The sequence below is a fragment of the Bacillus sp. FSL W8-0645 genome (genome assembly GCF_038007905.1).
GTDB lineage: Bacteria > Bacillota > Bacilli > Bacillales > Bacillaceae > Bacillus > Bacillus pumilus.
This window is the reverse complement of record NZ_JBBOYC010000001.1, coordinates 749,544-864,886: the sequence shown is the minus strand read 5'-3', so window position 1 is coordinate 864,886 and position 115,343 is coordinate 749,544. Positions and strand designations below refer to the sequence as shown.

Here is a 115,343-nt window from a genome sequence, read left to right as displayed (position 1 = left end):
ACCAAAACAAATGGTCAATAACGCAATGACAACAAGCAAAAGCCCGATAATTAATCCCAAAATTTTCGTTTGTAAAGTGACTTTCCTTTTGCCCATCCTCACCGCCACAACCCCTAATTCAATTAGATTCATCGAATAAGCTCTAAGAAAATCATATCATTTTTTCTTGCGAAGTTAAGAGAAAATTCATTCAAACAAAAAAGGACGACTCAAATTGAGTCATCCCTGTTTCAATTACGTGATGGATAAGCTTGCACTCGCATAGCCTGCTACAGTGTTAATTAAAGATAAGCCTGTTGCAGTCGCAGAGAAAGCAACCAGTAATCTTGTTTCTGCTGTAACTGGCACATTCAGACCAGTAGCGATGCCGTTTGAAATGGCACCAAGAGTTAGAATCCCAGTTAATGGTGGAGCCAATGTGACACTCGCTATTTGAGTGAAGCTGTTATCTGGTGTCGGTGAAGCAAATATACTTGCTGTCACTGTAATACTCGTGCCGACTAAAGCCAATGCTGCCGTGGTACTAAAGTATCCGGCAAAAGAAGTAATAGTACCATCTCTTGGTACAGAGAATGCCATATTTAAAAGCGTACCTGCTGCACCTGTTAAGTCGATGATACCACCAAGTATGCTAACGCCTGTTGCAGAGCTACCAAAGCCGACCAAGCTAGATGTTCCAACAAGACCGCCTGCAATTGTAGTCAAGACAGCAGGGGTACCTGATGCAACTGGAATAATCGCACTCGCTCCGGTTGGGCCAGTGTCTCCCGTCGCTCCAGTTACGCCTGTGGCTCCCGTGACTCCGGTTGGACCGGTATCTCCTGTGACTCCTGTGGCTCCCGTGGCTCCGGTCGCTCCTGTGACTCCTGCTATTCCTGCGGTTCCCGTGGCGCCGGTTGGACCGGTATCTCCCGTCGCTCCGGTGGCTCCCGTGGCTCCGGTTGGACCGGTATCTCCTGTGGTTCCTGCGGCTCCGGTGGCTCCCGTGGCGCCGGGATCTCCGGTGGCTCCGGTGGCTCCCGCTGCTCCTGTTGCTCCTGTAGCTCCGGGATCTCCTGTGATTCCTGCGGCTCCGGTGGCTCCCGTGGCGCCGGGATCTCCGGTGGCTCCGGTGGCTCCTGTTGCTCCTGTATCTCCGGTCGCTCCGGTCGCTCCTGTTGCTCCGGTGGCTCCTGTCGCTCCTGTTGCTCCTGTAGCTCCGGGATCTCCTGTGGTTCCTGCGGCTCCGGTGGCGCCGGTTGGACCGGTATCTCCTGTGGCTCCGGTTACGCCTGTGGCTCCGGTATCTCCCGTCGCTCCGGTCGCTCCTGTGACTCCTGCTATTCCTGCGGTTCCCGTGGCGCCGGTTGGACCGGTATCTCCCGTCGCTCCCGTGGCTCCTGTGGCTCCGGTGGCGCCGGTTACACCTGTGACTCCTGCTATTCCTGCGGTTCCCGTGGCTCCGGTTGGACCGGTATCTCCCGTCGCTCCCGTGGCTCCTGAATCTCCGGTGGCTCCTGTCGCTCCTGTTGCTCCTGTAGCTCCGGGATCTCCTGTGGTTCCTGCGGCTCCGGTGGCGCCGGTTGGACCGGTATCTCCTGTGGCTCCGGTTACGCCTGTGGCTCCGGTATCTCCCGTCGCTCCGGTCGCTCCTGTGACTCCTGCTATTCCTGCGGTTCCCGTGGCGCCGGTTGGACCGGTATCTCCCGTCGCTCCCGTGGCTCCTGTGGCTCCGGTGGCGCCGGTTACACCTGTGACTCCTGCTATTCCTGCGGTTCCCGTGGCGCCGGTTGGACCGGTATCTCCCGTCGCTCCCGTGGCTCCTGAATCTCCGGTGGCTCCTGTCGCTCCTGTTGCTCCTGTCGCTCCGGTGGCGCCCGCCGCCTCCCGTGGCTCCGGTGGCTCCTGTTGCTCCGGTGGCGCCGGTTACACCTGTGACTCCTGCTATTCCTGCGGTTCCCGTGGCGCCGGTTGGACCGGTATCTCCCGTCGCTCCGGTGGCTCCGGTGGCTCCTGTTGCTCCTGTATCTCCGGTGGCTCCTGTCGCTCCTGTGGCTCCTGTGGCGCCCGTCGCCCCGTGGCTCCGGTGGCTCCGGGATCTCCTGTGGTTCCTGCGGCTCCGGTGGCTCCGGTTGGACCGGTATCTCCTGTGGCTCCGGTTACGCCTGTGGCTCCGGTCGCTCCTGTTGCTCCGGTGGCTCCTGTCGCTCCTGTTGCTCCTGTAGCTCCGGGATCTCCTGTGGTTCCTGCGGCTCCGGTGGCGCCGGTTGGACCGGTATCTCCTGTGGCTCCGGTTACGCCTGTGGCTCCGGTATCTCCCGTCGCTCCGGTCGCTCCTGTGACTCCTGCTATTCCTGCGGTTCCCGTGGCGCCGGTTGGACCGGTATCTCCCGTCGCTCCCGTGGCTCCTGTGGCTCCGGTGGCGCCGGTTACACCTGTGACTCCTGCTATTCCTGCGGTTCCCGTGGCTCCGGTTGGACCGGTATCTCCCGTCGCTCCCGTGGCTCCTGAATCTCCGGTGGCTCCTGTCGCTCCTGTTGCTCCTGTAGCTCCGGGATCTCCTGTGGTTCCTGCGGCTCCGGTGGCGCCGGTTGGACCGGTATCTCCTGTGGCTCCGGTTACGCCTGTGGCTCCGGTATCTCCCGTCGCTCCGGTCGCTCCTGTGACTCCTGCTATTCCTGCGGTTCCCGTGGCGCCGGTTGGACCGGTATCTCCCGTCGCTCCCGTGGCTCCTGTGGCTCCGGTGGCGCCGGTTACACCTGTGACTCCTGCTATTCCTGCGGTTCCCGTGGCTCCGGTTGGACCGGTATCTCCCGTCGCTCCCGTGGCTCCTGAATCTCCCGGTGGCTCCTGTCGCTCCTGTTGCTCCTGTCGCTCCGGTGGCGCGCTCCTGTTGCTCCTGTCGCTCCGGTGGCGCCCGCCCCCGTGGCTCCGGTGGCTCCTGTTGCTCCGGTGGCGCCGGTTACACCTGTGACTCCTGCTATTCCTGCGGTTCCCGTGGCGCCGGTTGGACCGGTATCTCCCGTCGCTCCGGTGGCTCCGGTGGCTCCTGTGGCGCCGGGATCTCCCGTGGCTCCGGTGGCTCCTGTAGCTCCGGGATCTCCTGTGGTTCCTGCGGCTCCGGTGGCTCCGGTTGGACCGGTTGGACCGGTATCTCCTGTGGCTCCGGTTACGCCTGTGGCTCCGGTATCTCCCGTCGCTCCGGTCGCTCCTGTGACTCCTGCTATTCCTGCGGTTCCCGTGGCGCCGGTTGGACCGGTATCTCCCGTCGCTCCGGTGGCTCCGGTGGCTCCGGGATCTCCTGTGACTCCTGTCGCTCCGGTTGCTCCCGTGGCGCCGGAATCTCCTGTCGCTCCTGTAGCTCCGGGATCTCCTGTGGTTCCTGCGGCTCCGGTTGCTCCCGTGGCGCCGGTTGGACCGGTATCTCCCGTCGCTCCGGTGGCTCCGGTGGCTCCCGTGGCTCCTGTTGCTCCTGTGGCTCCGGTTACGCCTGTGGCTCCGGTATCTCCCGTCGCTCCGGTCGCTCCTGTGACTCCTGCTATTCCTGCGGTTCCCGTGGCGCCGGTTGGACCGGTATCTCCCGTCGCTCCCGTGGCTCCGGTGGCTCCTGTATCTCCGGTGGCTCCGGTGGCTCCGGTTGGACCGGTTGGACCGGTATCTCCTGTGGCTCCGGTTACGCCTGTGGCTCCGGTATCTCCCGTCGCTCCGGTCGCTCCTGTGACTCCTGCTATTCCTGCGGCTCCCGTGGCTCCGGTGGCTCCTGTCGCTCCGGTGGCGCCCGTGGCTCCCGCCGCTCCTGTAGCTCCTGTCGCTCCGGTGGCTCCTACTCCTGGTCCCGTTGGACCTGTTGGACCTGCGGGCCTCTCCTTCCTCTCCCGCCTGGCGGACCTTGAATGACACAAACACAAGGATCTTTTCCGCAACAAAGGTTTTTCACTGGTCTTCTGGTTTGTCCTTTCTTACAGCTATCACATTCCCATCCATCATCCTTATACGCATCATACCAGCTTCCTTTTTGGTAATGGCCTTTAGAATGAGAGGGATAAGTTTTTCCGCATTGTCTACATCTTTTCATAGAATCACCCCCTTATCCTATTCAAGTATCTAGAAAATGGTGTTTGTACAATTTAAGTAAGCTACAAAATTTCAAAAACTTATTACATATCACAAAGTGCACTTAATTCCTTTATTTTTCAGAATACCACTCAAGCTTATGCCCACCCTATATTTTCCATGATAGTACATCCCCTTAGTTCTCATCCAAATAACCAAGGGATTTTTCAACATTATTCTAAGGAGTTCACTTTAAGGGGAGTCTAAAAATTTGGAGTCGCTTTTCTTTCAGCTAAATTCACAAGGGGAGACAAAATCAAAACGGTAAAACGTTACTTAAGTGGTTGAGAGAGTTTGTTTGGGATCACACATCATATTGGAGTGCACCAAAGTATACTTCACTATTGAAAAAAAACAGCTAAAATATTTGATTTGCCTTCTTCCTCAACGCTTTGGAATGAGCAACACGTAACGGAAACACAAGGAACAGACGCCCTCAAACCAAAGAAAAAGGGGCGTCCTCTATGAAAAAGAAAATAGGAAAGCAAGCACCAGCTAAAGGATCAATGGAAGCTTACAGGCAGAGGTAGAACATTTGCACATGGTGAATGAGTATTTAAAAAAGTTGAATGCCTTAGTTCAAAACAAGGAACCATCACCAAACGAGACAAAGCGCAAGTCGTCTATCATATAAGGCATAAGTATCCGGTGAAAGCATTACTTCAACTCGCAGGTATTCCGCACAGTACCTACTATTACTGGGTGAAGCATTCGAATCGTCCTGATCGAGATGCGCCAAGCTGAAAAGATGATATAAACCGTTTATAAGGAACATCAAGGCCGTTATGGATATCGCCTGGAACCTTCGATAAAATTGCACCTAACATTTTAGCTAGTCACTTTCAAACTGAAAAGCGAATATGACAGAGTTCAAATTATTCGGGCAGAAGCTCTACCTTTCGCCCATATTAGATCTATTTAATGGTGAGGTCATCACCTATACAATTGATTCAATACCCGTTTATTCCCTTGTCTCGACGATGCTTCATCAGGCATTTGACCGTTTGAAAGATGAGGAGAAGACCGTTATACATTCCGACCAAGGCAGGCATTATCAAATGAAGCATTATAGACATGCCCTAAAAAAACTGGGGATTACACAGAGTATGTCCCGAAAAGGCAACTGTTACGATAACGCAGTGATCGAAAATTTTTTTGGTATCTTTAAAGTCTGAATTTCTGTACCGAACTCATGCCTAGAAAGCTGTCTAATACGAACCCGTGGTTAAATTTCGGGGGTCACTTCTTTATGGGCTATTTATGTATTTTTGAAACTTGTAACTCGAATTAGTCATATTGTAGTAGTTTGTCCTTCTGTGTCTACCACATTTTCCAACTTTGTTATCTATTGAAAACTACACTTCTTTATGAAATCACCATTTATTTAAATCTATACAAAAAACGAAAACGATGCTTGAAACTGTTTAGCACATTCTTTTTCTTAAAAAAGCTTTAGTATTACAAAAAAATCCAGTGCGAGATCAAAATTCATCTCGCACTGTAGAACAAGGTTTAGGTTAAAAGTTTAATTCATTCTGAATATTATTAACCGTGCCTGTGTATATGCAATGGACTGCCCGCTCGCGTTATTTAACGTAATTGCCGTACCTGCAGGAATTTGTCCGGTCACTCCCATAGCAACAACTTCTTGACCAGTTGCTGTCCCGTTGTTGGTACCACCACCAATATTTACACCATTGCTTTGTATATTTATATTTGTTGGACCAACTTGAGCAGCAAGAGGAGAAACTTGTGCAATGACAAAATAATTACCAGCCACCTGAGTCGTAAAAGTGTTTGGAGCTGTTAAAGTCACATTAACTAGATTAGTTGCCCCATCCAATGGTATGTTAGCACCAATTGCAACAGTTTGGGCACTGGAAACTGCACTGGCAGATGCGGTCGCTAGTGCACCGGTTGCACCCGTTGGGCCGGTGTCACCTGTGGCCCCGGTTACTCCTGTCGCTCCCGTTGGACCTGTGTCACCCGTGGCTCCAGTTACTCCTGTCGCTCCCGTTGGGCCGGTGTCACCTGTGGCTCCAGTTACTCCTGTCGCTCCCGTTGGGCCGGTGTCACCCGTGGCTCCGGTTACTCCTGTCGCTCCCGTTGGACCTGTGTCACCCGTGGCTCCAGTTACTCCTGTCGCTCCCGTTGGGCCGGTGTCACCTGTGGCTCCAGTTACTCCTGTCGCTCCCGTTGGGCCGGTGTCACCTGTGGCTCCAGTTACTCCTGTCGCTCCCGTTGGGCCGGTGTCACCTGTCGCTCCCGTGGCTCCTGTGGCTCCGGTTGCACCTGTATCTCCGGTTGCTCCGGTGACTCCTGTTGCACCTGTCGCTCCGGTGGCTCCTATATCTCCGGTCGCTCCGGTGGCACCTGTGGCTCCTGTGGCTCCGGTCGCTCCGGTGGCACCTGTGGCTCCTGTGGCTCCGGTTGCTCCTGTGGCTCCTGTGGCTCCGGTTGCACCTGTATCTCCGGTTGCTCCTGTGGCTCCGGTTGCACCTGTCGCTCCGGTGGCTCCTGCGGCTCCTGTGGCTCCTGCGGCTCCTGTGGCTCCGGTTGCACCTGTATCTCCGGTTGCTCCGGTTGCACCTGTATCTCCGGTTGCTCCGGTGACTCCTGTTGCACCTGTCGCTCCGGTTGCTCCTATATCTCCGGTCGCTCCGGTGGCACCTGTGGCTCCTGTGGCTCCGGTTGCTCCTGTGGCTCCGGTTGCACCTGTATCTCCGGTTGCTCCTGCGGCTCCTGTGGCTCCGGTTGCACCTGTATCTCCGGTCGCTCCTGTGGCTCCGGTTGCTCCTGTGGCTCCGGTTGCACCTGTATCTCCGGTTGCTCCGGTGACTCCTGTTGCACCTGTCGCTCCTGTCGCTCCTGTGGCTCCGGTTGCACCTGTCGCTCCGGTTGCTCCTGTGGCTCCGGTTGCACCTGTATCTCCGGTTGCTCCGGTGACTCCTGTTGCACCTGTCGCTCCGGTGGCTCCTATATCTCCGGTCGCTCCGGTGGCACCTGTGGCTCCTGTGGCTCCGGTTGCTCCTGTGGCTCCGGTTGCACCTGTATCTCCGGTTGCTCCTGCGGCTCCTGCGGCTCCTGTGGCTCCGGTTGCACCTGTATCTCCGGTTGCTCCGGTCGCTCCTGCGGCTCCTGTGGCTCCGGTTGCACCTGTATCTCCGGTTGCTCCGGTGACTCCTGTTGCACCTGTATCTCCGGTTGCTCCGGTGACTCCTGTTGCACCTGTCGCTCCGGTGGCTCCTATATCTCCGGTCGCTCCGGTTGCTCCTGTGGCTCCGGTTGCACCTGTATCTCCGGTCGCTCCTGTGGCTCCGGTTGCTCCTGTGGCTCCCGTTGCACCTGTATCTCCGGTTGCTCCGGTGACTCCTGTTGCACCTGTCGCTCCGGTGGCTCCTGTGGCTCCGGTTGCACCTGTCGCTCCGGTGGCTCCTGTGGCTCCGGTTGCACCTGTATCTCCGGTTGCTCCGGTGACTCCTGTTGCACCTGTCGCTCCGGTGGCTCCTATATCTCCGGTCGCTCCGGTGGCACCTGTGGCTCCTGTGGCTCCGGTTGCACCTGTATCTCCGGTTGCTCCTGTGGCTCCGGTTGCTCCGGTCGCTCCTGTGGCTCCTGTGGCTCCGGTTGCACCTGTATCTCCGGTTGCTCCTGTGGCTCCGGTTGCTCCGGTCGCTCCTGTGGCTCCTGTGGCTCCGGTTGCACCTGTATCTCCGGTTGCTCCTGTGGCTCCGGTTGCTCCGGTCGCTCCTGTGGCTCCTGTGGCTCCGGTTGCACCTGTATCTCCGGTTGCTCCTGTGGCTCCGGTTGCACCTGTCGCTCCGGTGGCTCCTATATCTCCGGTCGCTCCGGTGGCACCTGTGGCTCCTGTGGCTCCGGTTGCACCTGTATCTCCGGTTGCTCCTGTGGCTCCGGTTGCACCTGTATCTCCGGTTGCTCCTGCGGCTCCTGCGGCTCCTGTGGCTCCGGTTGCACCTGTATCTCCGGTTGCTCCGGTCGCTCCTGCGGCTCCTGTGGCTCCGGTTGCACCTGTATCTCCGGTTGCTCCGGTGACTCCTGTTGCACCTGTATCTCCGGTTGCTCCGGTCGCTCCTGCGGCTCCTGTGGCTCCGGTGGCTCCTGTGGCTCCTGGATCTCCTGTGGCTCCGGTCGCTCCTGCGGCTCCTGTGGCTCCTGTGGCTCCGGTTGCACCTGTATCTCCGGTTGCTCCTGTGGCTCCGGTTGCACCTGTATCTCCGGTTGCTCCTGTGGCTCCGGTTGCACCTGTATCTCCGGTTGCTCCTGTGGCTCCGGTTGCTCCTGCTTTGCTCCCGTGGCTCCGGTTGCTCCTGTGGCTCCTGTGGCTCCTGGATCTCCTGTGGCTCCTGTGGCTCCTGTGGCTCCGGTTGCTCCTGTGGCTCCTGTGGCTCCTGGATCTCCTGTGGCTCCTGTGGCTCCTGTGGCTCCGGTTGCTCCGGTTGCTCCGGTTGCTCCGGTTGCTCCCGTGGCTCCTGTGGCTCCTGTGGCTCCGGTTGCACCTGTATCTCCGGTTGCTCCGGTGACTCCTGTTGCACCTGTCGCTCCGGTGGCTCCTGTGGCTCCTGTGGCTCCTGTGGCTCCGGTTGCACCTGTATCTCCGGTTGCTCCTGTGGCTCCGGTCGCTCCTGCAGCTCCTGTGGCTCCGGTTGCACCTGTATCTCCGGTTGCTCCGGTGACTCCTGTTGCACCTGTCGCTCCGGTTGCTCCTGTGGCTCCGGTTGCTCCGGTTGCTCCTGTGGCTCCGGTCGCTCCTGCAGCTCCTGTGGCTCCGGTGGCTCCTGTGGCTCCGGTGGCGCCTGTGGCTCCGGTTGCTCCTGCTGCTCCCGTGGCTCCGGTGGCGCCTGTGGCTCCGGTTGCTCCGGTTGCTCCTACTCCTGGTCCCGTTGGACCTGTTGGACCTGTTGGACCTGCTGGACCTCTCCTTCCTCTCCCGCCTGGCGGACCTTGAATGACACAAACACAAGGATCTTTTCCGCAACAAGGGTTTTTCACTGGTCTTCTTGTTTGCCCTTTCTTACAGCTATCACATTCCCATCCATCATCCTTATACGCATCATACCAGCTTCCTTTTTGGTAATGGCCTTTAGAATGAGAGGGATAGGTTTTTCCACATTGTCTACATCTTTTCATAGAATCACCCCCCTCCATCGTATTCATCCTCACTGGGAAAGGTGTATGTACATTTTTATTTTTATTTGGAAATATCGAAAAGACCTTGCACTCCATGCACAAGGTCTTTGTTTCATTGAAATCTCATCGTCATTTTTAAATCCTTTCCTACCATACTATATTCAATATCCGCTGGACGGATCGCCTCTTTTAGTTTTTTCACACCTTCTCCTTCGAAGAAAGTAGGCGCATGTTTTCCACCTATCAATAAAGGTGCCATATAAATAACAGCTTCATTTATAAGTGACGCTTCTAAAAATGATGCACTCACGCTTCCTCCTGCCTCTACAAGTACCGACATCACAGAACGCTTCTTTAACATGTTTAACACTTCATGAAGATCTGTCCGTTGTTCCCCGTTTGTGACAAATACTTCATACCCTTTTTGCACAAGCTGATCATACTTTTTTTGATCGTATATTCGTGAGGTACAAATTATGGTTTCTGCCATATGATCTGTTAAGCATTTGGAATGAAGCGGAATCCTTAATGTTGAATCTAAAATGACACGAATGGGCTGAGTGATGAATGAATCCTTCACAATTAAACCTGCATCATCTTGAATAATCGTTTCCACTCCTGTCAGTACCGCATCTGCTTCTTGACGTAAACGCTGCACTTCTGTTCTCGCTTCTGTTCCAGTGATCCATTTGCTTTCTTGATCAGCCGTTGCAATTTTCCCATCTATTGAAATAGCTGATTTTAATATGACGTAAGGAAGGTCTGATTGAATGAAATGAAAAAAAGGCACATTTAAGCGATCAGCCTCCTGTTTACATATTCCTTCATCTACTTCGATCCCTGCTTGTTTCAACACGGTAATCCCTTTCCCTGCTACAAGCGGATTCGGATCTTGCGTCGCAATGACTACTCGTTTCACACCACTTTTGATAATCGCTTCTGTGCAAGGACCCGTTTTCCCATGATGCGAACAAGGTTCGAGCGTTACATACAGATGAGCTCCTTCTGCCTTTTCTCCTGCCATGTGCAGTGCATGAATTTCAGCATGAGGTTCGCCCGCCTTCATATGAGCACCCATTCCAACAATTTCACCTTGCTGTACAATGACTGCACCGACAAGCGGGTTTGGGGAGGTTTGCCCTTTCATTGCCTTTGCGTTGGCAATCGCCAGTTTCATATAAAACACATCGTCTTTCATGTGAGTCTCCTTTCTTCTCTTTCAAGGGAAAGAACTCCTTCAGGAAATGAAGGAGTTCTATTCTCATATTTTTTCCATCCGTTTCTTTTCAGAACGATCATAGTAAGGCAAGGAATAAAAAAGTTTATATGATGCTCGTTGTTTACAAAAACAGCATTTGCGACATTCATATTTATTAATGAGGAGCACATGCGGACAATTGAGTACAGTCAGGCCTTTTTTCATATGTTCCTTGCAAACACTTATCATGAGAATCCCCCGCTTACATTCTTTTTCTTAATGAGAGATTACTTCTTTTGGAAATTGTTCAAATAAGCGCAGTACTTCGGTATACGTGCCATCTTCTCGAATATGATAAATCCCACCATCATACGAGCTTGCGTATACATCATTGCCTAATTGTCTGATGGCACTAATTCCATTCTTGGCAATTCTAATTGGGCCGGTATTGACCCCAAGCTCTGGATTCCATACTACGATATAGCCCCAATAATCTCCGCTCACAATATAGCCAGAGTCTGTGACAGAGACCGATTTAATCGAATACTGGTGTTCATTATGTTGGTCTAAAATTCTTCCTGTATGCAAATCAAACAATCTCACATTCTTGTCACGGCTGACAATGGCAATACGGTCTCTTTTGCTATCAATGAACACGTCATTTAACAGCTCTGTCGCCCCGATATATTTCGCTTTTAAAGACAAGCTCTTCTTATCTAAAAGACAGATGGTTCCTTCTACCGCAGCTGTGATGATATGATCTCCTTCTACTTTTAGTGCTTTCACAGCACAATCGTGTGCTTTGGAACGGCCAACTTCCTTTAAATGCTCCGTCGATATGACATGTACATAGCCGCCGTAAGTTCCAATATAGAATTGCCGGTCCTCCTCGTGGAAATACACACTGTTGACCGGCCCTGTATTCAGATCAAACGAAACCATTTGCTGTAATGATTCATGAACAATATGCACCTGACTTGCATGATCTCCCCACGCATAATAGCTTCCATCTCGTGCGACAGCCACTCCATTTGTTAAAACGCCTGTCGATTTAGCGATTTCAATCCCATTCTTTCTGAATTTTCCGTCATCTGATGCTGTGATGATATCTCCCGCATCAGTCAGTGCAATATCATTAATAGATGGTGTCGCCATTTCGATCTCATCTGATACAACTTTCCCCTTTTCAATAGACCATTCACAATACGTTTTTCCAAAGCTGGCTCCTAGGATGGATTTCTCATCCTCCGTCCAGACAAGCGAGCGCTCCCACTGATATTTATGAGGCAGCAGCGTATCGACTAAATCCCCTGTTTCGTAATTCCACAGCTTAATTAAATGGTCATAGCCTGCTGTCAGCAAGTAATTGCCGCTTGGAGAAAAGTTCACACGCTTGACGCCCTGTAAATGAGCTTTGATGATTTTTTTCTCCTGTAACGTCACCGCATCATAAATAATAACGGTGCCATCGTCTCTGCCAAGTGCGAACACTTCTTTTTGATTGCTGCCGCTGATTGTGTCCAGCTCATAATCAAACGGACCGATTTCCCCTACAATTTCTCCTGTATCATACAGCCATACAAGAACGTAGCCATCATCACCTGTTGTATAAGCTTTATCGCCATGAATCCATACAGCTAATACATCCTTGCTATGTCCATGAAATTCTCTTAGGATGGCTCCTGTTTCGATATCCCAGACTAAGCATCTTCTATCTCTGGACACCGATACAAGCAACGTATCCTGCTTCGCAAAAGCAACGGCTTCTACATCATCCGCATGACCAAACAAGGTGCGAATTCTAGTATGTGTGCCTGTATCATACAATTGAATGGTATAGTCTGACGAAGCACTCGCTAAGTACTTTCCGTTTTCAGAAAGAGATAAAGAGTTAATGATATGCTCGTGACTTCCAATAAACGTTCCTTCTCCTGTCGCCCGGTTCCACTGATAAATACAGCGGTCATAGCCGCCAGTGTAAACAATTTGGTCCTGCTGAGTTGATAAAACAGATGTAATTGGTCCTCTATGCATGGTTTTACACTCCCACCTTTATATGTTGTTTTTGACGAGTCATGACACGAAACCCAGTAAATCGAAAAACAGGGTCTGGGTGCTTTCCGTGTCTTCTAGCGACTCTGCATAAATCCCCGCCTCTTGCAAAGGAGCCGCCTTTTAAAATGTAGTAATCACTGCCAAGCGTTTCCGTTAAATCATCTACGACCTCAATGCCGCCTTCGTACACATGATTTTTGGTGTTGACCCATTCCTCGACGTTGCCCCCCATATCATAAAGTCCGAATAAGGATCTGCCCTTTTCGTAATGGCGGACAGGCGTCGTTTTTTCGATATTTGATTCGTACGTATTACAGTAAGAAGGGTCAAACTCATCTCCCCATGGGTATTGATTTCTCGTGTTACCCCGGGCAGCATATTCCCATTCTTCTTCAGTAGGGATCGACACGTCTATCCCGAGTTTCCCGCTCAGCCACTGACAGAATGAGAAGGCTTCCTCGATCTCCATGCCCCACGCCGGATGATCTTTCCCGCCGCCTAGTTCTTGATTTGTTAAGCTCTCCGGGTACGACTGGCCTGTTTCATCACAATAGCTTTGATACCATTCATTGGTGACGACCGTATCTGAAATGAAAAATTCATTGATATACGACTGATAGGATGGAAATTCTTTATACAGCCATTTTTGAAATTTTTTCTCACGGCCGTAAGTTGGATTGAGAAGCTTGTCCTTCCAGAATTCTGATGCCTTTTTCATATCTTCTTCATTACTTCCGATTGTTGCATAGCCGCTTGGGATTTGAATCCAATTGATTTCAGGTTTCACGCTTTTCTCCCGCCTTCTTTAAAGTAAACTCATCTACTGATTAATTAATTTTTTCTCATCGACCATATGTCCTGAGGCTGCTTTTGCTTTTAAATAGGCTTCATTATAGAGAGAGGCTTCGACCGTATGATCAAACCGTAAAACAGGAAGACCATAAGCAGCAATGGAATCGACTTTATCTGGATTGTTCGTTAGGAGATGCATTGGTTTCCCTTTGTTTAAATAGTGCAGAACAGCCGCTGCCTCCTCGTAATGCCGGTCATCATCTCCGCAGCCAATCAGACGGTTGGCTTCAAAAGTATCCAGCTGCATTTCCTGTAATTTATACGTCAATGCTTTCGCCATCAGCCCAATTGACCGCCCTTCTTGATTGGCCATATAGACGAGCATGCCTTTTCCGTAATCAGTGATTTTTTTCAGCGATAACGCAAGCTGTGGACCGCAGTCACATTTCAGTGACCCAAACACATCCCCTGTTTGGCAGACACTATGAATTCGCACAAGCGGCGGCATTTCATTTTCAAAGTCGCCAAATAAGAGACAAGAGGAAAAGGTTTGCTGCGCGGTACTCATTTTGACAATAGATTCGATCGTTGGTTTTGTCTCCCCTTCAACAGGTGCGAAGGCATACCATTTAAATGGCACTTCTTCATGTTGAATGGAAATCGGAAGGTTCACTGGCCCCACGAGCAAATAGTTTTTTTCTTGAAAGGTAAAATGATGAATCATTGATTGTAATTCATCTACAAACTTGTTCATTTGTCTCCCCCCTATTCATCGCTGCACCCAAATCGACTCCGGTAGCGCAGTGATGGTGATGAATATGCGTCCGCACTCATGGCTTAAAAGAACATGGATGTGCGTTTCCTCTCATCGTTCAGACCTTAATTCCACCTATTCTAGCGATATGTCAATCTAGGTCTTTTCCAGTACAAAGGAGCAGAATTCTTGGTTCATAACGCCTTTCCCTTACATGATGCGCACATGCTGTTTCTTAGAATGAACACCTCTGCTACGTTTGAGTGTTCACCTTTGTACTAGATTTTGACGGCAATGACATGATGCTGGCTAATGCCGGCTTTTGCTTTTAATGGTGTAATCGATACAAGCTCCAGACCTGATGAACAAATTCTTTCTCCAAGCTGAGAGTCTGAAAACGAAAAGTGGAAACGCCCATCCTCTCCGATTAATCCTGTTCTCCACTCTTCTCCCCATACAACAAGTGAGAAGACGCCGCCTTCATGAAGCAAAGAGGAAACCTGTTTTAAATAACGCTCATGATCATCAGGGTGCTGGTGATGAAAGCAGCCATGATCTAAAATTAAATCAAACTGCATCCCTCGACCTTGGCCCATCGACCAGGACATAAAATCTTGATGAACAAAATGGACAGCAACCGTTTCTCTTTTCTGTAATCCTTCCCACTCCTCATGCTCATACAGGTCGATGCCGACATATGCGGAAAGTCCGCTTAAATGTTCCAGCGCCCGGCCGTTCCCGCATCCGATATCCAGCACAGAAGCAAGTGTATTCTTTTCCCTTGAACGCCATGCCTTTAATGACATCACAGCTGCATCTGTTAAGGATGGATCAGTAGACCACATATCTGTTCTTTTCTCATAATGTTCTTGAAATGCCATACGCATTTTTTCTAGATACAATCCACTGTCTTCATGGTATAAAGCTTTTTTCATCACAGGACCTCCTTCTATTAAAATCGATTTTTCGGGCAAAGGTCATTTTCAAGCAAAACACCTTATGTTAAAATGAAAGATGGATTTTTTAGGAAATCTATTTTCTGAAAAAGGAGAGAAGCATCCCACATGTTCACTCTTCTTTTTCAGCATGCATCCTCATATGCAGCCATTTGACAGCTACATCGCATCAGCTTGTTATCTCTTTTTTTCATATGAGTTCACCTCCTTCACCGTTCGATCAACTCACTGCCTTTATTGAAAACGCTTTCTATTCTGTACAGGAATACGACGTCTTTTGAATATCTCTTGCAAAGTGATCATAGTAGAAAGATCATCTACTGTTTAAATCGACTATCATTTCTTCTTCATGTAAAAAACCATTTTCTTGTGTTTTAGTAGAAATTTCACGAGTGCTTTTACCTTGGTTTTATGCCACCACCTATCACTAGAGTGTGCCTAGAATAAACCCATCAGAAATTTAACAACTACTTCCATAACAACTGGAATAAGCCAAATATATTGTTTTTAGATTATTTTGTCAACAAATTATTTCCTAAAAATTAAAATGAATTTTCTAATTGAAAATACAGGTATTTTTCGTGGTTTTTTGACCTCAAAACACTTATTTCTACATGAAAACACACCATAAACCAATAGAACTAAGAAATTTATCTACTAAATTACACAAGATTCCCATTACATTTTGAAACAAAATTGAAAGATACAATAATTATTTCCCGAATAGATTTTTGTGATATTTTGACTATTCTTTTCTCATTTCCTATCATTTTCTTTGGTATATCTGCATTTTCAATTAGATGATTTACTGTTTATTCCAATCTGCTGTTTTTTCTTAATATAGTAAAAAAGATGCATCCTCTCCTTCAGAGATGAAAGCATGAAAAAAAGCCCCTTACGAAAGTAAGAGACTTTTTTCAGTTGGCGTTTATGCCCAAGTTTTCACTTTTTCATGGTCTGTCACAAAGAGAAGGACTTTCCCTTCGTCTAAATGTTCTTCAAATGTTTCAGCTTCTTCTTTAGAGAAACCAATTTCATGGATTTTATTTCGGAGCTCATCGCCCTTTTTACTAAAGATGTTTCCAACAGCATGTTTCAGTCCAACTTCTCTTGGACCTATCGTATTGGCATCTGCATTTTCAGCAATACGCTCTGTACGATCATCGTCATGGGACAGAACATAAATGTCCTCTCTTGCAACACCGAGTGATTTTAATTGCTCTACATCTCTTTGAAGTGTTTCATCATTTGAATACTCTCTTACAACAGGTTTCATTTTATATTCCTCCTTTAGCGTCTTACGAATCTTTTACCCGTCACTTTTATCATTAAACCTTCCTTGAGCACATCCATTTTACATTGTGTACTAGCCATGCCTATTGACTTATTTTTGACAAAAATCCTGTAAGAATGACTAAATTTTCTGAAATATTGTGTTCATCCCTGCTGTTTTATTGTACAATTCTTGTACTGGAGGCTAGAAATGAGGTAGAGCTGATGTATTACTTTTCAGCGGAACAGCAGTTTAATGCTTGGGTTGTCAGTGATTTGGTGAAACAGCTTTTTCAAAAGTGGAATCCTGAAGAAGCAAAAGCAAAGCCGCTTACATTGTTTGCTGAACAGCACTTTCGCATCTCCATTGATTATCTCTTTTCCATCATTATCAACATTGGAGATATCGAGTCGATTGAACAAAATCCACAAGACCTGTTGTCCTCATACTTGAATATCCTTTTTCCTTTTGTGACGCGCGATATGATGAAAGCCTCTATGCAAAATGCGAACGAATATTTATTAAAAGAACGTGATGCGGACGTGTATCAGCTGTTTGGCTGTCTGCCGCCGCTCCTCTCTGTTGACTTCCAAAAAAGTAGTCCTCATCTATGAGATGGCGGCTGCTTTTTTGTATGTGTTTCAAATAGACCGTATGTTTTGAATGAAAAGAAGCAACATGTTAATGTAAATCTAGGCTGCAAGTGAAAGGGAGGATTTGACATGAGTCAACAAAAGCAAATTCAATTAGCCAAACGTCCACAAGGATTACCTACAAAAGATGTTTTTCATTTTGAAACAGTCGATATACCTGTGCCGCAAGATGGTGAAGTCTTGATTCAAACGAAATATGTTTCTGTAGATCCTTATATGAGAGGACGAATGCAGGATACAAAATCCTATACACCTCCATTCAAGCTAAATGAAGTGATTCAGGGCGGTGTTGTCGGAGAAGTTGTCGAGTCTAAATCGCCTCAATTTGAAAAAGGTGATTTTGTTCTTGGATTCCTTGGCTGGCAAGAATATTCCACGGCCAAAGCTGAATCTCTCACTAAAATTGATCCATCTATTGCGCCATTGTCCTATTATTTAGGCATTTTGGGCATGCCGGGACAAACCGCATATTTCGGACTTCTTGCGATTGGTCAGCCAAAAGAAGGCGAGACCGTTGTCATTTCTGGGGCCGCAGGTGCTGTTGGTTCCGTTGTTGGACAAATTGCTAAGATCAAAGGCGCTCACGTCGTTGGGATTGCGGGATCTGATGAAAAGCTGGCTTATTTAAAAGAGCTGGGCTTTGATGAAACGATTAATTATAAAACAACAAATGACTTAGATGATGCCATTGCAAAGGCGTGCCCTAACGGCGTCGATGTGTATTTTGACAATGTAGGCGGCGAAATTTCTGATGCTGTGATGAATCATTTAAACCGCTTTGCACGTATTCCAGTGTGCGGCGCGATTTCGTCTTATAACATTAGCGCAAGCGAGGACATCGGACCGCGTGTGCAAACAAAACTCATTAAAACAAGCGCATTGATGCAAGGCTTCATTGTTGCCAACTATTCAGATCGTTTTGAAGAAGCAGCAAGAGATCTCGCACAATGGGTAAAAGAAGACAAACTGACGTATAAAGAAACAATCGTTGAAGGCTTTGACAACATTCCTGATGCATTCATCGGATTATTCAAAGGTGAAAATGTCGGAAAACAACTTGTCAAAATTTCATAAAAAGAAAGGACCCTCCATGTGGAAGGGTCCTTTTTCTATGCTTGCTTTGGCGCAAGATGTAGTTGGCCTTGCTTATAAACAATTTCCTGAAGCGAAAGATTTAGCTTTTTCGCCATTTTTTTAAGCATAGAATGCTCTTGAGGTGTGACTAGGCTGATGACAGCCCCTTCTTTTCCTGCGCGCCCGGTTCTGCCTGAACGGTGGATATAGCCTTCTTCGTTTGGCAGATCAGCATGGATCACGTACGGCAGATCGTCAATATCGATCCCTCTTGCTGCGATATCCGTTGCAAGAAGAAGTGGGAATTCACGCTGTTCAAATTCCTTTAAGATGATAGCTCGTTCTGCTTTTTTCGCTTCACTATGAAGGACACCGAGGTCGACATGGTGATACGCTAATTTCTCTGCATAAATACTTAGATTCGTAATATCACGCACAAAGACGAGCGCATGCATGTCCTCAAGCCGTGATAGCTTTTGCAGTAGTTTCACTTTGTCACGCTGGTCACATAACAGATAATAGTGTCCTACTTTCTGCGCTTCTTCCTCACTTCTGGCAATTTTCAATACTTCTGGTTCAGTTGTCATTTCTTTAATCAGTTGAACCGTTTCGTCTTTCAGTGTCGCAGAAAAACAAAGGATTTGTCTTTCTTTTAATGTGGATTTAATGATCGCTTGGATCGTTTTCATATGCTCTGGCACAAGAAGCTGATCTGCTTCATCTAGCACGATCGTTTTGACTTCGTGCATTTTCAGTTTCTTGATTTTGATTAATTCTTGTACACGGCCAGGTGTTGCGACAACGATGTTCGGGTGTTTCTTTAGTTTTTCCTGCTGCTTTTTGATGTTCGCTCCACCAATCAAGGAGACCGCTTTGATGTCTGATCCTTGTTTGAACGCTTGCACGACATCAAAAATTTGCATCACAAGCTCTCTTGAAGGTGCCAAGATTAAGACTTGTGGGTGCTTGATATTCACATCAATTTTATTTAAAAGCGGCAACACATACGCCAGTGTCTTCCCCGTTCCCGTAGGCGATTCTGCAATCACATCACGCTTCTCCGTAATCCATTCTGCTGTTTTTTCTTGTATAGCTGTTGGTTTTTCGAAGCCAGCCGCTTGGAAGTTCTCTTGAATAAATGGCTTTGCTTCTTTTAAAAATGCCCAATTTTCTATCATGTCGATCTCCTTTATCCTCATTCAATCTATCCTTTAGTATCTCAAAATCAGCTTTGAAACGCAATTTTTCTTTTGATGCTTTTATCGAGCCGGACAGTTCGATATAATCATGAGAGGCACTAGCCGTTTTGAATCTATTTGAGGTGTAAAAAATGATATTATCTGTTAAAGATTTAAGCCATGGCTTTGGCGACAGAGCCATTTTTCACGAAGTCTCCTTCCGTTTATTAAAAGGTGAGCATGTCGGCTTAATTGGCGCCAACGGTGAAGGAAAGTCAACGTTTATGAATATTATTACTGGCAAGCTGGAGCCAGATGCAGGAAAAGTGGAATGGGCGAAAAATGTCCGTGTCGGCTACCTGGATCAGCACACTGTGCTAGAAAAGGGCAGAACGATCCGCGAAGTACTTCAGGATGCATTCCACTATTTATTTTCCATGGAAGCAGCGATGAATGACATTTACGGCAAAATGGGTGAAGCCGATCCTGATGAGCTGGAAAAGCTGTTAGAGGAAGTGGGCGTCATTCAAGATGCGCTCACAAACAATGATTTCTATATCATTGATTCCAAGGTTGAAGAAATAGCGAGAGGTCTTGGGTTAACCGATCTTGGACTGGACCGTGATGTGACAGAGCTGAGCGGCGGGCAGCGTACAAAAGTATTGCTTGCGAAATTGCTGTTAGAGAAGCCAGAAATTCTCCTTCTCGATGAGCCGACCAACTATTTAGATGAGCAGCATATTGAGTGGCTGAAGCGCTATTTACAGGAATATGAAAATGCGTTTATCCTCATTTCACATGATATTCCGTTTTTAAACAGCGTCATTAACTTGATCTATCATGTTGAAAATCAAGAGCTCACGCGCTATGTTGGTGATTATGATCAATTTAAACAAGTGTACGAAGTCAAAAAGCAGCAGCTTGAAGCAGCTTATAAAAGGCAGCAGCAGGAAGTGGCTGAATTAAAGGATTTTGTGGCAAGAAACAAAGCGCGTGTCAGCACAAGAAATATGGCCATGTCCCGTCAGAAGAAACTGGATAAGATGGATATGATTGAACTCGCAGCAGAAAAGCCAAAGCCTGAATTCCACTTTAAGACGGCACGGACTTCTGGGAAATTGATTTTTGAAACAAAAGATTTGGTCATTGGTTATGATGAACCGCTCTCTCGTCCATTGAATCTAAAAATGGAACGCGGGCAAAAAATTGCGTTATACGGTGCTAACGGGATCGGAAAAACGACATTGCTGCGAAGTCTCCTTGGAGAAATCTCCCCGATTTCGGGTGAGGTGGAACGCGGAGAATTCCTTCATATTGGCTACTTTGAGCAAGAAGTAAAAGAGCAAAACAGCAACACCTGTATTGAAGAAGTATGGGGCACCTTCCCTTCTTACACGCAATATGAAGTGAGAGCTGCTCTTGCTAAATGCGGATTAACGACAAAGCATATTGAAAGCCGCGTGTCTGTTCTAAGCGGTGGAGAAAAAGCAAAGGTCCGTCTCTGTAAGCTGATCAATGAAGAAACCAACCTACTTGTTCTCGATGAGCCGACCAATCACTTGGATGTCGATGCCAAAGAAGAACTAAAACGTGCATTAAAAGAATACAAAGGGAGCGTCTTATTGATCTCTCACGAACCTGAATTTTATCAAGATGTAGCAACTGAAACTTGGAATTGCGAGTCTTGGACGACAAAAGTATTATAGGCTTCAAATTGTTGACAAAGGGCCAAAATGATCTTTATTTTAGCCCTTTGTCTTCTTTTCAGCGTGATAGAAAACCTTTGAAGTCCTGACAAAGAATGCGAGGGTTTGTCTACACGCTGAGCCTTATATCTGATGCAGATATAAGGCTTTTTTCTATTTAATGACCTGCTTGAATATTGATGAGATGCTTACGACCAATAAGCAAGATGATCATGCCTAACAGAACGACAGCCGCCCCAACATAGTAAGGGGTGCTTGCTGTATAAGATTCAGCAAGTACGCCGGCAATCCAAGGAGCAATCGCGCCCCCAATAAACCGTACAGCACTGTAAGAGGATGAAGCAATGGAACGCTCAACCGGTGCTGATCCCATCACAGCGGTCGTGAGCACAGTATTGATCATGCCAAGAATACCCCCAGCAATGACAATTCCGCAGATGACGACGACTACATGTGAAGTCCAGATCCCAATACCGAATAAAATCATAGCAAACGAAGCAAACAGAACCACAAGAGAAGTCAATGTCCCAAGCTTTCGATGAATGACAGGCGCTGAAAAGACGGATGTCACGGCCAAAAATAGTCCCCATCCAAAAAAGACATAACCAAGACCATGCTCATCCAGATGAAGCACAAATGGCGAATACGCTAAAAGCACAAAGAAACCAAAATTGTATAAGAAAGCGGCAGATGCCATTGTTAAAAGCCCTTTATATTTTAACGCCCCGACAGCCTCGAATAATTTCACCTTTTTCTGAGGCTTCTGCATCGGTGGAAGCATAAACGTAATAGCTAAAAGAGCAACAAGCATTAACACCGCAACGCCAAAGAATGGTCCGCGCCAAGAGATCGTCCCAAGCTCTCCGCCAAGCAGCGGCCCAACCGAAATCCCAAGACCTAGTGCAGCCTCGTATAAAATAATGGCCTTCGCACTTCCTCCAACAGACACGCCGACAATGACAGAGAGAGCCGTTGAAATGAATAAGGCATTCCCAATGCCCCATCCGCCTCTAAAGCCGATTAATTCGTTAATCGTTGAAGAGGTACCGCCTAAAGCAGAAAAGACAATAATAAAAATAAGTCCGATTAATAACGTCCATTTCGCACCAATCCGGCTAGAGAGAAAGCCGGTAAAAAACATCACAAAGCCGGTTACAAGTAAGTAGCTCGTAAATAAAAGTGAGACCTGACTTGGAGATGCATCTAATTGTGATGCAATGGCCGGCAAAATCGGGTCCACAAGTCCTATCCCCATAAATGAAATCACACATGCAAAGGCAACAGCCCAGACGGCCTTCGGCTGCCTAAGCAGACTTGTACGCTGTTTTAACACTTCTTCTTCCTTCATTCCATCAGAACCTTTCCTTCAAATGTTGACAAAATAAAATAAACACACTGAGGTGTTTATTTTTGTAATTGCTCAATCGCATGAGCCGCTCTTTCTTTCATCGTTTCAAGATCCTTTTTAAAGGATTGAATCGTTTCAAGCTTTTTTGTAATCAATTGATGCTGCACAGTCAGCTGTACCTCAATATCTAACAGCTTCTCTAATCTTTCCTTCGGATCAAGCGACAGCAAGTAGCCTTCTTTATTCAGCTCTAATTGCTTTCCTATTTCCATAAACGATTGAAGCTCTTGTAAAGAAAAGCCGAGTACCTCTTTTGCCTGCATTACTTTTTCTAGTTCTTCCATGTCGTCCTCTGAGTAAAGTCTGACACCGCCCTCTGTCCGCTTTGGTGCTGATAATAAACCAATCTCTTCATAGAAACGAATCGTCCGTTTCGTCAGTCCACTTCTTTTCGCCACTTGATCAATTTTCATCCATTCCATTGCCAGTGCCTCCTGCTCATCAATTCATGATTTATTATACACCTTTATAACCTTAACGTAAACGTAAATTTTTGAGTTCTTGATTTTCTCGTGTTTTGATGTAAAGTAAAAAAACCTGTAGAAAATTCTACAGGTTTTTTTCAATCATTTTATTAGGATTAACCCTCTAATTCCTCAATCATTAGTGACAGTTCTGTCCAGCGGTCCATTGCTTGTTCTAGTTCTTCAGCAACGGCTTTTTGTTCATCCATCAGTTCTTGAATTTTCCCAAAATCACTGCCTGCTTCTGCAATGCTTGCTTCAAGCTGCTGATGTTTTTCCTCTAATGCCTGAATCCGGTCTTCAATTCCGTCCCATTCAAGCTGGTCTTTATAAGAAAATTTTTTTCTCTTTTTAGGCGCCGCTTCTACTTGTTTCTCAGCAGGCTTTGTCTCTGTCCGCTTCGCCTCTTTTTCTTGCTCCATGTAATCGCTGTAAGCACCTTGGTAGTGTGAAATGCGGCCATTTCCTTCAAAGACAAGCAGACGATGAACCACTCGGTCTAAGAAATAACGATCATGCGATACGGTCATGACAACGCCAGGAAACTGTTCTAAATAATCCTCTAAAATGCTGAGGGTCTCCGTATCAAGATCGTTCGTCGGCTCATCTAAAAAGAGAACATTCGGTTCTTCCATTAAGACTTTCAATAAATATAATCTGCGGCGTTCTCCTCCTGACAGCTTGCGAATAAACGTCCGCTGCATGGATCTTGGAAATAGGAACCGTTCCAGCATTTGCTCTGCTGTCACTATGGCGCCATCAGATGTCTTAACGATTTCAGCTGTTTCCTTGATGTACTCAATGATCGTCAGCTCTTCGTCCATTTCTTTGTGATCCTGCGTGTAATAGCCAATACGAACGGTTTGTCCAATCGTCAATTGTCCTGAAGTCGGTTCTATTTTCCCCGCTAGACAGTTGAGTAGCGTCGTTTTTCCGACTCCATTCGGTCCGATAAATCCAATCCGGTCGCCCGGCACGACTAAGTCTGTAAACCGCTCCACAAGGGACTGGCCAGCAAATGAAATCGACAAGTCTTCTGCCTCTATGACTTGTTTTCCTAGGCGATGGGAACCGATGGCGAAATCCAGCTCTCCCTTTGCATCAGGCCCTTTTTGATCCATCAGCTCTTCGGCTCTGCCGATGCGTGCTTTCTGCTTCGTCGTTCTTGCTTTTGCCCCTCTTCTCAGCCATGCAAGCTCTCGTCTGAGTAAGTTTTGACGCTTCGTTTCTTTCACCTGAGCTTCTGCTTCTCGTTCCGCTCTTTTTTCTAAAAAGACTTCATAATTTCCTTTATACGTATAGAGCTGTCCTTGATTCAATTCATAAATCCGATTGGCCACTCGGTTGAGGAAATAACGATCATGCGTCACCAGAATGACAGCACCGCTGTATTGACTCAAATATCCTTCGAGCCATTCAATCGTTGCATTATCGAGATGGTTGGTTGGCTCATCTAAAATCAGCAATCCCGCAGGCTGAATTAAATTTTTAGCAATCGCGACACGCTTTTTCTGTCCGCCTGATAAGGCATGAACAGAACGGCTCACATCTTTGACGCCAAGCTTTGTCAAAATCGTTTTGGCTGACAGGTTCGCATCCCATGCGTCTTCCTGATCCATTCGATTTTGCATGCGCATGAGCGCCTCTTGTTTTGCTTCATTTTGCGGATCATGCTCTAAATCGGCGAGCGCCTGTTCATATGCCTTCATCGTTTGAATCATGGGTGCCGTTCCAGAAAAAATGTAATCAAGAATCGTTTCATCCCCGATCATTTCAGGGTCTTGCTCAAGAAATTCGATATCAAGTGTCCCTGCCTTCGTAATATCACCCTCTTCAAACGATTCAAGTCCTGCAATGACCTTTAGGAGCGTTGACTTTCCTGTTCCGTTTGGTCCAATCAATCCGATGCGTTCCTTTGGTTCTATATGAAAAGAAATATGATCAAACAGCGTTTTCTCGCCATAGGTTTTATATAATCCTTCAACATTCAATAAACTCATTTTTATCAGCCCTTACATAGATTCTTCCTTTATTTTAAATCAGCCAGTAGCAGAAAACTAGTTTTAAAAAACCTGCTGCTGAAAAGAATGTTTCCTTTTGCTGCTCGATACACTATGAAGAGGTGATCTAAAGATGGTAACCATTAGCTTATGTATGATCGTGAAAAATGAAGAGGAGGTGTTAGCGGACTGCCTTTCCTCTGTCCAAGACATTGCAGATGAGATAATCATCGTTGATACAGGATCAACAGATCGTACGAAGGAGATTGCTCACTCCTTTTCAGCCAAGGTACTTGATTTCGAATGGGTTCAGCATTTTGCCAAAGCCCGTAATTTCGCTTTCTCACGTGCAACGAAAGAGTATATTTTATGGCTTGATGCAGACGATGTTCTGCTAGAAGAAGATCGTCAAAAATTTCTTCAGCTCAAAGAGACGCTTGATCCTTCGGTAGATGCCGTCTCAATGTTTTATCATGTGGGATTTGATCAAGACGGTCGGGTGAATTTTAAATATAGAAGAAATCGCCTTGTGAAGCGTGCCTTGAACTTTCAGTGGTACGGGGCCGTTCATGAGTTTCTTCAGGTGTATGGAAATATCTTACCAGTTGATATAGCTGTCACACATCAAAAGAGCAAGAAAACGACCGCTGGTGAACCCGGGCGCAACCTGCGCATCTATGAAGACATGCTGGCAAAAGGCGAAGAAATGACGCCCCGCGATCTCTTTTATTTTGCCAATGAATTAAGAGATAACAGGCAGCATGTCAGAGCGATTCGCTTTTATCATGAATTTTTAGCGACAAAACAATGCTGGATTGAGGATGAAATTCGCACATGCCAAAATTTAGCTGACTGCTATTATGCAGTCGGTTTCGAGGAAGCGGCTTTATCCTCATTATTACGTTCTTTCTTATATGATCAGCCTCGTCCAGAATTTTGCTGCCGAATCGGGGATCATCTAAAAATTCAAAATAAACATCAAGCAGCGATCTTTTGGTATGAGCAGGCGCTGAAGGCTCCTGAAATCGAAACAGCCTTCACACTCACACAGTATAAAACGTGGTATCCTCACCTTCAGCTTTGCTATTGTTATTATCAGCTCGGCGATCTGGAGAAAGCCAAAACCCATCACCATGCATCCGCCGCGCATTACCCCACTCATCCAAGTGTACTGTATAATGAAAAAATATTTACTAAACAGACGTAGACTATATGTCACCACATCCGCCTTCCATCTCTTGGCGGATGTCTCTTTTTGTGCACAAATTCGATTGTGTCGTTTAACACTTTAGTGATTTAAAGCGTTCTCCAACCAATTGACTAAATTGTCATTTAAGCATATACTAACACTCGTCTTACGAAAAGATTTATCCATTAGGAGGTCAACATGAGTTCTTTATTTCGAAAAAAGTCTCTCGACCAGCTCATGCTTGAAAGTCAAACGAAGCGGCTCAGCCGATCGTTAAATACGTTTGATTTAATCTTGCTTGGCATTGGCTGCGTGGTCGGGACTGGTATCTTTGTGATTACGGGGGTTGCTGCGGCAAAAGATGCGGGACCTGCGATTATTATATCTTTTATTTTAGCTGCGATCGCATGCGCCCTTGCTGCTTTTTGCTACGCTGAATTCTCCTCGTCCATTCCTGTGTCAGGCAGCGTCTATACGTATTCCTACGCCACACTGGGGGAATTTCTCGCCTTCTTAATGGGCTGGGATCTCATGCTTGAATATGTCATTGCGCTCTCTGCTGTAGCAAGCGGATGGTCGTCCTATTTTCAATCACTGCTCAGTGGATTCGGTCTGCACATACCGAAGGCATTATCAGCTGCACCTGGAGCCGCTGATGGGGCCGTCTTTAACCTTCCAGGCGCACTCATTATTTTGCTCATCACCTTTATCGTCTCAAGAGGCGTCAAAGAAAGCACGAAACTGAATAACATCATTGTGCTGATTAAAATTGCCATCGTCCTTCTCTTTATCATCTCAGGCTTTGCGTACGTCAAACCTGAAAACTGGACACCTTTTATGCCGATGGGCTTTGAAGGCGTGATCGCAGGAGCGGCAACAGTCTTTTTTGCTTATCTTGGATTTGATGCGATCGCCAATGCATCTGAAGAGGTCAAAAATCCGCAAAAGGCGATGCCGATTGGTATTATTGGAGCACTCGGTGTTTGTACCGTTTTATACATCGGTGTGTCCTTTGTCTTAACCGGCATGGTTCACTATACGAAACTGAATGTCAGTGACCCTGTCGCATTTGCTCTTCAAGTCGTGGGCCTTCATAGTGTGGCAGGTATCATATCAGCCGGTGCCATTATTGGGATCACAACGGTTTTAATTGCCTTGGTCTATGCGCAGGTACGCCTAACCTTTGCGATGAGCCGCGATGGACTCATGCCAAAGATTTTCTCAAAGGTTCATCCAAAATCGCAAACACCCGTTGCCAACACATGGCTGACAGGTGCTGTCGCAGCATGTATCGTAGGTTTTGTGAACTTATCGACGCTCGCGAATTTAGTCAGCATCGGTACACTTGCAGCCTTTACAGTGATTTCAATTGCCGTCATCGTTTTACGGAAAAAACACCCGAATGTCAAAGCAGCGTTTAAAGTGCCTTTCGTGCCTGTTCTTCCGATTATCAGTGCGGTCATTTGTATCACACTCGCAACGACCCTTTCATGGGTGACATGGAGAGCCTTCCTGATCTGGGTGGCTATTGGTGTCATTGTTTATTTCACCTATGCAAGACGAAAAAGTCATCTGAATGAAACACATTAGAAAAGAGACACGGGGTTTCCCGGTCTCTTTTTTTTTGCTTAAATCACGCTGTTTTTGGCTGAATGTGAGTCCACCATATCTGGATCTAACACGCTGGAAATCGGAATGACAAGCGGTGAACAATCTCCATTGTCCTCTCCAAATCCTTGGTTCAATTTCATTGAGAGAAAATAATCGATCTGCTGATAAGGACCTAGCGTCAGTGATGCACCCCGATCCATTGCATTGATTTTAAAAGCACCGACATTGACGACTGAGGGTGAGAATAACATCACACGTCACTTCCTTTGAATGGGTTTAGCTGCTGGTGAAAAAGAGGCAGGTGAGTCTACTTGATCTCGATCATCTACATGGCTTTTTGTCCCGACAAAACCGCTGGCATCTCCAAAATTTTGTCCGTACCCCTGATTTTTTTATCTGAGTTTTGCCACTCTGCCAACAAATTTTGTCCGACATTCACCGCCGATGCATTTTCCAGTCTATCCCCCTCTGTCATCGAGCTGGAAAAAAGACTCATCGCTCTCGAGCAAAAAATGTCCGCACCAGCTTCTCCTGTCTCAGAGGATACACACATTCATATTGAATCCCTGCATGTGGACAAAATTGATTACCATTTAGAGTTTGGGGAGCTTTCCATTGACCAGCTTCAAGGCAGGCTCAATATTGGGGCAACCTATTACACGCCAAAGGACACTCACATCAAAAAATCAACACCACCACCGAAGCCAAAAGAAACAAAAACACCGACAGTCTCGATTCGATCAAAGCCTTCCTCTTCTTAATGCGCTCAGCTTTTAAGCACAATCGGGAGCCAGAAATACACCGCAAGGACAATCACCACAATACTCATGATATTTAACCAAAAGCCTGCCCTGACCATATCAGATATTTTCAGCACGTCCGCACTAAAAACAGCGGCATTTGGCGGCGTGGAAATCGGCAGCATAAACGCACATGAGGAAGCCAAAGCAGCCGCAGCCATTAACCCATAGGGCTCGATGCCAATCGCAAGCCCAAGCCCAACCGTAATCGGAATAATCATATTGGCAACAGCTGTATTTGACATAATTTCAGTCATAAACAAAATCGCTCCCGTTAAAATGATCAATAGCATGATATACGAAAGCCCATTTAAATGCTGTAGATTTTCCCCGATCCATCCTGTTAGATTGGTTTCTGCAAAGCCCGTAGCTAGCGACAGCCCACCTCCAAACAAAAGCAACAGCCCCCACGGTAGCTGTTTCATATCCTGCCATTCTAATATTCTCTCTCCATTTCTTGCTGGAATGAGAAATAACAGCATGGCACCGAAAATGGCGATAGATGTATCAGATACGGTGATCCCTCCAAACAAAAAGAGCTTAAAAATCCACAAAAACGCCGTCATAAGAAAAACAACAAACACCCATTTTTCCTCTTGTTTCATTTTCCCTAAATCCTCTAAATCTTTTCGAATGAACGCGACACTCATGTCCCCTGTATGCTCTACTTTGAACTGTATCTTTGTTAAATACAGAAATAAGAGAATGAGCAGAACGATCGCAACTGGAAACCCAAATAAAAACCATTCGAAAAACATAATCTCCCGATCTAGCAGTTTTTTTGACATGGCAGCAAACACCGCATTTGGCACAGAGCCGACAAGTGTTGCTAGACCACCAATTGACGCTGAATACGCAACCGACAATAAAATGCTTTTACTGAATCGCTCAAGAGATGGACCAGCTAAGATGTCATTGGCCTTGACCTCTTTAATGACTGCAAGTGCCACTGGCAGCATCATCAGTGCTGTCGCTGCATTTGAAATCCACATAGATAAAAAAGCAGTCGCGATCATGACACCTAAGACAATGCGGTCACTTCGTGTGCCAATCACCCTTAAAATGTGTAAGGCCATTCTTCTATGCAGATTCCATTTTTCAATGGCAATTGCGATCATAAATCCTCCCATGTACATAAAAACGATCGGATCTCCATAAGCCCTTGATGTCTGTTCCATAGAAAGCCCTCCAAGTGTCGGCAGTAGGATGATGGGCAATAAAGATGTTGCAGGGATGGGCAGTGCTTCTGTCACCCACCATGTAGCCGTCCAAGCGGTAATGCCCAAGACTACCCTCGCAGCATAGGTCAATTCATTTTCAGGTATGAGAAAAAGAACGAGCAAGAAGAGTGCCGGTCCAAGAACAAGTCCAATCACATTCACCTTTTTATAAACGATAACAATCCCCCCTATTGAAAGCGCTTGTATATTTTTCTATTTTTCCACATTCGATGATCTCTTAAGAAATCCTTTAAATCATAAGAAAAAATGAAGATATCTTTCATAGAAACCATCTATCATTTTCGTCCCATTCCCAAAACCATGACATGATACATTGGTCTATTTTCATAGGAGAAACTATACAAATCATGTGCAATCACTGTAAAATATAGAAGATCTAATCAAAAATTGAGGTGTTTTCATTGTATACAGATCAACGAAAATCATTTTGGAAACAGAAAAAAGTCATGATCCCCATTCTTAGTATCATCGTAGTTGCTGCTGCTTTCTTTTTCTTAAAAGATTCTCTTTTGTCAAAAGAAAAAGAAGCTTTAAAAGCGGCTCAATCCTTTACAAAACAAATGGAGAAGAAAGACTTTACAAAGCTGGCTGATGAGGTAACAAGTGCGTCTTTGAAAGCCAATGACTTCTCAAAAAAACAACTAGCCGAAAAATATGACAATATCTTCAACGGAATTGGTGCTTATGATCTGAACATATCAAAGCTCAACGTCGAAAAACAGGACAAAGGAAATGGGTATCAATTTTCCTATGATGTAACAATGAAAACGTCATTTGGCAAGCTGCACAAGCTTTCTTACAAAGGCGTTCTCTCAGAACAAGATGACAAGTGGAAAGTGGACTGGAAGCCAAACCTCATCTTCCCACAAATGGAGAAGGGAGATACCATCAAGGTCAAATCAGACCCTGCTGTCCGTGGAAACATCGTCGACCGAAAAGGGCGTACGCTGGCAGAAACAACTGGTGGAAGCGCACTTGGCATCATCCCAGGAAAGCTTGGCACAGGGGAAGAAAAAGAACGCAATATCAAAAAAATCAGCAAGGCATTTGATATAGATGAAGAACTAATCGACAATCAGCTGAAACAAGCATGGGTCACAGACGACACGTTTGTCCCGCTCAAATCGATGTTAGAGCAAAAGCCGATTCCAAAGGATGTAAAAGGCGTCACCTATCAATCGAAGGAAATGCGCTACTATCCTTATAACGAAGCCGCCGCCCATCTCACCGGCTATGTCGGAAAAGCAAATGCAGATGATATCAAAAGAAATCCGGCATTAAAGGCAGATCAAATCATTGGCAAAACCGGACTTGAATTCACATTTGACCAAAACTTGCGCGGACAAGATGGCGGAAGCATTTTGATCGTCCATGATGAAACAGGCATTGAAGAAACATTGCAAAAATCAGATCGACAAGATGGAAAAACAGTGAAGCTGACCATTGATGCCTCTTTACAGAAAAAAGCCTATGAACAGCTGAAAGGTGAAAAAGGGGCTGTCACCATCATGAATCCATCATCGGGGGATCTATTAGCGCTTGTCAGCGCCCCTTCCTATGATGTCAATCTTATGACAAACGGGATCACACCTAAGCAATATCAGGCATACAGTGAAAACCCAGATCTCCCATTCCAAGCCCGGTATGCGAGCCGGTATGCACCAGGGTCTACATTCAAAACCATTACAGCAGCCATCGGGCTGGAAACAGGTGTCACAAAGCCTAATAAAGTACGCACCATCCATGGACTAAAATGGCAAAAAGATCAATCTTGGGGTAATTATCGAATTACACGGGTTCACGATAAAGAAAACGTAAATATGGTTGATGCCCTCGTGTACTCAGATAATATTTACTTTGGACAGGAAGCTCTGGAAATTGGCAAAGACACCTATGAGAAAAAAGTAAAAGCATTTGGATTTGGCGAAGATTTGCACATGCCATTTACAATGAAACCAGCGCAAGTATCGAACGACGGCATTCAATCGGACATCTTACTTGCTGACTCGGCATATGGCCAAGGCGAATTACTCATGTCACCGATTGAACAAGTACATGCCTATTCTCCATTTGCAACAGGAGGCAAGCTTGTCTATCCTCGAGTCGTTCAAGACGAGAAAACAGCATCACCAAAACAAATCATCAAAGAAGACTCGGCAAATACAGTGAAAGACGCGCTCACTCAGGTCGTGACGAGTCCAAACGGTACAGCTCACTCCTTACAAATTGAAGGAGCTGATATTGCCGCTAAAACAGGAACGGCAGAGCTAAAGAGCAAACAAGGGGCAACAGACGGTTCTGAAAATGGATTTTTACTTGCATTTAATCCTAAAAAAGAAGATTACGTCCTCGTCGGCATGATTGAAGATGTAAAAAACCGCGGCGGTAGTGGACTCGTCATTCAAAAAATGAAGCCTGTCATCGCAACTTTTTATCAATAACCGTTTAGAGACACAAACGCTTGTGTCTCTTTTTTCTAAATCATGACAATTTGCTATTGTTTTATAGTTCACCTTATGAATAAAATGAGAAGAATGCAAAATTGAAAACAGTTGAATGAAAGGAGGAAGTCTCATTGGCTATTGCTGCTCGTACAAAGGATAAACCTCAAAATTCTGTCACTGGATCAACGATTTATCCCATTTTATTGATTATTGGCATTTGTCATATGCTCAATGACACTTTGCAAGCCGTTATTCCTGCGATGTTCCCTATTTTAGAACGCTCAATGGGGCTGACCTTTACACAATTAGGGCTAATTGCCTTTACATTAAATATGGTCTCCTCCGTGATGCAACCCGCTATTGGGTGGTACACAGATAAAAGGCCGATGCCTTATGCACTCCCAATTGCTTTATTTTCTAGTGCTGTCGGTATATTCGGGCTTGCGTTTGCGCCTTCCTTTGCCACCATTTTGCTTTGCGTTGTCTTTATCGGACTCGGCTCTGCCATTTTTCATCCAGAGGGCTCCCGCGTTGCCAACATGGCAGCTGGTCCAAGACGAGGACTTGCACAGTCCATCTATCAAGTAGGCGGAAATACAGGTCAAGCCTTTGCTCCGCTGATCGCTGCATTCATGCTCGTCCCTCTCGGTCAGCCAGGCGTGGCTTGGTTTACGATTGTTGGAATGATTGCTGTCGGTTTCCTTCTTTATATTTCAAGATGGTACGCAGGAAGACTTCAAACCATTCGAGCTCAAGCGAAAAAAGCTCCAGCAAAAGCTGCAAGATCTGAACTTCACCGTAAGTCAGCACTCACAGCACTTGGCATTATCGTCTTTCTCATCTTTGCCCGCTCTTGGTATGGAAATGCGATATCAAATTTCTATGCGTTTTATGCGATTGAACAATATGGATTGACGATTAAAGAATCACAGACTTATATTTTCTTATTTCTCATTCTAGGTGCAATTGGGACATTTTTAGGCGGGCCGCTTGCAGACCGCTTTGGTAAGAAAACCGTGATTTTAATTTCCTTATTGGCATCCTTTCCACTTGCCTTGCTGCTGCCATTTGCCGGACCTGTTTTTGCCTATGTTTTACTTGGACTGATTGGGGTCATTCTGACGTCAAGCTTCTCTGTCACAGTCGTTTATGCTCAAGAACTATTTCCCGGGAAAATTGGCACAATGTCTGGTTTAACGGTTGGGCTTGCGTTTGGTATGGGTGCCATCGGATCGGTCGCTCTAGGCTCATTCATTGATGCCTTCGGTTTAACGCCTACTATGATCGGAGTCGCCTTTTTACCGATATTAGGTATCCTGGCCTTCTTACTACCTAGCGATCAAACCATCTCCAAATGGAATGAATCATAAAAAGGAGAAAACCGCTCAGTGATTGAGCGGTTTTTTCATATCTCATAAAAATGCGTATCAGGTACATGCTTCTTTGCAATAAACCCTTGCTGGAATTCTGGAAAGACTTTTTGCACCTGTTTGATTTTTTGATGAACCAAATCGGCATATGGAATATATAAATGATCCACAAGCCTTTGTTCTGTCATATAGTAATACCAATTCAGATTAAAGGTATTCTCATCAATGATCGTAAAGGCAGAAAAATGATAGAACAAGAGTGGACATTCGTCGAGATACATTTCCCCTTTCACAACTGAAAGCTTGTAGTTTTCAATATTCCAAATCGCGGCATTGGCTCCTTTAGATGTCACCACATGAACCCCTTCAAAATCATCGACCCATCTTTCAACATACCGCTGATCTCCATACGTCTTATTTTTTGTATCCATTTCGACTGTACAGTGTGCAAGACAGTTTTCCTTCCATTGTGTGACCGCCCGTTTGGCAACGTCTGTGTTGCGGCAGCCGACAAATCCGGTATTAAAGCGGCCAGACAACTCATAAAAGTGATAGAACCGCTCGGAATTCATATGATCCGTCAAAAATAAATGAGCGAGTGGATTCTCTGCAAATATCGCCTCTGGATCATGATAAAAATACAAATCCGTATCCAAATGGGCGAGATAATCCGCTTTTGAAGACTCAAGGATTTTGAGCAAAAAAACGGGCTTTAACGTCCAGCAATACTCATGGAACGTCCGATCATCCTTTGCCTTTCGCAGCGTCTCATCTTCAATATTTTCAAGCTGTTCATATTGAACATGCGGATGAGGAAATTCACTTAACACCTTGTAAGCCAAAGGGTCTGCACATAGAACAGACAGCTTGAATGAATGAGCGGTTTGTTCAAGCGAATGAATCAGCGCCAAAAGCTTAAAAACATGGGTATTCGACACAATGGTTGTAAAATGATAAGACGCCATCTACAACACATCCACTTGGAACAAATCAACGCGTAATAGCTCTTTCGTCAGCCCTTGAATGGCTTCTACAACCACTGTGCAGCCATATTCCTGCCGTGCAAGCTGCGCTGCCTCTGCCAGCTTTTTCAAAGGGACATGTCTAGCTGTTAGCTGATCTTTATTATCGCGTTTGACGCCCACATTCCGCTCTGTGATCAAATGAAGCAGCTCTAAAAAATAAGAGAGCAGACCATCGAATACCGGATTATCACGCAGCTGCCGGACTTCTTTTACAATGTCATTTGTGACGGTGTGAGAAAATGGACCAGAGAAAGCCAAATGGACATCAATGGCATCAATATTGTTGTACTTCTCGCACATATACAAAATGTTATATTTGATGTCATCAAATGACGTTAAATTACTTGGATGCTCCTGATGCACGCTCATGATATCCTCTCGCAATTCAAAGGAGAGACCCAGCTGATGCAGACGAATTCCTAAATCATAATCCTCAAACCCGTACCGAACGATCTGTTCATCAAACATCCCGAGCGTGATGACATGCTTGCGTTTGACAGAGGAGTTATTCGTAATAAAAAATCGCCACGGCAGCTCATAAGAGCCTAAATCATAGTTGTACGTGCGCAAAATGTCTTTGAGGATAGCAATAAACTCAGACTGCAAATCGAAGCTTTTCTCTAGAAATGCACCATTTTCAACTTCCTTCATTGATAAAAGAGGCGTTTTATCTTTCATTTTCCGCTTATACAAGCCTTTCTTTTTCAACCGCTTGATATGATCCTGATCAAATGCTTCGTAAAAATAACGATAAATCCGCTTCCAGCATACACCGCAAATGACAAGGTCCTCATGATCAGCATGTGCCTCCGCATGCTTTTGAATAAATTGCGGCTCTGCCAGCATATCGCTGTCATGGAATATCAGCAGGTCCCCCTCCGCCTCGCGAATGGCATGATTGCGACCCTTGGCAATCCCTTGATTGACAGGAATACGTACCTTTTTAAACGGAAAATTCACCTCAATGTTCTCAAGCATTTCCATCGTGCCGTCCGTTGACCCATTATCGGCGACAATGACCTCAAACGGAATATCCGTATCCTGAAGCGTTAAGGAAAAAAGACTCCCTTCTAAACGCTCTTTGGCATTATAGCTCGGAATAATGACGCTTACCTTTGGTTTCTCATTCATGCGTCATCCTCCTCCAATTTGGCATAGCCGTTAAACAGCGGATCGACCTGCTCAACAGATTCAATCACATGGCGCAGCACGTTTCGATAGGCTTCTTGGAAAAACGGCAGATCATCTCTCCCCTTTTCATGAATTTGCTGCATTTCATCCTTGCTCACGATGCGAAAGCCGCTGAAATGATAGCAAATGAGCGGATGCCCATCCTCCAGCAAAATCCGTCCATTTTCTTCCCGATAGGAATGCTGCCCATAGTTCCAATGACCAATATTCACGCCTTTTGTTTGAATATCCTCCACTTTTTCAAACAGCTTCGGCATATGATCGAGATATCCTTGATCGCCAAACTTGCCTTCGCCCGGTGCATTTTTGCATTCCTTCAAGCATTCTTCTTTCCACCAGCTGAGGCATTTTCGTCCGGCTTTATCTCCTTTAAAATGCAGGAAGCCAGAGTTATAGCGACCTAAAAGCTTCTGAAGCATCTTCACTTCCTCAGGATCAAAGCTCGGAATCACAATATCCCCTCTCGAGAGTAAAACAGAGGCATCCGGCTGATGTTGAAAAATCACTTGCGGGCTCTCATAAAAAAATAAATCCGCATCAAGATAGGTTACTCCCTCTGCCTGCTCCTGTTCAAATAACCACTCAATCCAAATCGGCTTTAATGTCCAGCAATATTCCGAGGCATCCCGTTCCTCTTTTTTCTCCAGCAGCTCTGGCGTTTCGAGCACCCGTACATGAACAAGATCAACATGAGGAAAATTCATTTGATGAAGCAGGTCAAATGCAGCATCATCCATACATAACGTCTTGATGACAGCATCATCTTCTACTTGCTTCAATGACAAGAAAAACGCAATGGCTTGATAAAGTCTTCCACTTGATAGAACCGTACAATATATGCTGTTCATCTACTTACACCTCTATTTTTGAAAGAATTCGCGGTACCATTCAATCGTCTTCTCTAAACCTTCATCAATCGAGTAGTCTGGCTTCCAATCAAGCAGCTTTCTCGCCTTTTCTGCCGACAAATATTGATGCTTTATCTCATGCGTTCCTTGGTTTAAAATACGAGGCTTCAGTTCACTGCCCATCGCCTTTAAAATCTTATCCACGAGCTCAAGAACCGTCAGCTGAATTTCATTACTAAAGTTAAATGCTTCTCCGGCGAGCCCTTTTTCCTCCATTTTCTCAGCTAGCAGCAAATAAGCCTTAACCGCATCTTCAATGTAGAAATAATCACGAATAAAAGTACCATCACTTCTAATTTCAGGCGCTTCTCCTTCTAGCACAAGCTGGATGGTTTGCGGAATGATTCTGTTGAAGTTTAAATCCCCGCCCCCGTATAAATTGCCGCAGCGCGTAATACAAACTGGAAGACCATATGTGTTGTAATACGTGTGAGAAATTAAATCTGCACAGCTCTTTGATACATCATACGGATGTTTCCCATTTAGCGGCATGTCTTCATCGTATGGAAGCTGCTCCTGATCGCCGTATGCTTTGTCACTTGATGCCACGATGACTCGTTTGATTAGAGGCTGTCTTCTGCAAGCCTCGAGTACATTCCATGTCCCTAAAATATTGGCTTCAAATGTAGAAACAGGGTGTCTATTTGCAACCCCAACAATGGCCTGCGCCGCCAAATGGAAGACAGTATCAATTTCGTATTCTCCTAACGCACGTTCAATCGTTTGCATATCCTCCAATGCACCTTGCACCACATTCATCTTTTCAAATTGACTGCCTTGATATAAATTCGACCTTGGCACCTGATCACGCACAAGTCCAGTTACGTTTGCACCTTGATCAATCAATTCCTTGACGAGATAGCTTCCTAATAGTCCTGTACATCCAGTCACAAACACGTTTTTCCCATTCCAAAATCCGCTCATGCCGTCACCAAACCTTCCATGGTTGTTTTCCATTTATCCACATGCCATTGATTTCCTTCAGGTTCTTATACGTATCGATCGCTGTCCAAAATCCGTGGTGCTCATAAACCGCAAGCTCTCCATCATTCGCCAAATTTTGAAGAGGCTCCGCTTCAAATACGCATTGATCATCGTCTGTCAAATAGTCAAATACCTTTGGAGACAACACAAAAAATCCTCCATTGATCATCCCGATACTGTCTGTCTTCTCAGAGAAGGATTGTGCCATCCCGTTATATACCTTCAACGTCCCGTACTGTGACTTCTTTTCAATTCCTGTGACAGTCGCAGCTGCCCCAAGCTCCTGATGACGCTTCAGCAGATGAAACATATTGACATTGGCAAGTCCATCACCATACGTCATCATGAATGTCTCATCCCCAATGTAGTCCTGTGCCTGCTTTAACCGTCCGCCTGTCATCGTATTCTCGCCCGTATCTAAAAAGGTGATTTTCCAGTTCTCTGACTTTCCTAAAAGCTTTATTTCCCCTGTTGCCATATCCAGCTTCATGCTGTGATGCCGCCAGTCGTAGTTCAGGAAATACTCTTTGATCTTCTCTCCTTTATATCCAAGCAATAAGATAAACTCATCTACTCCGTAATACTGATAGATTTTCATAATATGCCATAGAATAGGCCGATCTCCGATCATAGCAAGTGGTTTAGGAAGCGCTTGTGTGACCTCACTCATTCTCGTTCCCTTTCCTCCGCAGAGAATGACTGCTTTCATCTTCTCCCCTCATCTCTCTATGAAAAATTTTTGATTGAAAACCTTATCTTTATGCGGAAAATCAGTACATGTACCCTCATACTTTGTCCGACATCAGGTTTTGAATCTACTCTATTCATATGTCGAAATGAGAGAGGGTGCCACCTAGCATTTAACTATTTTTACAAATAAAAAAAGAGCGAGATTTGTATTCTCGCTCTTTCAAAGTTTAAATTGTATATTATCAGGGTAGATGGTATGATAAACATGTGCATCAACAGCACAAACAGCCTCTTTTTATCAAGAGACTACTAGATGGAATGAATTCAAGTGGCAGCTTGCTTCATTCTCAATATGAATCACGGAGGTGAATTCCCATGGCACAAAACGTACTTTGTGAAGTGAACTCTTGCCGTTTTTGGGCTGATAACAGCTGTACGGCTTCTACCATTAAAATTGGTAAAAACACAATGGCTGATGTGACTCGCAATGCTGAAACTGATTGCGAAACATTTGAAACAAAATAAGTGATTTTTCTGAGGTGAAGGAACTGGCAGGTTCCTTCTTTTCTTTTATCATTCTATCAAGAATGATAATTATTATCAAGTGTTTTTCCATAAACATTTCTCGGGAAATAATGACACGATATTTCTCCATTCGTTGACGATTTTCACTCCTTTTTCTATACTCAACATATCCGAAGAAGAAAAAGTGGTGACCAATCAATGGATTTTACGATACGTTTTCTATCATTCTTTGTCGTGGAAATCGAAGGCAAAGATGAACAAGCAAATAAACGGTTCAAGCATTATCAAACATTAGATCAAGAGGAATTTGAACAAAGTGAGCTGAAGGACTTTTTAGATGGTGAACTAAAAAAAATCGTCAAACGAAAAGTGGACAGACACCCTAAATCTGAACAAGTACCGACCAAAATTGGCCGATTCATTGTCGAACCCGGTCATGAACTCGATTCAAATCCAAACTACAATTTATTTCATCAGACGAGATTTGCCGATACAAAAGAAGTATTTAATGAATGCAGTGAACAGTTTGTGCGCACGTATTTAGATACAAGTGCTGTCAGAGGCGGCGTTTTTTTAGTTGCGTCTGCCGTTCCTAAAAAGTACTTTGATGACTCCTTTGTCTTTATTATGAAATGCGATTTTGAACAGAAAGTCGCTTCTATCGCTGATACATCTACCTTGATCAAAAAAGTAGAAATGGCGATTACAACTAAAAACATGAAATCAATTCAATACCCTTTTATGCCAGAAGAGGGCATGACAGAGGAAGCTGAAGTGAAAATTCACCAATCCTCACATGCTCGTTATTTTGAGGACTTTCTGAAATTCGTCGAATACGGAGAATCTATGCCTGAAATCATGAAATCACAGGTCATGAATATGGTGCAGGAACAAGTATTTGAAACATTACAGGATGAAAGTGAAGAATTAAAGCAATTTGAAGAGGACCTTGAAATATGGGAAGCGAGTGAAAAGCGAGAAATTAGAGAAACACTCGATACAGAACAAGTCACACTAGCAGCTTCTCACATTGTGGAACAAACCCCTGATATCACAATGAAAATGCGTCTAGGTGAAACAGAAATCAAAGGGCTTCTAGCGGACTTTGGCCACTCGATCCATATTGCGAAGGTCAACAATCGATATGTCGTGCTCGTTGAAGCAGACCAAATCGTCTTCGAAAAAGGAAGCACACCTGTTGAATTCCATAAACCAAATGGATTAAAAGAGGTTGTCAGCCACCTCACGCAAAAAGCCTACGATTCAGACTTAGAATAAGAGAATATGACTGCCTCCTGCGCTCAGCTACATGAGGCAGTTTTTTTATATAGCGCTTTATTTTTTACACTGCACTAGAAGAAACATGCTGCCCGCCTCTTACCCACATGCTGACAAGCATTAAGCTTATGACGAGCATCAGCCAAAAGACGCTGTTTGTTCCGAAAAACTGAATCAATGTATACCCGCACAAAGGTCCTAAAGCAGCCCCCATATCTTGAACAAAAGAATAGCTGGCGAGAAAGCGGTTCTTATCTGTTTGAGCAGAGGCTTTTTGAAAGGCAAGTGTATCGGTGAACGTTGTTACAATCGTTGCCAGCAGCTGAATCAAAAGCAGCATCACAAGGAACCAGCCGCTTACCTTCAGCATGACCCCAAGAAAACTGAGCCCTCCAAATGAAAGAAACATCCAGCATAGCATTCGTTCCTTCATCACAAGCCGATCAAACCATTTGCCTGTTCTCGGTGCGAGAAATGGTTCCCATCCCCACCTGAGTGCTTGAATAACACCGCTTAAAGCCGAAGCTCCGATGACAAAGCCAAACAGAGTCAATTCATCCTGATCGATCTTTGCTTCAATGACATGACTCAGCGTGGATGCGAATAAACCTTGGATGATCAGTGCGATCAGCATGCCTGTTATCAGTACTTTTACCACATCTCGTGTAAACCACTTCTGTTTGATGCCATGATACACCTTGCTGCCTTCTCTCTTTTCAATTTCATCCAACGATACATAAAAAATGCCCCCCATCAATGTGAGTAAACCAAAGACAAGCGTCATGGACTGGAAGCCGATCAAGCTGGCAAAGATTCCTCCAAATAACATGCCAAATAAACTCCCAAGCCGGTAAAGTCCATTATAAAGACCCGTCAAATGTCCTTGTGAGCCTTCGTCCATTTCAGCCAAAACCCTCATCCCGCTCATACGGAGTAACGTCCAAGCGAGGCCCCATGCGCAGCGGCAGATCAATAGCAGCCAAAAACCGCTCATCCCATATAATATCGTGGTCACTGACGCGATCAAAATCGCCATCAATACACCTGTCTTCATTGGGATATAGCGATAGAGCCACCATACGACAGGTGCTAGCGGGATACGTATGAATCGGTTGATAGACAGCAGTAACCCGACCTCCCAAATGGATGATAAACCAATCTCTTTCCAATAGATCGGGAGAACAATATAGAGCATTGAATCCCCAATAAGTGCAAATGCTGTGATAAGCGATATTGACACAACTTGCTTTTGACGACGATCCATTTTTCTTCCCCCTTCGCTACCTTTACGATAAGGGATGCCTTATAATAAATCTAATGAATGTTTTTGATTAATTTATCAAAATAATTGATAGGTGGTGCAAAGTTGAATTTACATGCCCTTCGAATTTTTGCAAAGGTCGCAGAGACAAAAAGCGTCACACAAACTGCAGATGCATTATCTTTAACACAGCCAGCTGTGACGGCCCAGCTTAGAAGCATTGAACGAGAGATCGGGATTCGCCTTTTTAAACGAAACGGTCGAGGCATTGCGCTCACAGAAATGGGAAAGATGCTGTATCCTTATGCCCGGCAAGTGTTTGAGGCTGAAAAGGAAGTAGAATATCAGATCACGCTATTACAAAACGGGAAGAAGGGGCGCCTCCGCATCGCTTCTACCTACGTACCACTCAACTTTTTACTGCCAGATTGGCTGGCTGCTTTTAAAACGTCATCACCACAGACAGAAATCGAATTAAAAAGCGGAAACTCCGCTCAAGTGATAGACAGCCTGCTTCAATATGAATCAGATGTCGCCATCGCTGTAATTGAAGATTTGCATCATGAGGAGATCGTTACCTCTCATTTGACGAATTTAAGCTATGATTTTATTGTGCCAGCAGACCATCCGTTGAACGGAAAAACCGTTCCGCTAGAGCGCCTGAGTCTGGAGCCTTTTTTGATGCGTGAAGAAGGCAGCTCTACAAGAGATAAGCTCTTTTCCCTTTTCACCTCGAAAGGAATTAAAAAACCGACTGTTGATTTACAATTCAGCGGTGTTCATGAAGCAATTCAAATGATCAAAGCTGGCTATGGGATCACGCTTGTTCCCCGTGATGCGGTTCAAGGTAGTCTCAAGCGGAAAGAGATTGGTCGTATATATATCGAGGGCATAGAAATCGTCAGACCTGTTGTGATCTGCAAACGGGCGAATGACCTTGAAGAAAATAGAACCGTGGATGCCTTCCTGCAGATGAAAGGGATCGGTCCATTTAAGGAGCCTGCTGCAAATTAAAAAAGTGCCTGCATGAGAAACAGGCACTTTTTCTATTCTGCTGGCTGCACGATGTCATACGGTACAGCCTTTGAGGCTTTCACTAATTGTTCTGGTGTGATGAGGATTTCATTTCCCCATTCACCTGCGCCAACGCCTAATATTTCTTCCTCTAATAGTGAAGCTTCGATAATGGTGCGGAAGCCTTCTGGCTGCCAGCAAAACGGCGGTATTGAGCCAATTCGGTAGCCTGTCACTTCTAGAACCTTCTCTGGTGATGCCATTTTAATATTACGAGAGCCAGCCGCTTTCTTTAGTTTTCCTGACTTAATATGCTGGTCAGCGCCAACCATCACAAGCAACTGCTCCCCTTCCCCTGTTTCAAAAATCAATGTCTTAATCATTTGTCTCTCACAAAAACCAAGGGCTGCTGCTACATTTGCGGCTCCCTTCTCTGTTTCGGAAGAGAATGTTTTGATCTCATATGGGATACTGTGCTGATTCAAGAATTCATGTGCTGGTAGTACTTTCATTGATTTGAACCCCTTTCCTTACGATGTCTTTCATTTAGCTTATCACAATCCTCTCATCCTTAAGATGTATTTTTCACTGAAAAGCCTCTGGGTCCTTCTTCACCATGCTATACTGAACTTGTTTTTGAAAAGGAGCCGGTTGGATATGGGAAACAAGTTTTGGTACTATACAGGCAGTAAAAGCCTTCTCATGCTAAGTGATATTCTATTTGTGATGACGATCACATTTGTGATCTATCAAGATACACAATCTGTTGCGTATGCGGCTTTATTTCCGCTAATAAGAACACTATGCCAGCTATTAGCCGGGCTCATCTCTCCTGTTTTGGCAGATTACTTTCAAGCGGGCCGGCTGTTGAAATGGGCCCCGCTTTTACGTCTCGGGTTGCTCATCGTGTTTACAGCCCAATTTCATTTCTTTCAGCAGCATATAGTTTGGCTGTTTGGTGCGCTTATTCTCATTTCCATCACAGGCGGGTTCATTAGTCCTTTATTACAGGCCATCATGCCGATGCTTGTGCCAGAGAATCAGCTTGTGAAAGCGAACAGTACAGCCTCCATTTTTCAACAAACGGTTCAAATTGCCGGCTATTCGTTTACTGGAATGCTCGTCCTGTTCATTGGTCCCTTTTATTTAATGTGGATCACTTGTTTGATGATTGTGTTGTCTTATTTGTTTTTCATCCCTGTATTTCCTCTTCTTAAGCAAGGAGACACCGTTCGAAAAGCAAATAAGATGAACAGTTTCAAGGATGGCTGGACGATCATTTGGACAAACAAAACAATTCGCACCCTGACCTTTATGGATGTGTGTGAAAATATAGCAGGCGCTGTGTGGATCGGGGCGATTACGCTTGCCTTTGTCACACAAGATTTAAACGAAAGTGAGGATTGGTGGGGGTTTATCAATTCCGCTTATTATACCGGCGCCATTCTAGGCGGGCTCTTGGCTGCGTGGATAAGCCGGTTCATTCAAAAGCAGCTTCTTCTCTTTATGGCAGCTGGTTCATTCATTTATGCAGTGCTGACCATTGTCTACTCACTGAACAGCCTGCCGTGGCTTGCTTTGCTGCTTTGTATTTTGATGGGGCCTGCTTATCAAATTCGTGATGTTTCACAGCAAACTATTCTTCAAACGGAAACGCCCGTCCGAGATTTATCAAAGGTGTACTCGGCTCATTACGTTCTTTCCTCTGTATCTGTCGGTTTATCTATTTTCTTTGTTGGATTGATTGCAGATGCATTCGGAGCGAGGACTGTGTATATGCTGGGCGGTTTGTTTGTGCTCATCTGTTCCGGGATTGCCATCCTCTCATTTATGAGGCAGGAAAAAAAGAGCGGCTGATTCATGCAGCGGCTCTTTTACGTTTCCTTTAACATTGCGAACATATCACGCGCCATCGCTTCTAAAATATACACAACTGGCGTCTGTGTCGTAATATTGGCTCTGTGAACCCGTTCGTCTGTCACGTAATAAGCAATATTTAAATCTGAAATGCGCGAAATCGTGCAGTGCTGATTGTTTGTAATACTAATGATTTTGCTTCCTTCTCTTTTTAACTTCGAAATATGGTCGATTGTAATACTGTTCTCCCCTGATACAGATAGCACAATGGTGACACTATTGTCTAAATACTGCATATTCATCGGGAAAAACGGATCATTGATGTAAAATGAAAATTTCTCAAGACTCGAAAAATACCTTGCCCCATACTGCGCCAAAATACCAGAGCTGCCAGTGCCAATAAACAGCACATTTTTTGCCTCGGCAATGATCCTTGCTGCCTCTTTAATTTTCCCCTCAAAGTCCCCTTTTAGTGTTCGTTCAATAAATTCATATAGAAAGTGCTGGGTGCTTTTTAAAGTAGGTGTCTGCTCTGCTTCTAAATACATTTTAAGCTTCACTTTAAACTCTGAAAAGCCTTCACAATTCACTTTTCGGCAAAAGCGAAGGACAGACGAGGTGGATATATGGGCAGCATCTGCTAAGTCCCGAATTCTCATATACACGACCTTTTCACTGTTTTCCATGATGTATCGGTATAAAGCGCTTTCTAGTTCATTAAAGCTGGAAATAACCTCACTTGAAAACATCTGACTTCCCCTTTCTCCAACAACATGTCACAATGTGTTTCTTTTATGTAACAAATCTCTAAATAGGGCACCCTTGCCTAAAGACGCTGAAGTCATTTACGCACGAGATGCTCTCACGATAAGCTATAGATGTACAAACAAAAAATTGGCTTTTCTCTATTATAACATTGCGCGTTACATTATTCGGAGGTGCAGAACATGGCAAAAGGATTAAAGGTTGTCACAATTGGCGGAGGATCAAGCTATACACCAGAGCTTGTAGAAGGATTTATTAAACGGTACGATGAATTTCCGATTAGCGAACTTTGGCTTGTCGATATTGAAGCGGGAAAAGAAAAGCTTGAAATCGTCGGAGATCTTGCAAAACGAATGGTGAAAAAGTCAGGACTTCCAATCGAGGTTCATTTAACATTAGATCGCCGGAAAGCGCTTGCGGGCGCTGATTTCGTCACAACACAATTCCGTGTCGGACTTCTTGAAGCACGTATGAAGGATGAACGCATTCCTTTAAAATATGATGTCATTGGTCAAGAAACGAATGGTCCAGGAGGTCTATTCAAAGGGCTTCGCACCATTCCAGTGATTCTGGATATTGTGAAAGATATTGAAGAACTATGCCCAGATGCATGGCTTGTGAACTTCACAAATCCAGCTGGTATGGTTACAGAAGCCGTACTTCGCTATTCAAACCATCGCAAAGTCGTTGGCTTATGCAACGTGCCAATCGGCATTCGCATGGGAATTGCCAAAGGGCTTGATGTCGACGCAAGCAGAGTCGAGGTCAGCTTTGCTGGATTAAACCATATGGTCTTTGGACTCAATGTATTCTTAGATGGCAAAAGTATCATGGATCAAGTCATCGAAGACATGGCAGATCCAAACTCCACGATGTCGATGAACAACATTCATGCCATTCCGTGGGATGCTGATTTCTTAAAAGGGCTTGGCGTTATTCCATGTCCATATCACCGCTACTACTACAAAACAAGTGATATGCTGGCTGAAGAAAAGAAAGCAGCAGAGAATGAGGGAACTCGTGCAGAAGTCGTTCGTGCACTAGAAAATGACCTGTTTGAGCTTTACAAAGACCCTGATCTTGATATCAAGCCGCCACAGCTTGAAAAACGAGGCGGTGCCTACTACAGTGATGCCGCTTGTAACTTGATTGCATCGATTTATAACGACAAGCATGATATTCAGCCTGTCAATACCATCAACAATGGTGCCATCAGTGACATTCCAAATGATTCTGCTGTAGAACTGAACTGCGTCATCACAAAAGACGGTCCTAAACCAATCGCTGTTGGCGAAATGCCAGTCGCAGTCAAAGGACTGATTTCTCAAATTAAATCCTTTGAACGTGTTGCCGCTGAAGCAGCCGTGACAGGAGATTACAACACAGCACTTGTCGCAATGACGATCAACCCGCTCGTCCCATCAGATGCCATTGCAAAAAGCATCCTAGATGAAATGCTAGAAGCACACAAAGAATATTTACCACAGTTCTTCAATAAAGTAGAAGCATAAAAAGAAGCCGCACTTGTCAAAAGTGCGGTTTTCTTATTTCTTTGCAAACAGCCTGTCCATCTGAGCACGATCATAGTCTAATAGCCAGTGCTGTAAGCCCTCGTAGACTGGCCGAAGGCGCTCAGCATCTGCCGCAATAAGATCACAGCCTCGATCATCATATAAGTGGAAAATCATCTGTTTAGAGAGATTGATCAAATAGATTTCATAATCAAGCTTCCCCTTCATGATTTGATTCGGTGCATAGAAATCCTCCTGGCACATGGCTTGTAGAAGTGGGTGTAATCGTATATCTTGCAGCTGGCAAGACAAGGTAAATCTCTCCAATGTCAGGGGCTCATCTAGTTCTGGTCTTACATAGGTCAAAAGCTCGTGACGCTAGCGATTGCGTACTTGCCGGCGAACATATTTCTGATAAACTAGGAGCTTTTGCTTCATTAATTCATGTTCATGCTGCGTATAGACATCCGTGACAAACAGAATATCGTCTTCTGGATCAAAAGCATATCTCACAATTTCTAAAGCACGATCCCCCGCTTTTTCTAATACAACCGATTTCTTTCCTAATGACCAATCTGCCACTTCAAAGCGTAGCCCAAAAGGCCACCCATAAAAAAGTGGCGGCGTGAGGACAAGATCAGGAAAATGACTTTTTAAAAAGCTATTGGTTTGATCGCTCATGTCATGTCCTTCCATTGGTTTTATTTCTTATTTTACCGTTGAAATTGATGGAAATACAATTGGAAATAAACTGTCATTTCTTATATGATAGAAAGAGATGGAGGTGTGACCAATTGAAAAAATGGTTTTTACAGGTGTTCCTCACCGCATTGATCACTATGTGGATACAGGCTGGACTTGATCAGGCGAACATCATTCATATCACCAACGTATGGATCGATGCTAGCAGCTGGATCCTGATCTTCTTTGTCATCTACGCACTTTTTGAATGGGCAGCTCACGTTTTAGCAAAACGGAAAACCGTTCATCGCTGAACATCTCTTTTCATAGAGATGTTTTTTGTTGAAATTCTTCCTGCACAAGTTCATGGATAACGCCCATTCCTGCCTGGCTTCCAGCTGCTGCTGCAAGGACAAGCTGAGCAGGGCCGCCTAAATTGTCACCGCATGCAAAGACACCGCTGACTGTTGTACGTCCAAGAATATCTGTTTCAATGCCGGCATTTTTCGTCATTTGACAGCCCAGACTTTCAGCAAATGGAGCTGACTGCTTGAATTCACTTGCGACAAATCCGCCTTCTCTTTTCACCGTTTCCCCATTCGCAAGGTGAAGAGAGTGCATTTGTCCATTCTCATGATGAATTGACATAATCGGTACATCAATGACTTGAATAAAATGTGCTGATAGCAATGCCTTCTCCTCTTCAGCAAACACTTGCTGCCCATTCGTAAACACGATCAAATCCTTTGTCCAATTGGAAAGAAGTTTAGCCATATGCAAGGCGCGTGGATTCTCAGCAATGAGAGCAAGCGGCTTGTCCTTTAGCTCCCAGCCATCGCAGAAAGGACAGCTAAACAACGTCTTTCCATACACTTCATGAATCCCCTTGATCTCTGGCAGTATATCCTTTAGCCCTGTTGCCAATATGATTTTCTTCGCTTCGAACCTTTCTCCCTCTTGTGTCAGTAACGCAAAGTTGTCCTCATTGTTTTGTATCTCGACCATTCTACTTCGTTTGATTTGGATATTGGGGTAGTTTTGAAGATCTGCTTCTCCCGCTTGTCTGATCTCAAACGGTGTCATTCCATCGTTTGTAATAAATCCATGTGATTCCTGAGTCACTCGATTTCTTGGCATCTCGTCATCGAATAAAATGACCTGTTTTCTGCCCCGCCCCACAACAAGTGCTGCGCTTAATCCGGCTGGCCCTCCTCCGATAATGGCACAATCTAATAACATGTCAATCTCTCCTTTTTATTCAAGACTTTAAAGACTCTTAATATCTATAATTGGTTCAAAAAAATCACATGTTGAAAAATGGATCTTTTTTTGTCTGCTCAATTTGGCTTGCGATATCAACTAACCGCTTTTGACTTAACGTCTCCTGCATTTTCGTTTCAACATCCTGCATGACCTGTTCAATCAAACAGTCATCATGAGGCATGAAAGAATCATGTTCTAAGGAACAACGAAATAAATTAGTTTGACCTTCTACCGCCTGAATGACGTCTAAAAATGAAATGTCCTCCTTCTTTTTCATAATGGTGTAACCACCTTTTGCGCCAGGTGTTGATTCAATCAATCCTGCCTTCACAAGCTTTGTTAAAATTTTGGATAAATAGGTGGGTGAAAGGTCTTGCATCTTGGCGAGAGGCTCAACGCCTATTGCTTTCCCCTTTGGTGCAAGAGTTAAAAATACCATCGTATGAAGTGCATAGTTGGTTGCTTTAGAATATTTCATCAGATGATTTCCTTTCTATCTATTATAGACCTTTTATATCTGTAATAGATTATAAAAGATTCAAGAAGAAAAAGCAAGTATTGTGGATCTGCTTCTTTTTTCATTCCACATTTCGCATTTTCTTCCGATAATAGAGGTAAGCACGAATCAAATTTTGATGAAAACTAGAAGGAGTGAAGAGAAATGTCAGATCAACAGCACAATGCAGCACACGAAGAAGAAGAGGAATTTAATGTATACGACATGCTTCCACCCGCAGGAACAATCATTGGTGAAGCAACAGAAGAAGAAATGGAAGCTGCGGCAGCATTAGAAGTAAGACATGTCGCGTTCATGCGCCTTCAAGATATGTTCATTCAATTTGATGGCTCGTCTTACAAAGACTTATTAAAAGACTTCCAAGAATTCGAATTGGATTCAACAAAATTCTGGAGAGCCATCGCTAGACGACTTCAAGTTCCATACGAATGGCCAATCCGACTCGACCACGCAAACGGTCCTATTTATATTGGTGAAACAGAGGATAGCCGTGAGGTTGTGGAGAGTGCGGAGTAAGGAATTGATGACCCCCTTGTTGGTTAAGGGGGCTTTTTAATAATTTAAAAGGTTTTTTATATTAAATAGATATTCTTATTGCTCTTCCAAATCAAATTCCAACCATAATGATATATTAAAAGCAATTTCATGCATTTCCTCTATTTTTGAGTGATTCAATTGCTCCGCAAAACGACGTGCACTTTGATAAACATCGTCATTCTGCTTAATCACCACAGCATTCAGTGTAAGGATCGTACTAAGCGCCCAGCCAGCAGTTACTAACATATTTTCGTCTTGAATGGAGTTCATAAAAGTTTCTACTTCTGAAAAAAACCACTTGATATCATCAATTTGTTCTACATGAAAAAATACAATATTCTGAAGTGCCTCAGAGTGTCGAGTCTTCAATATTTCTTTCACTTCTTCTTTTGATAATGGTTTATTCTGCTTTTCATATTCAGCCTGCCACTCTTCATCTGACATCCCATCTTCTTCACTATCCTCTGCGGTATAATGCCCCGCAATCAGTTCATCAAACGAATCTGCTAATTTGAAATCTGTCTCATATTCTAGATCAAAGTAATGAACCGGTGGATGTTCCTTTGTTTCTCTATAGTCCAATACAATCCACGTATGACCATCCCCACAAATGAGCACAAGTCCCTCAGGCAATTCCCATTCTTCTATTAAATAATCACTATCCATAATGCCTTCGCCTTTGGCAATTCCTCTTAAATGATCAAATGACACATGATCCTCTGCCCATCCATTCGGCTGGTCCGTTGGAAAAGCGTTATGCAGGGTATACCCGCCATTTTGTTCAAGAATCAGTTTTTTATATGTATCAGGCAATGTGACGCCTAGCTTCTTTTCCGCTTTTGCAATGCCTTTCTCATTGATTTTCTTAAATGTCTCTTCACTTTCTATGTCTGTATCCCAAAATGGTTTCAAATAAAATACCTCCAATTGTTATTTCTATCTCATTTTACCATTTAGAGCCACTAGTTTAATAGACCTATTCATAGAAAAAAGAGAAGGGCTTCCCCTCCTCTTTCTCATCATGATTGTTCTTGATTTCTCGCTTCAAATTCATCTAGCATTGCACGCACTTCATCTGTTGATGATGTGTTCATTAATTGGTTTCTTAGGAAGCTCGCTCCTCTGAATCCTTTTACATAAATCTTAAAGAAACGATGTAACGCCTTGAATGGACGCAAGCCTAATGAGGAATATTGATCATGAAGATCAAGATGCAATCTTAAAAGACCTAGCAGCTCATCACTCGTATGCTCCTTCGGCTCTTTTTCAAAAGCAAATGGGTTATGGAAAATCCCGCGCCCAATCATCACACCGTCCACTCCATACTGCTTAGCGAGCTTTAAGCCTGTTTGACGATCAGGAATATCACCATTGATCGTCAAAAGCGTATCAGGTGCCACTTCATCACGAAGTTTTATAATCTCAGGAATGAGCTCCCAATGTGCATCCACCTGGCTCATTTCCTTTCTAGTACGAAGGTGGATCGATAAGTTCACAATGTCTTGCTCCAATATGTGTCTGAGCCACCCGCGCCATTCATCGACCTCTGTAAAACCAAGTCTTGTTTTGACGCTGACTGGTAATCCTCCAGCTTTTGCCGCTTGAATCAGCTCTGCCGCAACATCTGGGCGAAGAATCAAGCCACTGCCCTTCCCGTTTTGTGTGACATTCGGAACAGGACAGCCCATATTAATATCAAGCCCCTGAAATCCTAATTCCGCCATGCCAATGCTCATTTGTCTAAAGTTTTCAGGCTTGTCCCCCCAAATATGAGCAACAATCGGCTGCTCATCCTCTGTAAAGGTTAAACGTCCTTTCACACTTTGAATACCATCAGGATGGCAATAGCTCTCACTGTTCGTAAACTCTGTGAAAAACACATCCGGTCTCGCCGCCTCACTCACAACATGACGAAACACAACATCTGTCACTTCTTCCATAGGTGCTAATATAAAAAATGGTCGTGGTAAATCACGCCAGAAATTTTCACTCATCTTTCATCCAATTCCTCTCATGACATAGCGCCTTATAGGGCTTGTCCTTCTATAAAGTCTTTCAGCAATTTTTATCATTATATACTTTAGTAAGGATTCAACGCAAAAGGAGCATAAAATGAACATTAACAAAATGCTATCAGCACTTTATAAAATATCAAAAATTTGAGAAGACGTAAACGTTGTTCAAAAAGGTACTACTAGTAAACGTGTCAGACGGGCAGCAGGTAATGCATCTGGCAAACTAATAAAAAAGATATTCAAATAAAAAAAGCCCTATGCAGGGGCTTTTTAAATTGTAATTGCCTTTTCTGTTACATGATAAGTATTAGAAGTAATGATTTTATCAAGTGACCAACCGGCAGCGAATAACACAGAAAAAATTGTTAAACTGATAAAATACAGTACTAACATACAATTCATTCTTAGTATGGTTTTTGTTACAATTTTTGTGTATCGCATAGATAAAAGTGATTTTCATAAAAGCTGCTGCTTGGATCAGAAAACGGAAAAACAATTCATAAAAGCTTTTATTAAAATGGGTGCGCCTAGAGATGTTGCTAAAACTTTGGCAAAATTCATTATTAATCTTCTTTAAATAATCAATAAGTGCTATTAGTTTTCTAATAGCGCTTTTTTATGGAGGGTCTTCATGTCTTTTTCTTACGTGATTTCATTGACTTTTTTAATACTCCTTTTAGTGTCTATCATACTCTATACTTTTTTAAGAAAGAAAAACGTTGTAGATGAAGCCCCTGGCGCTATTGCTGCCGTTCTTCTTATTTTACTTATATTTTTTTCCCTAAGTTTAGTTATTGTCCTTCCAACTGCTATGCTTTACCTAGTATCATTGGGAGTAAATTTTCTTTTCGGTGAATACATCACTTATGATTCATTATTTTCTTTGATTACCTTCTCGTTGTTAGTTAGCATCATAGTGATTTTTTGGTCATTTATCGTTTTATTTATAGGGAAAGGAATCACTTTTTTGTTGAAGGTCCCAAAATGGATAACTTATATTTTAGAATTTTTTGCTTCGTGGGCTCTTATTTACTTTTCAATTAAATATGTACTAAATATGGAGATAGTTGAAGTTTCTATATGGGGAAATGGGGTATTAATTTTATCTTTCTTTGTTAGCTTTTTATACATCGGACTTGATATCATATCCTCTGCACTTGATCAAAAAAATCAGAACATAGAAGAAGAACCCCCCATCCATTAATGGAGAAGGGGTTTTATTCATTTCATAGCTTTTTCTATCTATATTCATATGTCTATAGAGTTTTACTTTAATAGAATTTCAAGCGAATTTTTCATTCTAACGGAGGGGGAGCAAAAATAAAAATATCCCGATATCGATATTTTTCACGAAATCGGGACATCTCCATTATTGATTAATCACAAGACTTGCCACACACTCCACATGACTCGTATTAAACATCTTCCTCGTCAACATTTTTCGACCTTCGCAACCAGTATGAACAAAAATTTTAATAATCACATATGAGAATATACGTTCGTAAACTTTCGCAAACTTTTAGATCAAATGTGGTCATTTATGTGGTCAGTGGTCAAAAAAAGCCGTCCTTTTGGGCGGCCAAGGTGTGAGTAATATTAAGAAGAAGTTAATCATTGAAATATACGAATTTTTAAAAATCCCGTTTCCGCGGGTAAACCGTATACTCTAATTATACAGCACATTTAGACACCGAACAAATATTCTGTTAAAATGTGTTCGAGGTGAGAGTATGACTGATCTCGAAAGGAAAATATATCGCATCATCTACAACATGAGCAGATTCAGAAAGAACCCCTCAATGGATGACCTTAAAAGAAAAACAGGCAAAAATGAATATACCATCAGGCAAGCGGTTCATAATATGCTGTCAAAAGAAGAATTAAAATGGGATAAAGTAAAGAGAGAATGGAAGTTTTAATTTTCTTCATATGGGCGGTATTTCTTCCGCCCTTCTTTTAATTCTTTTTTCAGCTGCTCAATATCTGACTTTAAGAATAAAACAGTTTTACCCACTTTTTTTATCGGACTTACTCGACCATCTGTATGTAACTTACTCATGCGCTGCTTGTTTATTTTTAAAATCTCCTGTGCTTCAGATGAGGTGAGGACCTCATTTTGAATAAAGTCCTCAACCTGCTGCCGGTTCTTCAAATGATATTCCATGTTATCTGCTCCTTACTACATCTTTGATGATTACAAAAAGCGTTGCAAGTATTAAAGCGGCCATGATTACCGTTGTGAAAGTATTTGTCCATATTGAACGCGTTACAATTGAAGCTGCGCTCAAGAGGATCATAAAGAAGATCAATTGTTTTTGGTTCATATTATATGCTAGACTGGTTATAATTATATTGAGAAGCGAGCGATTAACTCGCTTCCCCAGTGTTAGTCCTTCTTATTATCTTTGTTTGCGTCGTGTGATTGTTGGGCAATCCACGCTATAGATGCAACGTAAAAGATGATTTGAAGGACTTTTATCATGTTGTCTAGCATTTCCTCACCTCCTATATTTATTATACCTTAACTATAGACTTATGTATATAGTTAAGGTATAAAATCATCTCTTTTTCTCAAGAAAATAAAATATTTTTAAAATTCGACAATAAATTACATTTCTCTCATATTATTTATGTTAATATTTGGTTATTGTTGGTTGTATTGACCAATAAATATTACTTTAGGGGGATTTTAAAATGAAAATCAAAATTAAGAAAGCCTTAGGTAATCTTGCTCTTGCTGGTGTCTTACTTATATCAGGGGGACAAGCAGCGAGTGCAGCAGTAACTCCAGATAATTTAACAGCTATTCGAAACAAAACATTCGACTTTCCTGTAGAACAATTTGATTACAATTCAAACAACAAGACAGTAACCGTTTATATGAGAGATAGTGAAGGTAGAAGTACTTATGAGATTTATAAATGTATAAATATAATAAAAGGTACTTGTTATGTTTATGAAAATCAAAAGCCAGAGAATGAAGATTGAAATAATATCAAAAAACAAGCAGAAAAAGTCTCTGCTTGTTTTTTATTCTTGTTTAAGAGTTCAACCTAATTTCACTTATTAGTATTGATCACTTTAATAGCTTAACTAACTTCGCTTTAGTCTTCGGCCCGTAAATGCCGTCAGCAGCAAGCCCATGCATAAGCTGAAACCGCTTGACCGCATCCGCTGTTTTCGGTCCGTAATATCCATCAACGCCGTTGTTTTTTGCTCCCTTTTCAGGATAGAAGAAAAGAGCGGCTAGGGCTTCCTGTACGGCTTTTACTCCCGCTCCCTTCGTAAGAGGCTTTGTAACTTTTAGAATGCCAGCAGGTAGGTTATATGTCTTTTTAGAAGTTGTTTTAGGCTTAACTGTGCTTTTTGATGGTGATGATTTAACCGGCGTTGTCTTGATTGGTTTTGCAGAAACTTTATTTGATAAAAATGACACCAAGACAGGACGCTTACCCGCTTGAAGCTGTGATAAAGTCAAACCTCCCATCATTTCAAGGTGTGGGTAATCTTTAAAGCTCTTCCAGTCTCCCCCCCATGAAAACCCTAGTTATTTACCGATTTGCGCTACTCGGCGCCATTTCTCGTTAACTGTCCAAAGCGCTTTTTTTCCATCCGTACTTAATAGAACGTAATCAATCGCTAAACCATAGTTGTGATTTGATTGACCACCCTTAGCATTGGTAACAATCTTCCCAGGAGCGGTACGACCTTGAGCGTAAAGCTTGTTTTGTTCTGCAAACGAACGGTAGCCAGAAGTAATCTGTACATAGATGCCTTCTTTATAAGCTCGCTTGATCATTTCAATTGCACTTACTTTTACAACACTGTGAATGCCAGCACCCATATTCCTAACCGAACGATCTATAAGAGTTTGTAATCCAATTTTTTCAGCCATGTTCATTCTCCTCTGAATTCATTTTTAAAAACAAAAAAAGCCGCCTAATGGCAGCCGTTTATTTTGAAAGTCCTTTTTGTTTCAGAATTTCTTTTTGTTTTTTTCCTTTTTCGGTAACATAGTTATTTTTAAACCACGCTAAAAGGGTTGTTACGATTGTAAAGATCATTGAGCCAGCAAGGTACAATGTCTCAGCCAACGAAGTGACTTGATCCTCACTGATCGGCAAGATTAGCTTGCCAAATAGAATTAACGTTTGGTTGATCAATGCCATAAAAAGAAGCACTGTGCGAATCACAGTACCTTTGTCGAATGTTTTCATAAATGATTCCTCCTATTTTAAATTCCGTTCAATTTTGTCGAGCTTGTCGATCACGACGTCATACTTCTCACTAAACTTTGCTAACACATCATTTTGCGCTTCGATTTGTTCATTGAGCTTGTTTTCTCGTTCCTTTGTTGTGTTTAATACGTAAAACAGCACCCAACAAAAAAGAACCGCAAAGGGTCCTTGTGTCATCAAATACTGTGCCAAATCCATTTCCACCATACTCACCTACCTCACTTTGTCCACCCCCTTAAAGAAGGCAAAATAAAAACACCTCATTTATTGAGGTGTTAAGATATTTATGATTTTTGTTCATCAAGTAATTTTTTTAAATACGCTGGGTTGTTAGTGAACATACCATCGACTCTAAGCTCAATCATTCTCTCTGTTTCTTTCTTCTCTAATTCAATAAGAAAGAATGTATGAACCTCCATCTTCTCATTATGAATCATTTCCACTTCTTTTTCAGTCAATATGTGAGAACTAATTCCAATTGCATTGGCGTATTTTTTATATTCTTTAATTCTTTTAGGTAACTTCTTCGCATCCGAGGTCCGAATCAGTTGAACAATAGGAACTTCTGTATTGAGTCTTCTAATTTTTCTCAAACTTTTCGCACTAAATGACTGAATGATAACTTGTTGATTTTCTATTAAACGATATCGCTTCATCATATTGATCAGCTTTTTCTCCATCACCAAATTACCTTTAGAATCTTCACGAGTTTCTATATAAAAATTCGTTAATTTCCTGTACTTCTTGATAATTTCATCAAGAGTTAAGACCTTTTGATTTTTTTCGGTTCGCAATTTTTTGACTTGATTTAATGATAAATTTTCAACTTTCCCCTTCCCATCAGTTGTACGAGACACGTCTTTATCATGAAGGGCAACCAGATTTCCATCTTTAGTCATCCTTAAATCAATTTCAATGAAATCGGCTCCATCCTTAATTGCTCTCGAATAAGATTTAATAGTATGTTCAGGTTCAAGCTCCGAAGCCCCTCTATGCGCAATATTGAGAGGTGAGTATTCTTTCGATTTGATTATTTTGGCACTTATATTGCTACAACCTGCATTCATATTAAGAAATAAAATAATAGTTAACGATATAAAAAGAAATTTTCTCATAAACTCACATTACCATGTTTTAACTTACCTGGGCAATAATTTTTCGCCGATTATTTCTTGAAATCGCATATGAGTAACCAGCCTATGATCTACTCCTTCACTTAACTCTTCTATTGTAACTTCGTTGTATTGCATAGCTTTCTTAACTCCCTCCTTATTAGATTGGTAGTGGATAATCATCCTCTGGTTCAAAGATGCCACCTAATGTGCCACCGTCTGTTCCATCAGATGAAAACCCGAATTGACTTGTCTCAATTTCATCAGGAATAGATGAAAAGCTAAATGTCCCATTAAGATTTATATAGGCAACCCGCACACCAGCTGGTTCATCTTCATTATCTTCTTTCACTGTGAATATATTGATCTCGTCATATGCACAATTCAAAGTCTTTGCAAGAGCTTCTATAATGCGGTTTGTTGTCCCATCGGAGATATTTCGCGCCACTTTACCACGAATCAAGACCCGGTATATTTCATCTGTGGCCCTTCCTCTATTTTGTGCCACGTTGTCACCTATTAGATCAAGCCCGCGACCTTTCGCGTTATCTATATCACGCCATTTTTCTGCGGTAGTCAGCGTCTTCCTTGCTGCGGTCAGCTGTTCATCTACAATTAAAAAAAGCTTTCCGATGTTGCTCTTCTCATCTTTCTGAAAAGCATCGGTCAGCTTATTGATTAAGTCCTTAATCATACATGTACCACCTCAATTTCCGAGAATCAGTAATGACAACAGATTGATTACCTACTGTTTCAATGCCTGCCGCCACACTATTAAAAAGTGAATCAGCCACATCTTCTTTTATACCTCCAAGCACATACGCATGAATACTTTTCGGCGGATTACCGTCAGCATCTACTTCCATTGTGTTATTCATTACAACATTAGCCGAACGGACCCCGGATGTTTTAATTAATGCTGCAATGATCCCACTGTGTGTAGATGCTGAACTACCTTCTACCGATCTTTTAATTCGTGCACGATACTCCGAATCTATTTCAATATCGGAACCTCCGGCGGCCGCTTCGGGATTGGTCACAGACGTGATATTTTCCGTTGGTTCAGCTTGTACAGTGATCGTATCAGCTGCCACATTGTTCATTGCGCCCTTATCGACTGATATGACATCGACTAAAGCTTTTCCATTGGTATCAATCGTTGCTTCTTCAAGTACCTCAAAATAAATATCTGATTCCGTTGCAAACTGGGTTTCTTCTTCAATGATGTGACCGGGTTCACCAGTGATTTCAAGAGTGGCGTATGATTCGCTTGCCGGTTCTCTTGTAATTCCGTTGTTATTGCCTAATCTATCAAGCTGCACTCCCTCAGACTTACTAACGAAGCCGCTGTTGTATACTCTTTCAGCGATGTCCCAAACACCAGCTAAAAACCAAGCTATGATTCTGAAGATGATTCCAAGAGGTGTCCTACTTGATGTATTTACATCCTCCCCGAACTGTTCCTTTGCCTTATCTTCCATTTCGTCTACAATGTCTGAATATGTTTTTCGCTGGAAGCCGTTCTCATTCAACAACATCAACACCTCCTAACTCCAATTCTTGGCCGTCTTCTTCTTTAATCAATTTCAGTTTGATACGACTGGAGCGCACTTTTCGATCAAACTGAAATTCTATATCTTCTACTGTGGCAATACGTTTTTCTTGTGAAAGAGCTTCGATAATGTCATATTGTGCTTCTTCTTCATCGAGATTTTTCCCAAGAAGGTTTTCACGCTCGACACCCAAAAACTCATCTAGCTCAAATTCTCCTAGTCTTGTTTTCAGTATCATTTCAACGGCTTGAGCAAGCTCTTCGTCTCCGTCGATCATTTCTAGTTCGCCATCTTTGAAAATAAGATCACCATTAACCAGTTTTAAAGTTTTCATCCGTCATACACCCCAATCACTACAGCATCCGTTATATCGTGTGTTCGGGTACTATCAGGATCAAAAGGTTTGTTTGTTAAATTATCAAGCGCCCTATCTGCAAAAGATAGAAATACCATCGCTCCAACCTTTATGTCTTGCTCGACATGCTTTAACACAAGGGCGTCTTGTATCAATGGTTGTTCATATAAAGTGTCGTCGTCAGCGGTCATAAAGAGCGGTTTTACATCTGCCGTATGACTGGTAGCATCGTAAGAAACGACCCTACCAGGAGCGCAAACATGAATAGAATGCTTGATCCCTTTTATAAGATTATCGAAAAAATTCGTATCTGAAGCCATTAGATCACATCCGCTTCTGTGTAAAAATCGTTCCCATCAAACACATGCTTACCCTTTTTAACACGATACTTTCCGTTGGCCGTTTTGCTCTTAATGATAATAATTGAAGCGGTGGTTATGCGGTGCTGCAATAAGCATTTAACCGAATACCCTTTAAGCTTTTCATCCTCAAACGCTTCAGGAGAGTCAAGCAAACCTGTTGATTCTTTTAACTCAAACCGCTCATCGTCCCCCTCTGTGATCGACCTGATAACAAGACGACCACGCCTGTAATACAGAGAGGCACCACAATCACGCACAACTTCTTCTAGCTTTTTTTCTATTGATCCAGTTACGGTGTAACCCTTTTTGTATACCTTATTTCTAGGAAGAGACAGCTTCGCAAGTTTTATATCAAGAATGCGGATCAAACGCTTTATAATCGTGCGGGCTGTTGTTCCTTTTTTAAAGGTAATTTTCATGGATTGTTTTCTGTATTTCGCCTCACGGACTGTTTTGTATTTAATTGTTCTTGTGCTTTTGCGGACAGAAGTCTTACCTGATTTCAACTTGTACACTTTTTTCGTTTCAACTTTTATCGGTTTTTTTAGCTTATACCGTTTGTTGGCGTAATATTTTACAGGTGCATCAGCAGTCTTTTGGTCGACCTTAATATGAGAGTAATCGTCGCCTTCTTTCATATAAATCGAAGTGATTTTATCGACCCCTGTACGCTTCGTAAGTACCTTTGTGACCTTTCCGATGGCTAATACCCCAAAGTCGCTTTTATACCCAGCCTGAACGGTCATAGTAGCGCCTTTTTTGATCTTGTTGATTGTGCTGCTACTTAGGTTAAAAATCTCGACCTTTGTTTCATTCGGCTTGGCGTCATCATCGAACGGAACTTCAAACCTCACTTCTAAATCTTTATAATCAAAGGTTCCTTTATAAGACCCGCTATCAATCGTCACTTTAACAATACGACCGAATAACAATTTGTTATTATTCGTCGCCATCTTCTTCACCTTCCTCACCAACATCGTCAATATACAGAAACACAGTTTTCATGAAGTTTTCTGATGAAAGCCGAGTTTCTGTATTTGATTCGTCTAACGGTACTAACGAAGGAGCTGGCAAACGATCATCTATAATGTCATCCCATAACGGCACATTTAAAATCATTTTCTCCCCTAAAACAATAGGTTCAAAATCCATGTCATAAAGGTCGATAGAATAGCTGTCATCCGTCTCGTTATAATTGATTTGAAAAACAAAAGTGCTGTCAGCTAAGTCGATCTCAAACTGCTGCGGAATGTCTTCTATATCAATTGGAATATAGTCTCTCGTTGCCATTTTGCTCCCCCTACTTCACCCGTAATTTGACCCCTATAGGAATGCGGCGGTCAGGGTACTTATTCCATTTTCTAAGCTGTGATAGGCTCGTACCGTACCACATTCTCATGTGACTGTATGTCTCGCCTTTCTTCACTTTGTGATAGACAGCGTTTTTCTTCTTTGTATTTGATTTCTTCTTTTTCCCTGCTGCTTTCACTTTCTTTTTTACAAATGGGCTTTTTGCAATACGGATTTCTTGTAACTCAACCGAGATAGCAAAACCATTTTTGTACTCCCCGATATCTCGGGATAGATTGGTAATGACAACGTTTTTCGCTACTTTTCTACCTGTGTAATTCAATAATTTGCCCGCATACATCTGCTTTTTAAGATACGCAAAGTCTTTGTTTGGATTTTTGCCCAGCAAAAAACCCGAAATTGAAGTGATTTCGGGTTTTCGTTGTACATGATCAGTTATTGGAATGCCTTTTTCAACAGGGTATGATGTCACTTCTATTTCAGGATTATCTGACTCCTTTTCATTGACGATTTTGATTTTCCCTAGCTTCGCCATCAATATTCCCCCTCTGGCGCATACATTGGATTCAGTTTCTCCCATGTTTCTTTAAGAGCTTCTTGTACAGCTTGCTTAATACTGCTTTCGCTGCCAGATGAAGCACCACCAGAAACTTGGACATAAACTGTCGGTGAAAAACTATTACTGTTTGAAGCATTAGAATATGTTGTCGAACTAGATGAAGGTGTGTAAGCTGCGTCACTTAACATGCTGTTTGTTCTACGGTTGTTATAAATTGTTGATCCACCCGACAAATGCATAAGCTCTGGACCCTGCTCTCCAACCATTGCCCATTGATCACCAATGATACGGCCACCTTTTGCATATCCCTTATATGGACCACCGCGCGCCATTGATTTTAAGCCCGGATGGTTATAGATGCCGCCATATCGTCTATTAAGATAGTTAATGGCCGCTATGATTTGATGAACTGGGTTTTTGATGTTACCATAACCCGGTTCTTTGTATGCGGAAAATGTAGAAGGGATAAACTGCATAAGCCCTTGTGACGGGTGCCCCGCCTTTGCGTTGCTATCCCAATTGTTTACTACATTTGGATTTCCGCCAGACTCTTTCATCGCGACGGTTTGTAAGGCCCCGGCATAGCTAGGACTAATTCCTTTAATTGAAATAGCTTGAGCTACCCATTTTTTTACGGCAGCAGATCCACCGCCGCCAAACATACCGCCGAAGCTCTCAATCTTTTTCTTTCCCCAGCTCATTGCGCCATCTTTTACTTTAGTGAATAAACCCTTTGCTATATCACCAAAACCTCCAGCTAATGAAGGTACTTTCCCACCAAACATCTCAAAGGCTTTGTTCATAAGCTTTGTAGGATTAGAAATATAATCCCACACATCAAAAGCAGCGCTTTTCACTTTTCCAACAACGTTTTTTGCTCCCTCAACAGCTTTACCAAGCCATCCATTTCCTTTTTTGTTTCCCTTTGTTCCATCGCCATACATCGGGACATTTCCGAGAGTTTCAAGCGTTTGCTTATGTGATAATACCTGTGTTCCTTTTGGCAAGTTCATCAGCGTGTCAGTTCCCGGGGATAACCCAACATGGCCGGACGGTGTTTTATATAATTCAGGTCCACCACCATCCCCTAAAATTGCAGGACCACCCGGATGTCCGTTTGTACCATTCGCATATTTAGGCGGGTTCCATTTTGGGATTTTCGCATCTTTCAAACCAATCTTATCCAGCACCCAGTTAATACCACCCGTTACTCCGTTCACAGCGGTTGCCAGTGCTCCAGCTAGCATATTCCCAAGACTTTTGACACCGCTGACAGCTTTTGATGCCATCGACTTAATACCTTGACCAATCTTACCAGGTAATGCTTTTGCTCCTGCAACCATATCACCAAATTTTTTCTTAACTAGATCCCATAGAGCGCCAGCCAATCTGCCGACGTTATTTTTCACAAAGCTCCAGCCTTTTATTATAAACCGGCCCATATTCACAACGGCATTAGATGCGTGTGTTGCACCATTCACGAAGAAGCTTTTAACACTTGTCCACATTCCTGATACAAGTGCTCTTATTCCATTAGCCAATCCTAAAATGCCTTTTAATAAGCGACCTACAAAAAGCAGTTGTATTCCATTCCATATAAATTCAATAGCACCGAAAAAGAGTTGCTTTACTCCTTCCCACATCTTTCCGAAATCTCCTGTGAATAAACCTGTGAAGATTTTAACAACGCCCATGATGATATTAAGCGCACCAGTAATAACCCCTTTAATGTTTCCCCACACAGATTGAACAATATAGAGGATTACAGGCATCAAGAACACAAACACCTTTTGTAAGACACTAAAGACATTCTGAAGTGCTTGGACTATTTGTGATCCGTTTTCTTTCCAAAATGCCGACACTTGATTTCCTATGGACGCTAAAAAGCTAAACACTCCGCCCAATGCTTGGCCTATGTATGGCGCGATAAATTGAACGGCTGACAATATCCCATTAAAGATCGTACTAAACACTGGTGCCATACCTTTCATAGTTGAAACAAAACTATTTATGAAAGCCTGTACATATGGCGATACGCTAGCGATGGATGATTTAACTGTATCAAAAACCGATTTCACTTTATCTGTTACTCCAACAATCATATCTACCGTGCTTGGAGGGAAAAGCTGTGACAATATGCCGTAACCTTCTAAACGATCTCCTGTGCCTTTACCTTGCATAACGCCAAATACGCCCATAATCGCTTGTTTAGCGGTTTGGGCTGGACCTGATATATTTTTAAATATAGAACCAATTGTATTGAAAACTGGTTGCATTACTTTACCAATGCCAAAAATAACATCAGGCAATTTACTAAATTGAGTAGAAAACCATCCCATTGCAGCTTGAATATGAGGCTTTGCAGGCTCCATAATCTTTGCCATTGTCGAGCTGATAGATGATTTCATACTATCAACAGATCCGACCCACGTATCTTTTGAATCTTTCATGATACCGGCCATTGCTGCTGTTTCGCCCGCTGCTCCTTTGGTCCCTTTCTGCATCCCTTTTACAAGCGCAGCGATGGCTTCTTCACTCTCAAAACCACCTTTAGAAATGACCTTTTTCAGATCTATAACATCTTGACCTGTTTCGTTTGCCAGTATCTTAAGCGCAGGAATACCAGCATCCATGAGACGGTTCATCTCTTCCATAGACAAGGTACCTGATACCTGCATTGCTCCAAAGGCATCACTGATCTGCCTAAATCCTTCGGCACCTTTACCACTTGCGGCAGCGGCATCCCCAACAGCTTGCATTGTTGGTATTACATTCTTAACATTCATACCAAAAGCAATAAGGTTTCTACCGCTATTTGCGATGTCAGTAAAGGCATATGGTGTTGTTTTCGCAAAGGTTAGCATGTCATCAAGAAAGCTTTGTGCCTTCTTCGCATCACCCATCAGAACAGATAAGGAGGTTTTAGCTTGCTCGATTGCAGATAAACGCCCCATACCTGTTGCGGCTAAAGCTCCACCTGATAACAGCCCCAGCGCTCCTGCATAGCCTTGTACAGCTGTTTTTGCTTCTCTGAATGGTGCTGTGATACCTGATTTAACACTATTGGCAACGCTTCGAGACATTGAACTAACTGATGATGGGATTCGTCCAAAAACTCCGCCTAACCTCGATGCACTTTGTGTCATCTGTTGAAACTGTCCACCCACTTGACCGCCCATACGGTTCACTTGCTGGGTAAGTGCTCCTGCATTGCTTGTGCTGTCTTCAAGTCTAGTACGCATAGCAGATAGTTGACTGTTAGCAACTCGAATTGTTCTAGAACTTGTATCAGTGGATCTTGTGAAACGCATTATACTGCGGCTTGCTGTGTTGATATTGGTGTTTGTTGAGGCGACACTTTGACTCGCTGTTCTCATTCCACGAGTTAGGTTTACAACCTGTCCGTTCGCTAGCCTAAGTTGTCTAGTTGCTCCAGCTGCAATCTGACTAGTATTGTTAAGACCATTACTCATCGCTTGAATTGGTCGATCTGCTCCCTGAATACTACTAAGCATACTATTTACTTGAGTATTCATTTGTTGCAATGGTTTCGAGTTAGCAATGAGTTTCAGTTCAATCGCGGTGGTCCGCAAAGGTTGAGACATCTATTTACCTCCTTTCTGATTTGCTTTGTTCTTCGCATCAATATAAAGATCAAGGGCGGCATTAGCTTCAGCAATCTCGTCAGGTGTCATATATCTAGCAACGTCAAAACTGATCACTCGCTCCATCACTAGCCGCCACATGTCCCACTCATTCTTTGCTTTGTTCTTGTAGTGGTTCTTGTTCTTCGTCTTCCGCTGTAAGAAACGTGTCACATTCGTTCATGACCTCCTGCAAGGCCTTCAATCCTTGCTCATCCCAATGAGACCAATCTACTTTAGGGCTGTGAATTACATGTTTCATGTAACCGTCATACAAGGCATCTAAATTAATAGAGCCATCACCAGCAGCTACAGATGATTGCAATTGAACTACCTTTCTTACTCCTGGATGAACAAGTGTATACTTGACACCTTTTACTGTTACTTCTTTTGATTCGCCTAATTTTGCCATTGGTTTTCTCTCCTTTAGTGGTTTGTTCATATGAATAAAAGCAGCCTTTTCAGACTGCTTTCGTGTGTTCGTTTTCTTTTTTTGAGCCATGTTATTTCACTGTGTAATCAAAGACTTGAATTTCAAACTCTCTGTCTCCGACTTCGTCCCCGTACTCAGCATCAGCATTTTTCTTTACCATTGCTGATGTTCCTCCAATCGTTTCTTTTACCATTCCATTATTTTTAATCCAAATAGGGAATTGTTTAGCTGTGTTTGCGTATTGATTTAACAAAGCAACAAATGGTGACCCCTGCGACAATGTTAGTGTGATTGTGCCTAACATGTTGTTTGTAACCGCAACACTTGCTTCGCCTTTTGCGCTCATCTTCACCTGAAAGTTGTCCTCATCTTTTGATGCTGACACCATTGTTCCTTCTGAAAACCCCGTCACTATTTTACCTGCGATTGTGGTTGTGACATCCATTGGGTTATATGTGTAAGTTTCTGACATTAATTAAGCCCCCTTTAAATAATGATTTCCCCTGTGATTTCTGCTGTGTGAACCGCTCCAGCAAGCTCAAATCTAAACGATAAGCCGTCATACACACGGTTTTTGCGGTTTTCGTCTGTCATCTCGCTTCTTCCTTTAGACTGAACAGAATAGACAGGCTGTCCGTCCTCGTCAGGTGCAATGATGCCGTTTGTAAAAGCTGTTTCCAAAACATTGATAATTTGTGATTCTAGTAAAGCGAACCCTTCATTTGTGTAAGGGATTTTATCAGTAGTGCTTAGAGCGGTTTGAATTGAAGTCTCGATGTTAAGCTTGACCCAATCTTTGCCGTGTAGCACGTCAATAAATTCACCTGAAGCTGTAATACCCTCGCTTGTTTGATTGCGGCCAGCTTTAGTCACAAATGCAATGGCACCCGCCTAGTGGATGTTTTCCAAAGTATCAACTTTGTAGTCTTGTGGTGTGACACCAATGAGAGACTTAAACTTCCATGTAACAGAACCGACAGGCTTGTTTGCAATTGCTCCGATAAGCGCGGCATCCGGTTCCTCATCAACAAGTGGATGATGGAATACAATGGTCCGATCTTTCCCTGTATATTGCTCAAGCTCGTCAAATGACGCCACTTTCAAGACAAGGAATTTATATGACTTCTCTTCAAAGAATTTAGATGCCTCAAGGCGATCCTCTGCGTTAACAGCCGCCAGTAATACAAAATGAAAGTCTTTGTCAAAATACTCTTCTAACGCGTTTCTAACGCTGAAAACCTGTTTAGGGTTCTCTGTATCTCCTGTCTCAAATTCGTGCCCAAACGAAGCCACAGCGACCTTATTCGGCGCATTGTCACCTTGTGCAAAGATAGCCGCTGCCTTTTTGTAAGTAGCTGTGCTTTCACCGTAGTTTTGCTTTAATGATTCCAGTGACCCGTATTCTCGATAAACACTTTCAGTTGCGCTAGTGTTCTTCACTAGAATCAAAGGAATGCCAAGACCTACAAGCGTTGTGGGCTTTAAAATATCAATTTTGACTTTTACGTCTGATAAAGGCATGTAATTACCCTCCTATATTCTCGTTATTTATGGTGACGGAATCAAAATACTCTGACTCTGCCCCGTTATGTGTTACTCGTATTCTGAACCGTGCATCAAAGCCATGACGACGCTCATTTTCAATTGATATAAATGTATCTCTGTTACCTGTTCCCTCCGCTCGAATAAACGCGATTCCCTTATCATAAAGAACCTGCTTCGCCTTCATTGTTTTCAAAAGCGTAGCAGTCTGTTGTGTTAATGAAATCACTTCAATAGCATCATCGGAAATCCAAGTGAACGAAAAGAAAATATCTACATCTTCAGTGATCGCATCACCTTCGATAATTCCCCGATGTTGGGGAATGTACGGTGATGTAATGGTATATGTGCAAAAAGGATAAGCAGGCTGCTTTCCTGTTCCATTTTCCATAATCACTTTGTGACCGGTACTATCTCTGATGACACCAATCACCGTGCTTATAATGGACTCGTAATCAATCAAAGCTGCCCACCGCCTTTAAGATGTAACTATTGAAATCTGCGTAATCCTCGAAAGGATTCATAGATTCAACATGGTATGTGCTCCCTTTGTAAATCACTTTAGATTTCGGTGGGATCTTCACAGATTTGTTAATATACAGCTGGCGGTCAAATGTTGTTAAGCGCCCACCTGATTGATAGATTAATTGACTAGGTAGAACAACAAGCGCCCCTTTTTGCATTGTGGTTATGGCTTCACCGTCTTGCCATCGTCCGAGATTGTCGTAGTCTCCTTCACTCTGCACAACAAGATCAAAAGTCACGCTATATTTGTCTATGAGTTTCTTAAAGTTGAACTGACTCATCACTGAACCTCATAATCAATGGAACCAATCAGCTCGCCTGTATCAACAAGTGGATTTGATGACCCTTTTTGTTGAGTGGTAAATGACTGGTTTGCTGGTGACTTCAGATCACGGGCATATTTTTGTATTTTCCCCTTTGTCTCAAGACCGATAGAGTTCATGACGTTTCGAGTGCTGATTCCTTTTTGGACAGCTTCAAGCAAAAATTTGTCCAGCTTCCGTAGGATTTCGCGCTCGTTTTCATCCCATCCCGATCTAATAAAAGAACGTTCGGGAATGACAATGTGAGTGGTGTCCTTTCGCAAATGCAGACCTTGAGAATGAAGATATGCACGCATCTTTGGCGTCACTGTGATACGTGTACCAAATTCATGCACAGCTGCAATCATAGCTTCTTTTCCTGTTCCAAGAACGCCCACTCTTGCTTTTCTCTCGCCATTTCCAAGTGCGTTTACCACTTTCGGAATACGATTTTTGTCTTTGATCTTTATGCGCCCCATATCATCACCTCAACGGGCGAAACTTAACTTTCCTGTATTTTCTCCACAGCTTATACACAGCTTCATACCGTGTATAATCACTTGTGTATGTCTTACTCATGCCGCCGATAGATTCGGAGGAAACACCGACCTCATTCGAGCGGTCAATCTTAATCATCATGGCAATTCCTTTTTTGACTGGTGACGGCAATTCAAGTAACCCCTCTTTGTTTAAAAAGGGGTTGTTGCAATACTCTTTTACATACTCAATGCCGTCTTGCAATTCAAGTTTCAGCTTTTCATCCTGTGACTCATCATCTAAAGGGATCTCTAAACGGGTTTTTAATTCAACTAACTCCATTATTCACCCCTCAATCCCACTACTTCATATGTTAGAAAGCAGCGGCAATGTATGTCATTGGCTGCGCTTCCTGATTGTCCAGGCGCAACTGCTGTGACACTATTTCCTAGATCAAATTGTTCATTGACCTTTCTACGCTGACCTTGTAACGCTTTATGATTTGCCTTCCGAGTTTGTCGGACCCGCGCATCATTAACGTTGTTCCATACCTTTTCCATAATGATGCCTTGTTGCTCAAACTCTTCAGCTTTATTGTGAGTAGCCTTTTCACGCACTCTATGAGCTTCTGTACGGGTTATTACAGTTGCTCTATAGTAAGAGGTATCAAAAGCATTTCTAACACGTCTAGCAATGTCTGAAAAGCGTTCGCGTTCAATAAACCCTCTTTCTATTGCGTCGTTTATATCCTTCACAATCATTACGCGATGCTTTTCCAATGCTTGTGTTAGCTTGAGTCCATACACAGCGTTCTTACGAGCTTCTTCAACTAACTTTGGCAAAGAAGGCGGTGCATTTCTTAGCTTTTGATCAATCATTGCTTCGACAACGGATGCCATCCAGTCATAAGAGAAATCATAAGTGTCTTCTAAGAGTCGTATGATTTCCTTTTGAGAGCGGGCATCTAGCTTGGACGCCAAAGCAATTATTTGAGACTTCAAGGCCTCAATATCGTCAAACTGATTAATGTCAGCATATGAAAGGTCTTCACCTTGATCTAATTTCTCGTACAGATCAGTAAGAGAACTCATAAATTCCTTTGAGGCTTCACGATACAGCTTTTTTAACCTTCTCATGGCCCCTCGTTCTTTAAGGTCCAACGGCTTCAAAAGCTCGTTTAAAAATTTCCCTTTATCCACCGTCATCCCCCTTATTCTTCTACTAGTTCTTCTGGAACTTCTTCAACTTCATCTTGTTCCTGCTTCTCGCCCTTTTTGTCGAGCTTATAGCCTAATTCTTTGTAGATGATTTCAAAGGCTCTTTCAGTGACATCAAGTGAATGCTTACCTTTTTTAATTTTCATTACTCTCCAGCAGCTCCTTTTGGCGTGATAGCAGCAAATGCATCATCATTAAGAGTCATAAATCCAACTTGTTGAGTAACACGTAAAGCTACTAAATCTTGCTCAAACAAGCTAATCGGTTTGCCATCTTTGTCAAGAGTACCTTCAAGCGTAGCATCTTCACTAATTTTGTATTCCATTCCTTGTGGGATACCGTATCTAGCCATGCTCCAATCACCAGCAAGTAGCGAAGCTTTATCATATTTCCAAGACTTAGAACTAACATAGCCGATTGGTAGACCTAGGGCCTCAGATGTGGCACCACCCTTTGGATCATTAAAAATCGGCAAGCCGTTTTCATCTTTTGCACCACGCAATTTTTGTTTAAAGCGTTTTGTTGTTGTAAATCCATTGGCGTCTTTATCAGATTCTTCTAAGAGCGCCATCACTGAGTTTAGCTCATCATACAAGCTTCCCAAGGAATCTAATTCGATTTTATTACCTTTAGATTCAATTCTCTCCATCACTGATACGCCTTTACCAAATGGAGAGCCAATACCAAATAAAGCAGCTTGGTCAAATTTAATAGCGAAAGCTTCTGCAATTGCTGGTTGCATTTCTGCGAAGAAGTCTGGCACAGAATAACGTAAAAACTCCTTTGAAACAGGAATGATAACGCCAAGTTTTTTAGAAATCATTTCTGCATTCAACCATGTTGCACCATCCGTTTTAATTCTTTCACCTTCACCAACCCAGTAAGCCCCAGGTCCAGAAGCTAAATAGGTAAACTCCTTTTTAGGCTTGGTCATTTCTTCATATTGCGCCAGCTGTGTCACTGCTGATTGTGTCAAAAAGTCTCTTAATACTAATGTTCCCGTTTCTTTAGGGACCGCCCCTGTCTTTGCGTCTTGTAGCATTACCATAATTATTTCCCCCTATTTTCTAATGTTTGCTTCTTGAGCAATTGTTCTAATATCAATGTTTCCAGTAGAATTACCTGCTCCGTTACCTCGTTCAATTTCACGGCCAGATTCTTTAAACTTTCCATCTACAGCAGCTTGCACGGCAGCATTGAATGATTCTTCAAGCTTGCTTAGATTTTCCAGTGTAGAATCTTCGTTTTCTCCAATAAAAAAGTCAATAACGTCCTTTGGCAACTTCTTTTCATCAGCTGCTTTAAGGGCTTTATTGACTAAAGTTTCTCTATTGCGGGCCGCTTTTTCTGCTTCAATTTCTTTTCTGAGCTTTTCTACTTCAAGTTGTTCAGGTGTTTTGGAAGGATTCCTTTTTGAAACCTCTTCCTCAACGATTTTTTCAAGGTTGTTCTCTTTCCAAGTCGCTAGACCTTTAGTAAAATGGGAATCCAATCGAGGCTGCAAGAGCTTCTTTCCTTCTTCTGTTTCTAGGAATCCTTTCACCTTGTCCGCTGACACGGCTGATAGTTCACCTACAAACGCTTTTACTTCTTCATTCTCTTTATTTTGTTCAAGAAACTGCTTAATTTCTTCAATATTCATTATTTCATCCTCCAAGCCATGTAGTACGAGCCTACACGTCTAAGTTTTCCGTCTTTTCACGACTTCCGGCAGGTCGATTGTCTAGCTCTTCATCTTCGTCCAAGCTGTAGATTGAATCTACTTTCACGTCATTCATTCTTTCGATTTCATATTGAACATCATCAACAAACGTAAGAAGTGACAGCCTTGTTTCTTCGCTTACAAGTCCTTTAAGTTTTGCCGTGGTTTCAGCTTCTTCTGCGATATTCGCAGGAAGGTTACGTGTGAACGTGAACCAAACTTTCAAATAATCATCATTACTAATAGCGGCGTTTTTTCGTGACCAAGCTGAACACAGCAACTTGTATTGGTATCTCAAAGCAGCAGTCATTTTCCGCTCCATCGTAATACATTTGTTTTCTAATGCCATAAGCTTGTACCGCATTGCAACGCCTGTTAAATTGCCGCCAAACGCTTCATCTGAGAAATTAACCGACTTAGAGAAACGCATAATGTTTTCTTCTAGCCGATTCAGATGATTTTCGATCATAGTATCGTTAATATCTTTCGTCAGAAACTTCACATCATCGTTGTCGCCAAATAACTCAAAGACTCCATGCTTTTTAAGCTTTTCAAGCGTTTCTTCATCCGCTCCCGCACCTTTAAAGATCATGTAAGCAAGTCGCAGCTGCTCTATCTCATTTGATGCGTCTGATAATGTGCGGTCATAAGCATCAATAAGAGAAAGAACCTTTTCTGAGTCCCCCATAAATTCATCATTGTTTGGCAAACCGAATAAAGGGCAGTGGTCGAATAGATGTTTATTAACTTCGATTTCTGTCCATCCATTCTCATTCTTCTCGAAATAATGAACGTGAGATGAGTCATAAAACTCCGTCTTTTCACGTTTGATCTGTTTTCCATCTACCCAGGTTGTCACCTCATAATATCGAAGAGCAAATTCAGGTTCAGTTATGTCATTGCCGCTACCAATAATGACCGCTTCCCACGGATCAATATTCACGGTCCTAACTTCTCCCGCTGTGTCAACATAAGCTAAGCGAGCGGCATACCCACAGATGGCTGCTTTCTTACCTAGTTCACTATCAGCATCTTCAATAGTATTCATCAGATTAAATCTATTGATCACTTCGACTAAAGCGCCGGATTCTGATACTTGGTTTTTGTCCACTTCATATGTTATCGGATGGCCAAACATGTAACCTACTTTTGTATCAACAATCTCACTATCAAAGCCGTTGTTTAATCGGTTATTAACTCGATTGTCTATTCTGAGGATCGCCCCTGTTTCAAAGTCCTCTTGATGTTCAATGGTAAAAGCGTCCCTTTGGAGAATCGGCACGCCATCAATGGACGCTTTGTATCTCTCGTACTGATTGATCATTTTCTCTCGCTGTGTTTTATGAGAACTTATAATCGCATCAATGACTTTGCTGTTAATCTCGTTTTCTCTTAAATACTGTACAAATTCATTCATTTGCTCACCTCGCTCCTTTACGCCTCATCGGTTTATTATGTGTATAAAGGGCATAACGCACTGAATCAAGCACATCGTCCCATTCTTTAACTGGATCACCCGTCTTTTGATTCCAGACGTACATAAAGATTTCTTTTTTAAACCGGTCAACTTTGTCTTCAACAACAAAAAGCCTGTTCTTCTTGAACAAGCCTGCTACCTCTTCTATACCAGACACTACAGCCTTATCAGCATTCAAGGCTCTTAACCTCTCACGCCTGAATCTAACAACATGTTCTGGCCGAGCGGTATCGCAATAAAAATTCATGCTGCCGTAACGCTCTTTTATATCTTTCGCCACTTTGACCCAATAATCTATTTCTTCATGTTGCGCTGCATGCTCTTCCAAGAGATAATAATTTTGTTTATCATCCTCTCCAATAACGACGATGGAACCAAAATGCTCATACCCCCAGTCAACGCCAGCGAAGTATTTTACAAAGTTGACGTTCTCTAATTGATCTGACCTGATGTAATGCACATCTTTGTTGAAATCTTTGTATATCACACCTTCTGGCGCAACCCAATAACCATGAATATCCCTGTCTGTAAACATGCCACTCGGTGTGGATGCCACTATACTTTCAACATATTCAGGATCAAGAAAGTTATTATCAAACAAAGAAAAGTGAAAAGCCCTGATGTTAAGGCGGCCGCTCTTTAATCTTTGCCCGTCTTTGTCGATGTAGTCTTTTTTTACGGTGTGCATTGGGTTTTCAGGGTTTGTATCCATCAAGACCATTGCGCCTTTGTACAAACAACGGGATATAACTTCCTTCACAAATGAATCATGAAGAGCGGTTGCTTCGTTTAAAAATGCGCCAGCTGATGTAAAACCCCTCGCTTTTTTCCAAGCGTCCACATTGGCACCATCGAAACAGTAGACCCGGTTGCCGAATATCTCAATGGCATTTGCTTTGTCGAGTCTAAGCTCTTTCTCTAATATCAATTCAAGGTCATTCAACACGTTACGTTTGATGGCTGCTTGAGTAGCGCCACCGATGATAAATGAAAGACCCTTGTTTTGATATTTGCTAATGTGAGCAAGGAATGCTAAAAGAAGCACGAATGTTTTTCCTGCTCTCTTTGCTCCACTACACAAAAGGATTTTAGGACGCTCTTTTACGAAGCTGTCCCATACCTCTTTTTGCTTTTTATTCAACTCCATGTTCATTCACCATCTTTTGAAGCATTGAAGCAATTTTGTTTTCTCCGCTGTTTTCAAAACCACCATCAATTGCTTTCTTAGTCTTTTCAATGTTCAAGCGCATTTGCTCCAATTTAAGCCGTCTTTCGTCTGTCTCATGGGCTATGTTGTCAAACTGCTTTATCAAGCTTCTCAGCTCAGACATTGCCCTAGATTGAGCGTTTAGGAATGTAGCATGACGGTCCCAAGCAAACTGAAATTCGTATTCTTCTTCTTCGGTTTCTTTTTCTTCAAGGTCGCCCTCATGAAAAACGTACCGTGCTTTTTTCAGCTCTTTGATCATTTCGTCTTTGCTCTCAACGAACATGATCTTCTGCGCTCTTACGATTGCTGTGAACTGAATTTGTATTTGCTCCCAAAGTAAGTCAACGGGCGAAAACTCCTGAATGTCCTGCATGATCTCAAACGCTTCTGCTGGCATGTGCTTTGAATAAAAGCCGTGCGTCTTTGCGTTTTGGTTTCTTGCAGGAGAACCGCCGCTATTTCCGATAGCGTTTTTGTTCCCAGGTTGCCCACCTTTTTTTGTGTGCACACTTTTTTCTTTGGGTGCACCCTTTTTCCTTTCCCAACCATGCCGCTTTTTCCACGATTTTATGGTGTTGATCGACACCCCGTATTTCTCGGCAAGGTCCTTGTATTTCATGCCTTTGACGTAATCTTTCTCCGCCTGAATGTGCTTGGATTCCATCTATATTCACCTGCCGCCTCCTTCTGATTCGTGTTGTTTTGGGATTTTTATTTCCTCTAAACTGCCGCCGCACTCTACCTTTAAGCCGATGCTTGGTGTAAAGGTTCACCGGAAGCAGTTTACAGGGAACAAAAAAAGCACCCCAAAACGGGTGCTTAAATTAGTTTGTAAAGATCTTTGATTGATTTAGCATAGTTGAATTCATGAGCTTCATTACAGTCTTTTGCATCAAATTCAATCTCTTCACCGTTCTCAAAAGTGAAAGTCAAATTAGCTTCTCTTCTTCCACTAAAAGTAAGATTTTTTTTAACAATCCTACTCTTATAGAAATCCAAACCGAATCGTTCCTCTTTTTGTTTGGCAATGAGTAAACCCGATTCTAAGAAGAAATAATGTTCGGCACTATTGATATCGAAGGGGTTTTTAGAATAAATAAATTTAATTTCATCTCCCTCAATAAATTCATAAACTCCTTTAGCCATAATCTCATAATAGTCATAATTTGTGTCTGTTATGAAGTTTTGAAAATGATTTTTAAAAATTTCAACATATTCCATTTTTTCACCTCCCACCCTTAATATCGGCAGAAAGTAAGTATATGGAACTATTCGCAGAATTTGTCGAACAAAAATCACTTTTCATCTTTTTCTTTTCTCGCCTTTACTTGCTCAAATGTTTTTAACATGGTACCTGAAATAATTCTATCTTTTCTGCTTTTATTCAATGATCTCATTACTATTATAAGTGCTACAGCCCACACAATTGTAAGTACCCATGTGTCCTCGTAAATTTTGAATGCTGTAGTAATATACACAGTAATAAATGGAGTTAAGAACGCAAAATATCTAGCAGGATCTCTTTCGTTATCGATATTATGAAATCTAGAAATAGCAAACTCTAAACATTCAATGTCTAGATCATAAAGCAATGACACACTTCTTTTATATTGATTCTTTTTTTTACCATATCTAAATTCTTCTAAAAAATAAGCAAGTAAGTCTTTTGCTCGATATGTGTAAATCACATCTTCTAGTTCCTTTAATCGTTTATTATTTTGCTTAATATTAGTGGCTGATTTCTTCTTTTTACTCAATTTCACTCACTCCTCGACATTAATATCGGAGAAGATTGATAAAATTGTGGTGTCCGCAAAATTTGTCGAACGAATCCCAAGCTCGCAAGAGTAAGTGAAAATATATTAATTTGTGGAGACACGGGAAAATTATGCCTCCCCGTCCTGCCTTCCATTTTACACTACGGATTTTTCATCATTCAACAAGTGCACAAAGTGGCAATATTGGCATAATTGGTCGATGATATTATCTTTCATTTGCCGTACCTTTTCACGAGACAGCCCCAAGTGAAGTCCAATGGCCCGATAACTCATACCTTCCATCATGCAGTCATAGACCACCCTGTTTTTCTCTCCTTCGATTTTGCTTGCTGCTGCCTCTATTGCATATACACGTTCTTCAAACTTACGAAGTCTCTTAAACAATCTTTCTTCCCTCATATCCATGTCACGTAATTCAGCTTGGCTCTTTCCTTTGCTCCCCTTTGGCAATGTTGCCTCGATGCCGTATTGAGCAACGCCCCAGCTGCGCATAGGGATGTCAGTACCGTATAAAACACGCTGGAGCCGCTGAACCTCTTTCGCCATCCAGTGATAATTGTGAATGAGTCCTTCAATCTCTTTTTTATTCATGCTGTACCCTCCCGTTATTTACGCTTGTACGCCCCGCCTTTGGCTCTTTTTAAACGTTGCATGTTTTGCCCCATCAGCTCACGTATCTCTCTTTCTGTAAGCTCCTGCGGTCGTTTTTTCGGCTTTTCCTTCTTCATGGTGTTGCTCCTTTCCTACAAATAAAAAACGGACACCAACCAGCACCCTTAAAAGGTGTTGATCAGTGTCCGCAGGCTCTCCGTCTTGGACTTATGTTGATTTTTTTTTGAATAGTTTACCAAGAGACAAATCTAAAATAAACCAAGCACTTATAAAACAAGTAATTATAGAAACACTTAACAAAATAGCCATAATTGTTTGCTGAGGATAAAATTTAAATATATCCCAGGACTCATTCAAAGAATAAAATCCAAATGTACAGAAATAAATAAAGACACCCGCACTGAAATACAAATTTAATTTAGCAGGGATACCCATTGCTTTTTCATTGTTATCAACTTTGTCACCTAGTAAATTTTCTTTCAGATCCATTAACTGTTTTGCTATATTAGATTTTTGTTGAACTGATATGAAATTTGTCTCAAAAATATCTTTTAGCAAATGATTTATAACTTGATCTACATTATTTATTTCTGATCTCTTGACGCTGTTAGATTCTGAATAAGCTTGACTTAGAGATTCTATAAGTAAGACAGATGGAATTTGCCCCTCTGATACAAAATTTTTAACTGTTCTAATTAACTCCATGTTTGCATTTGCAATTCTTTTCTTATAGTATTTTCTTCTGAAAAAGTACACAACTGAATTAATAAAAAATGAGCTTATTACCGTTGTAACAAAGCTAATAACCCAAGCATTTGACAAAAAATCCATTTTAATCAACCTTTTTTACTTTAATTATACAATATAAAAAAATTTCAGCCTATATTTTGATAATTTAAGTGTCATTTCCTCACCTCGAAAGCGGGCGTATAAATGTATCCCTTAACGCCTGTCCAATTGGTGTTTTTATATATCGTCATTTTGATACGGTGCGTGCCTGCTGTGTGATTTACTGTGTAAAATTCCTTTGCTGGTGTGGCTGTTTTGAAAGAACCGACCAAACTAAACCGCTGATCCTTCCATTTGCCATTTACTCGTTTTTGCAAAGTGAAACGATAATAGACCGTTTTATTACCCGTTTTACGTGCTGTCACGTCGATTGATTTAGCTCTCGGCGTATACGAATTAGCATCCGTCGATACGCTGACTGTATGCCCGCCAATTGTTTTATATCCGCTCGTTACTGCCGCAGCGGACGGCGCATAAAGCACCGCCGCAATAATAATAGTTAGTGTGATTAGTAGTTTTTTCATTTAAATTCCCCCAATATTTATTCCCATATAAGTTAAATAAATTTTCACATGGATTATATTTGAATATATAGTATTATTAAACTTGTAAGACTATTATCCCAAACTAAAAGGAGCGTCAATCATGCAAATTAAAAAAGTAATTGCAAGTTCAGTTCTATCACTCGCTTTGCTAGTTTCTTCATCTGCTTTTTTTACTGCTCAAGCAGAAGCTGCTAGCCCTAATGAAACATGGAAGCTTTGCACTTCAGAAATATTTGGTCCGTACTCTTCTAGAAATGCAATACCGGCTATTTATAACGACGGCACCTATAATTGGTACTTAAAAGGCGCGAAAACTTACTCAGGTATTTGGTATGGTGCATATGAACGTTGCTGGTACTCAACACTTACATGAATACTACTTTTATAAGAGGGAATCTTCCCTCTTTTTTTATAGCAAACTCGGGTTATTTTCGTTCATCGTGCTTCCTCCAATAGATCAGGATTTTGATAGATGTTGCCGACAACTTCGATATGCTGATGTTTGTTGAAATACTCATGAGCATTCCAAACTCCGAACATGTAGCAGCCCTTATGCATACACACCTTTCACATAATTGGATCAACTTCACCGTGCAATCGGAGACTACATCCCCTCATAAATATCAACGTTGTTCTTATCTCTCAATCCGGTAAACTGCATTTCGTGACAGCTGGGATAATAATCAAATTGATCGCTAGCCTCGGCATAATCTGGTATAGAATAAGGAATCCCCCCTGGTGTCAAACCTACTTCATAGACCATTTCAGGCTAATAGTTTTATGTATCATTTTTGTGTTCCCACCTTTATGCTTCAAAAATTGAACCTGCCTTCTTTGCAATCTGAAGCAATAAAACTAATCGGTGACACCTTTAATGTGACTTATTCTTTTGCCACCACCCGCTTAGAAATGTTTAGAAGAAAAAGCTTTGCTTTTTCTTTATATGAGAATACTTTAAAACAAATTAATTGAGAAGGAGGCCGTTTAACATGGCGTACTTTAGAAAGGTTCCAGCGAAGAATAAAAAAGGCTACACATACTCTTTTACAATTGAGTTAGGAAAAGACCCTATCACTGGTAAAAGAAAACAGGTTACGCGTAGAGGATTTGAAACAAAAAAAGAAGCTGAGGTCGTTGCCAACGAACTTGAAAACCAGATCAATAAAAATACTTTTATTTTAGATAGTAACGTTCTTCTTTCATCGCATGTAGAAAAATGGTTGGATCTAGTTGCAAAAAGAAAAGTAAAGGAAACAACTTTCAAAAATTACCGCAGAGTAGTTAAAAACAAAATAATACCTTTGCTGGGCCATTTCAAATTAAACGAGATCAAACCAGCACATATTGAACATTTTATTGCAAAGTTATTAGAAGAGGGACTTTCTGAAAGATATATAGAATATATATTTGCTGTTCTGTATGGATGCATGGAAAAAGCGGTTGATTGGGAGTTGATTAATAAAAACCCACTAGACAAAGTAAAGGTACCTCGTGGGCGTAGAAGAAAATACGTTACTTGGACAAGGGAAGATGTAAACAAATTTTTAAACGTGGCTAAATTTGTGACAGCACCTGTGTATCATGCTATTTTCACAACTGCCCTTTACACTGGCATGAGGCGCGGTGAACTTCTCGGGCTTAAATGGGAAGATGTTGATTTTGATGATAGTACAATTCACGTAAGAAGAAATTTGATATATGATGACGAAGGCTTCCGTTTCGGGACATTGAAAACAGAATCATCGGAAAGAGATATTACAATTGAAGATTACCTAGTCGAATGTTTGAAATCTTATAGTATTAAGCAACTTGAAGTAAAAATGAGTTTAGGAAAATTATATGATGATCAGGATCTTATTTTCGCTAGACAAGATGGCAGACCGATTTATCCTCGTACCTTAACTGAAAACTTCAATAGAGCGACTAAAGAAGCCGCTCTACCAAAAATACGTATTCATGACTGCCGTCACACTCACGCAACGTTATTATTAGAAGCTGGTGTATCGTTAAAAGAAGTTCAAGAACGCCTTGGCCATTCATCTATTAAAATGACTGGTGATATTTACGCTCATGTAACTCCAAAAATCAAAGCAAGAACAGCACAAAAATTTGGTGATTACATGAAATTATAAGGCTAAGTGGTCAAAATGTGGTCAATTACGCTTTCATGGCTTCCCAAACCTTATTATTTAAGGGATAAAGACGCCACGCACTCCACATGACTCGTATGCGGAAACATATCCACAGGCTGCACTTCATCTGTCACATACCCACCATCTTCAAGAATACGCAAATCACGCGCTAGCGTCCCCGGATTACAGGAAACATAAACAACGCGTTTTGGTTTCATCTTTAAAATCGTATCAAGCAGTGCTTCGTCGCAGCCTTTTCTTGGCGGATCGACGACGAGGGTGTCTGCTTTGATGCCTTCTTTATACCAGTTTGGGATAACAGTTTCTGCTTCACCGACTGCGAATTCGACGTTGTTGATCCCGTTTAGGGCAGCGTTGCGTTTAGCGTCTTCAATCGCTTCTGGCACAATTTCTACGCCGTATACTTTGCCTGCTTTTTGTGCGAGAAATAAGGAAATCGTACCGATTCCGCAGTAGGCATCGATGACGGTTTCTTCGCCTTGCAGCTCTGCATATTCAAGCGCTTTGTCATAAAGAACCTTTGTTTGGGCTGGGTTCACTTGATAAAACGAGCGGGCTGAAATAGCAAATTTGATGTCACCAATCGTGTCATAAATGTATTCTTCTCCCCATAAAACAGTCGTTTCGTCTCCGAAAATGACATTTGTTTTCTTTGAATTCACGTTTTGCACAATTGACCGAACGTGTGGGAAGCGTGCTATAATTTGCTCAATCACCTGCTGCTTTTGCGGAAAGTCAGCCGTTCTAGTAACAAACACAACCATCATTTCACCTGTTGCAATGCCGTAGCGAACCATCACATGACGCAGCCAGCCTTTGTGCCGCTCTTCGTTATATGCTTTGATGCCAAACGCATTACATATGTCTTTTACTGCCTGTACCACTTCGTCATTTTCTGACTGCTGGATCAAACATTTTTCCATATCGATGATTTCATGGGTACGCTGCTGATAAAATCCTGCAACTAGTCCGCCTTCGCGTTCGCCAATTGGAACTTGTGCTTTGTTTCTGTAATTCCAAGGGTCTTCCATGCCGAGTACAGGATGAACTTTTACACGGCTCATATCAAGTTTGCCGATCCGCTCTAAAACGTCCTTTACTTGTTTCTGTTTAAATAGCAGCTGGCCTTCATAGCTCATGTGCTGAATTTGACAGCCTCCGCACTGCTTATAGATAGGACATGGCGCATCTTGCCTATGCTGACTTTCCTTTGTCAGCTCCATGAGTCGCCCAAAAGCAAATCCTTTTTTCACACGTGTGACCTTGATTTTCCCTTGTTCGTCTGGAAGGGCATTCGGTACAAAGACAGGGAACCCTTCAATTTTCGCTACACCTGCACCTTCGTGCGTTAAGTCTTCGAAGGTTACATTGTAGTATTCATTCTTTTCAACAGGCGGTTTCATTTTCACCAATTTTATCACCTCATTTGCAAAGAAAAACTTGGCGCCATAAGGAACCAAGTTCAATCTCTACCCTATTTTTTCAGCTGTTGCTTTTGGCACTATAAACTCAATATGACGATACAGGTTTTCAAATTCACCTGGCAGCATGCCGCCGAATTCGCCATCTAAATTCAATTGCATTTTATCTTTTACATCTACCTTTACGCGATTCGCTTTTGTGTAGATGACATTGTTATCATGAATATGCTCGCCTCGCAGTGCAAGGCTGACTACTCGAATGGCTTCTGCTAAATTGACCTTCTTTAAAATAATCAGGTCAAACATTCCATCATCTAAAACAGAATCTGGCGCTAGCTTTTCAAAGCCGCCTACTGAGTTTGTGAGTGAAACAAGAAACAGCATGATTTCTCCATGAAACAATTTGCCGTCATATTCAATTTCGACTTCTGTCGGGCGGATAGAAGGAAGCATCTCCATGCCTTTTAAATAATAAGCAAGCTGTCCAAGCATTGTCTTCAGCTTACTAGGCACTTCATAAGTGAGCTCTGTTAACCGGCCGCCGCCTGCAATATTAATAAAATAATGGCCATTGACTTTACCGATATCAAGCGGCTTCGCTATACCATCTATAATGGCATCTGTTGCTTTTAAAACACCTTCTCGTGGAATGCCAAGTGCTCTTGCGAAGTCATTTGTTGTTCCAACCGGAATAATTCCTAGTTTTGGTCTTTTTTCAAGCGGCGCTAGTCCATTGACGACTTCATTGATCGTGCCGTCTCCACCTGCTGCTACAATTAAATCAAAGTCTCTCTGTGCAGCTTTTTCAGCTGCTTGTGTCGCATCTCCTGCACATGTCGTTGCATGACAAGATGTTTCATAGCCAGCTTGTTCAAATTTTTGCAAAACCTGCGGCAAATTCTTCTTGAAGAGTTCACGCCCAGATGTCGGATTGTATATAATTCGAGCACGTTTCATTCATCATCATCCTATATTCATTATGCAATCTATTTTCACCACTAACAACCTTTAATTATACTATGAGATTTGAAAATGGCAACAGAACAACACCCTAATATGAGAAATCTCCTGCCACATTTCCCTCAGCAAGAAAGCATTTTGATAAGATAAAAGAAAACGCTGTAAAGGATGGTTTGCGATGAAAAAGCATGTCTATTTTAATCATGATGGCGGTGTTGATGACCTCGTCTCGTTATTTCTTCTCCTTCAAATGGAACATCTGAAAGTGATTGGGACGTCTGTGATTCCTGCTGATTGTTATTTAGAGCCAGCTCTCAGTGCGTCTCAAAAAATCATCGATCGATTTAGCCCTTATGAAATTGAAGTCGCTGCTTCAAATTCTAGAGGCGTCAATCCTTTTCCGAAAGAGTGGCGCATGCATGCTTTTTATGTAGACGCCTTACCTATTTTAAACGAGAAAGGCACTGTTGATACAAAAGTGTCCAAGCTTCCAGCACACCTTCATTTAATCGAAACCGTTAAAAAGTCAGCAGAACCTGTCACGCTTCTCTTTACAGGTCCGCTCACAGACCTTGCACGCGCCTTAGAAGAAGATCCTTCAATCTCTAATAAAATTGAAAAATTGGTATGGATGGGGGGTACATTTCTTGAAAAAGGCAATGTTGAGGAACCCGAGCATGATGGGACAGCAGAATGGAATGCATTTTGGGACCCTTATGCTGTCAGCACTGTCTTCAAGGAACGCTTTCCTATTGATATGGTCGCACTTGAAAGCACGAATCAAGTTCCGCTTACACCTGATATTCGTCAGCGCTGGGCTTCCCTTCGTTCTAATATTGGAATAGATTTTATTGGGCAGTGCTACGCCTTTTGCCCGCCTCTCATTCATCACGAAACCAACTCGACTTACTACTTATGGGATGTGCTGACAACGATCACTCTTGATTCCTCATCATTTACTCGTTCAAAGGAAATGAATGCGATCGTTTACACCGAAACGCCAAAGCAAGGACGTACCGAAGAACATACAGATGGAAAATCAATTCAAGTGATCGACCATGTCGATCGTGACGCATTTTTCCAAGCATTTGAAGAGCTTATGAGAAGAGCTGTTTGTCAGATTTCAACATAAAAAAGCCCCGCCATCAAAGCGGGGCCCCATCTCAATCTTCTTCTACGTATTTCTTTTTGCGTTTAAATTTGCTTAACACTTCGTATACGATTGGTACAATAACCAGTGTTAGCAATGTTGAACTTGCGAGACCCCCAATGACTGTGACGCCAAGTCCTTTTGAAACAATTTGGCTTCCGCCTTCAAATCCTAATGCTAACGGAAGAAGTGCCCCAATTGTCGCAAGTGCCGTCATTAAGATTGGACGTACTCTTATTGTACCAGCTTCCAGTAATGCCTCTCTTGTTGAGAGTCCTTCTTTTTCTTTATTAATGACTCGATCAATTAAGACAACGGCATTTGTTACGACTATTCCTATCAGCATCAACAAGCCAATCATTGCGTTTAAGCTGATCGTTTCTTTCGCTACAAACAATCCGACCAAGGCACCAATGACTGTGAACGGTAGTGAGAACAGGATCGCAAATGGTGCAAGCCCTCCACCGAATGTGATAACTAATACCAGATACACAATGGCAATGGCAGCTAACATCGCAATCCCTAATTGTGTGAAGGATTCCTGAATATCTGCGCTCACACCGCCCGAATCAATAGTTACACCAGATTTCAAGTCGAGCTTGTCGACCTTTTTCTGTACGTCTTGTGTGATACTCGCTACGTTGTCCGTTGTCATATCTCCGGATACTTCAGCGTAGATTTTACCGTCACGTTTCGTGATTGTATTTGCCGTTGTTCCTTCTTTGACCTTCACTACATCTCCGATTCGGATTTCTTGCCCTGTAGGTGTCGTGATTTTTTTGTCTTCTAAATCTTTCTTACTCTTGTATTCGTCTTTATCTGTTTGAAGCTTCACATCAATTTCTGTGCCATCCTCTGTCACCTTCGTTAAAGTGATTTCATTGCTTTGAGGCGCAATCTCTTGTGCGATTTGTGAAGCTGTAAGACCTAGTTTAGCAAGCTTCTCTTGGTCTGCGTTAAATGTGTATTCAGCGTATTTATCAGCCAAGCTTGTGCTCACGTTTTTCAAATTCTTCTCGTCTTTTAAAATCTTTTCTACATCGTTTACTGTGCCTTCAATGTCACTTGCTGTATCGCCATACACATAGTAAGTGACAGAATTACTCGCACCGGAAGATGAGAAGTCTTGTAACTTCCAGTCACCTTGAGATGCATTTTTTTGAAGGTCTTTACTAATTTTTTCTTTTTCTTTTTCAAAGTTCGGTGTGTCACCTTCATATTTGACAAAGAAGAGAGCACCATTTGAAGTTCCACCAGCATTTTCCATCAGAGCATTTGACGTACCTAATGAATATTGAACTGTATCGACATGCTCACGTTTCATTAAGTACTCTTCTGCTTTCTTCGCTTCATCTTTAGCCTGTTCTTTTGTTTGTCCAGGCTCAGGTGTGTACGTGATTATTGCTGTTTTTTCACTTTCCTGTGGCAAGAAGCTAACGCCAACAAGTGGTGCTAAGAATAAGCTTCCGACAAGCATAAGAACGGCAATTCCAGACGTAATCCATTTATGATTTAATGTCCAGTTCAACACACGTCTGTAGCCAAGTGCTAGCTTGCTTGGCTTGTGTTCTTTGAGCTCTTTTCTATCGCCATACAAGTTTTTCTTAAACAAGCTGTGTGCCATCATTGGAACGACCGTAACGGCAATAAGAAGTGATGCAAGTAAAGCAAACACAATTGTTAATGCAAATGGGATAAATAATTCACCGATCATGCCACCAACTAGTGCTAATGGCAAGAACACAGCAATTGTGACTATCGTTGAAGACATAATTGGCAAGAACATTTCTTTCGTTGCTTCTCGTACAAGGGCTTTTCCTCGTAACGGTTCATCTTTGAGTGCCATCCGTCTGTATATGTTTTCTATGACGACAATGGAGTCATCCACGACACGACCAATTGCAACGGTCATCGCGCCAAGGGTCATAATGTTCAGCGTAATATCGAGCTGATTTAAAATTAAGATAGCAATTAACAGTGATAACGGGATCGAGATGACCGAGATCAATGTTGATCTGATGTCACGAAGGAACAAGAGAATAATCATAATGGCAAAGATGGCACCAATGATTGCTTTATTCAGCATTGTGCTGACAGATTCTTTGATTGGCTCTGCCTGATCATAAGTTGAACTTATGTTCATTCCATCGTTGTCTTTTTTAAATTTGTTTAGTTCTTTTGTGACTTCTTCTGCAACACTGACTGTGTTTGCATCAGATCCCTTCATAATTTGAAGTCCGATACTATTTTTACCGTTAGTTCTTGAGACTGATTCTGCTTCTTTCACTACTTTGATATTGGCTATTTCAGATAACTTCACTGTTGGAAGCTCTACAGACTGACTGCTTGCTGCTGCTTGTTGCTCAGCACTTCCAACTGCACCTGTATTTCCTATTCCGCCAGAGGCATTACCGGCCCCTCCTGTCACAGGAATACGCATATTTTTCAAGTCTTTCACGCTGAAAATGTTACCGTCCACGACAACCGATTTTTGCTTGTTGCCAAATGTGTATAAACCAAGTGGCAAGTTCACATCGGAACCTTTGATGATGTTTTGAACGGTTTCTTCATCTAAACCATATTCTTCGAGTTTCTTTTGTTTAAATGAGAATTGCACTTCTTTGATTTGTTGACCAGATGCTTCTACAGATGAGACACCACCCAGACCTTTGAGTGCAGGGATCAAATCATTTTCAACTTTTTCAGTTAATTCCTGTAAGGATTCTTTATCGCCAGACACACTGAGTGCTAAAATTGGAATAGCGTTAATGCTGAAACGTGCGATTTTTGGTTGTTCCGCATTTTCTGGGAAGTTGATATTGCTAATCGCATCTTCAATTTCTTTTTTCGCCTCATCCATGTCTTTGCTATAGTCATATTCAATTTGAATGGATGACGCATTTTCATATGAATTGGAAGTGACGACACTCACTCCATTTAGGTTTTGGATCGATTTTTCAATTGGATCGGTCACCTTATCTGATACTTCGTCCGGCGTTGCGCCAGGATACGTTGTAGAAACCGTAATGACTGGAGTGTTGATATTCGGGATTGATTCTTGTTTCATATTCAATCCAGCATATAGACCAGCAACTGTTACGATAATTGTCATGAGCCATACAGCGAACTTATTCTTTAATACAAAATTGATGATCGAATTCATTATGTCCTCCATTTTCCTTTATGTATTGACTGACTGGTCATTCTATATCATAATAAACGGTGATATACAATGCCGTCAACCATTTCTCTTGCGTTTGACGTAACATTCTAAAGCTGAAGGGGCCTTATTTCATGAACGAAAAAAAAGAAAAAATCATTAAAGCAAGCATCCAGTTGTTTGCGAAAAAGGGTTTTTCTTCTACGACCATTCAGGAAATAGCAGATGAGTGCGGAATATCGAAAGGCGCGTTTTATTTGCATTTCAAATCAAAAGAACAGCTTTTCAACCGAGCGTTCGAATATTATATTGACACGTCTATGCAAAGTATTGAAACGATTCGAAAAGAGAATCAGCATCTCGCGCCGAGAGAGATCTTCCAGAAGCAAATCGCTGAACAGTTTCAGCATTTTGCTGAGAACAAGGACTTTATCATTTTGATCCTCAGCGAGAATATTATTCCAGAAAACCAGCAAATTAAAAAGTATTCAAAAACTGTGAAAAAGCAAATGAATGATGAAATTCAAATTTCCATCTTGACCACTTATGGACAGGAGATCGAACCATATTTAACTGACCTGTCAGTCATGATTCAAGGAATCATCCAATCGTATGTGCAGGTGCTGCTTTTACAAGATCAGATGCAATTATCATTTGATGAGCTCTCTTCCTTTATACTCGAACGGTTTGATGATTTGGTTCAAGGTATACTTCGTTCTCAGACGAAACCGATCTTAAAGCCAACCATTTGGGGCGATGAAGCGCCGAGTGCTGCTTCCCTTCAAGAGGAGCTTCGTTTGTTAAAGCTTGAGCATTTGCTTTCTGATGATACCCTTGTATCCATTGAAGTCATTGAAGAAGAACTGGCGAAAGCTGAGCCTCGTAAGCCAGTCATTCAAGGGATGCTGACGAATTTAGAAAAGTGTGAGGACCCTGCTGTCTTAAAAGTAGTTGAACAATTGAAGCTGTTTCTTCAATAACATTACGTGCTGTTTTTCCGATTCGTTCACCTTTATCCCCCTTCGAATGTGCACTTTCGCTTATACTTCATTATAAGAAAAGAATCTCCGAATTGATATACGGCGGTGGTCTGAATCTATGATAAGACCCTGTCATTTCAAGCAAAAAAAACCGCCTCTTCTCATGAGGCGGTTTTTGCTATTGTTCATTAGCGTTTTTTGATTTCTTCTAGGAGAATCTTGTTGACCATCGGCGGGTTCGCTTGTCCCTTCGATGCTTTCATGATTTGTCCGACTAAGAAACCAATCGCGCGGTCTTTTCCATTTTTAAAGTCTTCGATGGATTGCGGGTTGTTATTAAGTGCTTCTGTGACAAGTTTGAGCAGGGCACCTTCGTCAGAAATTTGGACAAGCCCTTTTTCTTTGACGATTGTTTCTGCGTCTCCCCCATTTTCAATCAGCTCTTTGAATACCTTTTTGGCAATCTTAGAAGAAATCGTTCCTTTTTCGATGAGATTGATCATGCCAGCCAGGCCTTGCGGCGTTAGCTTTGTATCTTCCAGCTCTTTTTGAGCTGAATTTAAGTAGGCAGATACTTCACCCATCAGCCAGTTTGAAGCTTGCTTCGCTTCTGCACCTTCTGAAATGGTTGCTTCAAAGAAATCAGACATTTCTTTTGTCAGCGTCAGCACCATCGCATCATATGCAGGAAGCCCAAGCTCATCGATGTAGCGTTTGCGGCGCTCGTCTGGAAGCTCTGGGATCGATGCTCTTACGCGTTCTTTCCACTCGTCATCAATGTACAGCTCCACCAAATCTGGTTCTGGGAAGTAGCGGTAATCATCTGACCCCTCTTTGACACGCATGAGGATCGTCTTTTTAGACGCTTCGTCATAGCGGCGAGTTTCTTGTTCGATCAAGCCGCCAGAAAGCAATACTTGCTCTTGACGTTTCTCTTCGAATTCAAGACCTTTTTGTACGAAAGCAAATGAGTTCAAGTTCTTGAGCTCTGTTTTCGTTCCAAACTCTTCACGACCGATCGGACGAAGTGAAATGTTGGCATCACAGCGAAGTGAGCCTTCTTCCATCTTACAATCAGATACGCCTGTATATTGAATAATAGATTTTAGTTTTTCTAAGTAAGCATACGCTTCTTCTGGTGTGCGAATGTCTGGCTCAGATACGATTTCAACAAGCGGTGTGCCTTGACGGTTGAAGTCGACAAGTGAATATCCGTCGCCTGTGTGCGTCAGTTTACCTGCATCCTCTTCCAAATGGAGACGCGTAATACCGATTCGTTTCGTTTTGCCTTCTACTTCAATTTCAATCCAGCCGTTTTCACCGATCGGTTTATCAAATTGAGAAATTTGATACGCCTTTGGGTTATCAGGATAGAAGTAGTTTTTACGGTCAAATTTTGTATCTGTTGCGATCTCGCAGTTTAGCGCCATTGCTGCTTTCATTGCAAAGTTCACCGCTTCTTTGTTCAATACAGGCAGTACGCCAGGATATCCAAGGTCGATGACACTTGTTTGCGTGTTGGCAGCTGCACCAAAAGGTGTCGGCGAGCTGGAGAAAATTTTTGATTGTGTTTTTAGCTCAACGTGGACTTCAAGTCCAATTACCGTTTCAAAGTTCATTCTGATTCACCCCTTACAGTTCAGGTTTTGCTTTATGATGATCTGTTGCTTGCTCGAAAGCGTGAGCCACGCGGTAAACCGTTCCTTCATCAAAGTGCTTACCAATGATTTGCAGTCCTAACGGAAGACCGTTTGCAAATCCACAAGGCACACTGATTCCTGGAACGCCTGCAAGGTTCACAGGGATCGTTAAAATATCGTTCGCGTACATTGTCAGTGGATCGCTTGTCTTTTCACCAATCTTAAATGCAGGAGTTGGTGTTGTTGGTCCTACAATGACATCATACTTTTCAAAAACATCTTCGAAGTCTTTTTTGATCAATGTACGGACTTTTTGCGCCTTTTTATAGTATGCATCATAATATCCTGAGCTAAGAGCGAATGTGCCAAGCATGATGCGGCGTTTCACTTCGTTTCCAAAGCCTTCAGAACGAGTATTTTTATATAAATCAATCAGGTTTTCTGCATTATCTGTACGGTAGCCATAACGGATGCCGTCAAAACGCGCAAGGTTTGCAGATGCTTCTGAAGAAGACAGTAAGTAGTAAGTCGCAAGCGCATATTTAGAATGCGGAAGTGACACTTCTTCCCATGTTGCACCAAGTCCTTCTAATACTTTTAACGCTTGAAGAACAGACTCTTTTGCTTCCTCGCCAACACCTTCTCCAAGGTATTCTTTTGGCACTGCAATTTTCATGCCTTTGATGTCGCCAGTTAATGAAGAAAGAAAATCTGGGACGTCGACATTTGCACTCGTTGCGTCCATTTGATCGACTCCAGCAATCGCTTGAAGAACGTATGCGTTGTCCTCTACGTTACGCGTAATCGGCCCGATTTGATCTAATGAAGAAGCAAATGCGATTAAGCCGTATCTAGATACACGGCCATACGTCGGCTTCAGACCCACAACGCCGCAGAATGATGCCGGCTGGCGAATCGAACCGCCCGTATCTGATCCAAGTGAGAATGGTACTTCACCTGCTGCAACAGAAGCTGCTGAGCCACCACTTGATCCACCTGGAACAGTGTTTAAATTCCACGGGTTCTTCGTTGCTTTGAAGCCTGAGTTCTCCGTAGAAGATCCCATTGCAAATTCGTCCATATTTAATTTACCGATTGTGACTGCTTCCGCATCTCTTAAACGATTGACAACCGTTGCATCATAAATAGGATCAAAGTTTTGCAGGATTTTACTAGATGCTGTTGTACGTAAATCCTTTGTGACGATGTTATCTTTCACACCGATTGGCATACCGAACAATAGACCAAGCTCGTCCTTTTCACCAACTGCCTCGTCCAATTCCTTTGCATACGCACGAGCTTTCTCTTCGTCCAGTGCAAGGAATGCTTGTACTTTCCCGTCTACTTCATTGATTCGTTTATAAGACTCGTCCACTAAATCAGAAACAGACAGTTCCTTTTTATGTAAAAGCTCTTTTAATTCAGAAATTTTGTGATCAAACAGTGACATGCCTCAGGCCTCCTTTAGTCCAAAATTGATGGCACACGAATATAGCCGTCTTTATGATCAGGCGCGTTTTTGATGACTGCCTCAATGGAAAGACCTTTATTCGGAACATCTTCTCTCATGACGTTTTTCATTTTTAATACGTGTGTTGTTGGTTCAACGTTTTCCGTATCTACCTCGTTTAACTGCTCTGCAAATGAAATGATGCTATCAAGCTGTTCAGTAAACATCTCAGCTTCTTCCTCTGTAATTGCAAGCCGTGCCAAATGCGCCACGTGCTTTACTTCTTCTATTGAAATTCTAGACATGCAGGTTCACCTCCAAAAATGATACGTGTTCGTGGTCATGATCATAAGTCATATACACTTTATCATATCAAATTTTACTGTTCTAAAGCAACTTTACGCAGGGGCTGTAAGAGGCATTTTCTCTCGAAGCATCATTGTGATTCAACTGATGAAGAAAATAGGCATGCAGACACCCTTTTATTTTCAGAAAATTTTTACTTTTTTCCTCTTTTGTAAGCGCATACAAACTGATTCGTATCACCGATCTGTCCATTTTTTCTTCAAAATAGGGAGGTTTAAGAAGGTTGATCACTTGGGAATACTCTGTTAGGTTAAGTAACCATAGCAGTGAGAAGGGCATTCAATCAAAAAACTAGCCCTGACACTTCTGGATATTTTGATTGAGGTGATGTCAAATTTATACGAAAAAGGTGAGAACACAAAATGAGTATTGAAGTTACAATTTCCTTATCTATTTATTTTATCGGGATGCTTGCCATCGGTTGGTATGCATTCAGGAAAACACATGATTTAAATGATTATATGCTTGGTGGACGCGGACTTGGTCCATTCGTTACAGCTCTTTCAGCAGGTGCTGCGGATATGAGCGGCTGGATGCTGATGGGTGTACCAGGTGAAATGTATAAAACAGGTTTATCGACTACCTGGCTTGCGATTGGTCTCATCGTCGGTGCTTACTTGAACTATCTCATTCTTGCACCTCGTTTACGTTCTTATACAGAGATTGCTGATGATGCCATTACGATTCCTGATTTCTTTGATAAACGATTCAAAGGATCATCTTCATTATTAAAAGCTGTATCAGCTGTCATCATTTTAATTTTCTTTACGCTGTATACATCGTCTGGGATGGTATCAGGCGGACGTTTATTTGAGTCAGCATTTGGAGCGAACTACATGTTTGGACTGATTTTGACGTCAAGTATTGTTATTTTGTATACATTGTTTGGTGGATTCCTGGCAGTGAGCTTAACGGACTTTGTCCAAGGAGCTATCATGTTTTTAGCATTAGTGCTCGTGCCGATCGTTGCCTTTACACAATTAGGTGGACCTGTTGCCACATTCCAAGATATTCAACAGATTGACCCTAAATTGCTTGATATTTTTAGAGGAACGAGCGTCATTGGCATTATATCCTTCCTCGCTTGGGGACTAGGTTACTTTGGACAACCGCATATTATCGTGCGCTTTATGGCGATTACGTCCGTCAAAGACTTAAAACCAGCACGCCGCATCGGAATGAGCTGGATGATTATTTCAGTAATTGGTTCACTATCTGTCGGTTTAGTTGGTGTTGCCTATGTTCATGAAACGGGTATGAACCTTGCTGACCCAGAAACCATCTTTATCGTCTTTTCTAAGGTGCTGTTCCATCCATATATCACTGGATTTTTACTTTCTGCCATTTTAGCGGCGATTATGAGTTCAATTTCGTCTCAGCTGCTTGTCACAGCAAGTGCGATGACAGAGGATTTATACAGAACATTCTTTAGAAAAAAAGCATCTGATAAAGAGCTTGTGATGATTGGCCGTATGTCTGTACTCGTTGTCGCTGTGATTGCCCTTTGCCTTTCACTTAACCCAAGTGATACCATTCTTGACCTTGTTGGTTATGCGTGGGCTGGATTTGGTTCTTCATTCGGTCCAATCATCTTACTTTGCCTATACTGGAAACGAATGAATCACCATGGTGCCCTAGTTGGGATGATTGTTGGTGCGGTTGTGGTTCTCACATGGATCACGACAGGCCTTAACCATGCAACAGGTATTTATGAAATGATTCCTGGCTTTACGTTAAGTGGATTAGCTGCCATTATTGTGAGCTTATTGACAAGTAAGCCGTCAAAAGCATCAAAACAGCTATTTACCAAAATGGAAAATCATCTTGAAGAAGAAACAAAATAAAGAACATGAAGGGTCGTCCGCCTTATGCGGATGACTCTCTTTTTAAATTAAATAAAAAGCTTTTCTTTCTTCCGATTCTGAATAAAATAAGAGTTGTGCAGCCATATGGGCTGTGAGAAGATCATATACATGATGTGAAACGTACATGAAGTGAAGGAGCGATACGCATGTTTTGGACAATTGAATGGGATACAGTCTTAAAATTAGCCGTGGCCACCTTAATCGGTTTGATTATTGGGCTTGAACGCGAGCTGAAGAAAAAGCCGCTCGGCTTAAAAACGTGTATTGTCATTGCTGTTAGCTCCTGCGTGTTAACCATCATCAGCATTGATGCAGCCTACAATTTCCCTCGAGTCTCTAGGCTTCAAATGGACCCACTCAGGTTACCGGCGCAAATTATATCTGGTGTTGGTTTTATTGGAGCAGGTGTCATTCTGCGAAAAAGCAATGATGTCATCTCAGGTCTCACGACTTCTGCGATGATCTGGGGAGCAGCAGGACTTGGGGTTGCTACAGGTGCAGGATTTTATAAAGAAGCCTTCCTCAGTCTTTTCTTTATTCTGATTAGTGTCGAATTTCTACCGTGGCTCTTCCAGCGGATCGGACCGATTCGCTTACAGGAAAAAGAAATCCGCATCAGAATGTCTCTTTCTGATCGAAACCGCATGACGGATATTTTAAAAGAAATGAAAGCCCTTAACATTCGCATTCATTCTGTTCGTATTGATGATTTAACAGAAAAGAACTATCCGATTATGGAAGTACGCGTACGCGTGCATAAAGATCGCTATACAACTGATGTGTATTTTGATATTAAAGATCTAGAAGGCGTCGTTGGCGTCAAGTGTGATACGGTATAAAAGGTGATGAGGCAAAAGTCTCATCACCTTTTTTTATGGGAAAAGGGGTTGAACCATTGCCTTCATTCAAATAAAATACAAATTATGAAATAAATGATAAAAGGGGATTTTTCATGGGCTATATGGATCGTAAAAAACGTATTTTTCTTATGAGTGGGATTCTAGCGGTACTCGTATTCGCTGCTTTATTGACCTCACATTATGTCACTCCCGTCTCAACAAATGCAGCAGACAAGAAACAAACGAAAACACCAAAAAATGTTATTTTTATCATTGGCGATGGAATGGGGATGCCCGTGATCAAAGCCTACCGCACATTCAAGCAGGAAAAACTTGGTTCTCCAAAAGCACAAACCGTCTGGGACCCGTATTTAGTCGGGATGCAGACCACACACCCAGATGATCCTCGAGATAATATTACCGACTCAGCTGCCGCAGCCACGGCCATGGCGACTGGAAAAAAGACATACAATGATGCCATCGCCGTCAACCAAGAAAAAGAACCTCTTAGAAGTGTCGTTGAAGCAGCAAAGGAAGCACAAATGAAAACAGCCTTTGTTGTCTCATCTGACATCACCGATGCGACACCTGCCGCTTTTGGCACACATAACGTCTCCCGAAAAAACAAAGAACAAATTGCAGACCACTTTTTTGATGAGAAAATAGGTGGAGAGCACAAAGTTGATATCCTTCTAGGTGGCGGCATGCAATATTTTGACCGAAAAGACCGTGATCTTGTGAAAGAATTTGAGAAGAGCGGGTATTCCATACTAAGGTCAAAAGATGATTTAACTACCCAATCATCTTCAAAAATGCTCGGCTTATTCCAGGAGGACGAGCTGGATCGAGCCATCGATCGACCAAAGCATGTGCCTACTTTAAAAGACATGACGCAGTCAGCATTAACCCAATTAAATCAAGACAATTCGCATGGGTTTTTCATGCTGCTTGAAGGTAGTACCATTGATTCTGCTGGACATGAAAATGATGTGGTCGGCGCAATGAGTGAGATGGAGGATTTTGAGAAAGCAGTCCAAGCGGCTCTTCAATTCGCTAAAAAGGATCAAGAAACACTCGTTGTCATCACAGCAGATCATGCGACTGGCGGCTTTTCGTTTGGTGCAGACGGCATGACAAGTGAAACCGGCTATAAATGGGACCCAGCACCCATTTTAGCTGCTAAGAAAACACCAGTGTATATGGCAAAGAAAATCGCAGGCGGACAATCGGTACGTGATGTCCTTCACACCTATATTGATTTCTCGCTCACAAAAGAGGAAATCTCACAGGTGGAGAAAGCGGCACAATCAGGGAAGACCGGTAAGATTCAACTCAGCATTCAACACATCTTTGATCAACGTTCTTTCTCAGGCTGGACAACTTTTGCTCATACAGGTGAGGATGTCCCTGTCTATGCATATGGACCTGGGAAAGCAGCATTTCAAGGCTGGATCGATAATACAAAGCAAGGAAAGAACCTGTTTCATATCATTGAATCACCGTCCACCTATCGCCCATAAAAAACAATCCCCGCCTCATCACATAGGCGGGGATTTTCATTTTTAAGATTGACTTAGCTTTGTAAAGTCAAACGTCGTAATCGGTGCTGCTTGCTCAATGTCGGAGCGGAAGCTAGCGAGCATGGCCTTCTCTTCATCTCCGATGGTAGCCAAATCAAATGCTTGATGCAGCAAGCCATAGATTAGCACGTGACGTAAGCGAAGGAAGTCAGGAATGTAGGCAAGCCACTCATCCCCAAGCTCATTCTCTTCACGATAGCCTTTAAGGAACTGCTTCATAAAGTTTCCTGCAAAAGCTGCTTTGTCTTCGTATGGAATGACTGGGTACCACAACACATTGTATAGCAAAATGCTAATGTCGTTCACAAACCAGTTGTACCCGATATCATCGAAATCAAAGGTCGTAATTTTGCCTTGATCCCAGTGGAAGTTTCCGTGATGAAGATCCGCATGAACCAATCCGTACGTATCCTGATTTTTCGGAAGCTTTGCCAGCTTTTCCATCAACCGATCCGCTTGTTCGAACACAAGCGTCTGATCGGCTGGGACATACTTACGCAATTTAAGCTGCTCCTCTTCATCCCACTCTTGTCTTTTATATCGCGGATCTGACAGCTGATAGCTTTTTGTCAGTTTATGCATGCGGCCTGTGTACTGTCCAAGGGCATAAAATAATTCATCGTTCCAGTCTGCCTCTTCGACTTTATGGCCTGGTGCTTTTTCATAGACTCGCAGTAAAAATGAACCGCCTTGCCCATCGTCTACTTGCTCGATATCACGGCCATTTAATGAAGCAATTGGTTTTGCAACCGAAAGTCCGCCCTTCGCTAAGTGATGGAGCCATTCCATTTCACCTAAAATATAATCAGGTGATCTGCGGATGGTATGGGTAATTTTTAAAATGAAAGACTCTCCGTCTTTTTTAAGTTCATACACATAGTTTTCTGCATCTGCGATAAAGTGGATGTCACTTCGCTGGACTCCGTATAAATGAGTGGCCTCATCTAAAATTTTTGATTCTTCATATATGGCTTTTACATCTTTATGCATGCTGATTCTCCCTCTTCATATATTTTGCTAATTCTCGAATGGTGTGTTTTTCAGCAAAATTCAAATCATCAACATACCAACCCTTCTTTTCAATCTCTACTTCCATTTTGACAGCAAGTAAAGAATTTCCTCCTAAATCGAAAAAGTCGTTGTCAATTCCTACTTTTTCCACATGAAGAATGTCACACCAAATCTCAAGAAGCAATGCCTCGCGTTCATTGGTTGGGTGTGCGTAAAGTCCATGATCCTGCGTTAGTTCCGTCTTTAATAATGAACACAGACCTTCTTGATCATGTACCTTAAGGGCTTTTACATAACCGCTGTGCAGCGTTTGATCTGTTTGAATCGTTTCCCATGTGTAACCTTCAGAAACTGAATGACTTGCTGTCTCCACCCTTTGACCCTCTATTTCTTCAGTCGAGTGCTGACGAGGTGACAGGTGGTCGACGATCTGAATGTGATCGCTCAGTGAACCGATTTCTTTCACTTGTATCCGGTATGTTTGCTGCTCCTCAATCTCCTGCATCTGGTGCTCTTTCATAAATGACTTGAATAGCTCATTACGTCCAGTCGATGTAAACTTGAATTCAATAGAAGAAAGCTGGTGCTGACGGCTATATTTAGCGAGCCATGTCAGACATTTTTGCTCAATCCCTTTCCCTAGAGCACGGCAGCTTAGCATCCAAGCATCAATGATCAAGGTGTCGCCTGCATGATGAGCCAAGATCGCCCCTACAATTCCTTCATGACTGAAGCGATCCGCTGCCTCGATAATCCAGCCCTTAACATGCTCATTTTCCATCCGCTCTCTCAGCTGCTGTTCATCAAAGCGCTGATCATTTAAGCGGAATTGGTTAATGCGACTGCTCATTTGCGCCACGCGGGCAAGGTGCTTTTCTCCCCACTCTGTTACACTCATGTTTAAATTCAAATCTTGTAAAAATTGCTCCATTGACAGAGACTCAGCTTTCTCTTTTTGACGAGCTTTTTCAGCCTTGTAGCTCGTTGTTCGCCCTCTATCTTCTTCTGTGACATCATAGCGGTCAAATGCCCAAGCATGCTGAGCAAATAATGGGATCGCTTTTTCATTGGCAGGTAGTAGCAGTGTCATCACTTCAGGTAGCTCTTCATTCATACGCAAGCACTGAGCAGGATCATCGTCTAAGAAAATAAACTGAGATAATGAAAGATTCAGTGAATCTGCCATCTCTTTGAGATGTGCCGGTTTACTTTCCCAATTGATTCGCCAGTCGACAATATCGTCTTTTTGCAAGATCATATCTGGGTGGTTTTCAAACACGCGCCACACATCTTCATCATTATTCCTGCTGCTTAAGACAAGCAGGAGACCCTCTTGCTGCTTTTGTTTTAAAAAGCGCTGAAGCATTTGATGTTCTGGCGTAATATCGATACCTTCCACACCGTCTTCTGAAACAACACCCCTCCAAAGCGTATGATCACAATCAATGGCTGCTACCTTAAATGGGGCACCTTGCCATGCAATGAACTCGCGTGCGACTTTTGTACCAATGGCTCCACAAAAGACTTCAGTGAATGGGAGATGTGCGGCTTGCTCTCCTTTTGCATCAAAGATGTCATCCATCTGATATTGCTGCGCAAGCTGACGGCAATCGATCAATTGAACGCCGTCTATCTCAGATAATTGAGCAATCCACTCTTGTTCCACATCTTGCAGCGTGTCTTTAAGAGCAGCACTTATTGGCAGAATCCCAACAAAATATAGGTTATGTTTCGTTTTTGATTTCAGAACGTTTGCAAGTTCTTCAGCATGCTCTGCAGCCAGTTTTTTCTTTTCTTCCAGTGAAAGATGAGCTGGACCCGTGATATCCTCTAATCGAATAAGCAGAAGGTTCGCACCGTTTTTCTTCTGTGAGATCAGGCTGCGCTCATTTAGTAATTCCTGATATACCTGCCCATACGGTGCAAATTGAACATCAAGCTGCACATCAAACTGCTTTGTCCAGTACTGAATGTAAGGTGCGATTGGATCTGCTGTAAATGTCGAGCTGACTGTTAGTACGAGCGGTGCTTTTTCCTCTGCACGCTCCCTTTTCTCTTTTGCTGCCTGTTCTTCTTCCTCTGAAAGCACATCGAAATCCTTGAGCAGTTGATCAGGTGTTTGAACAGCCTGTTCGACCAAGTGCTCGAAGTGCTTGACGAACGCTTGCATTGTCTCATGTTTAAACAGCGCAAGATTGTATTGAAGGACGCACTTTAACTCACCTGTTACTTCTCTGACAACATCCATTTTCATATCGAGTTTGGAAATTCCCTTTGCAAACTCATGTGTTTCAAATGTTAGTCCATCGGCTTCGATTTTAATATTCGGATCGTACTCATTATGGTAAATGAGCATTGTATCAAAGAATGGATTACGATGCGGTCTTGTTTTTGGATTCAGATGCTCGACCATTTGGTCAAATGGGTACTCTTGATGGTCATACGCATCCAGCAATACTTGCTTTGTCTGCACCAGTTGCTCTGTGAAGGTTGCTTCTTGTTCCATGTCTAGTTTAATTGGCAGGAAGTTTGTAAACATGCCAATTGTATGCTCGATATCTGCATGACGCCGTCCAGCCACAAGTGAACCGACAATTAGTTCCTCTTGATCTGCATAACGTGAGAGCAGCAGCCCATAGAGCTGGAACAAGATGACGTTATTTGTCAGCTGATACTGTTCAGCAAGCTGTTCAATTTTCTCAACGATGTGCGGTTCAATATTGAATTTGATCGCTCTTCCTAAGAAGGATTGTTCCTTCCGTTCAAAATCATATGGCATTGTCAAAGTTGGCACATTTGAGCCAATTTGCTGCTTCCAATAATCCTGCTGCTTTTGAAACATCTCGCTGCGGAAATATTTGTCTTGCCATTCTGCATAATCTTTATATTGAACAGTGAGTTCCGGCAAGGTTTCCCCTCGATAGAGCTCAGTAAATTCTTTAATAAAGATGTTCATGCTCGCTCCATCCGCCACAATATTATGCATATCGACTAATAAGAGATGATCATGTGCTGCAATTTTCACAAAACGCACACGGATCAATGGTGCAGCCTTTAAGTCAAATGGACGAATGAATTCATCGATTTGTGCTTCTAATCCTTCTTCATCAGCCTCTGTCAATTCAACAGCAAATTGGAAGTCATCATGGACACGCTGAACCGGTTCACCATCTTTTAATTCAAAGGTCGTTCGCAAGGTTTCATGACGATCAATTAATTGCTTGAAGGTCTGCTCAAAGCGCTCGACGTCAATTTCCCCTTTACATCTCAGTGCCATCGGCATGTTGTAAGAGGTCACTTGACCAATACGCTGATGAATGAGGAATGTCCGTCTTTGAGCAGCAGATAATGGATACGTGTCTTTCTTTTCCACTGGTTCAATCTTGAAATATTGATGCTTCTCTGCCTTTTCGATGAATGCTTGGAGCTTTTCAATTGTCGGATTGTTAAACATGTCTGTGAGCGTTAGCTCTACACCAAACTCTTTGTGAATTTGAGAAATCAGACCGGTGGCATTTAACGAATGTCCGCCAAGCTCAAAGAAATGGTCGTCTCTTTCCACCTTTTCAATTCCTAAAATGTCTTTCCACATCCGCTGTAACGTTGCCTCAATGTCATTCGATGCGGCGGCATGGACTTGATTGTTTTCTTCTATTTCCTGCCCTTTGTTATCCTTTGGCACCACCATTTGCACACCTGAAGATGAAGATAATGCAGATGTATCTACTTTTTCAATCCAATATCGTTGTCGTTCAAACGGATAGGTCGGCAAGGATACTTTTTGATTTGATGTCTGATTTCGCAATTTTGTCCAGTCAACCGGCACCCCTTGAAGCCAGATGTCACCCAATCTTCCAAGCAGGTAGCGGTCGTCGGCTGCCTCTTCTTTTGGATGACGCATCAATGGAATCGGCTGCTGATGATGTTCCTTTGAAGCTTGGCGAATAAAGGCACTTAACGTATTCCCCGGCCCGACTTCAACGAAAATAGGATCAAGCTCCGTTAATAACGTCTCCGCTCCATCACGGAAACGAACCGCTTGTCGCAAATGATTAGCCCAATATGCCGGGTCTTGCACTGCTTCATGGTTAATCCACGTACCTGTGACGTTAGAAATATACGGGATAGACGGCGCATTCAATTGATACTTGGCTACCTTTTCTTTGAATGATGGCAAGATGTCATCCATCATTTTAGAATGGAAGGCATGAGAGGTGTGAAGCTTCCTGCACCCATGTCCAGCAGCCTCCAGCTTCTCAGCAAGTGCATCAATGGCTGTGGTCTCACCTGACACTACGCACAATTCAGGACCATTTACTGCTGCAAGTGAAAGATCATCTGTTAAATATGACAACACGTTCTGTTCACTCAAAGGAACACTCAGCATAGAGCCTTTTGGAAGCTGGCTGATAAGCTGTCCGCGATAAGACACGAGATCTACGGCATCTTCAACAGATAGTAAACCAGATACGGCAGCAGCTGTGTATTCTCCAATACTGTGACCGATCAGTGCCTGCGGTTTGACGCCAAAATGAATCAGCAATTTAGCCAAAGCGTATTCCACACTAAACAGAAGTGGCTGCGTATATTCTGTTTGGTTGATCAGCTGACGATCATCACTTGTTTCTGTTGAGAATAAAATATTGAATGGGTCAACTGAGACATGCTGTTTGAATTGATTCAAGCATTGATCCAGTGCTTCTTTAAAGACTGGATATTTGTCATAAAGCTGACGCCCCATGTCTACATACTGAGATCCTTGGCCTGGGAAAAGAAAGACGACTGGACGGCTCGATGTTTGGGAGCTGGCCGTCTTGACCACCTCTTTTGACCTTTGATTGAGCGCCTGTAACATGTCAGCCGTGTTATTTCCAAGAATGACACGTTTATGCGGGAAATGATGGCGCCCTGTTTGCAGCGTATAGGCAACGTCACTTAGACGAACTTGCTGCTGATGCTGGAGTAAATAGTCCGCAAGGCGATCCGTCATTTTTTCAAGAGCTGCTGGTGTTTTGGCAGATAATAAAAGAAGTTCACTATCCTCAGGGCTATCAGCGGCAACACGTGTAGCAGGTGCTTCTTCTAAAATGACATGAGCATTTGTTCCACCTATCCCAAATGAGCTTACACCTGCCCGGCGAGGAGATTCTTGCGTGCTCCATGGCGTCAAGTCTGTGTTTACAACGAAAGGCGAATTGGCAAATTCAATTTTTTCATTTGGCGTTTCAAAATGAATGGTCGGCGGAATCACTTGATGCTTTAAGCTTAAAACAGTTTTAATAAAGCCCGCGACACCTGATGCATCATTCAAATGACCAACATTCGATTTGACAGAACCAATGCGGCAAAAGCCTTTTTTATCTGTATCAAATGCTTGCTTGAGCGCTTCAATTTCGATTGGATCTCCGAGGGTTGTTCCGGTTCCATGTGCTTCAATGTACGAAATGGTTTCAGGTTCCACCTCAGCCATTCGCAGTGCTGTCTTAATGGCTGAAACTTGACCTTTCGTACTCGGCGCTGTATATCCTACTTTTCTATTTCCGTCATTATTAATAGATGACCCTTTAATGACAGCATAAATGTGATCACCGTCTTCAATGGCATCCTCTAAATTTTTTAAAATAACGGCTCCTGCACCATCACCAAAAACGGTTCCATCGGCTTTGTTATCAAAGACGCGGCAATGTCCGTCAGATGAATGGATCATGCCTTCTTGATAAAGATAACCCGATTTTTGCGGCAGGCGAATGGACACGCCGCCTGCAACTGCCATATGACAGTCGCCGCTTAATAAAGCCTGAACGGCTAGATGAATCGACACCATCGAGGTCGAGCAGGCGGTTTGCACCACCATACTCGGTCCCTTCAAATTTAATTTATATGAAATCATCGTCGCTAAATAATCACGCATATTCAGAACGGCAGCTTCTAGTGTTTTCGAATCCTCACCTTGAGCCGCCCCTTGAAGTGCTCTCATGACCCATTCTGTATTGATCCCTGCACCTGTATAAAGACCAATTTGCCCTTTATATTCAAACGGATCGTACCCAGCGTCTTCAAGCGCTGTCCACACACATTCATGAAAGAGTCTAAACTGCGGGTCCATCATGGCCGCTTCCTTTGGTGTATAGTCAAAGAAATCTGCATCAAATAAATCAACATCATCTAGCATCCCTTTTGCTTTGACAAAACGGGGATTTTTTAATAAAGCTTCATCTGTACCTTCACGCCGTAATTCTTCTTCTGTAAAAAAGGAGATTGTTTCTTTTCCTTTTTTCAGATTCTCCCAGTACTCATCTACATTTTTGGCCCCTGGAAAACGACCTGCAAGACCGATAACAGCAATTTCTGCGCCATGATAGTGATTCGTTGTATCATTCATTCTCGATTCCGCCTCTCAATCTTTTATTCCGTTGCTGTTTAAAACGAGCTCTTCGATCACCTGAAGTGACGACGGCTAGTTCTTCTTCCATCGTTTCTTCCTTCGAGTCCTCAGAAGGCTGGATATATTTCGCAAGCTCTGCAACAGATGGGTACGTAAACAACGTCACAACCGCTTCATTTGTTTGAAGTGCTTGGTTTAACCGATTGGTGACTTGAACAATATCCAGCGAGCTTGCGCCGAGATCGAAGAAATTGTCGTGAATGCCCACTTGTTCCATGCCCATAAAATCCTGCCATACTTGACAGATCGCTTTTTCAGTTTCATTGCGAGGCGCCACATACGGATTGCCCAGCTCTGGTCTTTCGTGCTTAGACACTTCATATGAATCCTCATCCGCTGCGGTCTTAGGCTCTAGTGACAGCCATTGATCGATCCGTTCATCAAGATTTCCTGTGGACACGAGCATGTGTCGATTCTGCCGGCTAGACAGAACATACTGGAACAGCTCAGCACCCTCTTCTGGTAAAATCGCAAGCTCATTGATCGATTCACCAATTGTGGATTCTAGTTCACCCCAGAAATTCCAAGCATCCCAGTTCACACACATCCACGGGGTTTGACTATGTTGATTAAGTCTAGCTGCAAATGCATCCATATATAAGTTAGCCGCTGAGTAAGCAGAGAATCCTAAGCCCCCAAGCAATGCACTAATGGAAGAAAAGAGAAGACAAAAGTCTGCGTGTTCTTGTTCCAGCAGCTGCTCTAGCACATCGAGCCCTTTCACCTTTGATTGGAATTGATCCTCTCCCTGCGCCAGTGTAGAAGGGATATCTTTGATTGCACGGAAGGATGTACTTCCTGGTAATCCTGCTGCATGGAATACACCATGAACGCCGCCATGCTTTTTGCGAATGGCATCAAATACATGTTTCATCTGATCAAGATCTCCTGCATTCGCCTGCACCGCTTCTACTGTTGCACCTAATCGTTCAAGCTCAAGCACCTTCTCAATTCTCGTGCGTTGCGCTTCATCGGCATTTGCTTGTTGAACATATGACGCCCATTCATTTCTTGGCGGCAATGCCGTTCTGCCAGTTAAATAAAGATGTACATTTCCTTCCTTCGCCAGCATCTTTGATAGAACAAATCCGATGCCGCCTAAACCTCCTGTGATCAAATAAACACCATTTGGCCTGATCATCTTCGGAAGTCCATCTTCTTTTTGTAGCGGCAAATGCTTGTAGCTCTGCACCCAGCGCTTTCGATGACGATACGCCACAAGCTGGTCCTTTCCAGGCTGCATGATTTCCTGCACAATAAGATCGACAAGGACTTGTTCCTTCCAAGACATGACTTCTGGCACGTCTTCCACATCGATATTCCAGCACTTAATATGATGGTATTCCTGTGAAATCACTTTACATGGCCCAAGCATTGCACTTTTCTCTGCACATATCGTCTCATTTCCTGTGACTGGCTGAATTCCGCTAGTGATCGTAAACAGACGGCATTCTCGAATATTTTTTTGGGCAGCAATCGCTTGAGATAAGAAAATTAAGCTGTAATAGCCTTTTTCAATGTGCGCCTGAAAAGCGGCTTGACGATTCGAGTTGTCATCTTCTTTCGCAGCTTCCCATAAATGAAGAATCCGATGAATATTGATGCCTCTATTAGACAATGAATCTAACATGTTTCGGTAGTGCTGGCCTTCTGCCGGATTGATCGTAAACGACTGATCCAGCTCTTGATAAGCTTCACCCTTTGTGACAGAAATGACCTTGATCCCTTGTTGCTTAAATGAATGAATAAACAGTTCATGAAAAGCATCCTGTTCCCTGAAAATGAGCCACGTTTGTTCTTCTGTTTCTTTTTCGAAAACTGGTTTTAGCGGCTGCTGTTCCCATGAAGGCAGGTAGAACCATTCTTCCATCTCTTTCTTCTTCGTTTCCTTAGGGGCGGATAGCTGCGGAGACGCGGGCTTTCCTGCCTCAATCCAGTATCGCTTACGCTCAAATGGATAGGTCGGCAGCGATACGAGCTGACGTTCCTCTTGAGTTGGATGTTGCTGCGCCTTGACCTCGTAACCGCCTGCCCATAGCTCTCCTATTCTTTTTAAGAAATATGCATGGTCATCCGCTTGTTCTCTCGTATGCCTCACCATATTCAGGACATCATGATGAGACTCTTTGTTTTCATGACGTTTCGCTAATGCCGTCAAGCTGTTTCCAGGCCCAACTTCTATGAGTGCTCGTACTTCATCGGTTAACAGCTGAGATAGACCTTCATGAAAACGAACGGTTCCACGCAAGTGGTTCGTCCAATAAGATGCTGTCATCACCTCTTCGCTTGTCGCCCAGGTGCCTGTCACATTCGATATAAACGGAATCGCTGGCTCGTGCAATTCTACTTTCTCTACGAATTGTTGAAACGCCTCAAGCATCGGCTCCATCATGTAGGAATGAAAGGCATGAGAAGTATGGAGCTGTCTTGTGACAATTCTTTTGTCTTGCAGTTTCTTTTCAAATGCAGCGATATGCTCTTCTCTTCCAGAAACGACACAAAGGTCTTTTGCATTGACAGCAGCAACAGAAAGCGATTCATCGATCATTGAGACGAGCTCCGCCTCTGGTAATTGCACACTAAGCATCGCGCCTTTTTCCATGTCTTGCATCAATCTTCCTCTTGCCATTACGAGTGTTAATGCAGACTCGAGAGAAAAGACCCCTGACAAACAAGCGGCAACGTACTCGCCGATACTGTGTCCAATCATTGATTCTGGCTCAACACCGCTGTGCTGAAGCAATTTGGCTAATGCATACTCGAATATAAAGAGAAGCGGCTGAGCATTTGACGTTTTTGTGATGTCTTCGTTCGTTTCATCCTCGGAAAAGACAATGCCCTTTAAATCCACTTGCTCCGTTTCCATTACATATTTAAAGCATCTATCTATTTCCCATTTGAACACTGGCTCTGCATCGTATAATCCGCGCATCATACCAGCATACTGAGCGCCTTGACCCGAAAACATAAAGGTCGCTTTACGCCATTTTTTGCTTCGAAACACACTTGTTTCAAGCTGTTTCTGCTGCATCCATTCATCAGCAGACGCGAGTACGATCGCTTTTCGGTATGGAAATTGCTTTCTGCCATAACGTAATGTATAAGCAATATCTTCAAGCGGGACTTGAGGATGCTGGATCACATACTGCTTTAATCGCTCTGTCATTTCCGCCAAAGCAGTATCTGTTTTTGCAGATAAGACGAGCAGCTGCTTTTGGTTAGAAGCTGGTTTTTGCTTCGCCTGTATGCCCTCTTCTATGATCATATGGGCATTCGTTCCGCCGATACCGAAAGAGCTAACTCCCGCTCTTCTCGGACCATCTGCTTCCTTCCAATACAACGCCTTTTGATTCACATAAAACGGTGTATCTTTGAAAGGAATCTCCTGATTGGGTTTTTCATAATGAATGGTTGGCGGGATCGTTTTATGCTGGAGAGCCAAAATGGCTTTAAACAAACCTGCAATCCCTGCCGCACTATTTAAGTGTCCGACATTACTTTTCACAGAACCGATCGGAATCGTCAGCGGATCTGTCCCTTTGAACACTTGGCTAAGGGCGGATACCTCAATTGGATCTCCCATGTTTGTCCCCGTACCATGAGCTTCTACATAACCAATAGACGCGGGATCGATACCTGATTTTTCATACGTTTCTTTTAAAACCTCTGCTTGTCCTTCCACACTCGGAGCGGTAAAACCAGCTTTTCGGCTGCCATCATTGTTCACACCAACCCCTTTGATGACCGCATGAATCGGGTTGCCATCTCTCATTGCATCTTCATAACGTTTTAGCAGAACAATCCCCGCTCCATCTCCGAAAATGGTTCCGCTCGCCTCTTGGTCAAACGGTCGGCAATGTCCATCTTTTGATTGAATCATCCCATCTTGATAGATGTAGCCGATATTTTCTGGAGAACTAACCGTCACACCGCCAGCCAGTGCAGCATCACATTCTTGATTCAATAATGCTTGACAGGCCATGCCAATATTGACAAGTGAGGTCGAACAAGCTGTCTGCATGGTCACACTAGGCCCGTGTAAATTCAATTTATAAGAAAGCTGTGTACTAAAGAACTCACGATCATTTAACAGCATGGCGCTGAATTGCTCAGTTGCTTCCATTTGATGGGCAAAGCGCGTCAGCCACTCATGGTTTGGACTCGTTCCTGTATAAACGCCAATTTTCCCTGCCATTCGATCAGGGTCACAGCCAGCATCCTCCAGCGCTTCCCAAGCACATTCATGCAAGAGCCTGAACTGCGGATCCATTAGCTCTGCCTCTCTGGCAGAATAGTTGAAGAAGTCTGCATCAAAGCCTTCAATCTCTTGTAAACGACCTTTTGCTCCAATGAAATTTGGATGCTGGTAGACAGACGCATCCAGCCCTGCTTTCTTGAGCTCTTCTTCTGTGAAAAAGTGAATCATTTCCTCGCCATTCACAAGACGCTGCCAAAAGTCTTCTAGCGATGAAGCTCCCGGGAATCTTCCAGCCATTCCGACAATCGCAATATCCGTATGCTCCTGGGACGTGTTTTTTACTGGGCGAGAAGCAGGCGTTTGAATCTGTTCTGACTGTTCTTCAAACAAATATTCAGCAAGACTTGCCACTGTCGCAAACCGATACAATTGCACAGTGTCAATTTGCTTGTCCACATGCTCAGATATTTTCGCTGCAAGCTGAGAAATATCAAGGGATGTCGCACCAAATTCGAAAAATGGCGATTCATCATCCATTTGATCAAACCCAAAATGAGTTTGCACAATGTCGTGAATGTCTTTTTGTAAAGAAGCGAGTGAAGCAAAGACACGCTGTTCATTCTGCGGCTTTTGTGGTTCAATGGCTGCCATCGTATTTGTTTGTGCAGAGAAATCAGTTTTATGAAATGGGTACCCAGGTAGCGGAATACGCTGTCTGTTCTTCTCATCTGTTATTGGGAAAGCTAAGCCGACCCCCATTTCCCAAAGAACACCTGCGATTTGAAGCATGTCTCCATCAAGTGGTTCGGTTGTTTTTTCTGCTCCCTTTTCAATTACAATCCCTTGTTTCATTGAAAGGTCAATGATCAAAGCTGGTGATTCTTGCTCAATCATTAGTGATTTTACAGGCTGATCCATATGAAGAAGACCCTTTGCAGACGATGGGTCGAAAGTGGTTTGTTGCTCCCCAGTTTGCTGCAAGTAAACAGGCCGCTTGAGTGTCCTCTGAGACAGGGAAGCCAGCCTTTGATTAACCGTCTCGGTATCATGAAGATGGTACACAATAGATGCCGCATCTTTTAGCTCAAGACCGCCTGCTGCATATAAAGCTGTCCAGACGCCGCTGCCTTCTCCAACCCATCCATCTGGTTCAATTCCGAGTGATCTTACCATGTTGGCAAAAGCGGATGTCATGATCAGCATCGCCACTTCTGATTGACGGCTTTGTTTAGGATGGAACAGCTCGTCTTTTTTGATAGGTACTGCGGATTGGACGAGGCTTATGATTCGATCCACTTCTGTTTTGAAAGAAGGATCTTTTTCATACAGCTTGATGTAATCACGTAAACCTGCCTCATGATACCCGGTCAGCCTCATGCTGATCCGTTTATAAAGATGACTTTCTCTGCCTGCTGTCTCTTCATTCAGCACTTGCAGCTCCTCTAATAACTCTTCCCGCGTGGAACAGACAAACGCTTTTCGATATTTGAAAGCCTTTCTTCCACTTTGTAACGTATAAGCTGCTTCACCAAGTGAGAGATCAGGATGTGAGGAGACATATTCCTTTAAGTTTTTTGTCATGTTCTTCAGATCATGCGTTGATCTAGCTGACAACACGATTAATTCTTTGGACGAGGCCTTGCTGTTTGCTTTTCTCGGCTGTGCCTCTTCTAAGATGACATGAGCATTTGCTCCCCCTATACCAAAGGCACTGACTCCAGCTCTCCTTGGCAATTGAGATGTCTTCCACTCCTCTTTGTCTGTCCCAACATAAAATGGGGTTTGATCAAAAGAAATACGGTGATTCGGTTTCTCAAAGTGCGGCATCGGGGCAAATTGACGATGATGTAGCATCATGACTGTTTTGATAAAACCAGCTACGCCGCTTGCGGCATCTAAATGCCCAATATTGGCTTTGACTGATCCAATTCGGCAATAGCCTTGTTGATCTGTATGAAAAGCACGAGTAAGCGCCTCAATCTCAATCGGATCTCCAACAGGTGTACCCGTTCCATGTGCTTCGATATAAGAAATCGTCTCTGGTTCTGTCTCAGCCATTTCTAACGCAGATTCAATGACACTTGCCTGTCCACTCACACTTGGGGCTGTATAACCGACTTTATTGCTCCCATCATTGTTCGTTGCAGATCCTTTTACGACAGCATAAATAAAATCTCCGTCTTCTATCGCATCTTTTAATCGTTTTAGCGCAACAACGCCTGCACCTTCACCAAAAATGGTCCCTTTTGCTTTTTCATCAAACGGACGGCAATGACCATCAGGAGAATAAATCATTCCTTCTTGGTATTGATAGCCTGTGATTTGCGGCTGATGGAGTGTGACACCTCCTGCTAACGCAAGGTCACATTCACCGCCGATTAATCCTTGGCAGGCCATATGGATAGCAACAAGCGATGTGGAGCAAGCCGTTTGCACCGATACGCTTGGACCTTTTAGATTTAATTTATAGGCAATCCGAGAAGCAAAGGATGGGTCATTGAGATGCATGATTTGAAACACATCTTCGTTCTTCGCAAGTGACGACATATGCTGCCCCATCCACGATAGATTGCTAGATGCCCCGGCATAAAGACCAATTAATCCTTCGTATTGCTCAGGCTCATAGCCTGCATCCTCTAGCGCATGCCATGTGCATTCATGCATCAATCGAATTTGCGGGTCCATAATAGATGCCTCTCGCGGAGAGTAGCCAAAAAAGTCTGCATCAAATGATGATGCATGCTGTAAATATGGCTTTGCCTTGACATAATCAGAACGTTTTAGCAGCGTCTCATCTACACCCGCTGCCTTTAATTCTTCATCAGTGAAAAACGTAACGGATTCTTTCCCTTGCGATACATTTTCCCAAAACGCTTGCACATTCGGTGCCTCGGGAAACGTACCTGCTAATCCTACAACTGCAATTTCAAGTCCAGATTCGGTCCATTGCTCTTGATCAGACATACGCTGCATTTCTCCCATCTATTTTCGTTTTAATCTCTGTTTACGGCGGTTCTTCCCATCTGCCATCGCCTGTTTGCGGAGATTAGATGATTCAGTGACAGCTTGCTTTTCTTCCTTCACTCCATGTATCTTCTTCAGTTCTGCAGCCAATGACGCGATCGTTGGATGACTATACATCATGACCACTGGAACCTCTATACCATAAATTGATTTAATATGACCGCTCATCTGCAGCAAATCAAGGGATGTCGCACCCATTTCAAAGAAGTTTTCATTCACATCCGGTTCATGAGGAAAAAAGGAGCTGAGTACATCACACAATGATGCTTCTAGACGATCATCTATGGCCTGTGATATTTGTTGAGACGGCTCTTCTTCCTGCTGCATAGGTGTTAATCGGTGTTTTATTCTCTCACCCATGTCTCGAACAGAAACAAGAATTTGCGGATAATCTAGACGCAGCACTTCCTGAAAGGCCTTGATTCCTTCTTCTGGTAAAATTCCCGCCTGCTCCTCGAGCGTCATCATGTCATTGACTTTGGCCGCTAATGCTGAGTCGTGTGCCATACCGACTTTTTCCCATCGATCCCAGTTTAAAGAAATCACTGGCTTTCCTTCCTGCCTCTTCGCATGAGCAAAGCTGTCCATAAAAGCATTGGAAGCGGCATAAGCCACTTGTCCAGCCGCTCCAAGAAAGGACACTAGGGATGAACAAAGTAAAAAGAAGTCGAGCGTTTCATCCTTGAGTGCTTCATCCAGCACATAGGTCCCGTTGATTTTTGCCTGACACATGCGAATTTCATCGTCTGCTGTTCTTGCTTGGATGATCTTCCCATCTGCCTCTCCTGCCGCATGAATGACACCATGTAAATCACCAAATGATGTATGAGCCAGCTGGATCGCTTTCTGCACGGCGTCTTTATCTGACACATCACCGTGTACAGTTTGTACATCAGCTCCTAACTCTTCAAGAACCATCAGTTTTTTCACGGTCTCAGCTTCTTTCCCATCCGCATCACGCAGCTCACCCCATGCAGAACGTTCACGTATTTGTGATCGGCTGAGGAACACAAGTTTTGCTTGATACGTTTCTGCTAAAAGTTGAGCTAGTGTGAAACCAATGCCTCCCATACCGCCGGTCAGGAGGTAAACACCATGAGTCCTGAAAGGCTGTGTGGACGATTCCTCTTTGCTTAAAGGTGTACTTGAAGCTTTTCGAACCCATCTGCTGTTCCCTCGATACGCCACGACCGCCTCTTGATCGTGCATTGCAACCTCGTATGAAAGAAAGAGCGGCCAGTCCGCCTTTGTTTCCTGACATAAATCAACGTGCTGACACGCAATATGCTGATATTCTTGAGGAATGGTCAGAGCTAATCCAGTACATGTTGCTTGAAGAGGATTGACCTTCTCCATCCCGATGACATCATGTGCTTGGTTTGTCACAAGGTGAAGACGGATGGTTGTGTTATGATGCTGACTGATCAGCCTGACGAGATCGAGCACAGATAAGTAGTTTGGCTGTTCACCTGTATCTTCTGTTAGTTCATCATGCATCCAGATGATCTCTTCCGGTATAAATTCAGATTGCTGCAGTTCAGCCATCACCCACTCTAAGTGTGACAGCATATGAACGTCAGCTTTCATCAACTGGTCATTTTCTTTGATCGTATGATCACTTTGACAGACGCTGACAACCTCTGCATGCCGCTCTTTCAAATAGGCGCCAATATGACCACTTTTCTCAAAAACCAAGATACGCTTCCCTTGATGATGCTGCTCTTTTAGTACAGGTGCAGAGCGCTCCCATACCGGAATGTAAAACCAGTCTTGAAAATCAGCTGAGAGTTTCTCCCCCTTTTCTGATGGCGCTAAATTGCTCATCAGCTGATCCGCTTTAAACTGCGGAGAGGGGAATATTTGATGCTCAAATGGATATGTTGGCAGTGACACTCGATATGGGGTCTTTTCTTTTCTGACAGCGCTCCAATTCGGTTCCACTCCGAAAGTCCACAGCTTACCTATAGCTTTTTTCATATATTCATCATCAGCAGCTTGTTCTTTTGGATGTCTCACCAATGAAACAGCCGCTGCTTTGTTCACATCATAGTCATCATGTCGTCTCACAAATTGGGTCAACGTATGACCTGGCCCCACTTCAATGAAAACCACTTCTCCAAGTCCAAGTAACGTCTCTAATCCTTGACTAAATAAAACAGGCTGCCTAATATGAGATGCCCAGTAATCAGGCGATGAGGCTTGCTCATTTGTTAACCAGTTCCCTGTCACATTCGAAAGGATCGGAACCTCGCCCTGCTGATAGGTGATCTCTGAGAGAACGTTCTTAAACTGTTCGGATGCTTCAGCCATCATACTCGTATGAAAGGCGTGAGAGGTTTTCAATGTTTGGACAGAAGCTCCTCTTTTTTCAGCTTGTTCGAGATAGATCTGTAACCGTTCTGAAGGTCCGGAAACAACAGATAATTGTGAGCTATTCACCGCAGAAAGCTCGACCCCCTCAGGAAGATCATGTTCAATCTCTTCGGCAGGGAGGAACACTCCGGCCATTTCACCCCGAGGCATTTTTTGCATCAAACTGCCTCTTTTTAAAACGATACGGATGGCATCTTCAAGGTGGATGATACCGGCCACGCAGGCAGCCGTGATTTCTCCAATACTATGACCAATGAAATAATGCGGACGTATGCCTAGTCCCATCAGCTTCGATGCGAGCGCATACTCAAAACTAAACAAGATGATTTGTGTATATGATGTTTGCTGCATGAGTTGTTCTGCTTTTATGAACTCTTCTTCGGTTGTTGGATATAACACGTTCTCGATCTCAACACCTGATAAAGACAAAATGATGGCAAAACATTTCTGAAGCGTTTGTTTAAATTCAGGGTCTTTCTCATATAAATCCTTGCCCATATTCACATACTGAGCACCTTGTCCAGAAAACATCCAAACGACTGCAGGCTGTTGAAAGGCCTTTTGCGGCTGTCCGGCTGACTGGAATGTGCGGTCAGGACCTGCAAGAAAAGCTTGTCGATAAGGAAAATGCTTTCGTCCCTCTTGCAGTGTAAAGGCAGCCTCGGATAGTGTGACATTCTTTTGTTCTTTTAAATAAGATGTCATTTGTTCAGCCGATTTTTGAACTGCCCGCTTCGATCGTGCGGAAATCACCATTAGTTCATGATCTCTTTCTGCTGACGGTTTGTCGGCGGCGGGTGCCTCTTCCATGATCAGGTGTACATTCGTTCCACCGACTCCAAATGAACTAACTCCAGCACGCAGCGGCTGCTCTATTTTCGTCCATGGTACGGGTATTGTATTGACATAAAATGGACTTGATTCAAAATCAATTTTCGGATTCGTTTTTTTATAATGAAGGCTAGGCGGCAGCATCTGATGGTACAGACTAAGCGTTGTCTTGATAAAACCTGCAACCCCTGCGGCTGAGTCAAGATGACCAATATTGGTTTTCACAGACCCAATGGCACAAAACTGTTTTTTATCCGTTTGAAAGGCTTTCTTTAGTGACTCAATTTCAACCGGATCTCCAAGAGTTGTACCTGTGCCATGTGCTTCAATATAAGAAATACTCTCAGCTTCTACACGACTGATGTTGAGTGCCTTTTTAATCACTTCGCTTTGTCCTTCTATACTTGGTGCTGTGTAGCCAACCTTCCGCCCGCCGTCATTGTTATAGGCTGAACCTTTAATCACGCCATAGATATGGTCCTTATCTTTTAGTGCCTGCTTTAATGATTTGAGCACAACCACACCGCAGCCCTCACCGCCAACGGTGCCTTTTGCCTGTTCATCAAAAGCTCGGCAGTGCCCATCCGGCGACATGATCATCCCCTCTTGATACATGTATCCTTTTTTGTGAGGGGTCGTAATGGTGACGCCGCCTGCGAGAGCCATTTTACATTCCCCAGTAATTAGGGCGCGCGCCGCCATATGAATGGCAGTCAAAGAGGAAGAACAGGCTGTATCAACAGCTACGCTCGGTCCCTTCAAATTCAATTTGTAGGATACCTTTGTGTTCATGAAATCTTTATCTGTTAACTGAACAGCCGCAAATTGTTCAGATGAGTCATTGGTTCTCATCAGCATGGAAGCAGCTTGCCAATATAAATTAGCAGAAGCGGCTCCAAATAAACCAATCGGTTCCTGATAGGTTTCAGGGTTATAGCCTGCATCTTCAAGAGATTCCCACGCCACCTCATGAAACATGCGGATTTGCGGGTCCATTACTTCTGCTTCACGCTGTGAATAACCAAAGAAATCTGCATCAAAATGATCATGCTGATCAACTGCTCCTTTGGCACGTACATATTGCTCATGATCTAATGCCTCTTTCTCAACCCCTGCCTCAAGCAGCTCTTCCTTCGAAAAGAACGTAATGGACTCTCTTCCATTTGCAAGGTTGTCCCAAAAGTGATGAATATTCTTTGCTCCGGGAAAACGGCAGGCCATACCAACCACTGCAACCTCTAATCCTGTGAACTTACTCATCTATCATCCCGCCTAACAGTTGAGCGGCACTTTCTAAATCATCCGCTTCATTTTCTCCATCATCTTCGATCTGTTTCTCTTGCCCTGATGCTTTGTTTTTTAATTGAGCAGCTATTTGCGAAACAGTTGTATATTGGAACAGCTCCATTACTGTCAGCTCCTGCTGAAATTCCTCTTTCACTTTATTCGACAGCTCAACGATATTAAAAGAGTTCCCGCCTAAGTCAAAAAACGGTTCATCTATACGAATCTGCGAAGCAGGGACTTGTAAAATAGAGGCGAAAATGCGAACAAGTTTCTGCTCTGTTTCATTATGTGCTTGAATGGTCACTGGCTCTTGATTGTCTGCCAACTGATCTTCTGGATTCGGCAGTGCTTGGATATCCAATTTCCCCGATAGATTCAAAGGAAATTGCTCTATTTGAATGACATGCCTCGGCACCATATAACCTGGTAATCTTTCACTTAAAGACTGACGAAGCGCACGCTGATCTATCACTTGTTTTGCCATCATATATGCGCAAATGTATTGGTCCTGATCCTGCGTTTCCTTAGGAATGACAATGACATCTTGAATCAGTCCTTGCATATGCGGGTCATCAAGAATCGCTCTGCGGATTTCCTCTAACTCAACTCGATATCCCCTAATTTTCACTTGACCGTCGTTTCTCTTGGCAAATTCTAACAATCCATCAAACCGCCATCTTGCAAGGTCTCCCGTACCGTATAACACCCCGCTGCTCAGCTCTGGTTTTTTGATAAATTTCTCCTTGCTCAGATCAGGGTGATTGATGTACCCACGACCTACACCATCACCTGAAATATATAACTCTCCAAAAACGCCAATCGGAACTAGCTCTCCTTGCGCGTCACATATGAAAATATGCTCATTCGGCATCGGCTGCCCAATAGGAATGACTTGCTCATTCCAGTCTTGGGGAATCAAAAAAGATGATGACTGAACCGTACATTCAGTGGGCCCATACGCATTAATCATGATTGGTTTTTCACCTGATATATGCTGTAAAAATTGATCCATCAGCTCTTTTGTAAACACCTCTCCGCCCACCAGCAGCATCTTCAACGCTGGCAGGTCTTGTTTTGATTGCGCTGCTGCCTTGTTCATCAGCTTTAAATGAGAGGGGGTCACATCAGACAGCTGGATGTGATGTTCTTGGTAAAACGACCATAACGCATGCCCATCCATACGGACTTCATCTTTGGCAATATGCAGCGTATGTCCGAGGAGCAATGCCGGGAACAATGTTTGAACAGACGCATCAAAAATGTGTGAAGCCAGCATCCCTACTTGCAAAGGATCAGGGAGCAGATCAAAAAAGCGCGTTTTCATTCCATATACCAAATTAATGACATGACGATGTTCGATAACGACACCTTTCGGATGCCCTGTCGTACCTGATGTATACAGGACATACGCCATATCCGAAGGCGAGATAGACCAAGTC

General features: G+C 43.1%; 105 protein-coding genes and 6 pseudogenes (2 of these 111 cut by a window edge). 34 read left to right on the top strand and 77 right to left on the bottom strand.

The annotated features are described in order from the left end of the window. From NST39_RS04240 to NST39_RS19945, 3 genes and pseudogenes are all read right to left on the bottom strand, one after another. On the bottom strand, positions 1–96 hold the beginning of the coding sequence (locus NST39_RS04240) for a sensor histidine kinase (protein WP_335351824.1). The gene continues 1,500 nt to the left of window position 1, outside the view; the window shows 96 of its 1,596 coding nt (coding positions 1–96); the start codon lies at positions 94–96; the stop codon falls past the left edge of the window. A gap of 138 nt (positions 97–234) precedes the next feature. Then, positions 235–2,331 (bottom strand): annotated as a pseudogene (locus tag NST39_RS04235) (exosporium glycoprotein BclB-related protein). 419 nt (positions 2,332–2,750) lie between these two features. Continuing rightward, positions 2,751–3,881, bottom strand: coding sequence for a hypothetical protein (locus NST39_RS19945; protein ID WP_445662379.1), 1,131 nt, complete (start codon positions 3,879–3,881; stop codon positions 2,751–2,753). Positions 3,882–4,446: 565 nt separating this feature from the next. Here NST39_RS19945 and NST39_RS19940 point away from each other — a divergent pair. Continuing rightward, positions 4,447–5,277, top strand: a pseudogene (locus NST39_RS19940) (DDE-type integrase/transposase/recombinase); the annotation flags it as partial. Positions 5,278–5,617: 340 nt separating this feature from the next. Here NST39_RS19940 and NST39_RS04220 read toward each other — a convergent pair. After that, positions 5,618–5,935: a hypothetical protein gene (locus NST39_RS04220; RefSeq protein ID WP_341027241.1), complete on the bottom strand. Its 318-nt coding sequence runs from the start codon at positions 5,933–5,935 to the stop codon at positions 5,618–5,620. A 479-nt stretch (positions 5,936–6,414) separates the two neighbouring features. Between NST39_RS04220 and NST39_RS04215 the strand changes: the two genes are divergently transcribed. From NST39_RS04215 to NST39_RS04185, 7 genes are all read left to right on the top strand, one after another. Continuing rightward, the gene (locus NST39_RS04215; RefSeq protein WP_341027240.1) at positions 6,415–6,705 is read left to right on the top strand and encodes a hypothetical protein; all 291 of its coding nucleotides are present in this window, start codon (positions 6,415–6,417) and stop codon (positions 6,703–6,705) included. 6 nt (positions 6,706–6,711) lie between these two features. After that, on the top strand, positions 6,712–6,930 hold the full coding sequence (locus NST39_RS04210; protein WP_341027239.1) for a hypothetical protein: 219 nt from the start codon (positions 6,712–6,714) through the stop codon (positions 6,928–6,930). 114 nt (positions 6,931–7,044) lie between these two features. Then, positions 7,045–7,272: a hypothetical protein gene (locus NST39_RS04205; RefSeq protein WP_341027237.1), complete on the top strand. Its 228-nt coding sequence runs from the start codon at positions 7,045–7,047 to the stop codon at positions 7,270–7,272. A gap of 42 nt (positions 7,273–7,314) precedes the next feature. Then, on the top strand, positions 7,315–7,461 hold the full coding sequence (locus NST39_RS04200) for a hypothetical protein (protein ID WP_341027235.1): 147 nt from the start codon (positions 7,315–7,317) through the stop codon (positions 7,459–7,461). 536 nt (positions 7,462–7,997) lie between these two features. Beyond that, the gene (locus NST39_RS04195; protein ID WP_341027234.1) at positions 7,998–8,633 is read left to right on the top strand and encodes a hypothetical protein; all 636 of its coding nucleotides are present in this window, start codon (positions 7,998–8,000) and stop codon (positions 8,631–8,633) included. A 6-nt stretch (positions 8,634–8,639) separates the two neighbouring features. Further along, a complete protein-coding gene (locus NST39_RS04190) occupies positions 8,640–8,786 on the top strand; it encodes a hypothetical protein (RefSeq protein WP_341027233.1) in 147 nt (48 codons plus the stop codon). A 6-nt stretch (positions 8,787–8,792) separates the two neighbouring features. Next, on the top strand, positions 8,793–9,062 hold the full coding sequence (locus NST39_RS04185; RefSeq protein ID WP_341027232.1) for a hypothetical protein: 270 nt from the start codon (positions 8,793–8,795) through the stop codon (positions 9,060–9,062). Positions 9,063–9,352: 290 nt separating this feature from the next. On the opposite strand, the gene ribD is transcribed toward NST39_RS04185, so the two are convergent. The 6 genes from ribD to NST39_RS04155 all read right to left on the bottom strand — a co-directional run bounded on the left by ribD (position 9,353) and on the right by NST39_RS04155 (position 16,271). After that, positions 9,353–10,438, bottom strand: a complete 1,086-nt coding sequence (gene ribD / locus NST39_RS04180; RefSeq protein ID WP_126741149.1) for a bifunctional diaminohydroxyphosphoribosylaminopyrimidine deaminase/5-amino-6-(5-phosphoribosylamino)uracil reductase RibD — start codon at positions 10,436–10,438, stop codon at positions 9,353–9,355. Positions 10,439–10,714: 276 nt separating this feature from the next. Next, the gene (locus NST39_RS04175; RefSeq protein WP_106067759.1) at positions 10,715–12,472 is read right to left on the bottom strand and encodes a WD40 repeat domain-containing protein; all 1,758 of its coding nucleotides are present in this window, start codon (positions 12,470–12,472) and stop codon (positions 10,715–10,717) included. 4 nt (positions 12,473–12,476) lie between these two features. Further along, the gene (locus tag NST39_RS04170) at positions 12,477–13,280 is read right to left on the bottom strand and encodes a formylglycine-generating enzyme family protein (protein WP_044141256.1); all 804 of its coding nucleotides are present in this window, start codon (positions 13,278–13,280) and stop codon (positions 12,477–12,479) included. Between the two features lie 33 nt (positions 13,281–13,313). Beyond that, a complete protein-coding gene (locus tag NST39_RS04165; RefSeq protein WP_012009236.1) occupies positions 13,314–14,039 on the bottom strand; it encodes a GTP cyclohydrolase II in 726 nt (241 codons plus the stop codon). Positions 14,040–14,317: 278 nt separating this feature from the next. Continuing rightward, positions 14,318–14,974 carry a class I SAM-dependent methyltransferase gene (locus NST39_RS04160; RefSeq protein WP_044141255.1) on the bottom strand — a complete coding sequence of 219 codons (657 nt, stop codon included), beginning with the start codon at positions 14,972–14,974 and terminating at the stop codon, positions 14,318–14,320. Between the two features lie 949 nt (positions 14,975–15,923). After that, positions 15,924–16,271, bottom strand: a complete 348-nt coding sequence (locus NST39_RS04155) for a general stress protein (protein WP_044141254.1) — start codon at positions 16,269–16,271, stop codon at positions 15,924–15,926. A 221-nt stretch (positions 16,272–16,492) separates the two neighbouring features. Here NST39_RS04155 and NST39_RS04150 point away from each other — a divergent pair, with 221 nt between their 5' ends. Next, positions 16,493–16,882 (top strand): YfmB family protein, encoded by a 390-nt coding sequence (locus NST39_RS04150; RefSeq protein WP_341027230.1) that lies wholly within the window; start codon positions 16,493–16,495, stop codon positions 16,880–16,882. 108 nt (positions 16,883–16,990) lie between these two features. Further along, a complete protein-coding gene (locus tag NST39_RS04145; protein ID WP_341027228.1) occupies positions 16,991–17,995 on the top strand; it encodes an NADP-dependent oxidoreductase in 1,005 nt (334 codons plus the stop codon). 35 nt (positions 17,996–18,030) lie between these two features. Here NST39_RS04145 and NST39_RS04140 read toward each other — a convergent pair whose 3' ends face one another. Beyond that, a complete protein-coding gene (locus tag NST39_RS04140) occupies positions 18,031–19,173 on the bottom strand; it encodes a DEAD/DEAH box helicase (RefSeq protein WP_278178183.1) in 1,143 nt (380 codons plus the stop codon). Positions 19,174–19,325: 152 nt separating this feature from the next. On the opposite strand from NST39_RS04140, the gene NST39_RS04135 reads away from it, so the two are divergent. Beyond that, positions 19,326–20,879: an ABC-F family ATP-binding cassette domain-containing protein gene (locus NST39_RS04135; protein WP_044141251.1), complete on the top strand. Its 1,554-nt coding sequence runs from the start codon at positions 19,326–19,328 to the stop codon at positions 20,877–20,879. 157 nt (positions 20,880–21,036) lie between these two features. On the opposite strand, the gene NST39_RS04130 is transcribed toward NST39_RS04135, so the two are convergent. The 3 genes from NST39_RS04130 to NST39_RS04120 all read right to left on the bottom strand — a co-directional run bounded on the left by NST39_RS04130 (position 21,037) and on the right by NST39_RS04120 (position 24,751). Further along, positions 21,037–22,227, bottom strand: coding sequence for an MFS transporter (locus tag NST39_RS04130; RefSeq protein WP_341027227.1), 1,191 nt, complete (start codon positions 22,225–22,227; stop codon positions 21,037–21,039). Positions 22,228–22,283: 56 nt separating this feature from the next. Further along, on the bottom strand, positions 22,284–22,709 hold the full coding sequence (locus NST39_RS04125; RefSeq protein ID WP_126741152.1) for a MerR family transcriptional regulator: 426 nt from the start codon (positions 22,707–22,709) through the stop codon (positions 22,284–22,286). Between the two features lie 158 nt (positions 22,710–22,867). After that, complete coding sequence (locus NST39_RS04120) at positions 22,868–24,751, bottom strand: ABC-F family ATP-binding cassette domain-containing protein (RefSeq protein ID WP_341027226.1); 1,884 nt, start codon at positions 24,749–24,751, stop codon at positions 22,868–22,870. A 133-nt stretch (positions 24,752–24,884) separates the two neighbouring features. Here NST39_RS04120 and NST39_RS04115 point away from each other — a divergent pair, with 133 nt between their 5' ends. Both NST39_RS04115 and NST39_RS04110 read left to right on the top strand, forming a co-directional pair. Continuing rightward, positions 24,885–25,958 carry a tetratricopeptide repeat-containing glycosyltransferase family 2 protein gene (locus NST39_RS04115; protein ID WP_341027225.1) on the top strand — a complete coding sequence of 358 codons (1,074 nt, stop codon included), beginning with the start codon at positions 24,885–24,887 and terminating at the stop codon, positions 25,956–25,958. 180 nt (positions 25,959–26,138) lie between these two features. Further along, the gene (locus NST39_RS04110; protein WP_341027223.1) at positions 26,139–27,530 is read left to right on the top strand and encodes an amino acid permease; all 1,392 of its coding nucleotides are present in this window, start codon (positions 26,139–26,141) and stop codon (positions 27,528–27,530) included. Between the two features lie 38 nt (positions 27,531–27,568). Here the strand turns inward: NST39_RS04110 and NST39_RS04105 are convergent, their stop codons facing one another. Both NST39_RS04105 and NST39_RS04100 read right to left on the bottom strand, forming a co-directional pair. Further along, positions 27,569–27,802, bottom strand: coding sequence for a hypothetical protein (locus tag NST39_RS04105; protein WP_341027222.1), 234 nt, complete (start codon positions 27,800–27,802; stop codon positions 27,569–27,571). 6 nt (positions 27,803–27,808) lie between these two features. Next, positions 27,809–28,047, bottom strand: a pseudogene (locus NST39_RS04100) (hypothetical protein). Between the two features lie 76 nt (positions 28,048–28,123). Here NST39_RS04100 and NST39_RS04095 point away from each other — a divergent pair. Continuing rightward, the gene (locus NST39_RS04095) at positions 28,124–28,312 is read left to right on the top strand and encodes a hypothetical protein (RefSeq protein WP_235355610.1); all 189 of its coding nucleotides are present in this window, start codon (positions 28,124–28,126) and stop codon (positions 28,310–28,312) included. A gap of 5 nt (positions 28,313–28,317) precedes the next feature. Here the strand turns inward: NST39_RS04095 and NST39_RS04090 are convergent, their stop codons facing one another. After that, the gene (locus NST39_RS04090) at positions 28,318–29,733 is read right to left on the bottom strand and encodes an SLC13 family permease (protein WP_341027221.1); all 1,416 of its coding nucleotides are present in this window, start codon (positions 29,731–29,733) and stop codon (positions 28,318–28,320) included. Positions 29,734–29,993: 260 nt separating this feature from the next. Here NST39_RS04090 and pbp4 point away from each other — a divergent pair, with 260 nt between their 5' ends. Both pbp4 and NST39_RS04080 read left to right on the top strand, forming a co-directional pair. Beyond that, positions 29,994–32,033, top strand: a complete 2,040-nt coding sequence (pbp4, locus tag NST39_RS04085) for a penicillin-binding protein PBP4(5) (RefSeq protein ID WP_341027220.1) — start codon at positions 29,994–29,996, stop codon at positions 32,031–32,033. A gap of 134 nt (positions 32,034–32,167) precedes the next feature. After that, positions 32,168–33,406 carry an MFS transporter gene (locus tag NST39_RS04080; protein WP_106066702.1) on the top strand — a complete coding sequence of 413 codons (1,239 nt, stop codon included), beginning with the start codon at positions 32,168–32,170 and terminating at the stop codon, positions 33,404–33,406. A 35-nt stretch (positions 33,407–33,441) separates the two neighbouring features. Here NST39_RS04080 and NST39_RS04075 read toward each other — a convergent pair whose 3' ends face one another. The 5 genes from NST39_RS04075 to rfbF are packed head-to-tail and all read right to left on the bottom strand — an operon-like array spanning position 33,442 to position 38,223. Continuing rightward, on the bottom strand, positions 33,442–34,371 hold the full coding sequence (locus NST39_RS04075; RefSeq protein WP_217012815.1) for a putative nucleotide-diphospho-sugar transferase: 930 nt from the start codon (positions 34,369–34,371) through the stop codon (positions 33,442–33,444). Further along, entirely contained in the window at positions 34,372–35,562 is a 1,191-nt protein-coding gene (locus NST39_RS04070; protein ID WP_341027218.1) for a glycosyltransferase family 2 protein, read from the bottom strand. Then, positions 35,559–36,470 carry a putative nucleotide-diphospho-sugar transferase gene (locus NST39_RS04065; RefSeq protein WP_113768253.1) on the bottom strand — a complete coding sequence of 304 codons (912 nt, stop codon included), beginning with the start codon at positions 36,468–36,470 and terminating at the stop codon, positions 35,559–35,561. The genes NST39_RS04070 and NST39_RS04065 overlap by 4 nt, the downstream gene beginning before the upstream one ends. Before the next feature lie 12 nt (positions 36,471–36,482). After that, entirely contained in the window at positions 36,483–37,454 is a 972-nt protein-coding gene (locus NST39_RS04060; RefSeq protein ID WP_041816148.1) for a GDP-mannose 4,6-dehydratase, read from the bottom strand. A gap of 4 nt (positions 37,455–37,458) precedes the next feature. Then, the gene (gene rfbF, locus NST39_RS04055) at positions 37,459–38,223 is read right to left on the bottom strand and encodes a glucose-1-phosphate cytidylyltransferase (RefSeq protein ID WP_185107520.1); all 765 of its coding nucleotides are present in this window, start codon (positions 38,221–38,223) and stop codon (positions 37,459–37,461) included. Between the two features lie 356 nt (positions 38,224–38,579). On the opposite strand from rfbF, the gene NST39_RS04050 reads away from it, so the two are divergent. Both NST39_RS04050 and NST39_RS04045 read left to right on the top strand, forming a co-directional pair. Continuing rightward, positions 38,580–38,729 (top strand): DUF1540 domain-containing protein, encoded by a 150-nt coding sequence (locus tag NST39_RS04050; RefSeq protein ID WP_080773021.1) that lies wholly within the window; start codon positions 38,580–38,582, stop codon positions 38,727–38,729. A 198-nt stretch (positions 38,730–38,927) separates the two neighbouring features. Further along, positions 38,928–40,007 (top strand): DUF3900 domain-containing protein, encoded by a 1,080-nt coding sequence (locus tag NST39_RS04045; protein ID WP_113768251.1) that lies wholly within the window; start codon positions 38,928–38,930, stop codon positions 40,005–40,007. Between the two features lie 64 nt (positions 40,008–40,071). Here NST39_RS04045 and NST39_RS04040 read toward each other — a convergent pair whose 3' ends face one another. After that, positions 40,072–41,271 carry an MFS transporter gene (locus tag NST39_RS04040; protein ID WP_341027217.1) on the bottom strand — a complete coding sequence of 400 codons (1,200 nt, stop codon included), beginning with the start codon at positions 41,269–41,271 and terminating at the stop codon, positions 40,072–40,074. A 102-nt stretch (positions 41,272–41,373) separates the two neighbouring features. Between NST39_RS04040 and NST39_RS04035 the strand changes: the two genes are divergently transcribed. Beyond that, positions 41,374–42,282 (top strand): LysR family transcriptional regulator, encoded by a 909-nt coding sequence (locus tag NST39_RS04035; RefSeq protein ID WP_065099176.1) that lies wholly within the window; start codon positions 41,374–41,376, stop codon positions 42,280–42,282. A gap of 32 nt (positions 42,283–42,314) precedes the next feature. On the opposite strand, the gene NST39_RS04030 is transcribed toward NST39_RS04035, so the two are convergent. Continuing rightward, on the bottom strand, positions 42,315–42,794 hold the full coding sequence (locus NST39_RS04030) for an aminoacyl-tRNA deacylase (RefSeq protein ID WP_065099175.1): 480 nt from the start codon (positions 42,792–42,794) through the stop codon (positions 42,315–42,317). Positions 42,795–42,939: 145 nt separating this feature from the next. Here NST39_RS04030 and NST39_RS04025 point away from each other — a divergent pair, with 145 nt between their 5' ends. Beyond that, positions 42,940–44,139: an MFS transporter gene (locus NST39_RS04025; protein WP_113768248.1), complete on the top strand. Its 1,200-nt coding sequence runs from the start codon at positions 42,940–42,942 to the stop codon at positions 44,137–44,139. 17 nt (positions 44,140–44,156) lie between these two features. Here the strand turns inward: NST39_RS04025 and NST39_RS04020 are convergent, their stop codons facing one another. Next, complete coding sequence (locus tag NST39_RS04020) at positions 44,157–44,888, bottom strand: MurR/RpiR family transcriptional regulator (RefSeq protein WP_341027216.1); 732 nt, start codon at positions 44,886–44,888, stop codon at positions 44,157–44,159. 198 nt (positions 44,889–45,086) lie between these two features. On the opposite strand from NST39_RS04020, the gene NST39_RS04015 reads away from it, so the two are divergent. After that, positions 45,087–46,415 (top strand): 6-phospho-beta-glucosidase, encoded by a 1,329-nt coding sequence (locus tag NST39_RS04015; protein WP_106030038.1) that lies wholly within the window; start codon positions 45,087–45,089, stop codon positions 46,413–46,415. Between the two features lie 33 nt (positions 46,416–46,448). Here NST39_RS04015 and NST39_RS19935 read toward each other — a convergent pair. Beyond that, positions 46,449–47,096 (bottom strand): annotated as a pseudogene (locus NST39_RS19935) (DUF3885 domain-containing protein). Positions 47,097–47,209: 113 nt separating this feature from the next. Between NST39_RS19935 and NST39_RS04000 the strand changes: the two are divergent. Continuing rightward, positions 47,210–47,410, top strand: a complete 201-nt coding sequence (locus NST39_RS04000) for a hypothetical protein (RefSeq protein WP_113768246.1) — start codon at positions 47,210–47,212, stop codon at positions 47,408–47,410. A 10-nt stretch (positions 47,411–47,420) separates the two neighbouring features. Here the strand turns inward: NST39_RS04000 and NST39_RS03995 are convergent, their stop codons facing one another. Together NST39_RS03995 and NST39_RS03990 are read right to left on the bottom strand one after the other, a co-directional pair. Next, positions 47,421–48,335 (bottom strand): NAD(P)/FAD-dependent oxidoreductase, encoded by a 915-nt coding sequence (locus tag NST39_RS03995; RefSeq protein WP_268452795.1) that lies wholly within the window; start codon positions 48,333–48,335, stop codon positions 47,421–47,423. Between the two features lie 64 nt (positions 48,336–48,399). After that, positions 48,400–48,837: an Rrf2 family transcriptional regulator gene (locus tag NST39_RS03990; RefSeq protein ID WP_044141568.1), complete on the bottom strand. Its 438-nt coding sequence runs from the start codon at positions 48,835–48,837 to the stop codon at positions 48,400–48,402. Between the two features lie 183 nt (positions 48,838–49,020). Here NST39_RS03990 and NST39_RS03985 point away from each other — a divergent pair, with 183 nt between their 5' ends. Then, positions 49,021–49,392: a hypothetical protein gene (locus tag NST39_RS03985; RefSeq protein ID WP_111912194.1), complete on the top strand. Its 372-nt coding sequence runs from the start codon at positions 49,021–49,023 to the stop codon at positions 49,390–49,392. Positions 49,393–49,467: 75 nt separating this feature from the next. On the opposite strand, the gene NST39_RS03980 is transcribed toward NST39_RS03985, so the two are convergent. Beyond that, the gene (locus tag NST39_RS03980; protein ID WP_341027211.1) at positions 49,468–50,325 is read right to left on the bottom strand and encodes an SMI1/KNR4 family protein; all 858 of its coding nucleotides are present in this window, start codon (positions 50,323–50,325) and stop codon (positions 49,468–49,470) included. 107 nt (positions 50,326–50,432) lie between these two features. Continuing rightward, entirely contained in the window at positions 50,433–51,407 is a 975-nt protein-coding gene (locus tag NST39_RS03975; RefSeq protein WP_283924220.1) for a tRNA dihydrouridine synthase, read from the bottom strand. Positions 51,408–52,059: 652 nt separating this feature from the next. Here NST39_RS03975 and NST39_RS03970 point away from each other — a divergent pair. Both NST39_RS03970 and NST39_RS03965 read left to right on the top strand, forming a co-directional pair. Beyond that, positions 52,060–52,632 carry a hypothetical protein gene (locus NST39_RS03970; RefSeq protein ID WP_341027208.1) on the top strand — a complete coding sequence of 191 codons (573 nt, stop codon included), beginning with the start codon at positions 52,060–52,062 and terminating at the stop codon, positions 52,630–52,632. 526 nt (positions 52,633–53,158) lie between these two features. After that, on the top strand, positions 53,159–53,347 hold the full coding sequence (locus NST39_RS03965) for a hypothetical protein (RefSeq protein WP_341027206.1): 189 nt from the start codon (positions 53,159–53,161) through the stop codon (positions 53,345–53,347). On the opposite strand, the gene NST39_RS03960 is transcribed toward NST39_RS03965, so the two are convergent. Continuing rightward, a complete protein-coding gene (locus NST39_RS03960; protein WP_341027204.1) occupies positions 53,344–53,592 on the bottom strand; it encodes a helix-turn-helix domain-containing protein in 249 nt (82 codons plus the stop codon). The two genes, NST39_RS03965 and NST39_RS03960, sit on opposite strands and share 4 nt — an antisense overlap. A 530-nt stretch (positions 53,593–54,122) precedes the next feature. Here NST39_RS03960 and NST39_RS03955 point away from each other — a divergent pair. Then, positions 54,123–54,416, top strand: coding sequence for a hypothetical protein (locus tag NST39_RS03955; RefSeq protein WP_341027202.1), 294 nt, complete (start codon positions 54,123–54,125; stop codon positions 54,414–54,416). An 88-nt stretch (positions 54,417–54,504) separates the two neighbouring features. On the opposite strand, the pseudogene NST39_RS03950 reads toward NST39_RS03955, so the two are convergent. The 34 genes and pseudogenes from NST39_RS03950 to NST39_RS03785 form a co-directional block, all read right to left on the bottom strand. Further along, positions 54,505–55,323: pseudogene (locus NST39_RS03950) on the bottom strand (M15 family metallopeptidase). Between the two features lie 58 nt (positions 55,324–55,381). Continuing rightward, on the bottom strand, positions 55,382–55,645 hold the full coding sequence (locus NST39_RS03945) for a phage holin (RefSeq protein WP_341027200.1): 264 nt from the start codon (positions 55,643–55,645) through the stop codon (positions 55,382–55,384). Positions 55,646–55,657: 12 nt separating this feature from the next. Beyond that, on the bottom strand, positions 55,658–55,870 hold the full coding sequence (locus NST39_RS03940) for a BhlA/UviB family holin-like peptide (protein WP_034620157.1): 213 nt from the start codon (positions 55,868–55,870) through the stop codon (positions 55,658–55,660). Positions 55,871–55,950: 80 nt separating this feature from the next. Then, on the bottom strand, positions 55,951–56,781 hold the full coding sequence (locus NST39_RS03935) for a glycerophosphodiester phosphodiesterase family protein (protein ID WP_341027198.1): 831 nt from the start codon (positions 56,779–56,781) through the stop codon (positions 55,951–55,953). Between the two features lie 157 nt (positions 56,782–56,938). Then, entirely contained in the window at positions 56,939–57,472 is a 534-nt protein-coding gene (locus NST39_RS03930; protein ID WP_341027197.1) for a hypothetical protein, read from the bottom strand. Beyond that, on the bottom strand, positions 57,465–58,316 hold the full coding sequence (locus NST39_RS03925) for a baseplate J/gp47 family protein (protein ID WP_341027196.1): 852 nt from the start codon (positions 58,314–58,316) through the stop codon (positions 57,465–57,467). The genes NST39_RS03930 and NST39_RS03925 overlap by 8 nt, the downstream gene beginning before the upstream one ends. Further along, entirely contained in the window at positions 58,303–58,665 is a 363-nt protein-coding gene (locus NST39_RS03920) for a DUF2634 domain-containing protein (RefSeq protein WP_341027195.1), read from the bottom strand. The genes NST39_RS03925 and NST39_RS03920 overlap by 14 nt, the downstream gene beginning before the upstream one ends. Further along, a complete protein-coding gene (locus NST39_RS03915; RefSeq protein ID WP_341027194.1) occupies positions 58,662–59,006 on the bottom strand; it encodes a Gp138 family membrane-puncturing spike protein in 345 nt (114 codons plus the stop codon). Before NST39_RS03915 ends, NST39_RS03920 begins: the two co-directional genes overlap by 4 nt. After that, a complete protein-coding gene (locus NST39_RS03910) occupies positions 59,006–60,001 on the bottom strand; it encodes a phage protein (protein WP_341027193.1) in 996 nt (331 codons plus the stop codon). Before NST39_RS03910 ends, NST39_RS03915 begins: the two co-directional genes overlap by 1 nt. Then, the gene (locus NST39_RS03905) at positions 59,988–60,338 is read right to left on the bottom strand and encodes a phage baseplate plug family protein (protein ID WP_341027192.1); all 351 of its coding nucleotides are present in this window, start codon (positions 60,336–60,338) and stop codon (positions 59,988–59,990) included. Before NST39_RS03905 ends, NST39_RS03910 begins: the two co-directional genes overlap by 14 nt. 10 nt (positions 60,339–60,348) lie before the next feature. Then, a complete protein-coding gene (locus NST39_RS03900) occupies positions 60,349–60,894 on the bottom strand; it encodes a LysM peptidoglycan-binding domain-containing protein (protein WP_341027191.1) in 546 nt (181 codons plus the stop codon). Then, positions 60,894–64,523: a tape measure protein gene (locus NST39_RS03895; protein ID WP_341027190.1), complete on the bottom strand. Its 3,630-nt coding sequence runs from the start codon at positions 64,521–64,523 to the stop codon at positions 60,894–60,896. The genes NST39_RS03900 and NST39_RS03895 overlap by 1 nt, the downstream gene beginning before the upstream one ends. Continuing rightward, positions 64,524–64,649 carry a hypothetical protein gene (locus tag NST39_RS03890; RefSeq protein ID WP_260856995.1) on the bottom strand — a complete coding sequence of 42 codons (126 nt, stop codon included), beginning with the start codon at positions 64,647–64,649 and terminating at the stop codon, positions 64,524–64,526. It abuts the gene before it with no gap. Positions 64,650–64,671: 22 nt separating this feature from the next. Further along, the gene (locus NST39_RS03885) at positions 64,672–64,974 is read right to left on the bottom strand and encodes a hypothetical protein (protein ID WP_126741376.1); all 303 of its coding nucleotides are present in this window, start codon (positions 64,972–64,974) and stop codon (positions 64,672–64,674) included. 91 nt (positions 64,975–65,065) lie between these two features. After that, positions 65,066–65,467, bottom strand: a complete 402-nt coding sequence (locus tag NST39_RS03880) for a phage structural protein (RefSeq protein ID WP_341027187.1) — start codon at positions 65,465–65,467, stop codon at positions 65,066–65,068. A 14-nt stretch (positions 65,468–65,481) separates the two neighbouring features. Next, positions 65,482–65,868 carry a DUF3383 family protein gene (locus NST39_RS03875; RefSeq protein WP_341027186.1) on the bottom strand — a complete coding sequence of 129 codons (387 nt, stop codon included), beginning with the start codon at positions 65,866–65,868 and terminating at the stop codon, positions 65,482–65,484. A gap of 18 nt (positions 65,869–65,886) precedes the next feature. Continuing rightward, on the bottom strand, positions 65,887–66,516 hold the full coding sequence (locus NST39_RS03870; protein ID WP_341027185.1) for a hypothetical protein: 630 nt from the start codon (positions 66,514–66,516) through the stop codon (positions 65,887–65,889). A gap of 4 nt (positions 66,517–66,520) precedes the next feature. Continuing rightward, complete coding sequence (locus NST39_RS03865) at positions 66,521–67,000, bottom strand: phage neck terminator protein (RefSeq protein ID WP_341027183.1); 480 nt, start codon at positions 66,998–67,000, stop codon at positions 66,521–66,523. Further along, positions 66,993–67,343 carry a hypothetical protein gene (locus NST39_RS03860; RefSeq protein ID WP_341027181.1) on the bottom strand — a complete coding sequence of 117 codons (351 nt, stop codon included), beginning with the start codon at positions 67,341–67,343 and terminating at the stop codon, positions 66,993–66,995. The genes NST39_RS03865 and NST39_RS03860 overlap by 8 nt, the downstream gene beginning before the upstream one ends. Beyond that, positions 67,343–67,843: a hypothetical protein gene (locus NST39_RS03855; RefSeq protein ID WP_341027180.1), complete on the bottom strand. Its 501-nt coding sequence runs from the start codon at positions 67,841–67,843 to the stop codon at positions 67,343–67,345. Before NST39_RS03855 ends, NST39_RS03860 begins: the two co-directional genes overlap by 1 nt. A gap of 4 nt (positions 67,844–67,847) precedes the next feature. Continuing rightward, positions 67,848–68,183, bottom strand: a complete 336-nt coding sequence (locus tag NST39_RS03850; RefSeq protein ID WP_341027179.1) for a phage head-tail connector protein — start codon at positions 68,181–68,183, stop codon at positions 67,848–67,850. Continuing rightward, complete coding sequence (locus tag NST39_RS03845; protein WP_341027178.1) at positions 68,183–69,040, bottom strand: phage minor head protein; 858 nt, start codon at positions 69,038–69,040, stop codon at positions 68,183–68,185. The genes NST39_RS03850 and NST39_RS03845 overlap by 1 nt, the downstream gene beginning before the upstream one ends. 11 nt (positions 69,041–69,051) lie before the next feature. Then, positions 69,052–69,204 (bottom strand): hypothetical protein, encoded by a 153-nt coding sequence (locus tag NST39_RS03840; protein WP_185847327.1) that lies wholly within the window; start codon positions 69,202–69,204, stop codon positions 69,052–69,054. Then, positions 69,204–70,106, bottom strand: coding sequence for a phage major capsid protein (locus NST39_RS03835; protein WP_113768169.1), 903 nt, complete (start codon positions 70,104–70,106; stop codon positions 69,204–69,206). Before NST39_RS03835 ends, NST39_RS03840 begins: the two co-directional genes overlap by 1 nt. Before the next feature lie 12 nt (positions 70,107–70,118). After that, entirely contained in the window at positions 70,119–70,700 is a 582-nt protein-coding gene (locus tag NST39_RS03830) for a DUF4355 domain-containing protein (protein WP_335351498.1), read from the bottom strand. Positions 70,701–70,731: 31 nt separating this feature from the next. Next, the gene (locus NST39_RS03825) at positions 70,732–72,177 is read right to left on the bottom strand and encodes a phage portal protein (protein WP_341027177.1); all 1,446 of its coding nucleotides are present in this window, start codon (positions 72,175–72,177) and stop codon (positions 70,732–70,734) included. A gap of 4 nt (positions 72,178–72,181) precedes the next feature. After that, complete coding sequence (locus tag NST39_RS03820; protein WP_341027175.1) at positions 72,182–73,384, bottom strand: PBSX family phage terminase large subunit; 1,203 nt, start codon at positions 73,382–73,384, stop codon at positions 72,182–72,184. Continuing rightward, complete coding sequence (gene terS, locus NST39_RS03815; protein WP_341027173.1) at positions 73,371–74,111, bottom strand: phage terminase small subunit; 741 nt, start codon at positions 74,109–74,111, stop codon at positions 73,371–73,373. The genes NST39_RS03820 and terS overlap by 14 nt, the downstream gene beginning before the upstream one ends. A gap of 155 nt (positions 74,112–74,266) precedes the next feature. Next, positions 74,267–74,668 (bottom strand): hypothetical protein, encoded by a 402-nt coding sequence (locus NST39_RS03810; protein ID WP_341027172.1) that lies wholly within the window; start codon positions 74,666–74,668, stop codon positions 74,267–74,269. Between the two features lie 74 nt (positions 74,669–74,742). After that, positions 74,743–75,204, bottom strand: a complete 462-nt coding sequence (locus tag NST39_RS03805) for a hypothetical protein (protein ID WP_445662378.1) — start codon at positions 75,202–75,204, stop codon at positions 74,743–74,745. Positions 75,205–75,360: 156 nt separating this feature from the next. Next, positions 75,361–75,816: a hypothetical protein gene (locus NST39_RS03800; protein WP_075611153.1), complete on the bottom strand. Its 456-nt coding sequence runs from the start codon at positions 75,814–75,816 to the stop codon at positions 75,361–75,363. Positions 75,817–75,830: 14 nt separating this feature from the next. Next, entirely contained in the window at positions 75,831–75,953 is a 123-nt protein-coding gene (locus NST39_RS03795; protein WP_258521774.1) for a hypothetical protein, read from the bottom strand. 91 nt (positions 75,954–76,044) lie between these two features. Continuing rightward, positions 76,045–76,668 (bottom strand): hypothetical protein, encoded by a 624-nt coding sequence (locus tag NST39_RS03790; protein ID WP_341027170.1) that lies wholly within the window; start codon positions 76,666–76,668, stop codon positions 76,045–76,047. Positions 76,669–76,739: 71 nt separating this feature from the next. Continuing rightward, positions 76,740–77,150, bottom strand: coding sequence for a hypothetical protein (locus NST39_RS03785; RefSeq protein ID WP_341027169.1), 411 nt, complete (start codon positions 77,148–77,150; stop codon positions 76,740–76,742). Positions 77,151–77,271: 121 nt separating this feature from the next. Between NST39_RS03785 and NST39_RS03780 the strand changes: the two genes are divergently transcribed. Further along, positions 77,272–77,544, top strand: coding sequence for a hypothetical protein (locus NST39_RS03780; protein ID WP_341027167.1), 273 nt, complete (start codon positions 77,272–77,274; stop codon positions 77,542–77,544). A 62-nt stretch (positions 77,545–77,606) separates the two neighbouring features. On the opposite strand, the gene NST39_RS03775 is transcribed toward NST39_RS03780, so the two are convergent. Beyond that, positions 77,607–77,711, bottom strand: a complete 105-nt coding sequence (locus NST39_RS03775) for a YopX family protein (RefSeq protein WP_341027165.1) — start codon at positions 77,709–77,711, stop codon at positions 77,607–77,609. 222 nt (positions 77,712–77,933) lie between these two features. Between NST39_RS03775 and NST39_RS03770 the strand changes: the two are divergent. Continuing rightward, positions 77,934–78,143, top strand: a pseudogene (locus NST39_RS03770) (ImmA/IrrE family metallo-endopeptidase); the annotation flags it as partial. Between the two features lie 17 nt (positions 78,144–78,160). Next, complete coding sequence (locus NST39_RS03765; RefSeq protein ID WP_341027164.1) at positions 78,161–79,303, top strand: site-specific integrase; 1,143 nt, start codon at positions 78,161–78,163, stop codon at positions 79,301–79,303. Positions 79,304–79,356: 53 nt separating this feature from the next. Here NST39_RS03765 and rlmD read toward each other — a convergent pair whose 3' ends face one another. Beyond that, on the bottom strand, positions 79,357–80,733 hold the full coding sequence (rlmD, locus tag NST39_RS03760; protein ID WP_341027163.1) for a 23S rRNA (uracil(1939)-C(5))-methyltransferase RlmD: 1,377 nt from the start codon (positions 80,731–80,733) through the stop codon (positions 79,357–79,359). A gap of 60 nt (positions 80,734–80,793) precedes the next feature. Then, positions 80,794–81,702 carry a diacylglycerol kinase gene (locus NST39_RS03755; protein ID WP_044141563.1) on the bottom strand — a complete coding sequence of 303 codons (909 nt, stop codon included), beginning with the start codon at positions 81,700–81,702 and terminating at the stop codon, positions 80,794–80,796. A gap of 181 nt (positions 81,703–81,883) precedes the next feature. Between NST39_RS03755 and NST39_RS03750 the strand changes: the two genes are divergently transcribed. Beyond that, positions 81,884–82,837, top strand: coding sequence for a nucleoside hydrolase (locus NST39_RS03750; RefSeq protein ID WP_341027162.1), 954 nt, complete (start codon positions 81,884–81,886; stop codon positions 82,835–82,837). Positions 82,838–82,868: 31 nt separating this feature from the next. Here NST39_RS03750 and NST39_RS03745 read toward each other — a convergent pair whose 3' ends face one another. Further along, entirely contained in the window at positions 82,869–86,018 is a 3,150-nt protein-coding gene (locus tag NST39_RS03745; RefSeq protein ID WP_341027161.1) for an efflux RND transporter permease subunit, read from the bottom strand. Between the two features lie 131 nt (positions 86,019–86,149). Between NST39_RS03745 and NST39_RS03740 the strand changes: the two genes are divergently transcribed. After that, positions 86,150–86,995 (top strand): TetR/AcrR family transcriptional regulator, encoded by an 846-nt coding sequence (locus NST39_RS03740; RefSeq protein ID WP_319610649.1) that lies wholly within the window; start codon positions 86,150–86,152, stop codon positions 86,993–86,995. Positions 86,996–87,183: 188 nt separating this feature from the next. Here NST39_RS03740 and gatB read toward each other — a convergent pair whose 3' ends face one another. The 3 genes from gatB to gatC are packed head-to-tail and all read right to left on the bottom strand — an operon-like array spanning position 87,184 to position 90,390. Further along, positions 87,184–88,614, bottom strand: a complete 1,431-nt coding sequence (gene gatB / locus NST39_RS03735; RefSeq protein ID WP_341027160.1) for an Asp-tRNA(Asn)/Glu-tRNA(Gln) amidotransferase subunit GatB — start codon at positions 88,612–88,614, stop codon at positions 87,184–87,186. 13 nt (positions 88,615–88,627) lie between these two features. Next, on the bottom strand, positions 88,628–90,085 hold the full coding sequence (gatA, locus tag NST39_RS03730) for an Asp-tRNA(Asn)/Glu-tRNA(Gln) amidotransferase subunit GatA (RefSeq protein WP_278178147.1): 1,458 nt from the start codon (positions 90,083–90,085) through the stop codon (positions 88,628–88,630). A 14-nt stretch (positions 90,086–90,099) separates the two neighbouring features. Continuing rightward, positions 90,100–90,390: an Asp-tRNA(Asn)/Glu-tRNA(Gln) amidotransferase subunit GatC gene (gatC, locus tag NST39_RS03725; RefSeq protein ID WP_003213898.1), complete on the bottom strand. Its 291-nt coding sequence runs from the start codon at positions 90,388–90,390 to the stop codon at positions 90,100–90,102. Positions 90,391–90,813: 423 nt separating this feature from the next. Here gatC and putP point away from each other — a divergent pair, with 423 nt between their 5' ends. The 3 genes from putP (at position 90,814) to NST39_RS03710 (ending at position 94,675) form a co-directional block, all read left to right on the top strand. Continuing rightward, entirely contained in the window at positions 90,814–92,295 is a 1,482-nt protein-coding gene (putP, locus tag NST39_RS03720; protein WP_341027159.1) for a sodium/proline symporter PutP, read from the top strand. 167 nt (positions 92,296–92,462) lie between these two features. Further along, on the top strand, positions 92,463–93,155 hold the full coding sequence (locus tag NST39_RS03715) for an MgtC/SapB family protein (protein WP_012009182.1): 693 nt from the start codon (positions 92,463–92,465) through the stop codon (positions 93,153–93,155). Between the two features lie 113 nt (positions 93,156–93,268). Further along, the gene (locus NST39_RS03710; RefSeq protein ID WP_341027158.1) at positions 93,269–94,675 is read left to right on the top strand and encodes an alkaline phosphatase; all 1,407 of its coding nucleotides are present in this window, start codon (positions 93,269–93,271) and stop codon (positions 94,673–94,675) included. Positions 94,676–94,717: 42 nt separating this feature from the next. Here the strand turns inward: NST39_RS03710 and NST39_RS03705 are convergent, their stop codons facing one another. The 5 genes in view from NST39_RS03705 to NST39_RS03685 are tightly spaced (at most 18 nt apart) and all read right to left on the bottom strand, a layout consistent with a single transcriptional unit that may run on beyond the window. Next, a complete protein-coding gene (locus tag NST39_RS03705; protein WP_341027157.1) occupies positions 94,718–95,725 on the bottom strand; it encodes a phosphotransferase enzyme family protein in 1,008 nt (335 codons plus the stop codon). Continuing rightward, positions 95,718–102,128: an HAD-IIIC family phosphatase gene (locus NST39_RS03700; protein ID WP_341027156.1), complete on the bottom strand. Its 6,411-nt coding sequence runs from the start codon at positions 102,126–102,128 to the stop codon at positions 95,718–95,720. The genes NST39_RS03705 and NST39_RS03700 overlap by 8 nt, the downstream gene beginning before the upstream one ends. Continuing rightward, positions 102,121–109,353, bottom strand: a complete 7,233-nt coding sequence (locus tag NST39_RS03695; RefSeq protein WP_341027155.1) for an SDR family NAD(P)-dependent oxidoreductase — start codon at positions 109,351–109,353, stop codon at positions 102,121–102,123. Before NST39_RS03695 ends, NST39_RS03700 begins: the two co-directional genes overlap by 8 nt. Before the next feature lie 18 nt (positions 109,354–109,371). Continuing rightward, positions 109,372–113,877, bottom strand: coding sequence for a type I polyketide synthase (locus NST39_RS03690; RefSeq protein ID WP_341027154.1), 4,506 nt, complete (start codon positions 113,875–113,877; stop codon positions 109,372–109,374). After that, a protein-coding gene (locus NST39_RS03685) for a non-ribosomal peptide synthetase (protein ID WP_341027152.1) crosses the window boundary here: on the bottom strand, positions 113,870–115,343 show its 3' portion. 1,196 nt of this gene lie beyond the right edge of the window; 1,474 of the gene's 2,670 nt are visible here — the last part of the coding sequence; the start codon falls outside the window, past its right edge; its stop codon occupies positions 113,870–113,872. Before NST39_RS03685 ends, NST39_RS03690 begins: the two co-directional genes overlap by 8 nt.

Bases quoted from the DNA above. Each gene is read 5' to 3' on its own strand.
- ribD (WP_126741149.1), bottom strand. From the start codon at position 10,438: ATGAAAGACGATGTGTTTTATATGAAACTGGCGATTGCCAACGCAAAG.
- NST39_RS04175 (WP_106067759.1), bottom strand. From the start codon at position 12,472: ATGCATAGAGGACCAATTACATCTGTTTTATCAACTCAGCAGGACCAA.
- NST39_RS04165 (WP_012009236.1), bottom strand. From the start codon at position 14,039: ATGAACAAGTTTGTAGATGAATTACAATCAATGATTCATCATTTTACC.
- NST39_RS04160 (WP_044141255.1), bottom strand. From the start codon at position 14,974: ATGAAAAAAGCTTTATACCATGAAGACAGTGGATTGTATCTAGAAAAA.
- NST39_RS04155 (WP_044141254.1), bottom strand. From the start codon at position 16,271: ATGAAACCTGTTGTAAGAGAGTATTCAAATGATGAAACACTTCAAAGA.
- NST39_RS04150 (WP_341027230.1), top strand. From the start codon at position 16,493: ATGTATTACTTTTCAGCGGAACAGCAGTTTAATGCTTGGGTTGTCAGT.
- NST39_RS04145 (WP_341027228.1), top strand. From the start codon at position 16,991: ATGAGTCAACAAAAGCAAATTCAATTAGCCAAACGTCCACAAGGATTA.
- NST39_RS04140 (WP_278178183.1), bottom strand. From the start codon at position 19,173: ATGATAGAAAATTGGGCATTTTTAAAAGAAGCAAAGCCATTTATTCAA.
- NST39_RS04135 (WP_044141251.1), top strand. From the start codon at position 19,326: ATGATATTATCTGTTAAAGATTTAAGCCATGGCTTTGGCGACAGAGCC.
- NST39_RS04130 (WP_341027227.1), bottom strand. From the start codon at position 22,227: ATGAAGGAAGAAGAAGTGTTAAAACAGCGTACAAGTCTGCTTAGGCAG.
- NST39_RS04125 (WP_126741152.1), bottom strand. From the start codon at position 22,709: ATGGAATGGATGAAAATTGATCAAGTGGCGAAAAGAAGTGGACTGACG.
- NST39_RS04120 (WP_341027226.1), bottom strand. From the start codon at position 24,751: ATGAGTTTATTGAATGTTGAAGGATTATATAAAACCTATGGCGAGAAA.
- NST39_RS04115 (WP_341027225.1), top strand. From the start codon at position 24,885: ATGGTAACCATTAGCTTATGTATGATCGTGAAAAATGAAGAGGAGGTG.
- NST39_RS04110 (WP_341027223.1), top strand. From the start codon at position 26,139: ATGAGTTCTTTATTTCGAAAAAAGTCTCTCGACCAGCTCATGCTTGAA.
- NST39_RS04105 (WP_341027222.1), bottom strand. From the start codon at position 27,802: ATGTTATTCTCACCCTCAGTCGTCAATGTCGGTGCTTTTAAAATCAAT.
- NST39_RS04075 (WP_217012815.1), bottom strand. From the start codon at position 34,371: ATGGCGTCTTATCATTTTACAACCATTGTGTCGAATACCCATGTTTTT.
- NST39_RS04070 (WP_341027218.1), bottom strand. From the start codon at position 35,562: ATGAATGAGAAACCAAAGGTAAGCGTCATTATTCCGAGCTATAATGCC.
- NST39_RS04065 (WP_113768253.1), bottom strand. From the start codon at position 36,470: ATGAACAGCATATATTGTACGGTTCTATCAAGTGGAAGACTTTATCAA.
- NST39_RS04060 (WP_041816148.1), bottom strand. From the start codon at position 37,454: ATGAGCGGATTTTGGAATGGGAAAAACGTGTTTGTGACTGGATGTACA.
- rfbF (WP_185107520.1), bottom strand. From the start codon at position 38,223: ATGAAAGCAGTCATTCTCTGCGGAGGAAAGGGAACGAGAATGAGTGAG.
- NST39_RS04050 (WP_080773021.1), top strand. From the start codon at position 38,580: ATGGCACAAAACGTACTTTGTGAAGTGAACTCTTGCCGTTTTTGGGCT.
- NST39_RS04045 (WP_113768251.1), top strand. From the start codon at position 38,928: ATGGATTTTACGATACGTTTTCTATCATTCTTTGTCGTGGAAATCGAA.
- NST39_RS04040 (WP_341027217.1), bottom strand. From the start codon at position 41,271: ATGGATCGTCGTCAAAAGCAAGTTGTGTCAATATCGCTTATCACAGCA.
- NST39_RS04030 (WP_065099175.1), bottom strand. From the start codon at position 42,794: ATGAAAGTACTACCAGCACATGAATTCTTGAATCAGCACAGTATCCCA.
- NST39_RS04025 (WP_113768248.1), top strand. From the start codon at position 42,940: ATGGGAAACAAGTTTTGGTACTATACAGGCAGTAAAAGCCTTCTCATG.
- NST39_RS04020 (WP_341027216.1), bottom strand. From the start codon at position 44,888: ATGTTTTCAAGTGAGGTTATTTCCAGCTTTAATGAACTAGAAAGCGCT.
- NST39_RS04015 (WP_106030038.1), top strand. From the start codon at position 45,087: ATGGCAAAAGGATTAAAGGTTGTCACAATTGGCGGAGGATCAAGCTAT.
- NST39_RS03995 (WP_268452795.1), bottom strand. From the start codon at position 48,335: ATGTTATTAGATTGTGCCATTATCGGAGGAGGGCCAGCCGGATTAAGC.
- NST39_RS03990 (WP_044141568.1), bottom strand. From the start codon at position 48,837: ATGAAATATTCTAAAGCAACCAACTATGCACTTCATACGATGGTATTT.
- NST39_RS03985 (WP_111912194.1), top strand. From the start codon at position 49,021: ATGTCAGATCAACAGCACAATGCAGCACACGAAGAAGAAGAGGAATTT.
- NST39_RS03975 (WP_283924220.1), bottom strand. From the start codon at position 51,407: ATGAGTGAAAATTTCTGGCGTGATTTACCACGACCATTTTTTATATTA.
- NST39_RS03970 (WP_341027208.1), top strand. From the start codon at position 52,060: ATGTCTTTTTCTTACGTGATTTCATTGACTTTTTTAATACTCCTTTTA.
- NST39_RS03965 (WP_341027206.1), top strand. From the start codon at position 53,159: ATGACTGATCTCGAAAGGAAAATATATCGCATCATCTACAACATGAGC.
- NST39_RS03960 (WP_341027204.1), bottom strand. From the start codon at position 53,592: ATGGAATATCATTTGAAGAACCGGCAGCAGGTTGAGGACTTTATTCAA.
- NST39_RS03955 (WP_341027202.1), top strand. From the start codon at position 54,123: ATGAAAATCAAAATTAAGAAAGCCTTAGGTAATCTTGCTCTTGCTGGT.
- NST39_RS03945 (WP_341027200.1), bottom strand. From the start codon at position 55,645: ATGAAAACATTCGACAAAGGTACTGTGATTCGCACAGTGCTTCTTTTT.
- NST39_RS03935 (WP_341027198.1), bottom strand. From the start codon at position 56,781: ATGAGAAAATTTCTTTTTATATCGTTAACTATTATTTTATTTCTTAAT.
- NST39_RS03930 (WP_341027197.1), bottom strand. From the start codon at position 57,472: ATGATTAAGGACTTAATCAATAAGCTGACCGATGCTTTTCAGAAAGAT.
- NST39_RS03925 (WP_341027196.1), bottom strand. From the start codon at position 58,316: ATGTTGTTGAATGAGAACGGCTTCCAGCGAAAAACATATTCAGACATT.
- NST39_RS03920 (WP_341027195.1), bottom strand. From the start codon at position 58,665: ATGAAAACTTTAAAACTGGTTAATGGTGATCTTATTTTCAAAGATGGC.
- NST39_RS03915 (WP_341027194.1), bottom strand. From the start codon at position 59,006: ATGGCTTCAGATACGAATTTTTTCGATAATCTTATAAAAGGGATCAAG.
- NST39_RS03910 (WP_341027193.1), bottom strand. From the start codon at position 60,001: ATGGCGACGAATAATAACAAATTGTTATTCGGTCGTATTGTTAAAGTG.
- NST39_RS03905 (WP_341027192.1), bottom strand. From the start codon at position 60,338: ATGGCAACGAGAGACTATATTCCAATTGATATAGAAGACATTCCGCAG.
- NST39_RS03900 (WP_341027191.1), bottom strand. From the start codon at position 60,894: ATGGCGAAGCTAGGGAAAATCAAAATCGTCAATGAAAAGGAGTCAGAT.
- NST39_RS03895 (WP_341027190.1), bottom strand. From the start codon at position 64,523: ATGTCTCAACCTTTGCGGACCACCGCGATTGAACTGAAACTCATTGCT.
- NST39_RS03890 (WP_260856995.1), bottom strand. From the start codon at position 64,649: ATGGAGCGAGTGATCAGTTTTGACGTTGCTAGATATATGACACCTGAC.
- NST39_RS03885 (WP_126741376.1), bottom strand. From the start codon at position 64,974: ATGGCAAAATTAGGCGAATCAAAAGAAGTAACAGTAAAAGGTGTCAAG.
- NST39_RS03880 (WP_341027187.1), bottom strand. From the start codon at position 65,467: ATGTCAGAAACTTACACATATAACCCAATGGATGTCACAACCACAATC.
- NST39_RS03870 (WP_341027185.1), bottom strand. From the start codon at position 66,516: ATGCCTTTATCAGACGTAAAAGTCAAAATTGATATTTTAAAGCCCACA.
- NST39_RS03860 (WP_341027181.1), bottom strand. From the start codon at position 67,343: ATGAGTCAGTTCAACTTTAAGAAACTCATAGACAAATATAGCGTGACT.
- NST39_RS03855 (WP_341027180.1), bottom strand. From the start codon at position 67,843: ATGGGGCGCATAAAGATCAAAGACAAAAATCGTATTCCGAAAGTGGTA.
- NST39_RS03850 (WP_341027179.1), bottom strand. From the start codon at position 68,183: ATGGAGTTAGTTGAATTAAAAACCCGTTTAGAGATCCCTTTAGATGAT.
- NST39_RS03840 (WP_185847327.1), bottom strand. From the start codon at position 69,204: ATGAAAATTAAAAAAGGTAAGCATTCACTTGATGTCACTGAAAGAGCC.
- NST39_RS03835 (WP_113768169.1), bottom strand. From the start codon at position 70,106: ATGGTAATGCTACAAGACGCAAAGACAGGGGCGGTCCCTAAAGAAACG.
- NST39_RS03830 (WP_335351498.1), bottom strand. From the start codon at position 70,700: ATGAATATTGAAGAAATTAAGCAGTTTCTTGAACAAAATAAAGAGAAT.
- NST39_RS03825 (WP_341027177.1), bottom strand. From the start codon at position 72,177: ATGAATGAATTTGTACAGTATTTAAGAGAAAACGAGATTAACAGCAAA.
- NST39_RS03820 (WP_341027175.1), bottom strand. From the start codon at position 73,384: ATGGAGTTGAATAAAAAGCAAAAAGAGGTATGGGACAGCTTCGTAAAA.
- terS (WP_341027173.1), bottom strand. From the start codon at position 74,111: ATGGAATCCAAGCACATTCAGGCGGAGAAAGATTACGTCAAAGGCATG.
- NST39_RS03810 (WP_341027172.1), bottom strand. From the start codon at position 74,668: ATGGAATATGTTGAAATTTTTAAAAATCATTTTCAAAACTTCATAACA.
- NST39_RS03800 (WP_075611153.1), bottom strand. From the start codon at position 75,816: ATGAATAAAAAAGAGATTGAAGGACTCATTCACAATTATCACTGGATG.
- NST39_RS03795 (WP_258521774.1), bottom strand. From the start codon at position 75,953: ATGAAGAAGGAAAAGCCGAAAAAACGACCGCAGGAGCTTACAGAAAGA.
- NST39_RS03790 (WP_341027170.1), bottom strand. From the start codon at position 76,668: ATGGATTTTTTGTCAAATGCTTGGGTTATTAGCTTTGTTACAACGGTA.
- NST39_RS03785 (WP_341027169.1), bottom strand. From the start codon at position 77,150: ATGAAAAAACTACTAATCACACTAACTATTATTATTGCGGCGGTGCTT.
- NST39_RS03780 (WP_341027167.1), top strand. From the start codon at position 77,272: ATGCAAATTAAAAAAGTAATTGCAAGTTCAGTTCTATCACTCGCTTTG.
- NST39_RS03775 (WP_341027165.1), bottom strand. From the start codon at position 77,711: ATGTTCGGAGTTTGGAATGCTCATGAGTATTTCAACAAACATCAGCAT.
- NST39_RS03765 (WP_341027164.1), top strand. From the start codon at position 78,161: ATGGCGTACTTTAGAAAGGTTCCAGCGAAGAATAAAAAAGGCTACACA.
- NST39_RS03755 (WP_044141563.1), bottom strand. From the start codon at position 81,702: ATGAAACGTGCTCGAATTATATACAATCCGACATCTGGGCGTGAACTC.
- NST39_RS03750 (WP_341027162.1), top strand. From the start codon at position 81,884: ATGAAAAAGCATGTCTATTTTAATCATGATGGCGGTGTTGATGACCTC.
- NST39_RS03745 (WP_341027161.1), bottom strand. From the start codon at position 86,018: ATGAATTCGATCATCAATTTTGTATTAAAGAATAAGTTCGCTGTATGG.
- NST39_RS03740 (WP_319610649.1), top strand. From the start codon at position 86,150: ATGAACGAAAAAAAAGAAAAAATCATTAAAGCAAGCATCCAGTTGTTT.
- gatB (WP_341027160.1), bottom strand. From the start codon at position 88,614: ATGAACTTTGAAACGGTAATTGGACTTGAAGTCCACGTTGAGCTAAAA.
- gatA (WP_278178147.1), bottom strand. From the start codon at position 90,085: ATGTCACTGTTTGATCACAAAATTTCTGAATTAAAAGAGCTTTTACAT.
- gatC (WP_003213898.1), bottom strand. From the start codon at position 90,390: ATGTCTAGAATTTCAATAGAAGAAGTAAAGCACGTGGCGCATTTGGCA.
- putP (WP_341027159.1), top strand. From the start codon at position 90,814: ATGAGTATTGAAGTTACAATTTCCTTATCTATTTATTTTATCGGGATG.
- NST39_RS03715 (WP_012009182.1), top strand. From the start codon at position 92,463: ATGTTTTGGACAATTGAATGGGATACAGTCTTAAAATTAGCCGTGGCC.
- NST39_RS03710 (WP_341027158.1), top strand. From the start codon at position 93,269: ATGGGCTATATGGATCGTAAAAAACGTATTTTTCTTATGAGTGGGATT.
- NST39_RS03705 (WP_341027157.1), bottom strand. From the start codon at position 95,725: ATGCATAAAGATGTAAAAGCCATATATGAAGAATCAAAAATTTTAGAT.
- NST39_RS03700 (WP_341027156.1), bottom strand. From the start codon at position 102,128: ATGAATGATACAACGAATCACTATCATGGCGCAGAAATTGCTGTTATC.
- NST39_RS03695 (WP_341027155.1), bottom strand. From the start codon at position 109,353: ATGTCTGATCAAGAGCAATGGACCGAATCTGGACTTGAAATTGCAGTT.
- NST39_RS03690 (WP_341027154.1), bottom strand. From the start codon at position 113,877: ATGAGTAAGTTCACAGGATTAGAGGTTGCAGTGGTTGGTATGGCCTGC.